97 protein-coding genes, 1 tRNA gene, 2 pseudogenes and 1 riboswitch (2 of these 101 running past the window's edge) are annotated in these 115,343 nt (G+C 63.3%); of the genes and pseudogenes, 41 read left to right on the top strand and 59 right to left on the bottom strand.

Annotated elements, in window-relative coordinates:
• Together KTQ42_RS17955 and KTQ42_RS17950 are read right to left on the bottom strand one after the other, a co-directional pair.
• Window positions 1–956, bottom strand: partial view of a glycosyltransferase family 9 protein gene (locus KTQ42_RS17955; RefSeq protein WP_249222812.1) — the 5' portion only. 118 nt of this gene lie to the left of the window's left edge; 956 of the gene's 1,074 nt are visible here — the first part of the coding sequence; it begins with the start codon at window positions 954–956; its stop codon lies off the left edge, out of view.
• Window positions 953–2,686, bottom strand: coding sequence for a carbamoyltransferase C-terminal domain-containing protein (locus tag KTQ42_RS17950; protein ID WP_217346705.1), 1,734 nt, complete (start codon window positions 2,684–2,686; stop codon window positions 953–955). The genes KTQ42_RS17955 and KTQ42_RS17950 overlap by 4 nt, the downstream gene beginning before the upstream one ends.
• A gap of 569 nt (window positions 2,687–3,255) precedes the next feature.
• On the opposite strand from KTQ42_RS17950, the gene KTQ42_RS17945 reads away from it, so the two are divergent.
• The 11 genes from KTQ42_RS17945 (at window position 3,256) to KTQ42_RS17895 (ending at window position 15,613) form a co-directional block, all read left to right on the top strand.
• The gene (locus KTQ42_RS17945) at window positions 3,256–5,046 is read left to right on the top strand and encodes an ABC transporter ATP-binding protein/permease (RefSeq protein ID WP_217346704.1); all 1,791 of its coding nucleotides are present in this window, start codon (window positions 3,256–3,258) and stop codon (window positions 5,044–5,046) included.
• A 163-nt stretch (window positions 5,047–5,209) separates the two neighbouring features.
• On the top strand, window positions 5,210–6,292 hold the full coding sequence (locus KTQ42_RS17940) for a glycosyltransferase (protein ID WP_217346703.1): 1,083 nt from the start codon (window positions 5,210–5,212) through the stop codon (window positions 6,290–6,292).
• 15 nt (window positions 6,293–6,307) lie between these two features.
• The gene (locus KTQ42_RS17935) at window positions 6,308–7,303 is read left to right on the top strand and encodes a glycosyltransferase family 4 protein (RefSeq protein ID WP_217346702.1); all 996 of its coding nucleotides are present in this window, start codon (window positions 6,308–6,310) and stop codon (window positions 7,301–7,303) included.
• A complete protein-coding gene (locus KTQ42_RS17930; RefSeq protein ID WP_217346701.1) occupies window positions 7,300–7,797 on the top strand; it encodes a hypothetical protein in 498 nt (165 codons plus the stop codon). Before KTQ42_RS17935 ends, KTQ42_RS17930 begins: the two co-directional genes overlap by 4 nt.
• Window positions 7,798–7,878: 81 nt before the next feature.
• Window positions 7,879–9,186 (top strand): glycosyltransferase family 1 protein, encoded by a 1,308-nt coding sequence (locus KTQ42_RS17925; RefSeq protein WP_217346700.1) that lies wholly within the window; start codon window positions 7,879–7,881, stop codon window positions 9,184–9,186.
• Window positions 9,174–9,959, top strand: coding sequence for an SDR family oxidoreductase (locus KTQ42_RS17920; RefSeq protein WP_217346699.1), 786 nt, complete (start codon window positions 9,174–9,176; stop codon window positions 9,957–9,959). Before KTQ42_RS17925 ends, KTQ42_RS17920 begins: the two co-directional genes overlap by 13 nt.
• A 13-nt stretch (window positions 9,960–9,972) precedes the next feature.
• Window positions 9,973–10,557, top strand: coding sequence for an HAD family hydrolase (locus KTQ42_RS17915; protein ID WP_217346698.1), 585 nt, complete (start codon window positions 9,973–9,975; stop codon window positions 10,555–10,557).
• On the top strand, window positions 10,554–11,660 hold the full coding sequence (locus KTQ42_RS17910) for a glycosyltransferase family 9 protein (protein WP_249222811.1): 1,107 nt from the start codon (window positions 10,554–10,556) through the stop codon (window positions 11,658–11,660). The genes KTQ42_RS17915 and KTQ42_RS17910 overlap by 4 nt, the downstream gene beginning before the upstream one ends.
• 116 nt (window positions 11,661–11,776) lie before the next feature.
• Window positions 11,777–14,311, top strand: a complete 2,535-nt coding sequence (locus tag KTQ42_RS17905) for an excinuclease ABC subunit UvrA (RefSeq protein WP_217346697.1) — start codon at window positions 11,777–11,779, stop codon at window positions 14,309–14,311.
• Window positions 14,312–14,440: 129 nt separating this feature from the next.
• Window positions 14,441–15,103, top strand: coding sequence for a methyl-accepting chemotaxis protein (locus KTQ42_RS17900; protein ID WP_217346696.1), 663 nt, complete (start codon window positions 14,441–14,443; stop codon window positions 15,101–15,103).
• Between the two features lie 123 nt (window positions 15,104–15,226).
• Window positions 15,227–15,613: a cupin domain-containing protein gene (locus tag KTQ42_RS17895; RefSeq protein WP_217346695.1), complete on the top strand. Its 387-nt coding sequence runs from the start codon at window positions 15,227–15,229 to the stop codon at window positions 15,611–15,613.
• Window positions 15,614–15,655: 42 nt separating this feature from the next.
• On the opposite strand, the gene KTQ42_RS17890 is transcribed toward KTQ42_RS17895, so the two are convergent.
• Entirely contained in the window at window positions 15,656–17,974 is a 2,319-nt protein-coding gene (locus tag KTQ42_RS17890; RefSeq protein WP_217346694.1) for an EAL domain-containing protein, read from the bottom strand.
• 160 nt (window positions 17,975–18,134) lie between these two features.
• Between KTQ42_RS17890 and KTQ42_RS17885 the strand changes: the two genes are divergently transcribed.
• The gene (locus tag KTQ42_RS17885; protein WP_217346693.1) at window positions 18,135–18,770 is read left to right on the top strand and encodes a glutathione S-transferase N-terminal domain-containing protein; all 636 of its coding nucleotides are present in this window, start codon (window positions 18,135–18,137) and stop codon (window positions 18,768–18,770) included.
• A 466-nt stretch (window positions 18,771–19,236) separates the two neighbouring features.
• The gene (locus KTQ42_RS17880; protein ID WP_217346692.1) at window positions 19,237–19,989 is read left to right on the top strand and encodes a PEP-CTERM sorting domain-containing protein; all 753 of its coding nucleotides are present in this window, start codon (window positions 19,237–19,239) and stop codon (window positions 19,987–19,989) included.
• A 154-nt stretch (window positions 19,990–20,143) separates the two neighbouring features.
• Here KTQ42_RS17880 and KTQ42_RS17875 read toward each other — a convergent pair whose 3' ends face one another.
• A complete protein-coding gene (locus KTQ42_RS17875) occupies window positions 20,144–21,985 on the bottom strand; it encodes a S8 family serine peptidase (protein WP_249222810.1) in 1,842 nt (613 codons plus the stop codon).
• A gap of 143 nt (window positions 21,986–22,128) precedes the next feature.
• A riboswitch (cyclic di-GMP riboswitch) is annotated at window positions 22,129–22,216 on the bottom strand.
• 172 nt (window positions 22,217–22,388) lie between these two features.
• The gene (locus KTQ42_RS17870; RefSeq protein ID WP_217346691.1) at window positions 22,389–22,817 is read right to left on the bottom strand and encodes an OsmC family protein; all 429 of its coding nucleotides are present in this window, start codon (window positions 22,815–22,817) and stop codon (window positions 22,389–22,391) included.
• A gap of 61 nt (window positions 22,818–22,878) precedes the next feature.
• Here KTQ42_RS17870 and KTQ42_RS17865 point away from each other — a divergent pair, with 61 nt between their 5' ends.
• From KTQ42_RS17865 to KTQ42_RS17845, 5 genes are all read left to right on the top strand, one after another.
• Entirely contained in the window at window positions 22,879–23,046 is a 168-nt protein-coding gene (locus KTQ42_RS17865; RefSeq protein ID WP_217346690.1) for a hypothetical protein, read from the top strand.
• An 848-nt stretch (window positions 23,047–23,894) separates the two neighbouring features.
• Window positions 23,895–24,662 (top strand): type I methionyl aminopeptidase, encoded by a 768-nt coding sequence (gene map, locus KTQ42_RS17860; RefSeq protein WP_217346689.1) that lies wholly within the window; start codon window positions 23,895–23,897, stop codon window positions 24,660–24,662.
• 39 nt (window positions 24,663–24,701) lie between these two features.
• Entirely contained in the window at window positions 24,702–25,388 is a 687-nt protein-coding gene (locus KTQ42_RS17855) for a glutathione S-transferase (RefSeq protein ID WP_217346688.1), read from the top strand.
• 141 nt (window positions 25,389–25,529) lie between these two features.
• Complete coding sequence (locus KTQ42_RS17850) at window positions 25,530–27,086, top strand: hypothetical protein (RefSeq protein WP_349292162.1); 1,557 nt, start codon at window positions 25,530–25,532, stop codon at window positions 27,084–27,086.
• A 174-nt stretch (window positions 27,087–27,260) separates the two neighbouring features.
• The gene (locus KTQ42_RS17845) at window positions 27,261–28,361 is read left to right on the top strand and encodes a DNA topoisomerase IB (RefSeq protein WP_217346687.1); all 1,101 of its coding nucleotides are present in this window, start codon (window positions 27,261–27,263) and stop codon (window positions 28,359–28,361) included.
• 144 nt (window positions 28,362–28,505) lie between these two features.
• Here the strand turns inward: KTQ42_RS17845 and KTQ42_RS17840 are convergent, their stop codons facing one another.
• Window positions 28,506–29,528, bottom strand: a complete 1,023-nt coding sequence (locus tag KTQ42_RS17840) for a radical SAM protein (protein WP_217346686.1) — start codon at window positions 29,526–29,528, stop codon at window positions 28,506–28,508.
• A gap of 323 nt (window positions 29,529–29,851) precedes the next feature.
• On the opposite strand from KTQ42_RS17840, the gene KTQ42_RS17835 reads away from it, so the two are divergent.
• Window positions 29,852–30,403 (top strand): HupE/UreJ family protein, encoded by a 552-nt coding sequence (locus KTQ42_RS17835; RefSeq protein WP_349292161.1) that lies wholly within the window; start codon window positions 29,852–29,854, stop codon window positions 30,401–30,403.
• Window positions 30,404–30,422: 19 nt separating this feature from the next.
• Here KTQ42_RS17835 and KTQ42_RS17830 read toward each other — a convergent pair whose 3' ends face one another.
• A complete protein-coding gene (locus KTQ42_RS17830) occupies window positions 30,423–31,286 on the bottom strand; it encodes a glycosyltransferase (protein WP_217346684.1) in 864 nt (287 codons plus the stop codon).
• A 299-nt stretch (window positions 31,287–31,585) separates the two neighbouring features.
• On the opposite strand from KTQ42_RS17830, the gene glgA reads away from it, so the two are divergent.
• From glgA to KTQ42_RS17790, 8 genes are all read left to right on the top strand, one after another.
• Window positions 31,586–33,130 (top strand): glycogen synthase GlgA, encoded by a 1,545-nt coding sequence (gene glgA, locus KTQ42_RS17825; RefSeq protein ID WP_217346683.1) that lies wholly within the window; start codon window positions 31,586–31,588, stop codon window positions 33,128–33,130.
• Window positions 33,131–33,213: 83 nt separating this feature from the next.
• A complete protein-coding gene (gene glgB / locus KTQ42_RS17820; protein WP_217346682.1) occupies window positions 33,214–35,490 on the top strand; it encodes a 1,4-alpha-glucan branching protein GlgB in 2,277 nt (758 codons plus the stop codon).
• Window positions 35,491–35,492: 2 nt separating this feature from the next.
• On the top strand, window positions 35,493–37,757 hold the full coding sequence (glgX, locus tag KTQ42_RS17815; RefSeq protein WP_217346681.1) for a glycogen debranching protein GlgX: 2,265 nt from the start codon (window positions 35,493–35,495) through the stop codon (window positions 37,755–37,757).
• 26 nt (window positions 37,758–37,783) lie between these two features.
• Window positions 37,784–39,907: a 4-alpha-glucanotransferase gene (gene malQ, locus KTQ42_RS17810; RefSeq protein ID WP_217346680.1), complete on the top strand. Its 2,124-nt coding sequence runs from the start codon at window positions 37,784–37,786 to the stop codon at window positions 39,905–39,907.
• Window positions 39,904–42,687, top strand: a complete 2,784-nt coding sequence (treY, locus tag KTQ42_RS17805) for a malto-oligosyltrehalose synthase (protein WP_217346679.1) — start codon at window positions 39,904–39,906, stop codon at window positions 42,685–42,687. The genes malQ and treY overlap by 4 nt, the downstream gene beginning before the upstream one ends.
• A gap of 402 nt (window positions 42,688–43,089) precedes the next feature.
• The gene (locus KTQ42_RS17800) at window positions 43,090–43,629 is read left to right on the top strand and encodes a transposase (RefSeq protein ID WP_217346678.1); all 540 of its coding nucleotides are present in this window, start codon (window positions 43,090–43,092) and stop codon (window positions 43,627–43,629) included.
• A 27-nt stretch (window positions 43,630–43,656) separates the two neighbouring features.
• Window positions 43,657–44,466 carry a transposase gene (locus KTQ42_RS17795; protein ID WP_217346677.1) on the top strand — a complete coding sequence of 270 codons (810 nt, stop codon included), beginning with the start codon at window positions 43,657–43,659 and terminating at the stop codon, window positions 44,464–44,466.
• 91 nt (window positions 44,467–44,557) lie between these two features.
• A protein-coding gene (locus tag KTQ42_RS17790; protein ID WP_217346676.1) for an IS630 family transposase occupies window positions 44,558–45,510 on the top strand; the annotation gives its coding sequence in 2 pieces (ribosomal slippage) (window positions 44,558–44,897 and window positions 44,897–45,510; 954 coding nt in all).
• Window positions 45,511–45,517: 7 nt separating this feature from the next.
• Here KTQ42_RS17790 and KTQ42_RS17785 read toward each other — a convergent pair.
• Window positions 45,518–46,894: an IS701 family transposase gene (locus tag KTQ42_RS17785; RefSeq protein WP_217345193.1), complete on the bottom strand. Its 1,377-nt coding sequence runs from the start codon at window positions 46,892–46,894 to the stop codon at window positions 45,518–45,520.
• Between the two features lie 424 nt (window positions 46,895–47,318).
• On the opposite strand from KTQ42_RS17785, the gene KTQ42_RS17780 reads away from it, so the two are divergent.
• Together KTQ42_RS17780 and KTQ42_RS17775 are read left to right on the top strand one after the other, a co-directional pair.
• Window positions 47,319–49,565, top strand: a complete 2,247-nt coding sequence (locus KTQ42_RS17780) for an ATP-binding protein (protein ID WP_217346675.1) — start codon at window positions 47,319–47,321, stop codon at window positions 49,563–49,565.
• Between the two features lie 11 nt (window positions 49,566–49,576).
• On the top strand, window positions 49,577–50,032 hold the full coding sequence (locus KTQ42_RS17775) for a response regulator (RefSeq protein ID WP_194714325.1): 456 nt from the start codon (window positions 49,577–49,579) through the stop codon (window positions 50,030–50,032).
• A gap of 7 nt (window positions 50,033–50,039) precedes the next feature.
• Here the strand turns inward: KTQ42_RS17775 and KTQ42_RS17770 are convergent, their stop codons facing one another.
• On the bottom strand, window positions 50,040–52,106 hold the full coding sequence (locus KTQ42_RS17770; RefSeq protein WP_249222808.1) for a response regulator: 2,067 nt from the start codon (window positions 52,104–52,106) through the stop codon (window positions 50,040–50,042).
• 128 nt (window positions 52,107–52,234) lie between these two features.
• On the opposite strand from KTQ42_RS17770, the gene KTQ42_RS17765 reads away from it, so the two are divergent.
• Complete coding sequence (locus KTQ42_RS17765) at window positions 52,235–52,651, top strand: hypothetical protein (protein WP_217346673.1); 417 nt, start codon at window positions 52,235–52,237, stop codon at window positions 52,649–52,651.
• Window positions 52,652–52,685: 34 nt separating this feature from the next.
• Here the strand turns inward: KTQ42_RS17765 and KTQ42_RS17760 are convergent, their stop codons facing one another.
• Both KTQ42_RS17760 and KTQ42_RS17755 read right to left on the bottom strand, forming a co-directional pair.
• On the bottom strand, window positions 52,686–54,431 hold the full coding sequence (locus KTQ42_RS17760; protein ID WP_349292160.1) for a cation:proton antiporter: 1,746 nt from the start codon (window positions 54,429–54,431) through the stop codon (window positions 52,686–52,688).
• 129 nt (window positions 54,432–54,560) lie between these two features.
• On the bottom strand, window positions 54,561–54,971 hold the full coding sequence (locus KTQ42_RS17755) for a hypothetical protein (RefSeq protein ID WP_217346672.1): 411 nt from the start codon (window positions 54,969–54,971) through the stop codon (window positions 54,561–54,563).
• 539 nt (window positions 54,972–55,510) lie between these two features.
• Here KTQ42_RS17755 and KTQ42_RS17750 point away from each other — a divergent pair.
• The 8 genes from KTQ42_RS17750 to KTQ42_RS17715 all read left to right on the top strand — a co-directional run bounded on the left by KTQ42_RS17750 (window position 55,511) and on the right by KTQ42_RS17715 (window position 64,535).
• Window positions 55,511–56,230, top strand: coding sequence for a response regulator transcription factor (locus tag KTQ42_RS17750; RefSeq protein ID WP_217346671.1), 720 nt, complete (start codon window positions 55,511–55,513; stop codon window positions 56,228–56,230).
• 111 nt (window positions 56,231–56,341) lie between these two features.
• Window positions 56,342–57,625, top strand: a complete 1,284-nt coding sequence (hemA, locus tag KTQ42_RS17745; RefSeq protein ID WP_217346670.1) for a glutamyl-tRNA reductase — start codon at window positions 56,342–56,344, stop codon at window positions 57,623–57,625.
• Between the two features lie 75 nt (window positions 57,626–57,700).
• Window positions 57,701–58,783, top strand: coding sequence for a peptide chain release factor 1 (prfA, locus tag KTQ42_RS17740; protein ID WP_217346669.1), 1,083 nt, complete (start codon window positions 57,701–57,703; stop codon window positions 58,781–58,783).
• A gap of 22 nt (window positions 58,784–58,805) precedes the next feature.
• A complete protein-coding gene (locus KTQ42_RS17735; protein WP_217346668.1) occupies window positions 58,806–59,291 on the top strand; it encodes a disulfide bond formation protein B in 486 nt (161 codons plus the stop codon).
• Window positions 59,288–60,118 carry a peptide chain release factor N(5)-glutamine methyltransferase gene (gene prmC / locus KTQ42_RS17730; RefSeq protein ID WP_217346667.1) on the top strand — a complete coding sequence of 277 codons (831 nt, stop codon included), beginning with the start codon at window positions 59,288–59,290 and terminating at the stop codon, window positions 60,116–60,118. Before KTQ42_RS17735 ends, prmC begins: the two co-directional genes overlap by 4 nt.
• Before the next feature lie 76 nt (window positions 60,119–60,194).
• Window positions 60,195–62,537 carry a Tex family protein gene (locus KTQ42_RS17725; RefSeq protein WP_217346666.1) on the top strand — a complete coding sequence of 781 codons (2,343 nt, stop codon included), beginning with the start codon at window positions 60,195–60,197 and terminating at the stop codon, window positions 62,535–62,537.
• A gap of 119 nt (window positions 62,538–62,656) precedes the next feature.
• Window positions 62,657–62,968: a Grx4 family monothiol glutaredoxin gene (gene grxD, locus KTQ42_RS17720; protein ID WP_217346665.1), complete on the top strand. Its 312-nt coding sequence runs from the start codon at window positions 62,657–62,659 to the stop codon at window positions 62,966–62,968.
• A gap of 190 nt (window positions 62,969–63,158) precedes the next feature.
• Window positions 63,159–64,535 (top strand): right-handed parallel beta-helix repeat-containing protein, encoded by a 1,377-nt coding sequence (locus KTQ42_RS17715; RefSeq protein WP_217346664.1) that lies wholly within the window; start codon window positions 63,159–63,161, stop codon window positions 64,533–64,535.
• Between the two features lie 266 nt (window positions 64,536–64,801).
• Here the strand turns inward: KTQ42_RS17715 and KTQ42_RS17710 are convergent, their stop codons facing one another.
• The 8 genes from KTQ42_RS17710 to petA all read right to left on the bottom strand — a co-directional run bounded on the left by KTQ42_RS17710 (window position 64,802) and on the right by petA (window position 73,395).
• Complete coding sequence (locus tag KTQ42_RS17710) at window positions 64,802–65,875, bottom strand: acyltransferase (RefSeq protein WP_217346663.1); 1,074 nt, start codon at window positions 65,873–65,875, stop codon at window positions 64,802–64,804.
• 224 nt (window positions 65,876–66,099) lie between these two features.
• The gene (locus KTQ42_RS17705; protein WP_249222807.1) at window positions 66,100–68,613 is read right to left on the bottom strand and encodes a D-(-)-3-hydroxybutyrate oligomer hydrolase; all 2,514 of its coding nucleotides are present in this window, start codon (window positions 68,611–68,613) and stop codon (window positions 66,100–66,102) included.
• 589 nt (window positions 68,614–69,202) lie between these two features.
• Window positions 69,203–69,278: transfer RNA gene (locus KTQ42_RS17700), tRNA-Thr, on the bottom strand.
• An 18-nt stretch (window positions 69,279–69,296) separates the two neighbouring features.
• A complete protein-coding gene (locus tag KTQ42_RS17695) occupies window positions 69,297–69,779 on the bottom strand; it encodes a ClpXP protease specificity-enhancing factor (RefSeq protein ID WP_217346662.1) in 483 nt (160 codons plus the stop codon).
• Window positions 69,780–69,891: 112 nt separating this feature from the next.
• Window positions 69,892–70,503 carry a glutathione S-transferase N-terminal domain-containing protein gene (locus KTQ42_RS17690; protein ID WP_217346661.1) on the bottom strand — a complete coding sequence of 204 codons (612 nt, stop codon included), beginning with the start codon at window positions 70,501–70,503 and terminating at the stop codon, window positions 69,892–69,894.
• Window positions 70,504–70,601: 98 nt separating this feature from the next.
• The gene (locus tag KTQ42_RS17685) at window positions 70,602–71,360 is read right to left on the bottom strand and encodes a cytochrome c1 (protein ID WP_217346660.1); all 759 of its coding nucleotides are present in this window, start codon (window positions 71,358–71,360) and stop codon (window positions 70,602–70,604) included.
• Window positions 71,361–71,379: 19 nt separating this feature from the next.
• Window positions 71,380–72,783 (bottom strand): cytochrome bc complex cytochrome b subunit, encoded by a 1,404-nt coding sequence (locus KTQ42_RS17680; protein ID WP_217346659.1) that lies wholly within the window; start codon window positions 72,781–72,783, stop codon window positions 71,380–71,382.
• Window positions 72,784–72,786: 3 nt separating this feature from the next.
• Window positions 72,787–73,395 carry a ubiquinol-cytochrome c reductase iron-sulfur subunit gene (gene petA, locus KTQ42_RS17675; RefSeq protein ID WP_217346658.1) on the bottom strand — a complete coding sequence of 203 codons (609 nt, stop codon included), beginning with the start codon at window positions 73,393–73,395 and terminating at the stop codon, window positions 72,787–72,789.
• A gap of 257 nt (window positions 73,396–73,652) precedes the next feature.
• Between petA and mscL the strand changes: the two genes are divergently transcribed.
• Entirely contained in the window at window positions 73,653–74,105 is a 453-nt protein-coding gene (mscL, locus tag KTQ42_RS17670; RefSeq protein ID WP_217346657.1) for a large conductance mechanosensitive channel protein MscL, read from the top strand.
• 122 nt (window positions 74,106–74,227) lie between these two features.
• Here mscL and KTQ42_RS17665 read toward each other — a convergent pair whose 3' ends face one another.
• Entirely contained in the window at window positions 74,228–74,941 is a 714-nt protein-coding gene (locus tag KTQ42_RS17665) for a response regulator transcription factor (protein ID WP_217346656.1), read from the bottom strand.
• Between the two features lie 226 nt (window positions 74,942–75,167).
• Window positions 75,168–75,935 (bottom strand): Nif3-like dinuclear metal center hexameric protein, encoded by a 768-nt coding sequence (locus KTQ42_RS17660; RefSeq protein ID WP_217347029.1) that lies wholly within the window; start codon window positions 75,933–75,935, stop codon window positions 75,168–75,170.
• Between the two features lie 21 nt (window positions 75,936–75,956).
• On the opposite strand from KTQ42_RS17660, the gene KTQ42_RS17655 reads away from it, so the two are divergent.
• Together KTQ42_RS17655 and KTQ42_RS17650 are read left to right on the top strand one after the other, a co-directional pair.
• Window positions 75,957–77,135, top strand: coding sequence for a Do family serine endopeptidase (locus tag KTQ42_RS17655; protein WP_217346655.1), 1,179 nt, complete (start codon window positions 75,957–75,959; stop codon window positions 77,133–77,135).
• A gap of 2 nt (window positions 77,136–77,137) precedes the next feature.
• Window positions 77,138–77,815: a DUF2461 domain-containing protein gene (locus tag KTQ42_RS17650; protein ID WP_217346654.1), complete on the top strand. Its 678-nt coding sequence runs from the start codon at window positions 77,138–77,140 to the stop codon at window positions 77,813–77,815.
• 20 nt (window positions 77,816–77,835) lie between these two features.
• Here KTQ42_RS17650 and tatC read toward each other — a convergent pair whose 3' ends face one another.
• From tatC to KTQ42_RS17465, 38 genes and pseudogenes are all read right to left on the bottom strand, one after another.
• Window positions 77,836–78,624, bottom strand: coding sequence for a twin-arginine translocase subunit TatC (gene tatC / locus KTQ42_RS17645; protein ID WP_217346653.1), 789 nt, complete (start codon window positions 78,622–78,624; stop codon window positions 77,836–77,838).
• On the bottom strand, window positions 78,625–79,128 hold the full coding sequence (gene tatB, locus KTQ42_RS17640; protein ID WP_217346652.1) for a Sec-independent protein translocase protein TatB: 504 nt from the start codon (window positions 79,126–79,128) through the stop codon (window positions 78,625–78,627).
• 30 nt (window positions 79,129–79,158) lie between these two features.
• A complete protein-coding gene (gene tatA / locus KTQ42_RS17635; RefSeq protein ID WP_194714353.1) occupies window positions 79,159–79,380 on the bottom strand; it encodes a Sec-independent protein translocase subunit TatA in 222 nt (73 codons plus the stop codon).
• 57 nt (window positions 79,381–79,437) lie between these two features.
• The gene (locus KTQ42_RS17630; protein ID WP_217346651.1) at window positions 79,438–79,809 is read right to left on the bottom strand and encodes a histidine triad nucleotide-binding protein; all 372 of its coding nucleotides are present in this window, start codon (window positions 79,807–79,809) and stop codon (window positions 79,438–79,440) included.
• 51 nt (window positions 79,810–79,860) lie between these two features.
• Window positions 79,861–80,208 carry a phosphoribosyl-ATP diphosphatase gene (locus KTQ42_RS17625; protein WP_217346650.1) on the bottom strand — a complete coding sequence of 116 codons (348 nt, stop codon included), beginning with the start codon at window positions 80,206–80,208 and terminating at the stop codon, window positions 79,861–79,863.
• A gap of 15 nt (window positions 80,209–80,223) precedes the next feature.
• Window positions 80,224–80,628, bottom strand: a complete 405-nt coding sequence (hisI, locus tag KTQ42_RS17620; protein ID WP_217346649.1) for a phosphoribosyl-AMP cyclohydrolase — start codon at window positions 80,626–80,628, stop codon at window positions 80,224–80,226.
• Window positions 80,625–81,389 (bottom strand): imidazole glycerol phosphate synthase subunit HisF, encoded by a 765-nt coding sequence (gene hisF / locus KTQ42_RS17615; protein WP_217346648.1) that lies wholly within the window; start codon window positions 81,387–81,389, stop codon window positions 80,625–80,627. The genes hisI and hisF overlap by 4 nt, the downstream gene beginning before the upstream one ends.
• 2 nt (window positions 81,390–81,391) lie before the next feature.
• Window positions 81,392–82,177 carry a 1-(5-phosphoribosyl)-5-[(5-phosphoribosylamino)methylideneamino]imidazole-4-carboxamide isomerase gene (gene hisA, locus KTQ42_RS17610; RefSeq protein WP_217346647.1) on the bottom strand — a complete coding sequence of 262 codons (786 nt, stop codon included), beginning with the start codon at window positions 82,175–82,177 and terminating at the stop codon, window positions 81,392–81,394.
• A gap of 57 nt (window positions 82,178–82,234) precedes the next feature.
• Complete coding sequence (gene hisH, locus KTQ42_RS17605; protein ID WP_217346646.1) at window positions 82,235–82,873, bottom strand: imidazole glycerol phosphate synthase subunit HisH; 639 nt, start codon at window positions 82,871–82,873, stop codon at window positions 82,235–82,237.
• A 28-nt stretch (window positions 82,874–82,901) separates the two neighbouring features.
• Entirely contained in the window at window positions 82,902–83,498 is a 597-nt protein-coding gene (hisB, locus tag KTQ42_RS17600) for an imidazoleglycerol-phosphate dehydratase HisB (RefSeq protein WP_217346645.1), read from the bottom strand.
• A gap of 12 nt (window positions 83,499–83,510) precedes the next feature.
• Window positions 83,511–84,599, bottom strand: a complete 1,089-nt coding sequence (gene hisC, locus KTQ42_RS17595) for a histidinol-phosphate transaminase (protein WP_217346644.1) — start codon at window positions 84,597–84,599, stop codon at window positions 83,511–83,513.
• Complete coding sequence (locus KTQ42_RS17590) at window positions 84,590–85,396, bottom strand: site-specific DNA-methyltransferase (protein WP_217346643.1); 807 nt, start codon at window positions 85,394–85,396, stop codon at window positions 84,590–84,592. The genes hisC and KTQ42_RS17590 overlap by 10 nt, the downstream gene beginning before the upstream one ends.
• Window positions 85,397–85,411: 15 nt before the next feature.
• Window positions 85,412–86,728 carry a histidinol dehydrogenase gene (gene hisD / locus KTQ42_RS17585; RefSeq protein ID WP_217346642.1) on the bottom strand — a complete coding sequence of 439 codons (1,317 nt, stop codon included), beginning with the start codon at window positions 86,726–86,728 and terminating at the stop codon, window positions 85,412–85,414.
• Window positions 86,729–86,744: 16 nt separating this feature from the next.
• Entirely contained in the window at window positions 86,745–87,392 is a 648-nt protein-coding gene (gene hisG / locus KTQ42_RS17580) for an ATP phosphoribosyltransferase (RefSeq protein WP_217346641.1), read from the bottom strand.
• A complete protein-coding gene (murA, locus tag KTQ42_RS17575) occupies window positions 87,389–88,642 on the bottom strand; it encodes a UDP-N-acetylglucosamine 1-carboxyvinyltransferase (RefSeq protein ID WP_217346640.1) in 1,254 nt (417 codons plus the stop codon). The genes hisG and murA overlap by 4 nt, the downstream gene beginning before the upstream one ends.
• Window positions 88,642–88,878 carry a BolA family protein gene (locus tag KTQ42_RS17570; RefSeq protein ID WP_194714388.1) on the bottom strand — a complete coding sequence of 79 codons (237 nt, stop codon included), beginning with the start codon at window positions 88,876–88,878 and terminating at the stop codon, window positions 88,642–88,644. The genes murA and KTQ42_RS17570 overlap by 1 nt, the downstream gene beginning before the upstream one ends.
• 56 nt (window positions 88,879–88,934) lie before the next feature.
• Window positions 88,935–89,690, bottom strand: a complete 756-nt coding sequence (locus tag KTQ42_RS17565; RefSeq protein ID WP_217346639.1) for an ABC transporter permease — start codon at window positions 89,688–89,690, stop codon at window positions 88,935–88,937.
• Window positions 89,687–90,592, bottom strand: coding sequence for an ABC transporter ATP-binding protein (locus tag KTQ42_RS17560; RefSeq protein WP_217346638.1), 906 nt, complete (start codon window positions 90,590–90,592; stop codon window positions 89,687–89,689). Before KTQ42_RS17560 ends, KTQ42_RS17565 begins: the two co-directional genes overlap by 4 nt.
• Before the next feature lie 178 nt (window positions 90,593–90,770).
• Complete coding sequence (locus KTQ42_RS17555; protein ID WP_217346637.1) at window positions 90,771–91,031, bottom strand: STAS domain-containing protein; 261 nt, start codon at window positions 91,029–91,031, stop codon at window positions 90,771–90,773.
• A 2-nt stretch (window positions 91,032–91,033) separates the two neighbouring features.
• Entirely contained in the window at window positions 91,034–91,669 is a 636-nt protein-coding gene (locus KTQ42_RS17550) for an ABC transporter substrate-binding protein (RefSeq protein ID WP_217346636.1), read from the bottom strand.
• A gap of 57 nt (window positions 91,670–91,726) precedes the next feature.
• Window positions 91,727–92,647, bottom strand: a complete 921-nt coding sequence (locus KTQ42_RS17545) for a VacJ family lipoprotein (RefSeq protein WP_217346635.1) — start codon at window positions 92,645–92,647, stop codon at window positions 91,727–91,729.
• A complete protein-coding gene (gene mlaD, locus KTQ42_RS17540; RefSeq protein ID WP_217346634.1) occupies window positions 92,644–93,120 on the bottom strand; it encodes an outer membrane lipid asymmetry maintenance protein MlaD in 477 nt (158 codons plus the stop codon). The genes KTQ42_RS17545 and mlaD overlap by 4 nt, the downstream gene beginning before the upstream one ends.
• A gap of 20 nt (window positions 93,121–93,140) precedes the next feature.
• Complete coding sequence (mlaE, locus tag KTQ42_RS17535; RefSeq protein ID WP_217346633.1) at window positions 93,141–93,923, bottom strand: lipid asymmetry maintenance ABC transporter permease subunit MlaE; 783 nt, start codon at window positions 93,921–93,923, stop codon at window positions 93,141–93,143.
• A complete protein-coding gene (locus KTQ42_RS17530; protein ID WP_217346632.1) occupies window positions 93,920–94,723 on the bottom strand; it encodes an ABC transporter ATP-binding protein in 804 nt (267 codons plus the stop codon). The genes mlaE and KTQ42_RS17530 overlap by 4 nt, the downstream gene beginning before the upstream one ends.
• Before the next feature lie 399 nt (window positions 94,724–95,122).
• Window positions 95,123–96,586: a glutamate synthase subunit beta gene (locus KTQ42_RS17525; protein ID WP_217346631.1), complete on the bottom strand. Its 1,464-nt coding sequence runs from the start codon at window positions 96,584–96,586 to the stop codon at window positions 95,123–95,125.
• A 56-nt stretch (window positions 96,587–96,642) separates the two neighbouring features.
• Window positions 96,643–101,331 carry a glutamate synthase-related protein gene (locus KTQ42_RS17520; protein ID WP_217346630.1) on the bottom strand — a complete coding sequence of 1,563 codons (4,689 nt, stop codon included), beginning with the start codon at window positions 101,329–101,331 and terminating at the stop codon, window positions 96,643–96,645.
• A 152-nt stretch (window positions 101,332–101,483) separates the two neighbouring features.
• Window positions 101,484–102,209, bottom strand: coding sequence for a transposase (locus KTQ42_RS17515; RefSeq protein WP_217346629.1), 726 nt, complete (start codon window positions 102,207–102,209; stop codon window positions 101,484–101,486).
• Between the two features lie 235 nt (window positions 102,210–102,444).
• Entirely contained in the window at window positions 102,445–103,119 is a 675-nt protein-coding gene (locus KTQ42_RS17510; protein WP_217346628.1) for a PEP-CTERM sorting domain-containing protein, read from the bottom strand.
• Between the two features lie 88 nt (window positions 103,120–103,207).
• Window positions 103,208–103,546 carry a hypothetical protein gene (locus KTQ42_RS17505; RefSeq protein WP_217346627.1) on the bottom strand — a complete coding sequence of 113 codons (339 nt, stop codon included), beginning with the start codon at window positions 103,544–103,546 and terminating at the stop codon, window positions 103,208–103,210.
• A 342-nt stretch (window positions 103,547–103,888) separates the two neighbouring features.
• A complete protein-coding gene (locus tag KTQ42_RS17500; protein WP_217346626.1) occupies window positions 103,889–104,572 on the bottom strand; it encodes a PEP-CTERM sorting domain-containing protein in 684 nt (227 codons plus the stop codon).
• Between the two features lie 200 nt (window positions 104,573–104,772).
• Window positions 104,773–104,990 (bottom strand): annotated as a pseudogene (locus KTQ42_RS17495) (IS5/IS1182 family transposase); the annotation flags it as partial.
• Between the two features lie 293 nt (window positions 104,991–105,283).
• Window positions 105,284–105,484: pseudogene (locus KTQ42_RS24020) on the bottom strand (IS5/IS1182 family transposase); the annotation flags it as partial.
• Window positions 105,485–105,765: 281 nt separating this feature from the next.
• On the bottom strand, window positions 105,766–106,668 hold the full coding sequence (locus KTQ42_RS17490; RefSeq protein ID WP_217346625.1) for a hypothetical protein: 903 nt from the start codon (window positions 106,666–106,668) through the stop codon (window positions 105,766–105,768).
• Window positions 106,669–106,721: 53 nt separating this feature from the next.
• A complete protein-coding gene (locus KTQ42_RS17485; protein ID WP_249222806.1) occupies window positions 106,722–108,020 on the bottom strand; it encodes a glycosyltransferase in 1,299 nt (432 codons plus the stop codon).
• Between the two features lie 543 nt (window positions 108,021–108,563).
• Complete coding sequence (locus tag KTQ42_RS17480) at window positions 108,564–109,685, bottom strand: diguanylate cyclase (protein ID WP_217346623.1); 1,122 nt, start codon at window positions 109,683–109,685, stop codon at window positions 108,564–108,566.
• Between the two features lie 525 nt (window positions 109,686–110,210).
• Window positions 110,211–111,548, bottom strand: coding sequence for an HlyD family type I secretion periplasmic adaptor subunit (locus KTQ42_RS17475; RefSeq protein WP_217346622.1), 1,338 nt, complete (start codon window positions 111,546–111,548; stop codon window positions 110,211–110,213).
• Between the two features lie 49 nt (window positions 111,549–111,597).
• The gene (locus KTQ42_RS17470) at window positions 111,598–113,295 is read right to left on the bottom strand and encodes a type I secretion system permease/ATPase (RefSeq protein ID WP_217346621.1); all 1,698 of its coding nucleotides are present in this window, start codon (window positions 113,293–113,295) and stop codon (window positions 111,598–111,600) included.
• A gap of 61 nt (window positions 113,296–113,356) precedes the next feature.
• On the bottom strand, window positions 113,357–115,343 hold the final stretch of the coding sequence (locus KTQ42_RS17465; protein WP_217346620.1) for an Ig-like domain-containing protein. Its footprint extends 2,480 nt past the window's final position; only the last 1,987 of its 4,467 coding nucleotides appear in the window; its start codon lies off the right edge, out of view; its stop codon occupies window positions 113,357–113,359.

The raw sequence follows: 115,343 nt of genomic DNA, 5'->3' as shown, positions 1-115,343 counted from the left end.
CGGCATGGCACATCGGCATGCAGCACCCGATGGCGATCATGGTCCAGCGGCGCCCAGCGGCCGGGATCGGCGCCGGAACAGATCACCACGCTGGGCGTGGCCATGGCCGCGGCCACATGCGACACGCCGGTGTCATTGCAGACCAGCAGCCGGGCGCCGGCCAGCAGCGCCGCCAGCGAACCCAGCGTGGTGGCGCCGGTCAGGTCGATTGCCTGCGCATGCATTGCACAGCGCACGCCCCGCGTAAGCTCGCGCTCGTCCGGCGAGCCGGTGATGACCACGGTCCAGCCCTGCCCGGCCAGGCCGTCGGCCACCTGCGCAAAGCGCTGCGGCGGCCAGCGCCGCGACGGCAGGCGCGCGCCGGGATGGATGCAGACATAGCTGCCGGGCGCCAGGCCCGGCGCGGCGCGGGCCAGCGCGGCATGGTCTTCCGGGCGCAAGGGAAATTCCAGCTGCTCGCCGCATGCAGGCACGCCCAGCAAGCGCAGCAGGCGCAGGTAGCGCAGTACTTCATGCTCCCCTTGCGACCATGGCGCATAGGTCGCCGCATCCGGGCAGGGATCGCCGGCCGCGTGGAAGCCCGCGGTGCGGGCCGCGCCCAGCGCCAGCGTCACCGGATTGCTGAGGCCGCCGCTGCCGTGCAGCTGCAGCGCCAGGTCGAATCGCCGCTCGCGGGCAGCGGCAAAGAAACCTGGCAGCGCCTGCACATCGGGCTCGCTTTCCGGCATGCCCGGATAACCCGGAAAGCAGATATGCCGGTCCAGGTACGTGCTGAAGCGCTCGACGAAGCCGGCAGCCCAGGGCAGGCCGATCAGGGTGATCTCCGCATGCGGCGCAGCCCTGCGCAGTGCGCGCAGCGCCGGCACCGTGCACAGCATGTCGCCCAGTTGCAGCGCGCGGAACACCGCGATGCGCCGCATGCCGGCAAGGTCCAGCGCCGGCGCGGCTGCGCTCATGGATTGCCTCCGGTGAGCAGCGTCGGCTTCTCCAGCAGGAAGGAACCGATGGCCAGCGCATCCAGCGGCGTGGTGCAGAACGACTCGACCGCATCGCGCGGGGTGCAGACGATGGGCTCGCCGCGGGTATTGAAGGAGGTGTTGACCAGCACCGGCACGCCGGTGTGCTTGCGAAATTCCTGCAGCAGGTCGTAGTACACCGGGTTCTGGCTGCGGTTGATGGTCTGTATGCGCGCCGTGCCGTCGACATGCCGCACCGCCGGAATCTGGTCGACCCGGTCCGGCCTGACATCGTTGATGAACACCATGAAGGGCGACACGCCGGCATTGACGAACCAGTCGGCCGCCTCCTCTTCCAGCACCACCGGGGCCACGGGCCGGAAGTCTTCCCTGTCCTTGATCTGGTTGAGCCTGGCCTGCATTTCGGCCTTGACCGGCGACGCCAGAATCGATCGCGCGCCCAGCGAGCGCGGACCGTATTCCATGCGGCCCTGGAACCAGCCCAGCACCTTGCCCTGCGCCAGCAGCACGGCGGCGTCGGCGGCGATATTGTCGCTGCGCCGGTATGGCAGCATGGCCTGCCGCAGGAAAGCCTCGATCTCCTCGTCGCCATACGACGGGCCGAGGAAGACATGGTCCATGGACCAGCGGCGCGGCTGCCCGGCGCGCTGCTGCGCATCGACCCACAATGCCGCGCCGAGCGAGGTGCCGGAGTCGCCCGCGGCGGGTTGCACCCACACCTGTTCATAAGGGCCATGGTCGCGCAGCCGGGCATTCATCACGCAGTTGAGCGCCACGCCGCCGGCCAGCACCAGGTTCTTCGATCCGGTGGCTTCATGCAGCCACTGCGCCATGCGGCCCACGGTCTCTTCCAGCACCACCTGCAGCGAATGCGCAATGTCCATATGCTTCTGCTCGGTCGGGCCGCCGCGTTCCCTGGCCGGCCCCAGCAGGGCTGTCCAGTCCGGTTGCCCGACCGTGTAGTCGCCATTGCCGTGATACCTCAGCACGTCGCGGAAGAGGTCGACATGGGCCGGCTTGCCGAAGGACGCCAGGGCCATCACCTTGTATTCATCGGATGAGCGCAGAAAGCCGAGATGGTCGGTCACGACTTCGTACAGCAGGCCCAGCGAATGCGGCAGGTTGACCTGTTTGATGCGCTCATGGCGTCCATTGCGGTAGATGCCATAGCTGGTGGTGGCGCGTTCGCCCCGCCCGTCCATGGTCAGCACCGCGCAGTCATCGAAGGGCGCGGCCATGAAGGCGCTGGCTTCATGCGACAGATGATGTTCGACGAAGTGCCATCTGAACGGGCCGTCATGGCTCACGCCCTGGAAGCGCTTCTTCAGGTGATGCGGCGCGCCGCCGGCAAGCTGGCGCGGCGCGTTGACGATATAGGACAGCGACAACGCATCCCATGGCGCCGGTCCGCCTTCCTTCGAAGGCTCCAGGGGCAGCGCCAGCGTGGCGCCAACCGAATTGCGGTCCAGCTGCAGCCAAGGATCATAGGAATAAGCGACATGGTCGACATCGCGCAGGCTAATGCCGGCCTCCTTCAGGCAATAGTCGATCGCATGGTAAGGCAGTTGCCATACGGTGAACGGCACTGGCCGCTTGCCATGCTTGACGCGGGTGAAGCGTTCCTCTTCCGCAGCGGCAAGCACCACGCCATCGGAAACGAGGCAGGCGGAACAATCATGGAATGCGGCATTGATACCCAGTGTGAACATAGAAGCCCTCCGGTTTTCAGGCGCAGGCTTGCCTCGCCAGACCGGCTATGCGCTAGCAAGCGATATACCTGTTATCGCAAAATTTTCGCTGCGCAATGCAGTCAACACTATGCTTCCCTGATAATGCTGAAACAGCAGAGTTCCTTTATTTACAAGCCGAAATAACATTTCACTGTTATCCGGCTATTTTTATGGAAGCGTTTTTCCACGATGCTATAGCGTCCTATAAAGCGGCTTTATTTCGAGAAACGGCGTTTCATGAATCGGTGAAAAACCGACTGCATGATGCCCGGAAAAGTTGCATCGCGCATGCAAGCAATGCCGGGTAAGAAGTACACGAACTTGTAAATCGTTCAATTGTCATGACAAGATTTTTTGGACGGAAAGACCGCTGCAGCGAGGAACAAAAACGCCACCCGTCTGTTCTGAGCTTTAACGCTTGCCAACCATGCGTCATTGCAATCCATGCCGTTTTTCAAGGCGGCAGGCGTGGGGCCGGGCCAGCGTGATGAAGAAGCCTGATGACCTTATGGCATGGGCTGATATCACGATAAGAGGCGACCTTCGCGATGCCGGACACCAAGCCAGCGCTATCCAAAGTGAGTGTGATGCAGGACCTGCTCAAGGTCGTTGCACCATACCGCTGGCGCATCGCCGCCGCCGTGGTGCTGCTCATATCGGCAAAGATCAGCACGGTGCTCGTGCCCCTGCTGCTCAAGCGCATCATCGATGCGCTGTCCCAGCCGCAGACGCTCAAGGCACTGCCCATCTATCTGCTGGCGGGCTATGCGCTGCTGCGCTTTTCCAGCACGCTGTTCAACGAGTTGCGCGACCTGGTGTTTTCACGGGTGACGCAGCGCACCGTGGCCAACTATGCGCAGATGACCTTCGAGCACCTGCATCTGCTGGGTGCCCGCTTCCATGCGAAGCGGCGCATGGGCGGGCTGCTGCCCGACATCGACCGCGGCACCGCCGGCATCGCCTTCCTGCTGGGCGTGGGCCTGTTCACCCTGGTGCCAACCCTGATCGAGATCGCGCTGGTGCTGGGCATCATCACCTCGCGCTACCAGGCCTGGTATGCGGGCTTCATCATGCTGACATTCCTGGTCTATACCGGCTTTACCGTCGTCTTCACAGCGCGCCGCACGATTCATCAGCGGCGGGTGAACCGGCTGGACTCCAGCGCCAAGAGCCGGCTTGCCGACAGCCTGATCAACTATGACACGGTGAAGTACTTCACCAATGAAACGGTGGAAGCGCAGCGCTTCGAAGAAATCATGCGCCACTGGACCGAAGCCGCCGTGGCCAACCAGAAAGCGCTGTTCACACTGCATGTCGGGCAGAGCGCCATCATTGCCTGCGGCGTGGCGGCGGTGATGCTGCAGGCAGGCAGCGACGTGATGGCCGGCCGCATGACGGTGGGCGACCTGGTGCTGATCAATGCCTATGTCCTGCAGGTCTGCCTGCCGCTCAATGCACTGGGCTTCGTGTACCGCGAGGCGCGCGATGCCTGGGTCAATGCGGAACGGCTCTTCGACATCCTGCATGAACGGCCCGAGATGGAAGAGTCGCGCGGCATGCCGGCCCTCTCGCCCGGCCGTGGCGAAGTGGTATTCGAGCATGTCAGCTTCAGCTATGAACCGTCGCGGCCGATCCTGCGCGATGTGAGCTTTCGCATAGCGCCTGGCGCCACGCTGGCCGTGGTGGGCGGCAGCGGCTCGGGCAAGTCGACGCTGGCGCGCCTGCTGCTGAAGCTCTATGCGCCGGCCGAAGGGCGCATCCTGGTGGATGGCCAGGACATCGCCAGGGTGAGCGCTACCAGCGTGCGCAGCATGATAGGCGTGGTGCCGCAGGACACGGTGCTGTTCAACGACACCATCGGCTACAACATCGCCTATGGCCGGGTGGGCGCCAGCCAGGAAGAGACCGTCGGCGCGGCCAAGGCGGCCCATATCCACGAGTTGATCACCACCCTGCCCGGGCAATACGACACCGAAGTCGGCGAGCGCGGCGTGACGCTGTCCGGCGGCGAGCGGCAGCGCATCGCCGTGGCGCGCGCGGTGCTGAAGAACCCGCCCATACTGATCTTCGACGAGGCGACATCGGCGCTGGACTCCGCTTCCGAGCATGCAATCCAGCAGGAACTCAACCGGCTGTCGCACAACCGCACCGTGCTGATGATTGCGCATCGTTTGTCCACCGTAGTGGATGCGGATGAAATCATCGTGCTCGAACAGGGCCGTGTAATTGAGCGCGGCAGTCATGAGGAATTGCTGGGCAAGCATGGCGCCTATGCGCGGCTCTGGCAACTGCAGCAACGCGAAGACATGGACCAGCGCGCCGCTGCCAGTCGTGCATGAGCGCATGAGCGCATGAGCGCATGAGCTTGCCGGATTGCCGTAGGGATCGTTCCGTCTCTGGAACGGGATTTGCATCAGCGATGCCCGGGATTGTTCTTGCTGTTCCTACTGTTGTGCTTCGTGTCCTTGCCCTGGGCTTTGCAGACTTTATGGATATCAAGTGATGGACAGACATGCTTACTCATCAGCCTTGCCGCAGGCCAGCATGGCGGGCGGCAAGGCGCAACGGGATGGCGTGGAACGCCGCGCGGCGCCGGCCGGCCTGGCGCTTCGCCTGCCGGTGTCGGTGGTGGTGCCCACCTGCGGCCGCGCCGACCTGCTCAACCGCTGCATGGCCGCGCTGACTGGCCAGACCCTGCGCGGCGCCGACATGGAGATCATCGTGGTCGATGACGCGCCCAGCGACGCCACCCGCGATGTGGTGGGCCAGTGGGCAGCGCAGGCGGCGCGGCGCGGGCTGGCAGTGCGTTATGTCGCCAACCATGGGCCGCATGGGCCCGCGGCAGCCCGCAACCGTGGCTGGCGCCATGGCCGTTCGGAAGTGATCGCCTTCACCGACGACGATACCGTGCCCGACGCCAACTGGCTGCGCCATGGCCTGATGGCGCTGGATGTAGATGTCGATGCATTGTGGGGCCGCATCACCATGCCGCTTCCCGACAATCCGACCGACTATGAACGCGATGCCAGCCACCTGGCCACTGCCGAGTTCGTTACCGCCAACTGCTTCTGCCGCAAGGCGATGCTGCAGGCGCTCGATGGCTTTGACGAGCGGTTCCGCCTGGCCTGGCGCGAGGACAGCGACTTTCATTTCCGCCTGCTGGCGCAGGGCGCCCGCATCAGGCATGCGCCCGATGCGCTGGTGGTGCATCCGGTGCGCCCTGCAAAGTGGGGCGTGTCGATCAGCCAGCAGAAGAAGATCCAGTTCGATGCGCTGCTGTACAAGAAGCATCCACGGCTCTACCGCGAGAAGATCCGCGCCACGCCGCGCTGGGACTATTACCTGATCGTCGCTTCCCTGCTGGCCACCGTGCTGGGCACGGCCCTGGGTTACCGGACACTGGCCATGCTGGCGGCAGCGGTATGGCTGGGCATGACCGCCTGGCTGTGCGCAATCAGGCTGAAAAACACCACGCGCACCGCAGGCCATGTGGTCGAGATGGCATTGACGTCGGCCGCGATACCGGTGCTCGCGGTGTGGTGGCGCATGGTGGGCGCGGCGCGCTTTCGCGTGCTCTTTCTGTGATGGAGGCAGGACACCATGCGTCCATTGAAGATTCTTACCTGGCATACCCACGGCAGCTATCTGTACTACCTGACGCAGGCGCCGCACCAGTTCTACGTGCTTTCGAAACCGGGCCGCCCGCCCGGCTACGGCGGCCGCTGCGGCCATATACCGTGGGGCGACAATGTGACCGACCTGCCGGTCGACCAGGCCGCCGGCATGCAGTTCGACTGCATCCTGTTCCAGGACGATGACCAGTACCTGAAGGACCAGCATGAATTTCTCACGGAGGCGCAGCGGCGGCTGCCGCGCATCTATATCGAGCACGACACCCCGCGCGAGCATCCGACCGACATGCCGCATCCGGTCGACGACCCCGAGGTGCTGCTGGTGCATGTCACCCATTTCAATGCGCTGATGTGGGACAGCGGCCGCACCCCGACCCGCGTGGTCGAGCATGGCGTGATGGTGCCGCCGCAGGCGCGCTACGACGGCTCGCTGGCGCGCGGCCTGGTGATCGTCAATCATCTTGCGCGGCGCGGACGCCGGCTGGGCGGCGATGTCTTCCTGCATGCGCGCCGCTCGGTGCCGCTGGACCTGGTCGGCATGGGCGCGGAAGAGATGGATGGCCTGGGCGAGGTCCAGCATGCGCAGCTGCCGGCCTTCGCCGCGCAATACCGCTTCCTGTTCAATCCGATCCGCTACACCAGCCTGGGCCTGGCGGTGCTGGAAGCGATGATGGTGGGCCTGCCGGTGGTGGCGCTGGCCACCACTGAAGTGTCAACCGTGATCGAAAACGGGCGCTCGGGCTATATCGACACCAATGTCGATGCGCTGGCCGAGCGCATGCAGGAACTGCTGCGCGAGCCGGCGCTGGCGCGTGAACTGGGTGCCGGCGCGCGCCGGCGTGCCCTCGAACGCTTCCACATTGCGCGCTTCGTGCGCGACTGGAACGACACCTTCGCCCAGGTCACCGGCACCAGGCCGCTGGCCGCCACCCCGATGGACAACCGCCTGGAGGAAATGCAATGACGGGATTTTCCAGCTTCCTGCTAGACCGCGACGCCGCGGCGCGGGCAGTCGCGATGGCACTGCCCATGATAGCCACTGCAATCGACAACAAGAGCGCCGGCGAGAGCGGCTTCTTCTACCTGATCGTGATGAAGCCTGGCAGCAGCCCGGTTACTTCCTCGTTCGAGGAAGCCATTTTGTACGAGCACGCGTTGGGCGATCGCAGCAAGTGGGATGCCGACTATCGCAGCTTTGCCGTTGCCAAGGCCAGGGTCGCATGGCGCACCGGCATGGACAGCCACATCGTGCAGGAACAGCGGCCCTACCTGCTGGAAGCGGGCGACACGGTGCTGTGGGGCAGTGTGGCGCTGGACGGCATCGTGGTGGCGGCCAGCGGCGCCGACCCCTGGTATGACGAAGCCTTCGCCGGCGCGGTGGCGCTGTGCATGCGCGCCCAGGCCAAGGCGGCGGCCGCGCGGGCGCGCAGCCAGGGACCGTTCCTGCCGCAAGGCTGATGCCGTCAACAGGCGCTTGCGCGGCACAGTGCGCCCTCGGTCAGACAGATTGTTTAACCGTTCGTTGGAAAGGTGTTGATCATGAGAAGAATAGCGCTGGTCAGCGAGCATGCGTCGCCGCTGGCTGTTCCCGGCAGCGTGGACAGCGGCGGACAGAATGTGTACGTGGCACAGGTGGCGCGCCATCTGGCGCAACGCGGCTACCTGGTGGATGTCTATACCCGCTGCGACAGCCCGGCGCTGCCGCAGGTGGTGAACTGGGAACTGGATGTGCGCGTGATCCATGTGCCGGCCGGGCCGCCGCATGCGATACCGAAGGAAGCGATGCTGCCCTACATGGACGAGTTCGCGCGCTTCATGATCGGCTTTGCGCGCGCCCATGACCTGCGCTACGACCTGCTGCATGCGAACTTCTTCATGTCGGGCATGGTGGCCCGGCAGGTGCGGCAGGGGCTGGGCACGCCCTTCGTCATCACCTTCCATGCGCTGGGGCGGGTGCGCCGCCTGCATCAGGGCAAGGCGGATGGCTTCCCGGCCGAGCGCGAGGCCATCGAGGAAAGCCTGATGCGCGATGCCGACCGCATCATCGCCGAATGCCCGCAGGATATGGAAGACATGGCGCGGCACTATGGCGCGCCAACCTCGCGCATGGACATCGTGCCATGCGGCTTCGATCCGGAAGAGTTCTGGCCGGTGCATGGACTGGCGCGCAACAAGCTGGGCCTGCAGCCGCAGGAATTCGTGGTGCTGCAACTGGGCCGCATGGTGCCGCGCAAGGGCGTGGACACCGCGATCGAGGCGGTTGCCGCGTTGCGCGACCGGCATGGCGTGGCGGCGCGGCTCTTGGTGGTCGGCAGCGACTGTCAGGACCGTGGCCAAGGCGGCCACGGCGGGCCGGAGATGGCGCGCCTGAAGGCGCTGGCCGAGCGGCTCGACCTGTCGGGACAGGTGTTTTTCGCCGGCCAGCGGCCGCGCAGCGAATTGCGCGACTACTACAGCGCAGCCGATGTGTTCATCACCACGCCCTGGTATGAACCGTTCGGCATCACGCCGCTGGAGGCGATGGCCTGCAGCGTACCCGTGATCGGTTCGGCTGTCGGCGGCATCAAGCATACGGTGGTCGACGGCAGCACCGGCTTCCTGGTGCCGCCGAATGACCCGGAAGCGGTGGCCGACCGGCTGGCCGTGCTGCATGCGCAGCCGCAGGAAGCCCGGCGCATGGGGCGGGAAGGCCTGCGCCGGGTGCATGGCCGTTATACCTGGCGCCATGTCGCCGGCCGCATTGCCGATGTTTATGAAGCGGTCCTCGGGGCCGCGCCAACCAGCCTGCCGCAGTCGCTCGTGGCCAGCGGCGGGTCCAACCATACGGAGCTCGAATGGACCAATTGAACCGACCGTCAGACACAAGCAACGGCGCATCGACCGACAACAGCCTGGCCGGCCGCACGGTACTGGTGACCGGCGGCGCCAGCGGCCTGGGCGCGGCGCTGTGCCACATGCTGGCCTCGTCCGGCGCCAACGTGGTGGTGGGCGACCTGCATAGGGAGAAGGCCGAGGCGCTGGCGCGCACGCTGGCCGAAACCGGCGGCGCCGTCGCCGAACGCATCCATGCGATCGGCTTCGATGTGGGCGACCCGGCCGGGGCGCAGCAGGCCATCGAACAGACCGTCAGCCGCTTCGGCACCATCGACGTGCTGATCAACAATGCCGGCACCGATGTCACGCTGTCGATGGCCGAGCTGGCGCCTGAGCAGTGGCTGCGGGTCATCAACACAAATCTCAACGGCCCCTTCCTGCTGGCCAAGCATGCGTCGGAAGAGATGAAGCGCAATGGCCGCGGCCATATCGTCAACATCGCGTCCACCGCCGCCAAGCGCGCCTGGCCGAATGCCTCGGCCTACCATGCCAGCAAATGGGGCCTGCTGGGCCTGTCGCATGCCATGCATGCGGAGCTGCGGCCGCATGGCATCAAGGTCACTGCGGTAGTGGCCGGCGGCATGCGCACGCCCTTCCTGCTGGACCGTTTCCCCGACATCGACGTGGCCACGCTGCAGGAGCCTGCCAATGTGGCGCAGGCGGTCAAGTCGGTGCTGCTGCTGCCGGATGAAACCGTGGTGGCGGAAATCATGGTGCTGCCGATGCGGGAGACCTCATGGCCCTAGGAGCCTGCGCGGCATGAAGCGCGCCGTGTTTCTCGACAAGGATGGCACCCTGATCGACGACGTGCCCTACAACGTCGACCCGGACCGGCTGCGGCTCGCGCCCCATGCCGGCCCGGCGCTGCGCCTGATGCAGGAGCTGGGCTACCGGCTCATCGTGGTGAGCAACCAGTCGGGCGTGGCGCGCGGCCTGTTCAGCGAGGCCGCGCTGCCGCCGCTGTTTGCCGCGCTGCAGGACATGCTGGCGCGGGAAGGCGTGACGCTCGACGGCTGGTACTGGTGTCCGCATCATCCGGAAGGCGCAGCAGCAGGCTATGCACTTGAATGCAACTGCCGCAAGCCTCTGCCCGGCATGCTGCAGCAGGCCGCCCGCGAGCACGGCATCGACCTTGCGCGCTCATGGATGGTGGGCGACATCCTGAACGATGTGGAAGCCGGCCGCCGCGCCGGCTGCCGCACTGTACTGATTAACAACGGCAATGAAACCGAATGGCTGCGTTCGCCGCTGCGCACCCCCGACATCAGCGCGCCGGACCTGCTGAGCGCGGCACGGGCGATGCAGCGGTTCGATGCGGCCATGCCGGTGCGGGAGGCGTCATGAGCGGCATCGGCGATGCCAGCGATGTCAGCCACATCAGCCACATCAGTGGCATGCGCTGGAGCGACGCCCGCCATATCCTCTGCATCCGGCTGGATTACCTGGGCGACGTGCTGATGTGCACGCCGGCCATGCGGGCGTTGCGCGACAGCGCACCGGGCCGCCGGCTGACCCTGCTCAGCTCGCCCGGCGGCGTGGCGGTGGCTTCCTTCATCCCCGAACTCGATGCCGCCCTCGCCTTCCAGGCGCCGTGGATGAAGCATGGCGCTATCCAGGATGCCAATGCGGTGCCGGCCATGGCCGAGACGCTGCGCGCCGGCCGCTTCGATGCCGCCGTCATCTTCACCACTTACAGCCAGAGCGCATTGCCGGCGGCGATGCTGTGCCAGATGTCCGGCATACCGCTGCGGCTGGCGCACTGCCGCGAGAATCCCTACCAGCTGCTGTCGGACTGGGCGCCGGAGACGGAGCCGCAGCAGCAGGTGCGCCATGAAGTGCAGCGGCAGCTGGACCTGGTGGCCGGCATCGGCTGTCGCACGCGGGACGAACGCCTGTCGTTCTCGGTGCCGCAGGCCGACCTGGCATGGGCGCGCGCCGCACTGGCGCAGCGCGGCATCGGCCCCGGCACGCCCTGGGTGCTGATGCATCCCGGCGCCACGGCCGCGTCGCGCCGCTATCCGCCTGCGCAGTGGGCACAGGCGCTGCGGCTGCTGGCAGAGGACGGCATGCAGGCGGTCTTCACCGGCAGCGCCGAGGAAGGCGCGCTGATCGACGGCATACGCGAGGCCGCCGGCCTGCCCGGCCACAGCATGGCAGGCCACGCCACGCTGGGCCAGCTGGGCGCGCTGATTGCGCTGGCGCCGGTCATGGTGTCGAACAACACCGGCCCGGCCCATATCGCCGCCGCGCTGGGCACGCCGCTGGTGGACCTGTATGCGCTGACCAATCCGCAGCACACGCCGTGGCAATCGCCAAGCCGGGTGCTGTATCACGATGTGGCCTGCAGGAATTGCTACAAGAGCGTGTGTCCGCAGGGGCATCACGACTGCCTGAGCAAGGTGGCGCCTGCCCGGGTGGTGGAGGCGGTGCGCAGCTTGCTGATGTGACGGAGGCTGTGCGCCGCAAGGTGACCCAGGACACCGACTGCCCGTGTCACAGGCGCTAAGCTGGCGGCAACCTACCCAACCGGGCCGCCCGCAGCGGCCCCGAAAGCGCCTTGCCCATGTCCGACAAACCGACGCCACCTCCATCGAACGTCCGCGTGCGCGGCGCCCGCGAGCACAACCTGAAAAATGTCGACGTCGACATCCCGCGCGATGCGCTGGTGGTCTTCACCGGCGTGTCCGGCTCGGGCAAGTCGTCGCTGGCCTTCGGCACGCTGTATGCCGAGGCGCAGCGGCGCTACCTGGAATCGGTGTCGCCCTATGCGCGACGGCTGTTCCACCAGATGGCGGTGCCGGAAGTCGACGAGATCGACGGCCTGCCGCCGGCGGTGGCGCTACAGCAGCAGCGCGGCACGCCGACCACCCGCTCCTCGGTCGGCAGCGTCACCACCCTCTCCAACCTGATGCGCATGCTGTATTCCCGCGCCGGCGACTATCCGCCGGGCCAGGAACTGCTGTATGCCGAATCGTTCTCTCCCAACACGCCGGAGGGCGCCTGCCCGGAGTGCCACGGCCTGGGCCGGGTGGTGGAAGCCACCGAGCAGTCGATGGTGCCCGACGACAGCCTGACCATACGCGAGCGGGCGGTCGCGGCCTGGCCCACCGCCTGGCATGGCCAGAACCTGCGCGAGATCCTGATGACGCTGGGCTACGACGTCGATACGCCCTGGCGCGACCTGCCCAGGAAGCAGCGCGACTGGATCCTCTTCACCGACGAGCAGCCGACCGTGCCGGTCTATTCCGGCCTCAGCGCGAGGGAGGTGCAGGCGGCCCTGAAGCAGAAGGCCACGCCCAGCTACCAGGGCACCTTCACCAGCGCCCGCAAGTACGTGCTGCAGACCTATGCCACGACCCAGAGCCCGCTGATGAAGAAACGGGTGGCGCGCTACCTGGTCAGCAATGACTGCCCGGTCTGCCAGGGCAAGCGGCTGCGGCGCGAGTCGCTGTCGGTGACCTTCGCCGGCCACGACATCAGCGCGATCTCGCGCCTGCCCCTGAAGCAGCTGGCGGCCCTGCTGGCGCCGCATGCCGGGCGCACGGCCAAGGGCAACGCGCGGCATGACCGCGCGCATCCGGAGCAGGTCATCGTGCGCCAGCGCATCGCGGCCGACCTGGCAGCGCGGCTGGCGGTGCTGCTGGACCTGGGCCTGGGCTACCTGACGCTGGAACGCAGCACGCCGACGCTCTCGCCCGGCGAGCTGCAGCGGCTGCGGCTGGCGACCCAGGTGCGCTCCAACCTGTTCGGCGTGGTCTATGTGCTGGACGAGCCGTCGGCCGGCCTGCATCCGGCCGATACCGAGGCGCTGCTCGATGCGCTGGACAAGCTGAAGGCCTCTGGCAATTCGCTGTTCGTGGTGGAGCATGAGCTGGACGTGATCCGCCGCGCCGACTGGATCGTCGATGTCGGGCCGGCGGCGGGGGAAGGCGGCGGCATGGTGCTCTACAGCGGCCCGCCCGCCGGCCTGGCCGAGGTGGAACCGTCGCAGACCCGGCGCTATCTGTTCGACGCCGCGCCGCCCGCGGCGCGTGCCGTGCGCGCGCCTTCGGGATGGCTGCGGCTCGAAGGCATCAGCCGCAACAACCTGCAGGCGCTGGACGCGGCCTTTCCGCTGGGCGTGCTGACCAGCGTGACCGGCGTCTCCGGCTCGGGCAAGTCCAGCCTGGTCAGCCAGGCGCTGGTGGAACTGGCGGCCGCCTGGCTGGGGCATGACGCGGATGAAGCCGAGGCCGGGAGCGACGCCGATGCGCTGGCCGATGCGATCCCCATGCCGGTGGGCGGGCGCATCGCCTCCGGCATGGAAGCGATACGGCGCATGGTGCGGGTGGACCAGAAGCCGATCGGCCGCACGCCGCGTTCCAACCTGGCGACCTACACCGGCCTGTTCGACCATGTGCGCAAGCTCTTCGCCGCCAGCCCGGATGCGCGCCGGCGCCGCTTCGATGCCGGCCATTTCTCGTTCAACGTGGCCAAGGGCCGCTGCCCCACCTGCCAGGGCGAGGGGCAGGTGATGGTGGAGCTGCTGTTCCTGCCCAGCGTCTATACGCCCTGCCCGGCCTGCGAAGGCGCGCGCTACAACGAACGGGTGCTGGCGGTGCGCTACCAGGAGCGCAACATCGCCGATGTGCTGGGCATGACGGTCGATGCCGCCCTTGCTTTCTTTACCGATCAGGAGGCGCTGGCGCGGCCGCTGGGCGTGCTGCGCGACGTCGGCCTGGGCTATCTGCGCCTGGGCCAGTCCGCCACCGAGCTGTCCGGCGGCGAGGCGCAGCGCATCAAGCTGGCCACCGAGCTGCAGCGGCCGCAGCGCGGCGACACGCTCTACATCCTGGACGAACCCAGCACCGGCCTGCATCCGTCCGACATCGACCGCCTGCTGGCCCAGCTGCAGACCCTGGTCGACGCCGGCAACACCGTCATCGTGGTGGAGCATGACATGCGCATCGTCGCCGCCAGCGACTGGGTGATGGATATCGGCCCCGGCGCCGGCGACGAAGGCGGCCGCGTGGTGGCCAGCGCGCCGCCGGCCGAAGTGGCGAAAAGCCGGGACAGCCGCACCGCGCCCTACCTGGCGCGGGCGCTGCAGGGAAAATGAAAGGCGGTTGAAGGGCCGCCGGACGCCGGCCGGGCATCCCCGGCATGAAAACTGCTTTTGGGAAACAACGAGCCGGACCCGCACAGCCGCGGTGCAGCCGTCCGGCCAAAACCGACTCCAAAGGCCATCATGCATGCCCATTCCGCTTCCCTGACCCTAGTCTCCCCTGCCGTCGACATCCTGCCCGGCGAAGTCTTCGGCAAGCTCATCAACCTGTCCGGCCGCCGGCGCTTCACGTCGCAGCGCCTGGTGCTGTATGCGGTGCTGGCCGCGCAGGGCAAGAGCGACGGCGTTGCCGTGGCGCGCAGCGCGCTGACGCTGTTCGACAATGCCCATGCCAGCCTGCTGCAGAAAAAGGACGACCTGCCCGGCGTGTTCTGCGAAGCGCTGCGCCAGGCCTATTTCGGCGCGCTGCAGGGCGACGCCCGGATACGGGCGTTTTCCCTGCTGGCGCAGCGCACGCTGGATGCCATCGAAGGCAGGCGACGCCAGGCTGCCGACCTGCTGGATGAACTGGTCGAACTCACCACGCCGCTGCTCGACGCGCTCAATGCGATCACGGCCATTTACGAGGAGGAAGCGCGGCGCCATGCGCTGCTGCAGGAAAAGCGCCGGCGCTCGGTGATGAACGACATCGAACGGATTGCCCGCGAGGCGCGCATGGTGGCCTTCAATGCCCAGGTGATCGCCGCCCGCGCCGGCGAGGCCGGACGCGAGTTCGCGGTGGTGGGCGGGCGGCTGTCCGACATCACCGGCGAGATCGACGCCCTGGTGCGGCAGGCCATGCAGTGACGGCGGCCGGGGCGGCGCCGGCATGACGCGCCGCATGCCGCCGCCGCTTGCCTCTTATACAATGCCCTCCCTGGGCGGCCACCGCAGGCCGCGTTCCATCAAGGTTCGATCAAGGAGGAAAGCATGTCAGGCTACAGCATCAACATCGAAGAAAAGACCCTTGCGGGGAACAACTTCCGCGAGGTGCTCTACACCACCCAGCGCAGCCAGCTGGTGATCATGACCCTGCAGCCGGGCGAGGAAATCGGCATGGAGCATCATGAAGGCCATGACCAGTTCATCCGCGTCGAGGAAGGCGAAGGCGTGGCCATCCTGGACGGCGAACGGCATGCGCTGGAAGACGGCGTGGCGGTGGTGATCCCGGCCGGCACCGAGCACAACGTGATCAACACCTCCACCAGCGCGCCGCTGCGGCTCTACACGCTCTACACGCCGCCCGAGCATCCGGACGGCATCGTGCACCGGAACAAGGCTGAGGCCGACGAGTACGAAAAGCAGCACGGCCACTGAGCACGCCGGGCCATTGAAGGAAGGGCCACGGCGGGCCGCGCGTCAGGCGCGCTGCCTGCCCCGCATGCCGGCCTGTGCCGGCGCCTCGCCGAGGAAGGGCTCCAGCGCCTCGGCCCGCATCGGCGGGCTGATCATGTAGCCCTGCACGGTGTCGCAGCCGCAGCGCGACAGGTAGATCAGCTGGTCGGCATGCTCCACCCCTTCCGCCACCACCGACATCTCCAGGCTGTGCGCCAGCGAGATGATGGCTGCCACGATGGCGGCATCGTCGGCATCGCTGACGATGTCGCGCACGAAGGAACGGTCGATCTTGAGCACGTCGATCGGGAAGCGTTTCAGGTAATAGAGACTGGAGTGTCCGGTGCCGAAGTCGTCCACCGACACCCTGACGCCCAGGCGCTTCAGGTCGGCCAGCGTGGCCACGGCCTGCTCCACGTCGGTCATCATCAGGCTCTCGGTGATCTCGATTTCCAGCAAGGAGGGCTGCAGGCCGGAGCGTTCCAGCGCCGCCGACACCGAAGCCACCAGCCCCGGCTGCGCGAACTGGCGCGCCGACAGGTTCACCGCCATGTGCATGGCCGGCAGGCCGGCGTTCTGCCAGGCCACCGCCTGCAGGCAGGCCTGGTTCAGCACCCAGTCGCCGATCGGCACGATCAGGCCGATCTCCTCGGCCACCCCGATGAATTCGGCCGGCTGGCGCAGGCCCGGCCGCATGTGCTGCCAGCGCAGCAGCGCCTCGACGCCGATGATGCGGCCGCTCTTCAGGTCCATCTGCGGCTGGTAGTGCAGCACGAATTCATTGGCCTGCAGCGCGCCGCGCAGGTCGCTCTCCATGCGCAGCCGGTTCATCGCCACCGCATTCATCTCGGCCTTGTAGAAGTGGGCGCTGTTGCGGCCCGCTTCCTTGGCGCGGTACATCGCCACGTCGGCCCGCTCCACCAGCAGCTCGGCGGTGGCGGCGTCGCCCGGATAGACCGCGATGCCGACGCTGCAGCTGATCAGGATGGCGTTGCCATTGGCGGCATAGGGCGCGCGCACCGCGTCCATCATGCGCTGCACCAGCCCGAGCGACAGGCTGCCGGCCGGCCAGTCCGACAGCACCAGCACGAATTCGTCGCCGCCGAGCCGGGCAATGGTGTCGGCCGGCCGCATCTGCGCCTGCATGCGCTGGGCCACGCTTTTGAGCACGGCGTCGCCGGCCTTGTGGCCCAGGCTGTCGTTGATGCGCTTGAAGCGGTCGAGATCGACGAACAGCACCCACAGCGCATGGCCGTCGCTGTCGGCCTGCGCCATTGCATGTTCCAGCCTGTCGATGAGCAGCATGCGGTTGGCAAGGCCGGTCAGCGTGTCATGATGGGCCTGGAAATGGATGCGCGCCTCCACCGCCTTCTTGGCGGTGATGTCGCGTCCGGTGCCGTAATAGCCGAGAAAGTGCTGGTCGGCGTCGAACAGCGGCTCGCCCGACAGGCTGAGCCAGCGCAGCGCGCCGTTGTCGTCGCTGGCCTGGAACTCGACATGGGCGAACGGCAGGCGCGCCGCGCTCGCCTCGCGATGGACATCCCAGTCGGCATGAAACGGCGCGGTGGCGATCTCCGGCAGCGTCTTGCCGATCAGCCGCGAAGGCGCAATGCCGGCCTTGGCTTCCAGGCCGGGCGACAGCGTGGTGAAGCGCAGCTCATGGTCCTGTTCCCAGTACCAGTCGGACGACAGGGCTGTGAGGCGCCGGAAGCGCTCCTCGCTGGCGCGCAGGCGCTGCATGGCGGCGCGGCGCCCGGCCATGATCTCGCCGCCGATCAGCGCAAACAGCGGCAGCGCAACGGCCAGCGTGAGCCAGCGGGCAATGTCGGGCGCATGGTCGGCACCGGGCGCCCCGGTGCGCCAGGCAACGAAGATGACGCCGGCATAGCCCAAGAGCATCAGGCCGCTCTGCAGCAGCAGCATGCGCGTTGAAAAGCGGAAGACGGCGAACAGCAGGATCAGCCCGAAGAAGCTGACGAAGGTATCGCGCGCAGCACCGGAACCCAGCATCACATAAAGCACGCACAGCACCGCCACCGTGGTCATGGGCACGGTCATGCTGGGATCGGGCGCCTTCTCGTTGAGCCTGAACCGGAACACCAGGTAGAACAGCAGCACGCTGCCCATGATCAGCCCGGCGCCGCTGGCCACCACCACGCCCGGCATCAGGCCGAACAGGTAGAGCAGGCTCATCAGGAAGCACAGCGCCACCGAGCTGACGGCGGCCATCATGAAGCGCCCCTTGATCAGCGCCTTGCGACTGCGGTGCGCGGCCGGCGCCCGGTCCGGACCGGGGCCGGAGGGGTCGGGCGCGGGTGGCTCTGCATTGATGCGATCGGACATGGCGTTCGGGTGGGCAAGGGAATCTGCGCATGATATACCCCGCGCATGCATTGTTGCGGCGAAGCGGACCTGCCGTGGAACAAAGCGCGGCCAGACAAATCGGACCCATGTCGCGGCGGCGCCGCCCAATCCATGCTTTCATGCCAAGGAGAAACCGACCATGATCACCCTCCATACCTGGACCACGCCCAACGGCCGCAAGGTGCCCATCATGCTGGAAGAGCTGGGCTGGCCCTACGAAGTGCGCCCGGTCGACCTGAGCAGGAACGAGCAGCATGCGCCGGACTTCCTGAAGATTTCGCCGAACAACAAGATCCCGGCCATCGTCGACCATGATGCCGAGGGCGGCCCGCTGGCCATCTTCGAGAGCGGCGCCATCCTCACCTACCTGGCGGAAAAGAGCGGCCGCTTCCTGGCGTCCTCCGGGCCGGAACGGTACAAGGCGCTGGAATGGCTGCACTGGCAGATCGGCAGCCTGGGGCCGATGCTGGGCCAGCTCGGCTATTTCGCCAAGCGCGCCGAGGAGACAACGCCGGCCGCGATCGCCCGTTTCACCGAGGAAGGCGAGCGGCTGCTGGGCGTGATGGAGAGGCGGCTGAAGGAAACGGCCTATCTGGGCGGGGAGGCTTACTCGATCGCGGATATCGCCGCCTATCCCTGGACGCTGGCGGCCACTACCTTTCTGCAGGAACCGCTGGCGCAGGCGTTGCAGGGCAAGGATGCGATACGGCGCTGGCTGCAGATGGTGGGGGACAGGCCGGCGGTGCAGCGGGGGATGGCGGTGCCGCAGGTGTAAGGCTGGAAATCCGGTCTTTCATTGCTTGCCATATGGAGCCATGGCGTTGGAGTCGTGGCGGCGTTTCAGCGAGTTACGGAAAGTCACTTTCTTGAAGGAGGCGCGTAGAACGCTATGACTCCAGGATGTGTCGGGAAAACTTACACTTAAAAAAAGTTGCAAAAACGATATAAATTCCCGGAGGAAAATTGCTTTTAACAATCTATTGGTAATAAAAAACTTTTTGCCTATGAGTAGTTGTTCTTATTGTCGATTACGGCAAAACTAGTGGTTAAAAAAAATTTACATTTAATGAAACCAAAAGTCGACAAGCTTTACAGCCTGGCAATAATAGGCTGAGAAATTCTCTTAAGTCTTTGTTTATCCACATTTTTCCCTGTAGGCACGTTCTATGCTCATGCAAGAAAGGCAATGTTCCCGTCGAGCGTTGTCTTTCTAATTTCATTCCAGGACACCTTTCTCCTGAATGGAACACGACCGTAATCGTTGCAGAACCTTAAACTTTCAGGGGAATTTCATGCATCTTAAAAAACTACTTGCCGGCATGCTAATGGCGTCTAGCCTGCTCTCTGCTGCATTACCAGCACACGCGGCCCTGATTTATCTGGATGGTGAAACGATCAGTGGAACCGGATTGGGCGCTGTCAATACGGTCCTTACCATCAGCAGTCCAAGCAATTCAAGCACCGAGCTTGGAAGTGTTGTATGGAATGGCACTGCAGATGTGAAGAGTGGCGATGTAAACGCATCCCAGACGCAAACACTCAGCCTGGGACAACTGGGCCTGAGCGATCCGGCCAATCTGCGGGTCGTATTCAATGCCACAGAACCGGCAAGCGACTCCATCACCCTGACCGACCTGATCCTGTACATATTCTCAGCCAGCGGAGGAACAGCGCTGTTTCAATCAGGCGCTTTCACGCAAGTCGTATTTGACAGCACGGAGCCCGGCACCGGCAGTGCGGGCTTTGTCTTTGGCCTCGACGCTGCAGACATAATCAGCGCCAAATCAGCGTTTGAAACGCCAACTAATCGTATCGGACTGCTGGCACATGCAATTAATGCCACCGGTGGCCAGGAAACATTTTATGTAGCCCTGGCGGGCAACCCCGGCGGCCCGTCCACCAGCGTTCCCGAGCCAGGCACGATCGCCATGCTTGGCCTGGGCTTGCTGGGAATGGGTTTTGCGGCCAGGCGCAAGGCGGCTCAGCAAGGCTGAACGGCACTCTGCAACCGGCGTCGATAAAGCAAAAAGTCATCCGCTCCCGCGGATGACATAAAAACAGACAAAACAAGACTTCCAGGAAGTTCATTCGCCTGATGCCGGCTTGCTTGCGGCACCAGGCTTTTTATTGCCTTCCTGCCTCAGATACTCAGTTCATCACGCTCACCGAGGTCGTGCTCGTATTGCCCGCCGCATCGCGCGCCGTCACCGCAATGGCGTGGGTGCCCTTGCTGGCCTTGCGGGTGTTCCAGTTGTAAGCCAGGCTGGAGCCCTTGCCGGTGGCAACCAGGGTGCCGTCGATATAGATCCACTGGGTGATGCCGGCAGCGCCGCTGTCGTCCTCGGCGCTGCTGCTGACCGACACATTGCCCGAGACCTTGCCCGACACCGGGTTGGCGATCTTCACCTTCGGTGCGGTGGTGTCGTTTGCCACCACGGTCGTGCCGTTGGCCACGTTGACCGCGACCGTGGTCGATGCGGCCACGTTGCCGGCGGCGTCATAGGCGTATGCCACCAGGTTGGCCATGCCGTTGGGCACGCTGGCCGAGTCCCAGCTGAAGGCGAACGGCGCGGCGCTGTCGACTGACACCGTGCTGCCATTGACCTTCAGTTCCACCCGCGCCACGCCGACGTTGTCCGTGGCGCTGACATTGACCGGCACCACGCCGGTGACGCTGGCATAGGCGATCGGATTGGAAATCGACACCGCCGGCGCCTGGGTGTCCACGGCTACCGTGGTGTTGACCGCTGCCTGCACCGCGGCGGCGGCATTGACCCGGCCGTAGCCGTAGTAGATGTCACGGCCGGCGGCGCCGATGTCGACGGCGGTGGAGAACATCAGCTTCTCGATGTCGGCGCTGCCCAGCGAGGGCTTGGCCGCCATCATCAGCGCCGCCACGCCAGCCGTCAGCGGGCTGGAGAAGGACGTGCCCTGCCAGTTGTCGTAGTAACCGCCGCGGCTGGTGGTGTAGGTGATGCCGGGCGCCGCCATCGAGACGAAGTTGCCGTAGCTGGACCAGCTGGTGCGATAGTCATTCTCATCAGTAGCCGACACCGCGATCATGGTGGTGGTCGGCGTGATGTTTTCATCGACGCCGTTATTGCCGGCCGAGACGAACATCAGGCCGCCCTTGTTCTTCAGGTACTGCGCCGCGCTCTGGATGGTGGAACTGCCGGCCACGCCGCCGTAGCTGCAGTTGACCACGCGCGCGCCATTGTCGGCGGCATAGGTGACGCCCTTGGCGATGGTGCTGTAGTAGGCATAGGCATTGGCGTCGGCGATACGCACAGGCATGATCTTGGCCTGGCCTGCCACGCCGGCCACGCCCAGCGCATTGTTGGTGGCGGCAGCCGCCACGCCGGCCACTGCGGTGCCATGGCCGTTGACGTCGGACGTGTTGGTGTTGTTGTCGTAGAAGTTATAGCCGGGCACCATCTGCGGCGCCAGGTCCGGGTGCGTGCCATCGACGCCCGAATCCAGGATCGCGATGATCACGCCCGCGCCCTGGGTGGTGTCCCAGGCAGTGGTGGCGCCAACCTTGTTCAGGTGCCATTCGCTGCCCATGTAGGGATCGTTGCTGACGAAGTTGGGTTTGACCAGACGGTCGAGTTCGGCGAACTTGATATGCGGATGGCGGCTCAGGCGCTCCACCACGGCTTTTTCGGAAGCATTGGCCGGCAGTTCGACAACGTGCAGGTCGCTCTGGCCGATTTTCTTGCCACGGCCGCCGTGCGGCGCCAGTGCCTTGACGAATTCGGCTTCGCTCAGGCCGGCGCGCGGCATCACCAGTATGCGGCCGCGGGCATACTGCTCGGCGCTGTTGGCCACCGGCTGCGCCGCAATGGCTGCCGGCGCCTGCAGGACGGCTGCGCCGACCAGCATGGAAGGCAGCAGGAAGGCTGCCTGGCAGGCCAGGTCGATGGCGCGCTGGCGCAGGAAGGAATGGCTGTTTCTGTGTCTTACGAACTTCGATGCATTTTGCTGGTTCATGATGAGTTCCTGTCCAAGGTTTAGAAGCGGTACCTGGACAGAACTGCTTGGATACGCCGTCAGCGCATGTCTGCCGGAGTTGTGGCGACCCCGGTATGGAAGACTGGTACTTTGAACGTGCAAAGGAACCCACTGGCGGCGTGTCTGGCAGTCCTGCCGTCATAGGGCGTTTTGCCCGGTAGACCGATGACTTTGCGTCCCTGGCTTTCGCCAGGTTTGCCTTTTCAGACCACGCGCCAATACTAGCGAACATATTTCTTGCTGGCAATAGAAATTTTATCCAGCAGGAAATAGATTGCTCTATATCAATTAAATGGAGGGTGCAGGCGCATGCAGCGCCGCGGCCAGGTGGATGGTGGCCGGGCGAGCGAGTGCATGCCCGGCGCTGGTGGATGAGGGGCGGTCAGCCTTCCAGCCTGGCGTCCATCGTGATATTGGCGTTGAGCACCTTGGAAACCGGGCAGCCGGCCTTTGCCTTGTTGGCGATCTCTTCGAACTTCGCCTGATCGGCGCCGGGAATGCGTGCCACCACGGTGAGGTGGCTGGCGGTGATGTCGAATCCGTCGGCTGACTTTTCCAGGGTGATGGCTGCGTGGGTATCGATCTGTTCCGGCTTCAGGCCGGCTTCGCCCAGCATCAGCGACAGCGCCATGGAAAAGCAGCCAGCGTGCGCGGCGCCGATCAGTTCTTCCGGATTGGTGCCGGGGCCGTCCTCGAAGCGCGACTTGAAGCCATAGGGTGCTTCCTTAAGTACGCCGGTTTCGGTGGAAATCGTGCCGCCGCCATCCTTGATGCCGCCACGCCATACCGCCCATGCCTTTTTGACTGTCATGTATCCTCCATCGTCACTGATTAACGCGCCGCCGGCTGGCGGCGTCTGACTCAGACAACGGATGGCTGAAATAATTGCAATTTGCGAAAGTGGCGGTGCAGTTGCAGTTGCAGTTGCAGTTGCAGTTGCAGTTGCAGTTGCAGTTGCAGTTGCAGTTGCAGTTGCAGTTGCAGTTGCAGTTGCAGTTGCAGTTGCCGTTGCCGTTGCCGTTGCAGTGAAATCCCGTTGAGCGCGCCGTGTCAGCGGTACCCGGAGCGGGAAAAGGTGCGGCGTCTGTTTGAGTGGAGCGAAGCGGAGCGAGTTTAGCCGCGCCCCGCTCCGGGTACCGCTGACACGGGATCCCCGCGCAGCGGGGCGCGATCACCGGGTCGCCTTTTTTTGGTTACTTTTTTTGGCGAAGCAAAAAAAGTGACCCGGCCGCCGGGACGGACTCCCGGCTTGTCCCCACGGCAGTGCATCCGTCTTGCGTCACCCGGCAAGGCACGGGCAGCACTGTCGTCGTTGACGTTGACGTTCGTCGTTACGATGCGAACTGCGAACGTCAAAAGCAACTGCTGCTTCGCAGTGACGCCTTTACGCCGGGTGAAACAACGCCACTGCACTGCCGTCATGACCAGGCCGGGTGTTCGCCCCGGCAGGCGACCTACTTCTTTTGCTTCGCCAAAAGAAGTAGGCAAGAAAAGGCGACCCGGTGATCGCGCCCCGCTGCGCGGGGTCCCCGTGACGGCGATGCCTGAAGCGGGGCGCGGCTAAACTCGCTACGCTGCGCTTCGCTCAAACAGACGCCGCACCTTATCCGCTTCAGGCATCGCCGTCACGGCGCGCTCAACGGGACTTTACCTGCCACTTCAAAAGCAACAGCAACGGCAAAACCAACGGCAACGACAACGACAACTGCAACTGTCGCTACGCGTAACTGCAACCGCAACCGCAACACCGCCCCTTCCTTCAAACCACGCTCATCCCCCAATCCCCATCTCTATCAGGCTTGGTAGCCCTCCCCAACCCCTCCCCTGCGCCACCCGCGCCAGACTGCTATAGTTTCGCCCTCCCCCTACCGCACGCTGCGCAATACCCATGACCATCAAGCTCAAGAACGACAAGCAGATCGCCCAATTGCGCGTCGCCGGACAACTCGCCGCCGAAGTGCTGGCCATGATCAAGCCCTATGTGGTGCCTGGCGTGACCACCGAGGAGCTGGACCGGCGCTGCCATGACTACATCCGCCAGGTGCAGAAAGCCACGCCGGCCAATGTCGGCTACCACGGCTTTCCCAAGACGCTGTGCACATCGGTCAATGGCGTGGTCTGCCATGGCATACCGAACAGCCGCGAGGAGCTCAAGGACGGCGACATCATCAATATCGATGTCACCGTGATCAAGGATGGCTGGCATGGCGACACCAGCCGCATGTTCCATGTCGGCCAGCCCGGCGAGGCGCAGACGCGGCTGGTGCAGACTACCTTTGACGCCATGATGGCCGGCATCGCGGCGGTGCGTCCCGGCGCGCGGCTGGGCGATGTCGGTCATGCGATCCAGACGCTGGCGGAGGCGGCTGGCTATACGGTGGTCAAGGAATACTGCGGCCATGGCATCGGCCGGGTGTACCACGAGGAGCCGCAGGTATTGCATTACGGCCGGCCCAACACCGGCCTGCTGCTGAAGAAAGGCATGACCTTCACCATCGAGCCGATGATCAATGCCGGCGCCGCCGGCGTGCGCCAGCTGGGCGACGGCTGGACCGTCGTCACCGTCGACGGCTCACTGTCGGCGCAATGGGAACACATGATCGCCGTGACCGATGACGGCGCAGAAATCCTCACTCCCTGGCCCGACGCCGCATAAGCCCGCCCGCAGCGGCCTTTCACTCCCACACCTGCCACCATGATCACACTGCACCACCTCGAAACCTCGCGCTCCCAGCGCGTGCTCTGGCTGCTCGAAGAAATGGGCCTTCCGTATGAAATGGTGCGCTACCAGCGCGACCCGAAGACGCGCCTGGCGCCGCCGGCGTTGAAGGCCATCCACCCGCTGGGCAAGTCGCCGGTGATTACCGACGGCGGCATCACGGTGGCGGAATCCGGCGCCATCCTGGAATACCTGGCTGAAACCTACGGCGCCGAGGCGGCCGCCGCGCTGCCTGGCCTGCTGCCACGGCCCGGTACGCCGGAACACCGCCAGTGCCGCTTCTGGATGCACTACGCCGAAGGTTCGCTGATGAACTGGCTGGTGATGAAGCTGGTCTTCACCACCATACCCACGCAGCCCATGCCTTTCTTCGTGCGTCCCATCGCCCGCGCACTGTGCGGCAAGGTGCAGGCCGCGCTGATCGACCCCAATCTGAGCACCGCGCTGGAGTTCATGGAACAGCATCTGTCGCACCATGCCTGGTTCGCCGGCGACCAGCTCACCCTGGCGGACTTCCAGATGAGCTTTGCGGTGGAGGCAGCGCTGTCGCGCGCATCGGGCGGGGGCAAGCAGCCGCATCTGCAGGCCTGGCGCGACAAGGTGGCGGCGCGGCCGGCGTGGCAGCGCGCGCTGGACAAGGGCGGCCCGGTGATCATGCAATAAGGCCAATGCCAGAATGAAAATGTTAAAAAGGCACGCTGAAAAAGTTATTTTCCTCTAGGAAATTTAGCGCTACAATTTCTTCATGGAAATTTAGCGCTGCCGGGTCCCTGGCTGCGCCTCAACCGCAACAGAGATCCGAACGTGAATCCCCTTCATTCCCATCCGGGCACGCTGCCCGCCCTGCGTCTTGCCGCCGTCACTGCCGCTGTTCTGCTTCTTGCTTCCTGCGGCGGTGGCGGAGGCGGCGATTCCCAAACCAGCGTTGCCAGCGGTTCCATGGCCAGCATTGCCAACAGCGGCAACGTCAGCGGCAGTGGCGGCACCAGCGGCCTGCTCGTCACCGCACCGGCCGGCGCCGACGGCTGGACCCAGTGCGCCGCCGAAGGCGAAGTCTGCACCGTGCCCGGCGCGCGACAGGTGCGCTATGGCGCCAACGGCAGTTACACCTATCAGAGCGTTAGCGCCGGCATCCCGTGCAATAACGCCAACTTCGACGACCCCGCACCCGGCGCCGACAAGTCCTGCCAATACGCACCGGCGGGCGTGACCGTGGCCGGCCGGGTCTATAGCCGCGCCGTGTCCGGCCGCACGCTGTCGGTCGGCCCCGGCCGCGACTATGCAAGGCCATGCGACGCGCTGCGGGTAGCAGGCAACGGCGACGTGGTGGAAATCGACGCCGCCGGCAGCCGCACCTATGACGGCGACACCTGCGCCTTCCATGCCAACGACCTGACGATCCGCGGCATCAACGGCCGCCCGAAGATCGGCGCGTTCGGCAATTACGCCTGGGGCAAGGGTACCTGGGTGATCACCGGCAGCCGGGTGCTGGTCGACAATGTCGAGCTGTGGGGCGCCCAGGTGCCGGACGGCAACGGCTCGGCGATCCGCCTGGACGGCAAGCATCTGACGGTGAGGAACAGCTTCATCCATGACAATGAAAGCGGCATCCTGACCAGCAATGATGGCGAAAGCGACATCCTGATCGAGAACACCGAGTTCGGCCACAACGGCAACGACGGCGGCGGCACCCACAACCTGTATGTCGGCCGCGTCGCCAGCCTGACCTTCCGCGCCAGCTATTCCCATGACGCCCGGGTCGGCCACAACCTGAAGTCGCGGGCGCGGGTCAACAACATCAGCTACAGCCGCTTTTCCAGCACGCCGCCGGGCCAGTTCGAGACCACTGCGCCGGCCCAGCCCAGCTACGAGATCGACCTGCCCAACGCCGGCACCGCCTACCTGATCGGCAACGTGATCGAGCAGCCCTCGGCCAACCAGAACTCCAACATGGTGTCCTATGGCGTGGAAGGCGCGACCAACCCCGGCAAGCACCTGTATGTGGTCAACAATACCTTCATCAACGATGACAGCAGCAATGGCATGTTCATCCTGGTGGGCCCGGACGTGACCACGCCGCTCCTGGCGCAGAACAATATCTTCGCCGGCACCGGCAGCCTCACCGGCCAGGGCAACGCGCTGCTGCAAACCAATTACCGCTCGCTCGCGCCGGCCTTCGTCAACCGCGCCGCCTATGACCTGCGGCCTGCCGCCGGCGCGCCCTTCATCGGCGCCGGCAGCGCGGCCGGCTTCAGCCCGAGCGGCGTGGCGCTGACCTCGCTGCGGGAATACGTGCATATCGCGGGCAGCCGGCTGCGCAATGGCGGCGTGCTGGATATCGGCGCCTATTCGGCGCAATAAGGTTGCAGCAAGCCGGCGGCGTGGCATTGGCGCCGGCTTATGCCGGAATCCGGCGCCAATGGACTTGCTGCATTGCGGGATTGCTCGCAATCCATGATCCTGCCTGGCGCTGGCCATGAGTGGATGCGGGATGTGCTACACACAAAGCCTGTCCCTTCGCATTGCACAGCCATCATGAAATCCCTGCCCAAGACCGCTGCCAGCATCGCTCCCGCGCCCTCGGAGGATGCGCCGGCAGTCGCCCGCAAAGTCGGGCTGCGCTATGTGGACGACAGCAAGCCCGGCATTACCCGTCACAAGACCCGTGCCGGCTTCCGCTATGCCGGGCCGGATGGCAAGCCGGTGCGCGACGAGGAGACGCTCAGGCGCATCCGGGCGCTGGCCATTCCGCCGGCCTGGACCGAAGTCTGGATCTGCCCGCTTGCCAACGGCCACATCCAGGCCACCGGCCGGGATGCGAAAAGGCGCAAGCAATACCGCTATCACGCACAGTGGCGCAGCGTGCGCGACGAATCCAAGTACGAACGCATGCTGAGCTTCGGCCGCGCGCTGCCGCGCATCCGCGCAAAGGTCAATGAAGACCTGTCCCTGCCTGGCCTGCCGCGCGAGAAGGTGCTGGCAACCGTGGTGCAGCTGCTGCAGGACACCATGATCCGCATCGGCAACGAGGAATATGCGCGCACCAACAAGTCGTTCGGGCTGACCACGCTGCGCAACCGGCATGTCGACATCAGCGGGCGCGAGGTCGAGTTTCATTTCCGCGGCAAGAGCGGCGTCGAGCACACGATAAGGCTGCGCGACCCCAGGCTGGCGCGCATCATCAAGCGCATCCGCGACCTGCCCGGCCAGGAGCTGTTCCAGTACATCGGCGAGGATGGCGAGCGCCACACCATCGATTCGGCCGACGTCAACGACTACCTGCGCAGCCTGACCGGCGCGGACTATACCGCCAAGGATTTCCGTACCTGGTCGGGCACCATGCTGGCGGCGCTGGAGTTGCAGGCACTGCGCGCGGTGGAATCCGAGACCGACGCGAAGAGGAACATCGTGCAGGCCATTTCCAGCGTCTCGAAGCGGCTCGGCAATACGCCGGCGGTATGTCGCAAATGCTATGTGCACCCGGCGGTGCTGGACTGCTATCTGCAGGGCATCATGCATGAGACGTGGGATGAACTGATCAAGTCCATGAAGGCGCCGGCCGACGATCCGCATGCGCTGAAGATGGAGGAGCTGGCGGTGCTGGCTTTGCTGGAAAGCCGGCGCGAGGCGGCGTAGGGCGGATCGGTCCCGCCGGGGATCCCACTTTGCCTGCCCGCCACGCCCCCATCACGCAGGGTGCAATACCCGAAGGGCATTGCACGGTAGTTGCACGCCACGGACGGTATTGCGGCTCCAGGCGCAAGACGCCACGCGTACCACCTAGAACGTCCCGCTATAGACCGCGCAACTGCTGCATACCTGCGGCGGCGCATCCGATGAAAGCGCCTCGCGAAAGCGGTTGTAGGCCGCATTGTTCCAGACCGCCTGCACGCCTTCCTCGGCCATGTTCCCGAAGTGGATGCGGTCCGGCGTGGCCACCATGCAGCAGGGCATGGCGCGGCCGTCGTAGCTGATGTAGGCGCCGCGCCAGGGCCAGTCGCAGCGCTTGCGGCCGGGCACGTCGGGCGCGTGGCGGCGCGGCGTCAGGTTGGGCAGGCGCAGCGCGACACCCAGCCGTTGGGCCTCGGCGCGGGCCGCGTCGAATACCGCGTCCACCCTCGCGCGCTCGTCCCGCAACAGGGTCTGGCCGTTGATGAAGGCGCGCATTGGCTGATACTGCGCCGGCAGGCTGTCCTCGCCGAAGTCGTGGCACAGATGCTGCACCGACAGGCTCTCCACGCCTTCGTCGCCGGCCAGCCGCACCAGGGCCGGCAGCTCTTCCAGGTTCATGCGCATGACCACCGCCACCAGCTTCACCTGTGGCAGCGCGCTGCCGGCCGCCCGCCTGGCCGCCATCAGCCGGCGCAGGTTGCGCATGACCTTGTCGAACGAGGCGCGCAGGCGGATCGCTTCATAGCTTGCCGCATGGGCCCCATCCAGCGAGGCATGCAGCGTATGCAGGCCGCTGGCCACGCATTCGGCGGCGCGCGCTTCGGTCATCAGGGTCATGTTGGTATTGGTCGACACCCGTATGCCGCGCCGCGCCGCATGCGACACCATGTCGAAGAAACGCGGATGCATCAGCGGCTCGCCCAATCCCTGCAGATGCAGTTCCTCGATATCGCCGAACTGCTCGATCAGCCGGGTAAAGACATCCATTTCCATCAGGGCCGGCGGCCGGCCGGGCTGGCTCTCGGGACGCAGGGAAATGGGGCACATGCGGCAACGCAGATTGCATTGGCCTACGGGTTCGATCTGGACGAAACGCGGCGGTTCGATCTGAGGTTCGGCGTGCTGTGGCATCCAGGCTCCGGGGTAGGTGAACAGAAATTCGGGAAAGCGCCGCCGGGGTTGCAGGCATGGCGCTCCCTGCTCAATGATTGAACGGCGTACTCAATGCCAGGTTCCACGGACGCGCACCGGATTTGCGATGTGCCAAACAGACAATAGATGAGTTCAGACACGCGCGGCGCCCGCGTCCTGCCGCACAGCGGCCGGCGCAGCTTTTGCTATGAAGCAGTACAGGTCGACCGCCATTGCCTGACCGACGCAACACCACATCATTTCTCACGGAGCGATTGAACAAGATGATCAAAACAAGTGCATTCCGCACCAAAAAATTTTATGTGGCTCTGCCATGCACCGCCCTGGCGCTGCTTTCCGGACCGGCCATGGCGCATGACGGCACGCATGCCGCCGGACTGCTGGCCGGCCTGCTGCATCCGGTTTCCGGAGGAGACCACCTGCTGGCCATGATTGCCGTCGGCTTATGGGCCGCGGCGCAGAACCACACCGCCAGGCGCTGGCTGCCGGCGCTATTCCCGCTGGTCATGCTGCTGGGCGCGCTGGCAGCGGTCGGCGGCGTGGCACTGGCCGGCATGGAAAGCCTGATCGGCCTGTCCGTGGTTGCCCTCGGCATGCTGACCGTGCTTTCAGTGCGCATGCCGGCATGGGCAGGCGGCCTTCTGCTTGCCGCGTTCGCGCTGGCCCATGGCCAGGCGCATGGCCTGGAAACGCCGGCCGACGGCGCTTCCCTCGCCTATTTCCTGGGTTTTTCCGCTGCCACCGCCCTGCTTCACCTGGCCGGCATGCTGGCCGCCAACCGTGCCGGCCGGCTCGCCAGCCGTGTCGCCGGACTGGGCATTGCGCTGGCGGGAACCTGGATGATGCTGGCCTGATACCAGGTTCCTGCGGACACTAACCCCGCAACAGCCGCAGCAGCCCGGCCACCTGCGGCGGCAGCACCCTGCGGCTGCGCCATACCCACGGCAGTTCATGCAAGGCCTGGCGCAAGCCGCCGCGCCACGCTTCCCGGCTGGGCGCCCGGCGCCGGATGCGCAGGGTTTCCCTGGCCGCCCATGCCGGCGGCAGGCGCAGCCATGCCACCCAGAGCGCATTGCGAATGACGATGACCTGGCGCGCGATATTGTCGCGATAGGGCGAGGGATGATGATGCACGGCCAGCTGCGGCACATAGGCGATGCGCCAGCCGGCGGCGGCAAGGTCCAGGGCCAGCAGCGCTTCCTCGCCACCGACGAAGAAGCGCGCCTCATAGCCGCCGGCCTGCAGATAGGCGTCGCGCCGGAACACCGCCGCGCAGGCAATGAAGCCCAGCAGCGCCGGGCCGGGCAATCCCTCCGACGGCAGCGGGCTGGCAGCCATCTCGGCGCAGGCCGGGTCCTCGCGGCAATCCTCGCCCAGCAGCACCCGGCCGCACAGCGCAGCCACGTCGGGATAGTGGTCCAGGATTTCCACGGCCAGGCCGAGCGCGCCATCCTCCCACCAGGAATCGTCGTCGCAAAAGGCGACATAGGGCGTCGCGGCCAGTCGCACTCCCGCATTGCGGCCCGCGCCGCCGATATTGCGCGGCAGGCTGATGCATTGCACCCGGGGATAGCGCTGCGCCACGACGAAGGCCGTGGCATCGGTGGAGGCATTGTCGACCACGATCACTGCTGGTTGTTCCGGCATGGCCAGCAGCTTGTCCAGCGAACGTGCGAGTTCGCCGACGCGGTTGTAGGTCAGAAGCACTACGGAAACACGCTGCCCGGCCTTGTCCATGCTCCCTCCGGCGGCAAGCTTCTTGCCATGGCCTTTTAGACTGACACCCTACGGCTTGTTCCCCCGGCATGCATGCCGCTTCCTCCACTTCTGCGGCAGCCGGCCACTATGCCCGCCCTCTGCCCTTGGTAGAAAATCTTCCCCTGTAGGAAAACTCCCACAGCCGTATGCGGCCCCCGCCGATAGCGAAGTAGCAATATTCTTACTAGAGTTGCGAATCTGCCGGGCATACGACCGATATCAATAAGCGGGGCAACCGCCACCTGCCGGCATCCATTCAATCAACCAAGGGGAGTTACATGGGGAGAGCGCGCGTATTGCTCGTTGCATCGGAAGCAGTGCCGCTGGTCAAGACCGGCGGACTGGCGGACGTGATCACGGCGCTGGCCGCCGTGCTGATCGACCATGGCGTGGACGCCACCATTCTGATGCCCGGCTATCCGGCGGCGCTTGCCAATGCGACTGGCCTGCGCCAAATCGGCCCCGTGCTCGACGACCTGCCCGGCGGCGCCGGCCGGCTGATGCTGGGCCGCATGCCGGGCGCCGATATGCCGGTGCTGCTGCTCGACACCGAGCGCCTGCGCAGCCGCAGCGGCGATCCGTATGTGAACGACGACGGTGTCGAATACGGCGACAATGCGCTCGCCTTCGGCGACCTCGCCCATGCCGCGGCCCGCATCTGCGCCGGAAAGACCATGTTCCCGACGCCGCATGTGGTGCATGCCAATGACTGGCATGCCGGCCTGATTCCGCTGCTGCTCAGGGCGCAGGGCATTGATAACGTCGGTTCCGCGCTGACCATCCACAACCTCGCCTTCCAGGGCAATGTCGACATGGCGCTTGCCGGCGCGCTGGGCGTGCCGGGCGACATGCTGCATGCCGACGGCGTGGAGTTCTGGGGCAAGCTGAGTTTCATGAAGGCCGGCATCCTGTGCGCCGACCGCATCACGGCTGTCAGCGACACCTATGCGCAGGAAATCCTGACGCCGCGCTTCGGCCACGGCCTGGACGGCCTGCTCAATGCGCGGCGCGACGCGCTGCTGGCCATCCCCAACGGCGTCGACCCCATCGCCTGGAATCCGTCCCACGACCCGCTCACGGCACGCGCCTTCAGCGCCGACGACCTGGCCGGCAAGGCCGCCTGCAAGCGCGAGCTGCAGCGTTTGTGCGGCCTGCCGGTGGAGCCATTCGCGCCGCTGGTGGCGCTGGGCAGCCGCATCACCCATCAGAAGATGGCCGACGTGGCGCTCGATGCCCTGCCGCGCCTGCTGGCCGACCACGGCCGGCTGCAGGTGGTGGTGCAGGGGCGCGGCGACCATGGCTATGAAGCGCGCTTCCGCCAGCTGGCGGCCGAATGGCCGGGCCGGGTGGCGGTACAGATCGGCTATGACGAGAAAATGGCCCATGCGCTGCATGCCGGCGCCGACATGCTGCTGCATGGCACCCGCTTCGAGCCGTTTGGCCTCACACCCATCTACGCCATGCTGTACGGCACCATCCCGGTGGCGTCCAGGGTCGGCGGCCTGTGCGACACCGTGTCCGACGCCGGCGAGCCGGATGCGCCGCATGAACTGGCCAACGGCGTGCTGTTCGACGGCGACGGCGCCGACGACATGGTGCGGGCAATGGAGCGCGCGCTGGCCCTGTATGGCCAAGGCAGCTGCTGGCAACGCCTGCAGCGCAATGCGATGCAGGCCGATTTTTCCTGGTACGGTCCGGTGCGCAAGTACATCCGCATGTATGCCGACATCGCGCCCGGCCATGCCCGCGCCCTGTTTGAAAACACCTTGCTGCCGCGCAGTGCGGCCGCCGACGAAGCGGCGACGCTCTACAAGCGGGCCTGAAGGGAAAGCGCATGGCGCCATCGCACCCTCTTTCCGGTGGCCCGGTTTTTGCGACGCAGCAACCAGATCATGTCGAGGAATCCATGCAACAAGAAATTGAACAGGAAAGGCGGGCCGCAGTCCCGCCCGCCGAAAGCCGCATCCCCACCCATCTGATCGATGCACTCGCCGAAGGCCGGCTGCAGGACCCGTTCGCGCTGCTCGGGCCGCACCAGGTCGGGCGCAGGCTGCAGATCCGCGCCTGGCAGCCGGGCGCGCTGCGGGTGCAGGCAATCGGCCTGCGCGGCGGCCTGCTGGCCGAGTTCACCCAGGTCGATGGCCGCGGCATGTTCGTCGGCACGCCGGCCCGCATGCGGCTGGGGCAGGCCTACCGGCTGCGCATCTGGTGGCCGGATGCCAGCGGCAATGAAACCGTGTTCGAGACCGAAGACCCGTATTCTTTCGGCCTGCTGCTGTCCGATCACGAACTCGGCCTGCTTTCCAGCGGCGTGCATTACCGCCTCGGCCGCTGCCTGGGCGCGCAGCCGATGACCGTCAATGGCGTGGCCGGCACCCGCTTCGCGGTCTGGGCGCCGAGCGCGCAGCGGGTATCGGTGGTGGGCGACTTCAACCTGTGGGACGGCCGCCGCCATCCGATGCGGCTGCGCCATGAAGCCGGCGTCTGGGAGCTGTTCATCCCGCGCATCGGCGTTGGCGAACGCTACAAGTACGAACTGCTGTCGGCCTCCGGCCAGCTGCTGCCGCAGAAGGCCGACCCGGTCGCCCGCGCCACCGAGGTGCCGCCGTCCACCGCGTCCATCGTCGCGCCGCTGCAGGTGCATGCGTGGAATGACGAGGCCTGGATGGCATCCCGTCCCAGCCGCGACACGCCCAACACGCCGATCTCCATCTATGAAATGCATGCCGGCTCCTGGCAGCGCGATGCGAATGAGTCCAACCGCAGCCTGACCTGGGACGAGCTGGGCGACCGCCTGATCCCCTATCTCACCGACCTCGGCTTCACCCATGTGCAGATGCTGCCCGTAATGGAGCATCCGTTCGGCGGCTCCTGGGGCTACCAGCCGCTGGCGCAATATGCGCCGACCGCGCGCTACGGCCCGCCGGAAGCCTTCGCCCGCTTCGTCGACCGCTGCCACGCGGCCGGCCTGGGCGTGCTGCTGGACTGGGTGCCGGCCCACTTCCCGTCCGACGCGCACGGCATCGCCCGCTTCGATGGCACCGCGCAGTACGAGCATGAAGACCCGCGCGAAGGCTTCCACCACGACTGGAACACTCTGATCTACAACTTCGGCCGCAATGAAGTGCGCGACTTCCTGATCTCGGGCGCGCTGGAATGGCTGGAGGAATACCACATCGACGGCCTGCGGGTCGACGCGGTGGCTTCCATGCTGTACCGCGACTACAGCAGGAAGGCCGGCGAATGGATACCGAACGTCCACGGCGGCCGCGAGAACCTGGAGGCGGTCGCCTTCCTCAAGGAACTCAACACCGTGGTGCAGCAGCGCTGCCCCGGCGCCCTGATGATCGCCGAGGAATCCACTTCCTGGCCCGGCGTGACCGCGCCGGTGGACCAGGGCGGCCTGGGCTTCACCTACAAGTGGAACATGGGCTGGATGCACGACACCCTGCAGTACATCGAGCGCGATCCGCTGTACCGCCAGTACCACCATGGCGAACTGCTGCACAGCATCAGCTACGCCTGGAGCGAGCGCTATGTGCTGCCGGTGTCGCATGACGAGGTAGTCTATGGCAAGCACTCGCTGCTGGGCAAGATGCCGGGCGACGAATGGCAGAAGCGCGCCACGCTGCGCGCCTATCTCGGCTTCATGTGGACCCATCCCGGCAAGAAGCTGCTGTTCATGGGCAGCGAGCTGGGCCAGTGGGAGGAATGGAACCATGACGGCTCCCTGCCGTGGCACCTGCTGGACGACGAGCGCCACCTCGGCATCCATACCCTGGTGCGCGACCTGAACCGGGTATATGCCACCGAGCCATCCATGCACACCGCCGACGCCGACCCGCGCGGCTTTGCCTGGGTGGTGCGCGACGATGCGGTCAACAGCGTGCATGCCTACCTGCGCCAGGGCGATGCCGATGTCGGCGACGAGCCGCTGCTGGTGGTCATCAATCTCACGCCCGTGGTGCGCCACCATTACCGGGTCGGCGTGCCGGGCATCGAGGGCCAGGGCCCCTCGGTCTGGCAAACCATCCTGAATACCGACGCCGCCGTCTATGGCGGCAGCAATGCCGGCAACCCGGAATTCATGACGGCGCAAGCGCATGGCAGCCATGGCCATGACCAGTCGCTGGAACTGACGCTGCCGCCCCTATCCGCAATGATATTGAAGAGGAGTACCTGACCATGGCGCTTGCCAGAACCCCTGCCCGCATGAGCGCGGGATCGCCCTATCCGCTGGGCGCGACGCCTGACGGCTCTGGCACCAACTTCGCCGTGTTTTCCGCGCATGCGGAAAAGATCGAGCTGTGCCTGTTCGACCCCACCGGCCGGCGCGAGATCGCGCGCCATGTGCTGCCCGAATGCACCGATGAAGTCTGGCACGGCTACCTGCCGCGGGTGCAGCCCGGCCAGCTCTACGGCTACCGCGCCTACGGCCCCTACCAGCCCGAACAGGGCCATCGCTTCAACCATAACAAGCTGCTGCTGGACCCGTATGCCAGGCAGGTCGCCGGCGCGCTGCGCTGGAGCGATGCGCTGTATGGCTACCGGCTCGAATCCTCGCGCGCCGACCTGTCCTTCGACCGCCGCGACAGCGCCGCCTTCATGCCCAAGTCGGTGGTGGTGGACGACTACTACAACTGGGGCAACGACCGTTCGCCCGAGGTGCCATGGGACCGCACGGTGTTCTACGAAGCCCATCTGCGCGGCATGACCATGCGCTGCGAGCATATCGAGCAGGAAGCGCGCGGCACCTTCGCCGCGCTGGCCGACCCGTACGTGATCGACCATCTGCTCAAGCTCGGCATCACCTCCATCGAGCTGCTGCCGGTGCATGCCTTCCTGCAGGACCGGCGCCTCCTGGAAAAGAAGCTGCGCAACTACTGGGGCTACAACACCATGAGCTTCTTCGCTCCCGAGCCGCGCTACCTGTCGGACGGCTCCCTGAACGAGATGCGCCTGGCGATCCGCCAGCTGCACAAGGCCGGCATCGAAGTCATCATGGACGTGGTCTACAACCACACCTGCGAGGAAAGCGAACTGGGGCCGACGCTGTCCTTCCGCGGCCTCGACAATGCCAGCTACTACCGGCTGCTGCCGGACAACCCGCGCCACTGCATCAACGACACCGGCTGCGGCAACACCGTCAACCTGTCGCATCCGCGGGTGCTGCAGATGGTGATGGACTCGCTGCGCTACTGGGTCGAGAAGGTGCATGTGGACGGCTTCCGCTTCGACCTCTCGGTCACGCTGGGCCGCGAGGCGCATGGCTTCGATCCGGGCAGCGGCTTCTTCGACGCGGTGCGCCAGGACCCGGTGCTGTCGCGGGTGAAGATGATCGCCGAGCCCTGGGACATCGGACCCGGCGGCTACCAGGTCGGCCAGCATCCGCCCGGCTGGGCCGAATGGAACGGCGCCTACCGCGACGATGTGCGCCGCTTCTGGAAAGGCGACACCGGCGTGCGTCCGGCACTGGCGGCGCGCCTGCTGGGTTCGGCCGACCTGTTCGGCCAGCGCCGGCGCCGCCCCTGGGCTTCGGTCAACTTCATCACCGCCCATGACGGCTTCACGATGAACGACCTGGTCAGCTACAACGAGAAGCACAACGAGGCCAATGCCGAGGACAACCGCGACGGCGCCAACGACAACCAGAGCTTCAACTGGGGCGCCGAAGGCCCGACCGACGACCCCGGCATCATCATCACCCGCGAGAAGGTCAAGCGCGCCATGCTGATGACGCTGTTCTTCGCCAACGGCACGCCCATGCTGCTGGGCGGCGATGAATTCGGCCGCACCCAGCATGGCAACAACAATGCCTACTGCCACGACGATGAACTGAGCTGGTTCGACTGGAGCGCGCTGGAAAGCGATGCCGGCCAGGCCATGGTGAGCTTTACCCGGCGCTGCCTGGCCGCCCGCGCCGCCCATCCGACGCTGCGCCAGACCCAGTTCTATACCGGCGGCACCGAGGTGCTGCCGGGCCTGATGGACGCCAGCTGGTTCGACGAGTCCGGCAACCCGATGACGCCGGACATGTGGCAGTTCGCCGAGGGCCGCATGCTGACATTGCGCCGCGTCGGCCGGGCCGAGCCCGGCGGGCCGGTGTCGGCCACGCTGCTCCTGATGAACGCCTATTCGGAGGACCGGGAATTCATCCTGCCCGAGCCGGTGCTGGAGTGGGAACTGCTGGCCGACGCCGCCGAGCCGATCGAGGTGGGCGACTATGCGGCCGAGGTGGTGGCCAGCGCAGAAGCCCAGGCCGAGGTGGCAATCGCGCTGGCGATGGCGGCCGCGACCGAGACCCAGAGCGAGGGCGGCGGCGCCGCCACCGAGGCGCTGGCGCGGCTGGCAAGCCGCGACGAACCAGTCGCGCGGGCCGTGGTCAACAATCGTATCGTGGTCGCCGCGCACAGCGCGGTACTGCTGGGCGCGACCCGCATCGCCATCTGAGCCGTACCAGACACCGGAGGACTATCGTGAGTAATGAAGCACTGCTGGCACTGGCCGACATGGCCGGCATCTCGCCAACCTGGATCGACGCCTTCGGCGCGCCGCAAACCGTGGCGCCGGAAGCGATCCGCGCCATGTTGAATGCGCTGGGCATGCCCAGCGATACCGATGCCGACTGCGAGGCCAGCATCGCCGCGCTGGCCACCGAAAGGGCCACGCGGCCCCTGCCGCCGCTGCTCACTGCCCAGGTCGGCATGCCCATACCGCTGGGCCGCCATCCCATCCTGCGCAGCAAGCCCTACCGGGTCGAGATGGAAGACGGCAATGTGATCGAGGGCCGCTTTTCCGACGACCCGGAACAGGCGCTGGAAATCACGCCGCTGCATACGCCCGGCTACCACCAGCTGCAGGTAGGCGACTACCAGGTCACGCTGGCGGTGGCGCCGTCGCGCTGCTACAGCGTGGCCGACGCCGCCGCCACCCTGCCCGGCACCCCGGTCACCGAGCCGTGGCTGTGGGGCATCGCCACCCAGCTGTATTCGCTGCGCCGCCCCGGCGACGGCGGCATCGGCGACTTCGGCGGCCTGGCCCGCTTCGTGCGCAAGGCAGCGCGCCGCGGCGCGGCGGCGGTGGCCATCAGCCCGGTGCATGCGATGTTCGCCGACGACCTCAACCGCTTCAGCCCCTATGGCCCGTCGAGCCGGGTGCTGTTCAATGCGCTGCATATCGACCCGTCGGCGGTGATGGGCGAGGAAGTGCTGGCCGAGGTGCTGCGCGAGCACAACCTGGCGGAAGAAGGCGAGCGGCTGGAAGCGCTGGAACTGATCGACTGGCCGGCATCCTCGGCCTGGAAGTTCAAGGTGCTGCGCGCGCTCTACCAGCGCTTCAACCAGGCCGGCGGCGCCGCCCATGCGGCATTCACCGCCTTCCGCCAGGAACAGGGCGACACGGTGGAAGACCATGCCCGCTTCGAGACGATGCATGCCTGGCTGCGCAGCCAGGGGATGAACGGCGACTGGCGCAGCTGGCCCGAGCAATACCGCGACCCGCGCGGCGCAGCCATCGAACAGTTCGCGCGCGAGCATGCCGACGAGGTGGGCTTCCATGCCTTCCTGCAGTGGCAGGCCGCGCTCGGCCTGCAGCAGGCGCAGATCGCCGCCCGCGAGGCCGGCATGGCCATTGGCCTGATCAGCGACCTGGCGGTCGGCGCCGATCCGGCCGGCAGCCAGGCCTGGAGCCGTGGCGACCAGATGCTGGGCGGCCTGTCGGTCGGCGCGCCGCCGGACGTGCTGGCGCCGCTGGGCCAGAACTGGGGGCTGGGCGCATTCTCGCCGGTGGCATTGCGCCGCCATGGCTTCCAGGCCTATCTCGAAATGCTGCGCTCGGCCTTCCGCCATGCCGGCGGCGTGCGCATCGACCATGTGCTGGGCCTGACCCGGATGTGGCTGGTGCCGGACGGCTTTTCCTCCACCCAGGGCGCCTACCTGCGCTTTCCGTTCGACGACCTGCTGCGCCTGATCGCGCTGGAGAGCTGGCGCCATCGCGGCATCGTCATCGGCGAAGACCTGGGCACGATACCGCCGGGCTTTGGCGAGCGGCTGGCCGGCGCCGGCATCCTCGGCATCCGGGTGCTGTGGTTCCAGCGCCGCGACAGCCGCTTCCTGCCGCCCGCCGCCTGGTCGCAGGAAGCCATGGCCACCACCACCACCCATGACCTGCCGACGATTGCCGGCTGGTGGCAGGCGCGCGATATCGACTGGCGCGCCCAGCTCGACATGCTGGGGCCGAATGCCAGCGAGGCCGGCGAACGCGAGATCCGCAACGGCGAGCGGACCTCGCTGTGGCAGTCGATGTCCGAAGCCGGCGTGCTCGATGCGCGCGAGGGCCTGCAGCCGCCGCCGCTGGAGCATCCGCCGATCGAGCATGCGATTGCCTATGTCGGCATGACGCCGGCCCCGCTGGCAATGATCCCGATCGAAGACCTGCTCGGCCTGGTGGAAGCGCCCAACCTGCCCGGCACCACCGACCAGCACCCGAACTGGCGGCGCCGCATGCCCGGCACCGTCGACAGCATGCTCGACGATGCCGCCGCCGTTGCCCGCACCGACCTGCTGAACCAGACCCGACAGGCGCCGGAGCAGCAGCAATGAGCATTCCACGCGCCACCGCACGCCTGCAGTTCAACAGCGGCTTCACGCTGATCGACGCACTGGACGTGGTCGACTACTACGCCGACCTCGGCATCAGCCACCTGTACGCATCGCCCTTGCTGTCGGCCCGCAAGGGCTCGACTCATGGCTATGACATCGTCGACCCGACCCGCATCAGCCCCGCGCTGGGCGGCGAGGAAGCGCTGAAGAAGCTGGTGGCCAAACTGCGCCAGCGCGGCATGGGCCTGCTGCTGGACATCGTGCCCAACCACATGGGCGTGGGCGGCCCGGAAAACCCGTGGTGGCTGGACGTGCTCGAATGGGGCGCCGGCAGCCGCTATGCCCACTGGTTCGACATCGACTGGAACTCGCCCGACCCGGCGCTGAAGGGCAAGATCCTGCTGCCCTTCCTCGGCGCGCAGTATGGCGATGCGCTGAAGGACGGCCAGATCGCGCTGCGCTTCGACGACGCCACCGGCGGCTTCTGGTTCGCCCATTACGACCACCGCTTCCCGATGGCGCCATCGACCTATGCCGAGGTGCTGGCATCGGACCCGGCGCTGCTTGAAACCGCCGCGTCGATGCGCGAGGCGCAGGACAACCAGGGCGACCAGGCCGGCGCCGACGCTGCACTGCGCCAGCATGAGGCCAACCGCGCCCTGCTGCGCAACCTGTGGGCCAGGCCCGACGGCCGCGCCGCGCTGGAGCGGGTGCTGGCCCACTATTCGGCCGATACGCCGGACGGCCTGCAGCGGCTGCATGAATTGCTGGAACGGCAGCATTACCGCCTGACCTGGTGGCGCAACGCGGCCGAGGAAATCAACTGGCGGCGCTTCTTCGAGGTCAGCGACCTGGCCGGCGTGCGGGTCGAGGACGACGACGTGTTCGACGCCACCCATGCCTGCATCCTGCGGCTCTATGCCGAAGGCGTGATCGACGGCGTGCGGGTCGACCATGTGGACGGCATGGCGCGCCCCGCGCATTACTGCCGCCGGCTGCGCGAGAAGCTCGAAGCCCTGACCAGCCAGCGTCCGCCGGATGCGCCGGGCGGGGCGCCCTACATCGTGATCGAGAAGATCCTGACCGGCGACGAGACGGTGCGCACCGGCTGGAAGGTGCATGGCACCACCGGCTATGAATTCATGGACCAGGTCAGCGGCGTGCTGCACGACCCGCGCGGCGCCGATGCGCTGCAGCACCTGTGGGTGGAAGTCAGCGGCGATGCGCGCGACTTCGACGCCCATGTGCAGGCCGCGCGCCGCCAGCTGCTTGCCGAGAACTTCGTCGGCGAGACCGACGCGCTGGTGCGCGCGCTGCATGCGGTCGCGCGCAGCGACCTTGCCACCCGCGACGTGTCGGCCTCGTCGATACGGCGGGTGCTGACCGAGCTGCTGGTGACCTTCCCGGCCTACCGCACCTATGTGCATGACGACGGCCGCGACCAGGAAGACCATGCGCTGCTGCAGACCGCGCTGGACGAGGCCCGGCCCCGGGTGCGCGCGGCCGACCAGCCGCTCTTGGACCTGCTGGCGCGCTGGCTGGGCGGCGAGACGCCATCCTCGATCGCCGATACCGAGGCCAGGGCCCTGCGCCTGCGCGCCATCACCCGCTTCCAGCAGCTGACGCCGCCCCTGGCCGCGAAGTCGGTGGAGGACACCGCCTTCTACCGTTATGGCCGCCTCCTGTCGCGCAACGAGGTCGGCGGCGACCCTGGCCGCTTCGCATTCAGCGTGGAGGCCTTCCACAATGCCAACCTGCAGCGCCTGCGCGACTTCCCGCATACCCTGCTCGCCACCGCCACCCATGACCACAAGCGCGGCGAGGATGTGCGCGCCCGGCTGGCCGTGCTGTCGGAGCTGCCGCAGGCATGGAGCGAATCGGTGCGCAAGTGGATGACGCAGCACCAGCCGCTGCGGGTCGACCTCGGCGCCGGCCAGTTCGCCCCGTCCGCGCCCGACCAGGCCATGCTGTACCAGATGATCGTCGGCGCCTGGCCGCTGCAGCTGGCGCCGGAAGACCATGAGGGCCTGAAAGCCTATGCCGGGCGGGTCGCCGACTGGCAGGAAAAGGCCTGGCGCGAAGCCAAGCGCCAGACCAGCTGGGTCATGCCCAATGCCGCCTACGAGCAGGGCTGCCGCGACTTCCTGATGCGCCTGATGGATGCCGGCAGCTGCGCCCCCTTCATACGCGATTTGCGCACCTGGGTCGACCGCCTGGCCCTGCCGGGCGTGTGCAACAGCCTGACACAGGCCGTGCTGCGCCTGGCCTCGCCCGGCGTGCCCGACCTGTACCAGGGCGCCGAGTTCTGGGACCTGAGCCTGGTCGACCCCGACAACCGCCGGCTGGTCGACTACGACGCCCGCCGCAGCGCCCTGGCCGCGGCCGACACGCAGCAGGACTTCGACCGCATGCTGTGGCAGAAGGCCCAGATCAAGCAGCCGCTGATACAGCGGGTGCTGCAGCTGCGGGCCACGGAACCCGCGTTGTTCGATGAAGGCGACTACCTGCCGCTGCAGGCGCGCGGCGCCAAGGCCGAACATGTGGTGGCCTTCCTGCGCCGCCATGGCGGCCGCACGCTGCTGGTTGCCGCCCTGCGGCTGCCGGCGCAGGGACCGCAACCCGGCTCAGGCGAGTGGGGCGATACGTGTCTGATGCTGCCTGAAGCCGTGGCGCAGTGGGCCGATGCCCTGTCGGATGGCGCGGTGCCAGATGGCGGGCGGGCCCTGCCGCTGGACGCGCTGCTGGGCGAAAGGCCGGTTGCGGTGCTGATAAGCCAATAAGAGCCATCCACTGTAATACCCGTCAGCATGCGTAGGGCGGAATACCCCGAAGAAGCATTCCGCGGAACCGCCGACCAGCCGGCACCGGTGTATGTCGCCCGACCCACCGGCCACGGCGCAGCCACCTGCGCCCGGTGAAATATCGACTTCAGGCAGCAAGCGTAGCCTGGATGAGGGAAGCGAAATCCGGGTCACGTTCAATGACTGTCGCCCTGAGGACCTACCGTAACGGCAACATCATCGCCCGCTCGATCCTGTGACAACGCAGATTGAAAAGGCTTGCAAGGTGCGCCCCGGGTTTCGCTTGCGCTCAACCCAGGCTACGCCTGCTACACCTGCTAGCGGTAGTTTGTTGAAAGGAGTGGACTGATGGTCTAGGCTGGTGGCAGGAGGTATGCTGCCATGACTGCCCGCCGTCCTTGCCCGCCAGCACCCGGTCCACTCGAAGATTACGCAACGCACTTCGATCCCTTGTTTCATTCGCTGGCGCAACGTCATCACTTTCGCACTTATCTTGCTGGTCTGCTGGCACCGCGCGACCGGCCCAAGACGCTCACGGCATTAGCCGGTGCCGAGCCGCTCGTCGAGGCGCAGACAGCGCCCGTACAGCAACTGCAGTTCTTCCTCTCCGAGTCCTGTTGGGATGCCGACCTCATCACGATGCGGACATTACAGTTGCGGGGAGACGATTCGCTCACAGCAAGTGATGCTGATGGGGTTCTTGTCATTGATCACACTGGCGACCGTAAGGATGGCTATGCCACCGACCATGAAGCACGTCAGTACCTGGGGTCAGTCGGCAAGGTCGATAACGGCATCGTCGCGGTCACGACCTTATGGGCCAATGAGCAGCGGTATTATCCCTTGCATGTCGCCCCGTACACCCCGGAAAGCCGACTGGCAGACGGCAAGAAAGATCCTGCCTTCCGTAGCAAGCCATAAATTGCCCTGGCTCTGGTGGAACGGGCATTGGCTGCTGGCATTGCTTTCAAGGCCATTGTGGCCGACTGCTTTTACGGCGACCATCGCGAACTCGTGGCGGCACTGCGGCAACGCCGGCTGCCCTTTGTGCTGTCTCACCGCGGCACAGTAGGACGTGGTTGGGCCCCTGCCGATGTTGCCTACTCCTTCAACGAAGCGATTGAGGAACTGCATTCACGCGACTGGCACAAGGTGACGCGCCACTTCCGGGACGGCTATGTCGAACAATGGTGGGCTGCGGAACTGACCTTCCTGAGGTATGGCCCTGGCAAGCCGGTGCGCGCCATTTGCGCCACCACCGACCGCAGCACGTTACCGGAGCCGTCGACCTGGTACCTGACGACGAACCTGCCGCTCGAGGCGGCTCCTTTGGCAAAAGTGGTGCCGTTGTACGGCTTGCGGCATTGGGTTGAGCAAGGCTACAAGCAAATGAAGGATCAGCTTGGCTGGGCCGACTTCATGGTGCGCAATGACCGGGCGATTCGCCGCCATTGGGTGCTGGTGTGCTGTGCCCTTGCCTTCTGCTGGTGGCAGGAAGCACAGCAAGCGCGCCTGCATAATCCGGACACTTCCCCGGTGCGAAAAAAAAAGCCAAGCCGTTCGTCTGCCAATGCGATGTCGCTGGCCGCGCCTGCTGCGTTCGGTACGGGCATGGTTGACACCGCTGCACTGGCTCACGCGCTGCTGGCATGCCTGCTTCGCCAAGCCCCCGCCTGCCGAACTGGCTGCTTTGGTGAAATTCCTTATTGGGAACGACGGAATCAACCTTCATCTCCGTCTTTAACAAACTACCGCTAGAGCGCATTTGTTCTGACTTGCGTCATTAAAGAATTAAAACTCTGGAGTTTGGCGAACGATCAAAGCCGTATTCAGCGACAGGAGTACGGCGATGGTTTGGCATATAGGACAAGCCTACGGGCAAGATTTGCGCGACCGGGTACTGAATGCCAAAGGCAGCATTCGGGAAGTGGCAGCGCGCTTTGGCGTGAGTAAGTCGTATGTCGCCAGGGCCCGTTCGCGGCGACGCCGCCATGGCGAGGATGCGCCCGGGATGCAATGCAATCATGTGCCGCTCAAACTCAGCGGCCTGGAACAAGCCTTGGCCAATCAGGTGGCCGCCGTGAACGACTGGACTCTGCAGCAGTTATGCGATTGGATGCGGACTGAGCATGGTATCCGGGTCGGAGTGAGCACCATGTGGAAGAGCTTGGCGCGGCTGGGCCTAAGCCTGAAAAAAAGTCACTCCATGCCAGCGAACAGACGCGCCCGGACGTAGCGCAGGCAAGAGCGGCATGGCAGGCCAGCCAGCCTGACACGCCGGCGAGCCGCCTGGTCTTTCTTGACGAAACCTGGGCCAGCACGACTATGACGCCGACCCGTGGTCGTGCGCCGATTGGCAAGCGCTGTTTGGGACGGGCACCGTACGGGCACTGGAAAACCACGACGTTTGTGTGCGCCTTGCGCACCACAGGATTGGTCGCTCCGCTGGTACTGGATGGCCCGATCAATGGCCTGGCTTTCCGGGCATGGGTAGAACAGATGCTGGCTCCCGAACTGCGTCCCGGCGATATTGTGGTGATGGACAATCTTGGCTCGCACAAGGTCACGGGTATCGCCGAAGCAATTCAGGCCACCGGCGCCCAGTTGCGTTACCTGCCGCCTTACAGCCCTGATTACAATCCAATCGAACAGGTCTTTGCCAAGCTTAAAACACTGCTCAGGAAAGCAGCCAGGCGCACTGTCGACACACTGTGGACCACGATCGGCGACCTGCTTGATCGATTCCCTCGCGACGAATGCGAGCGCTATATCCGCCATGCGGGTTATGGACAGTCAGAATGAAAACGCTCTAGCGGTAGTTTGTTAAAGACGGAGATGAAGGTTGATTCCGTCGTTCCCAATAAGGAATTTCACCAAAGCAGCCAGTTCGGCAGGCGGGGGCTTGGCGAAGCAGGCATGCCAGCAGCGCGTGAGCCAGTGCAGCGGTGTCAACCATGCCCGTACCGAACGCAGCAGGCGGGGCCAGCGACATCGCATTGGCAGACGGACGGCTTGGCTTTTTTTTCCGCACCGGGGAAGTGTCCGGATTGTGCAGTCGCGCTTGCTGCGCTTCCTGCCACCAGCAAAAAGCAAAGGCACAGCACACTAGCACCCAGTGGCGGCGAATCGCCCGGTCACTGCGCACCATGAAGTCTGCCCAGCCAAGCTGATCCTTCATTTGCTTGTAGCCTTGCTCAACCCAGTGCCGCAGGCCGTACAACCGCACCACTTCTGCCAAAGGAGCCGCCTTGAGCGGCAGGTTGGTCGTCAGGTACCAGGTCGACGGCTCCGGTAACGTGCTGCGGTCGGTAGTGGCGCAAATGGCGCGCACCGGCTTGCCAGGGCCATACCCCAGGAAGGTCAGTTCCGCAGCCCACCATTGTTCGACATGGCCGTCCCGGAAGTGGCGCGTCACCTTGTGCCAGTCGCGTGAATGCAGTTCCTCGATCGCTTCGTCGAAGGAGTGGGCAACATCGGCAGGTGCCCAACCACGTCCTACTGTGCCGCGGTGTGACAGCACAAAGGGCAGGCGGCGTTGCCGCAACGTTGCCACGAGTTCGCGATGGTCGCCGTAAAAGCAGTCGGCCACAATGGCCTTGAAGGCAATGCCAGCAGCCAATGCCCGCTCCACCAAAGCCAGGGCAATTTGTGGCTTGCTACGGAAGGCAGGATCTTTCTTGCCGTCTTCCAGTCGGCTTTCCGGGGTGTACGGGGCGACATGCAGAGGATAATACCGCTGCTCATTGGCCCATAAGGTCGTGACCGCGACGATGCCGTTATCGACCTTGCCAACCGAACCCAGGTACTGACGTGCTACATGGTCGGTGGCATAGCCATCCTTACGGTCGCCAGTGTCATCAATGACAAGAACCCCATCAGCATCACTTGCTGTAAGCGGATCGTCCCCCAGCAACTGCAATGTCCGCATCGTGATGAGGTCGGCATCCCAACAGGACTCGGAGAGGAAGAACTGCAGTTGCTGTACGGGCGCTGTCTGCGCCTCGACGAGCGGCTCGGCACCGGCTAATGCCGTGAGCGTCTTGGGCCGGTCGCGCGGTGCCAGCAGACCAGCAAGATAAGTGCGAAAGTGATGACGTTGCGCCAGCGAATGAAACAAGGGATCGAAGTGCGTTGCGTAATCTTCGAGTGGACCGGGTGCTGGCGGGCAAGGACGGCGGGCAGTCATGGCAGCATACCTCCTGCCACTAGCCTAGACCATCAGTCCACTCCTTTCAACAAACTACCGCTAGGCCTGCTTTGGCAGGGTGGCATACCCCGAAGGGGCATTCCACGGAACGGCTTTCCCATGGCGGTCGCGTTGCTCGTCGCATGAAGGCGGCTATGGTCTCCATCCGGTAAATCGATTCGTTGGCAGGCGCCATCTACCAAGACGCATGCTTTGCACCATGCGTGATCGCCGACCTCGCAACGGCACCTGAAGCCACTCGACCAAGTCAATTCCTTTCTTCAACCCGATTGCAACAAACCAGGCACTTACCCCGGCGGCAGGAACCGCCGAAATTTGCGAGAATGGCGGCGATTGCAAGATTGCCTTTATTCACCTCAGCCGGCCCGCACGCCGCTTTCCTTGATGCAGATGCGTTTTCCTTATGACTTCCCCATCCTCATCAAACGGCATTGACGTTACTTCCTGCGACCGCGAACCGATCCATATTCCGGGCGGCATACAGCCGCACGGCTTCCTGATCAATGTCAATCCGGAAGACTTCAGCGTGCGCCAGGTCAGCGAGAATGCGACCGCGCTGTTCGGACGCGACATTTCCGCCATTCTCGGTCGCCGCCTCGACGACCTGATCGGCACCGAGCATGCCGACCTCGTGGCGCGCGCCCTGCTCAATGCCAGCGCGCTGGCGCAGCCGATCTACGTCGGCGCGATCGAAGTAGGCAGGGTCGGCTACTTCGACGTGATCGCCCATCGCTGCAACCATGCCACCCTGATCGAGTTCGAGCCGGTGAAGCGCAGCGGCGCCGCCGATTTCCGCCTGCTCTATACCCTGATGGGCCGTTTCCTGAAAACGCTGTCGCATGTCGATTCGGTCGATGCGATCTGCGAATATGCAGTGCGCACCATCAAGGAAATTACTGGCATGGGCCGGGTGTTCCTGTACAACTTCGACCAGAACGACGATGCCCGCGTGCTGGCCGAAACCCTGGATGAAGGCTATCCGTCCTACAGCGGCCAGCGCTTTCCGGCTTCGGACATTCCGCAGCAGGCGCGCCGCCTTTACCTGGCCAATCATGTCCGGCTGATCGCCGATGCCAACTACGAGCCGGCACGGCTGCTGCCGGAAACGGACCCCGGCACCGGCCAGCCAACCGACCTCAGCTTTTCCGGCCTGCGCGCAGTGTCGCCGGTGCATATCCAGTACATGAAGAACATGGGGACGATCGCCTCGATGTCGGTTTCGCTGGTGATCAAGGGCAGGCTGTGGGGCATGATCTCCTGCCACGACAAGGCGCCGCAGTTCGTGCCGTTTGAAGTGCGCACCGCCTGCGAGCAGCTTGGGCAGATCCTGGCGCTGCGCATCGAGTCCATCATCGAAGGCAATGAATACGCTTACCGGCTGCAGTTGCGCAGCAAGCTGGTCTCCATTCTTGCCGCCCTGAGCCAGGGCGAGGAATTCGTGCACAACATGAGCACGGTCTCGCATGACCTGCTGATGCTGATGCGCGCTTCCGGCGCGGCGCTGGTATTCGAAGGCAAAACCATTCTGTTCGGCGATACGCCCAGCCTTGACCAGGTTGGCCAGCTGGTGGAATGGCTGGCCGCCAGCGGCGGCGGCGAGCTCTACCACAGCAGCACGCTGCCGAAGGAATTCCCGCCGGCTGCCAGCTACTCCCCCCGCGCCAGCGGCATCCTGGCGATGTCGATCTCGCGCAACTACCGCCACTACGTGATCTGGTTCCGGCCCGAGGTGGTGCAGACCGTGGAATGGGCGGGCAATCCGGCGCACAAGGAAGCACAGCCGGAAGAGGCGCGTCCGCTGACGCCTCGCAAGAGCTTCGACACCTGGCGCGAGACGGTGCGCTGCACTTCCGAGCCGTGGCACAAGAACGAGCTTGAGGTGGCGCTGGAATTTCGCAGCGCCATCCTGGGCATCGTGCTGGCCCGGGCCGAGGAGATGGCGGGACTGGCCGACGAACTGGGCCGCGCCAACAAGGAGCTGGAATCGTTCTCCTATTCGGTGTCGCATGACCTGCGGGCGCCGCTGCGCCACATCGTGGGCTTCACCGACCTGCTGATCGAATTCGAAGGCGCCAACCTCAACGAGCGCGCCAACCGTTACCTGAGGAATATCGCCGATTCGGCCCGCTTCGCCGGCAAGCTGGTCGACGATCTGCTGAGCTTCTCGCAGATGGGCCGCTCGGCGCTGCATGCGGCCGCCACCGACATGAACCAGGTCGTGCAGGCGGCCATCAGGCGGGTGCAGCAGGATACGCAGGGCCGCAGCATCGAATGGAATGTCGGCACGCTGCCGGTGATCCGGTGCGATGCCACCTTCATCGAGCTGGCTGTCTATAACCTGGTGGCCAATGCCGTAAAATACAGCCGCAACCGGCCCGTCGCCGTCATTTCCATCCAGGCAGAGCAAACCCCGGACGAGTTCATCTTCCATGTCGCCGATAATGGGGTCGGTTTCAGCATGGACTATGCCCACAAGCTGTTCGCGGTGTTCCAGCGGCTGCACCGGATGGAGGAATTCGAAGGCACCGGCATCGGCCTGGCCAATGTGCGCCGCATCGTCGAGCGCCATGGCGGGCGGGCCTGGGCACAAGGCGTACCCAATGAAGGCGCCGTATTTTCATTTTCAATACCGAAGCGATTACCTGTTTAAGAATGACCGCCATGCTCAAACCCATCCTGCTGGTTGAAGACAATCCCAAGGACCTTGAACTGACGTTGATTGCGCTGGAACGCAGCCAGCTTGCCAATGACGTCATCGTCGTCGAAGACGGCGCCGAGGCACTGGATTACCTGCACCGGCGCGGCAAGTATGCCGACCTGCCGCCGGGCAAGCCGGCGGTGGTGCTGCTGGACCTGAAACTGCCGAAGGTGGACGGGCTGGAAGTGTTGAAGGAAATCCGCGACTCGGCCGAGTTGCGCAGCCTGCCGGTGGTGATGCTGACCTCTTCCAAGGAAGAGCAGGACCTGGTGCGCAGCTACGAGCTGGGCGTCAATGCCTATGTCGTCAAGCCAGTGGAATTCCGCGAATTCGTCAAGGCCATCGCCGACCTCGGCATTTTCTGGGCGGTGCTCAATGAGCCGCCGCCGGGGCATACCAAGGTGCTGCGCCGGGTCTGAATTCCGTTCAGGCGGCGGCGCCGGCCGCCATCCTTTGCGACAGGCCTTCCTCGACAACGGCCTTCAGGTCCATCAGCTGATACGGTTTTTTCAGGTAATGCACGTCGATGCCATCGAGCTCTGACGAGCGGCCATAGCCGGACGCCACCGCTACCGGCATTTGCGGATAGCGCTGGCGCACCCGGTGAACGAGCTCGATGCCGGACATCTTTGGCAGCGTGACGTCGGTCACCAGCATCGCATACGGCCCGGCTTCCAGCAGGGCCAGCGCTTCCTCCGCGGTCGGCACGCCAGTGGCTTCATGGCCCAGCTCTTCCAGCATCATCAGCGTGAGATCGAGCAGGTCGGCGTTGTCTTCCACCAGCAATACCCGCGGCGCGCTGCCGGCGGGCTGCGCTTCTTCCATATCGGCGTGAGCGAATGTGTCAGCGGCTGCGTCTGATGGCGATACCGCGCGCCGGTCCAGTATCTGCCTGACCTTGGCGGCAAGCTGTTCGCGGCGATAGGGCTTGGACAGCAGGTTCACGCCAGGGTCGAGGCGGCCGCCATGCACGATCGCATTTTCCGCATAGCCCGAGGTGTACAGCACCTCGATGCCTGGCGACAGGGCGCGCGCGCGGCTGGCCAGTTCGGTGCTGCGCAGCGGGCCGGGCATCATCACATCCGAGAACAGCAGGTCAAAGCGCTTCCCGGATTCGAGAATGGCCAGTGCGGAAGCGGCATCCTGCGCCTGCACCACCTGGTAGCCCAGTCCTTCCAGCATTTCGACCACGGTCGCGCGCAGCGCCGGATCGTCTTCCACGGCAAGAATGCGTTCGCTGCCGCCGGCCGCATTCACCGGCGCGGCAGCCGGAGCCTGCTCGGCATCGGCCATGCTGCGCGGCAGGTAGACGCTGACGGTGGTGCCTTCGCCCGGCACGCTGTCGAGCACGATATGGCCGCCGCTCTGCTGCACGAAGCCATAGGCCATGGACAGGCCCAGGCCGGTGCCCTCGCCTGGCAGCTTGGTGGTGAAGAACGGTTCGAAGACCCGGCTGATGAGTTCCGGCGACATGCCGCAGCCGGTGTCGGAGACGGTGATCCGGATGTATTGTCCGGGCCGCGCTTCGGGATGCGCTGCCGTATAGCGATCGTCGAGCTCGACATTGGCCGCCGACAGCGTCAGGCGGCCGCGGCCTCGCATGGCGTCACGGGCATTGAGCACCAGGTTCAGCACCACGTTTTCGAGCTGGCTGGTATCGACCAGGCTGTTCCACAGGCCATCGGCGATCTCGGTGCGCACCTCGATATCGTCGCCCAGCGTGTGGTGCACCATCTGGTGCATGTTGCGCAGGATGCCATCCAGGCGCACCACCACCGGCTGCAGGGGCTGCTGACGGGCAAATGCCAGCAGCTGGGAAGCCAGGTTGGCGCCCCGTTCCACCGCGGCCATCGCCACCCTGATGCGCTTGCTGTCGGCTTCATGCGACTGGCATGACTGGCTGAGCAGCTGCAGGTTGCCGCCGATGATCTGCAGCACATTGTTGAAGTCGTGCGCCACGCCGCCGGTGAGCTGGCCGATGGCTTCCAGCTTCTGGGCCTGGTGCAGCGCAGCCTGGCTCAGTTCGAGTTCGCGGGTACGCTGCAGCAACTGTTCCTGGCTGGTCTGCAGCGAGGCATAGGCTTCGTCGCGTTCGGTGCGGGCGCGGTGCGCCTCGGCGTGATAACGCACCCGGGCCACCAGTTCGGCCCGTGCCGGCCACTTGACCAGATAATCATTGGCGCCGGCGGCAAAGCCGCGCACCTTCTGCTGCGGCGCGTCCTCGGACGACACCAGAATGATGGGGATCTTCGCCGTCAGCGGTTCGGCGCGCAGCTGGGTGATGACCGAGAAGCCGTCCATGGTCGGCATGCACAGGTCGACCAGGATCACGCCGGGCTGGAACCGGGTGGCGCGTGCCAGTGCCTCCCGTGCGTCGTACAGGCAATCCACCTCGATATCCGGCTCGGCGCTCAGCATCTCGCATGCCAGGCTGGCGGCAAGTTCCTGGTCGTCAATGACCAGCACGCGCAACTGGCGCTGTGATGCAGCCATGAAGTCAGCCATGAGCGGCTGAGCGAATTGACATCATTTCCTTACGACCCCGGTCATGGGCAGCCCTTTTCATCGCATTGCCTCTTTATTGCACTTTCCCCAGCCGGATATGGTCATATCTGCATAACGTGAACGTCAATGCAACTCTTGGTTTGATTGCATTTAACAAGGAATCTTTTGACGAAATCGATGTCCTGAGAACCATGTTCTTTCAAGAGGCATTGCAGATGATCAGAAAACTCCTTCTCTCTGTCCTGTGCGCGCTATCCGTCTCGGCAACGGCTTTCTCGGGAGAAGCCCGTGCGCAGGGCCAGGCTGACCAGCAGTATTGCGGAAAGCTGGCGCAGATTGGCGCAAGCGCATACCGTACGCGTGCCGACGGTTATCCGATGGACAGGGTGTTGAACGAGGTCAAGACCATTCTTCGAAGCAAACCAGAAACGCTGGAAGACGCGCAGGAAGCCATCGTGTCGATCTATGACGACCGTTCCCTCAGGTCTTCCCAGCAAGCCTATGCCAAGGTCTACGACCATTGCCGCCAGTAATGACTGGTAACACGGCTGGCAAGCGCGCCGCAGCTCAGTCGATCTCGCTGCGCGTGGCGCCGATGCGATTTTCCCTTTCCAGCTGAATCACCTGGGCCGCGGCGGAAGCCGGAAATCCCAGGCTGTGCAGCACGAACTCCGACAGCTGCAGGCCTGACTCCAGGGTTTCAGGCACTACCAGCGTTGCGCCGGCGCGCAGCAGGGCCTGCGCATGCTGCTCGTCGCGAGCCCGGGCAAACAGCCGTACCTGCGGATAATCGCGCCGGATCGCCCGCGCCGCATGCAGCACCGATGCCGGATGGTCCATGGTCAGCACGATGGCCGCCGCATGCTGGGCATGAACGCGGCGCAGCAGCTCGCCGCGCGCGGCGTCGCCATAGTGCAGGCGGCCCGCATGCTCCTGCAGTTGCGCCACTAGTTGCGGATTGTTGTCGATGGCGGCATAGGCGATGCCCTGCCTGTCAAGGATCTGGGCCAGCATGCGGCCGATGCGGCCGAAGCCGACGATCACCACATGCCCCTTCTGCGGCGCGGCGGCATGGCCTGCGGCGGCAGGCAGCGGATGCTGCTCCTGCCACCAGTCGCCGAAGGCGCGGCCCAGGCGCGCCATGGCCGGCGTGGCGAACATGCTGCAGGCCACCACCAGCGTCATGAACTGCCCCACGTCCGGCGCCAGCAGCCGGCTGGCAACCGCCTGGCCCACCACGATGAAGGCGAATTCGCCGCCCTGCCCCAGCAGCAAGCCGCCTTCGACCGCCCGTCCGGTGGAAAAGCCGCCCAGGCGCAGCACCGCGCCCGTCACCAGCGCCTTGATGGCGAACAGGCCCGGCACCGATAGCGCCAGCCAGAGCGGCGTGCTGGCCGCTTCCCGCATATCGACCTGCATGCCGACCGACATGAAGAACAGCCCCATCAGCAGGCTGCGAAAGGGCGCGATCACCACCTCTACCTCATGCCGGAATTCGGTTTCCGCCAGCAGCAGGCCGGCCAGGAATGCGCCCAGCGCAAGCGACAGCCCGGCGGCGGCGGTCAGCGCGGCAATGCCAAGGGTGATCAGCAGCGTCAGCGCCATGAAGATTTCCGGCTGGCGCTGGCGCAGGAACATGTGCAGCAGAGGCCCGATCGCGCGCCGGCCTAGCAGGTAAATCAGCACCACGGCGCCGAGCGACTTGGCCACCGCCAGCAGCACCATGGGCAGCCAGCCGGCAGCGTCGCCGCCCGTGGTCAGCACGCCCAGCAGGATGAAGATGGGCACGACCGCCAGATCCTGCAGCATCAGGATCGCAAATGCGGCCTGGCCCAGCGGATAGCCCAGCGCCTGGCGTTCGGTGAGCAGCTGCATTACCACTGCGGTGGACGACAGCGACAGCACCAGTCCCAGCACCAGCGCCGCTTCCATCCGGTTACCAAAGAGCCAGGCCAGAAGGCCGATCACCAGCGCCGACAGCAGCACCTGGGCGCCGCCGGCGCCGAACACCCAGCGCCGCATGGCCCACAGGCGCGAGGCCGACAGTTCCAGTCCGATCATGAACATCAGGAACAGCACACCGAGTTCGGCCAGCGGCGCAATGCCTTCCGGACGCTGGAACACGAAATAGGACAGCCAGGCATGCTGCTGCGCCCACAGTCCCAGGCCATAGGGGCCGACCAGCGCGCCTACGGCAAGAAATCCAAGCACCTGGTTGATTTTCAGACGCTGCAGCAGCGGCATCAATATGCCTGCCAGCGCGAGAAACAGCAGCGCTTCGCGCAGGAAGGGCAATGGGTCGTTATGGGGCACGTTGTTGCATCCTGATCTGATCGGTAAAGCGACGGGCTGGTCTGCGCGTCAGATCAGGAATTATTGCATCCCGGCGTGGATGGCGATCCACTGCATAAGCGCCGGGGCCGGCCGCAGGACGGCCCGCATTCAGGCGCTGGGCTTGCCGCGTGTCATGCGGATCAGGATGCGCACTACTTCACGCACGATCTGCCGGTGCGGCTCGTCGAGCAGCTGCATGTCTGCAATCAGCTTGAGGTCGATCGAACTGGCATGCGCCGCCGGATTGGGCACCTCCTTGCGGCTGGCGTCGGCGCCGAAGCGCAGCCAGTCGATGGGCACCATCAGCCAGTCGGCCAGCGTGCGCATCTTGTCTTGCGTGGGTATGGCCTCGCCGATCAGCCATTTGCGGGCCGCGTGGACAGTGATGGGCGTGCCGGGATAGCGGATGTTGAATTCCCTGGCAAGCTCGGTAGGACTGTCCGGGGAATGATGCGCCTCCCGCAGGAGTTGCTGAAGCCGCAGACTGAATTGCTCCCGCTCGCTAGAAATCTTGACCATTAAGCAACTCCATTAACTACCAGTTACACGCAGCACTTCGATTTGTTAATTTGAGTGGCTGGGCTTGAATCGAAAAAACCTGAAATTTCACACCAGTTTCCCTCGCAACCTGCCTGAGGAAACATTTACATTTTGAAACAATATAGCATAACTATATTGTTAAAAAAAACATAACTATAGATTGCAGAAGAAAATTTACTATAAGTAATATTTGTATTTGCGCTGCGTCTACTTCGGCACCGATGTCGGTATTCATGTTCGATTTGCGCAAACCTTTTGCGATTAATTTGATCTTTACTTTCTGCTCCCCTTGTCAACCACAAGGATTTTCCTGTGAAACGCACGACCGTTGATCTGGTCAATGTTCTATGAGCGAACATTCGTAACAGAACTTTTCCTACCGATACTACAATGACAAGTGTTGTAAATATGTTGAATCTGTGAAAGATTGATAGGTAGAAATTTACTTTGGAGTAAGGAAAGTTGATACTTGGTATATGTAATTAACATTTGCCAAACTTATTAACACTTCCAATGCCATGAGAATTGCCGTACTTGATAACGATCGCAGCCAGAGCGAACTGGTATGTCAGGTTCTCTCCGCAGCGGGACATGCCTGCCATACTTACGCGTCAGGCAAGGAGCTGATGGCGCAAGCCAAGCGCGACAGCTTTGACTTGCTGGTGCTGCACTGGCAACTAGCCGACAGCAACGCCGCCGAGGTCATCAAATGGGTCAGGGAAAAGATGTCGCCCACCCTGCCGGTGCTGTTCATCACCGGGCGCTCGAACGAGGATGACATCGTGGCTGGCCTGGCTGCGGGCGGCGACGACTACATGATCAAGCCGATCCGGCGCGGCGAACTGGTGGCGCGGGTGCAGGCCCTGCTGCGACGGGCATATCCCACCCAGAATGCGGTGGAGCAGATCCAGTTCGGCTCCTACGTGTTCCAGGCCCGCACCGGCCGGGTGACGATGAAGGGCAAGCCGATCGACGTGACGCAGAAGGAATTCGACCTGGCCCTGCTGTTCTTCCGCAATCTCGGCCGGCCGCTGTCGCGTGCCTTCATCCTCGAAGCGGTATGGGCGCGCGATGTGCAGATTCCATCGCGCACCATGGATACCCATGTATCGCGGGTGCGCAGCAAGCTGCAATTGCGCCCGGAACACGGCTTCCGCCTCGCGCCCGTCTACAGCTATGGCTACCGGCTGGAACAAATGTCGCAAAACAATGGAAATGGCGGCGACAACGGCGATTGAAATACTGCCTGAAGTACGCTGAACTAGTTGATAAGTCCGTTAATCGAACCACGGAAAGATGGATGAAGAGCGACACGGTATAATAACGGCTCAATTTTCCGCCATTTTTCAATGCAACTCCTTGCCGTCGGGCTTAATCATCACACTGCGCCGCTCGCGCTGCGCGAGAAGGTGGCTTTCCCCGCTGACCGGATAGGTCACGCGGTTGCCGCTGCGCGCAACTGGTTCGGCGGCAGCGTGCCCGGCGGCGGCGAAGCGGCGATACTTTCCACCTGCAACCGCACTGAACTGTATTCGGCCAACCGGCTCAATGCCGGCGTCGATCACTCGATCGACAGCACCGCCCGCTTCCTGGCCGATTATCACCAGTTGCCCTACGCCGAACTGCGTCCCTATCTATACACATTGCCGCAGGATAATGCGGTGCGCCACGCCTTCCGCGTCGCATCAGGGCTGGATTCCATGGTCCTGGGCGAGCCGCAGATCCTGGGCCAGATGAAGGATGCGGTGCGCCAGGCCGAAGCGGCCGGCGGCCTCGGCACCTATCTGCACCAGATGTTCCAGCGCACCTTCGCGGTGGCCAAGGAAGTGCGCAGCACCACCGAGATCGGCGCCCACAGCGTCTCGATGGCGGCGGCGGCGGTCAGGCTGTCGCAGCGAATCTTCGACCGCATAGCCGACCAGAATGTGCTGTTCATCGGCGCCGGCGAAATGATCGAACTGTGCGCCACCCATTTCAGCGCGCAGAATCCGAAAACCCTGACGATTGCCAACCGCACGCTGGAGCGCGGCGAACTGCTGGCGCACCGCTTCAACGGCCAGGCCATCATGCTGGCCGACCTGCCCGAGCAGCTGGCCAATTTCGATATCGTGGTGTCCTGCACCGCGTCCTCGCTGCCCATCATCGGGCTCGGCCTGGTCGAGCGGGCGGTCAAGGCGCGACGCCGCAAGCCCATCTTCATGGTCGACCTGGCGGTGCCGCGCGACATCGAGGCCGAAGTCGGCCGCCTGGACGACGTGTTTCTCTACACCGTGGACGATCTCGGCGCGGCGGTGCAGACCGGCATGGAAAACCGCCAGGCCGCTGTCAGCCAGGCCGAAGCCATCATCGAGACCCGGGTCCAGGCCTTCATGCACTGGATGGACAGCCGCGCCGTGGTGCCGGTGATCCAGGAGCTGCATGAGAACAGCGAGCAGATCCGCCTGGCCGAACTGGAACGGGCGCGCCGCATGCTGGCCCGCGGCGACAGCGCCGAGGCGGTGCTGGACGCGCTGTCCAGGGGCCTGACCGCCAAGTTCCTGCATGGCTCGCAGCAGGCGCTGCACCATGCCCAGGGCGACGAGCGCGCCCGCCTGGCAACCCTGCTGCCGCAACTGTTCCGTACCCGTCGCTAGCGACGCGGTCCTGCCGCCATTCCCGATTGTCCGCGGCCCCGCCGCTTCCCTGTATTGCCCTAGCCGGAAAGTCCCATGAAGCCATCCATGCTCGCCAAACTCGACCAGCTCGCCAACCGGCTGGAAGAAGTCAGTTCGCTCCTGATGCAGGAAGGCGTCACCGACAACATGGACCAGTACCGCAAGCTCAACCGCGAGCATGCCGAACTCGGTCCGCTGGTCGAGCTGTACCAGCAGTACACCCAGGCCGACCGCGACGTCGTCGCCGCGCAGGACATGCTGGCCGACCCCGAGATGAAGGAATTCGCGCAGGAGGAAATCGCCGGCAGCAAGGCGCGCATGGAGCAGCTGGAACTGGACCTGCAGAAGCTGCTGCTGCCCAAGGACCCGAACGACGAACGCAACATCTTCCTCGAGATCCGCGCCGGCACCGGCGGCGACGAGTCGGCATTGTTCGCCGGCGACCTGCTGCGGATGTACACCCGCTACGCCGAACGCCAGCGCTGGCAGGTGGAAATGGTGTCGGAATCGCCGTCCGAGCTGGGCGGCTACAAGGAAGTGATCGTGCGCATCGTCGGCCTGGGCGCCTATTCGAAGCTGAAGTTCGAATCCGGCGGCCACCGGGTGCAGCGGGTGCCGGCCACCGAGACCCAGGGCCGCATCCACACCTCGGCCTGCACCGTGGCGGTGATGCCCGAAGCCGACGAGATCGAGGATGTGTACATCAATCCGGCCGACCTGCGCATCGATACCTATCGCGCCTCCGGCGCCGGCGGCCAGCACATCAACAAGACCGACTCGGCGGTGCGCATCACCCACCTGCCGACCGGCCTGGTGGTGGAATGCCAGGATGACCGCAGCCAGCACAAGAACAAGGCCTCGGCGCTGAAAGTGCTGGCGGCGCGCCTGAAGGATGCCCAGTTGCGCGAGCAGCAGTCCAGGGAGGCCGCAACCCGCAAGTCGCTGATCGGCTCCGGCGACCGCAGCGAGCGCATCCGCACCTATAATTTCCCGCAAGGCCGGATGACCGACCATCGCATCAACCTGACGCTCTACAAGCTCGATTTCATCATGGACGGCGACCTCGACGAACTGACCGGTGCGCTGGTCGCCGAGCACCAGGCCGAACTTCTGGCCGCGTTGGGTGACGACGAATAATTCCCCTTTCATGGAACAAGCAATGAATCCTTACCGTCCCGTATTGCTCGCCGTTGCCCTGGTCTCGATGATCCTGCTGGCCGTGGCGCTGTACCTGCAGCATGTGATGAACATGCTGCCCTGCCCGCTGTGCGTGCTGCAGCGCTATGCCTTCGCCGCCGTGGCCATCATCTGCCTGATTGCCGCCGGCCGCCGCAGCGCCGGCGCCCAGCGCACCGGCACCGGCCTGGCCGCCTTCGCCGCGCTGGCCGGCCTGGGCGTAGCCGGCTATCACCTGTACATCAAGGCCAATCCCACGATTTCCTGCGGCATCGACCCGCTGGAAACCTCGCTCAACACGATTCCCACCGCGCGACTGCTGCCCTTCCTGTTCCAGGCCGACGGTTTGTGCACCACCGAGTACGAGCCCATCCTGGGCCTGTCGATACCGCAGTGGTCCTTCATCTGGTTCGCAATCTTCGCCATCGCGCTGGGCTGGACTGCCTGGCGACGCGTCGCACGCGGATGAATAGTCCCCTGGCCGGACGCCCGATTGCCCAGGTGCTGGCGCAATCGCCGCTCGACGCACTCGATACCCGGGTGCTGCTGTGCCATGCGCTCGGCCTGACCCGGGTGCAGCTGATCACCCGCGCCGACCATCTGCTGACCGACACCGAAGCGGCGCGCCTGGAAGCCCTGCTGGCGCGCCGCGCGGCCGGCGAGCCGGTGGCCTACCTGACCGGCGAGCGCGAGTTCTACGGTCTGCCGTTCCACGTTACGCCGGCAGTGCTGATTCCGCGTCCCGATACCGAACTGCTGGTGGAACTGGCCTGCGAGCGCCTGCCCCGTGGCGGCAGCGTGCTCGACATGGGCACCGGCTCCGGCGCCATCGCCGTGGCGATTGCCCATGCCAGGCCGGACGCGCAGGTCAGCGCGCTCGACGCCAGCGCCGCCGCGCTGGAGGTGGCCCGCGGCAATGCCGCCCGCAATGGCGTCCACGTTGATTTCCTGCAAAGCGACTGGTACGCGGCACTGTCACGCTCGCCACGGCGCTTCGACATGATCGTCTCCAACCCGCCCTATATCGTCGCCGGCGACCGCCACCTGTCCCAGGGCGACCTGCGCTTCGAGCCGGTGGACGCATTGACCGACCATGCCGATGGCCTGTCGGCCCTGCGCGCCATCGTAGCCGGCGCGCCGGCCTTTCTGGGGCCGGGCGGCTGGCTGCTGATGGAGCACGGCTACGACCAGGCGCAATCGGTGCGCGCGCTGCTGCATGGCTGGGACCAGGTGCAGAGCTGGCGCGACCTGGCCGGCATCGAGCGCGCCAGCGGCGGCGTTCTCCCGGATCGCTGACAGCATTCACTCACATGGTTCGCTAACAGCCGTACTTTGCGTATCATCCAACGCTTGATTTTCCCTCTCCGACACAATGCTGCCTTCCATTGAACAACGCCTGGCCAACGAACTGGCCGCCCGCCCGGCGCAGGTTGCCGCCGCCATCGCCCTGCTCGACGAGGGCGCCACCGTGCCCTTCATCGCCCGCTACCGCAAGGAAGCCACCGGCGGCCTGGACGACATCCAGCTGCGCCTGCTGGAAGAAAGACTGCGCTACCTGCGCGAACTGGAAGACCGGCGCGCCGCGGTGATCGCCTCGATCCAGGAACAGGGCAAGATGACGCCGGCGCTGCTGCAGGCGATCAGCCTGGCCGAGGACAAGACCCGGCTGGAAGACCTGTACCTGCCCTACCGCCAGAAGCGCCGCACCAAGGCCCAGATCGCCGCCGAAGCCGGCCTGACGCCGCTGGCCGACGCCTTGCTGGCCGACCCGGCGCTGTCGCCGGAACAGGAAGCCGAAAAATACCTGAAGCCGGCCTTCAAGACCGACGGCGCCGACAACCCCGGCGTGCCCGACGTGAAGGCCGCGCTGGACGGCGCCCGCCAGATCCTGATGGAGCGCTTCGCCGAGGACGCCACCCTGCTCAGTTCGCTGCGCGCCTACCTGCAGGAACATGCGGTGGTCGAATCCAAGGTGGTGGAAGGCAAGCAGGATGCCGGCGAAAAGTTCGCCGACTATTTCGACTATGCCGAGTCCATCGCCACCATCCCGTCGCACCGCGCGCTGGCGCTGTTCCGCGGCCGCCGCGAGGAAATGCTGACGGTGACGATGCGCCTGGACAGCGAAGAGGAAAAGCCGAAATGGGATGCGCCGCACAACCCCTGCGAAGGCCGCATCGCCAGCCGCTTCGGCATCAGCAACAAGGGCCGGCCGGCCGATAAATGGCTGGCCGACACGGTGCGCTGGGCCTGGCGGGTCAAGCTCATGATGCACCTGGAAACCGAGCTGATGGGCGCACTGCGCGAGAAGGCGGAACTGGAGGCGATCAACGTCTTTGCGCTCAACCTGAAATCCCTGCTGCTGGCCGCGCCCGCCGGCCCGCGCGCCACCATGGGCCTGGACCCGGGCCTGCGCACCGGCGTGAAGGTGGCGGTGGTCGACGCCACCGGCAAGGTGGTCGACACCGCCACCATCTATCCGCACCAGCCGCGCAACGACTGGGACGGCGCGCTGCATACGCTGGCCCAGCTGGCCGCAAGGCATCAGGTCTCGCTGGTCTCCATCGGCAACGGCACCGCCTCGCGGGAAACCGACCGCCTGGCCCAGGACCTGATCAAGCGCCATCCGGAAATGAAGCTGACCAAGATCGTCGTGTCCGAAGCCGGCGCCTCGGTCTATTCGGCGTCCGAATTCGCTTCGCGCGAGTTGCCGGACCTGGATGTGTCGCTGCGGGGCGCGGTGTCGATCGCGCGCCGGCTGCAGGACCCGCTGGCCGAACTGGTGAAGATCGATCCGAAGTCGATCGGCGTCGGCCAGTACCAGCATGACGTCGGCCAGTCGCAACTGGCGCGCACGCTGGACGCGGTGGTCGAGGATTGCGTTAATGCGGTCGGCGTGGATGTCAACACCGCCTCGGCGCCGCTGCTGGCCCGGGTGTCTGGCCTGAATGCCAGCGTGGCCCAGGGCATCGTCAGCTACCGCGACATGAAGGGCATGTTCACCTCGCGCGCGGCGCTGAAGTCGGTGCCGCGCCTGGGCGACAAGACCTTCGAGCAGGCGGCCGGCTTCCTGCGGGTGATGAATGGCGACAATCCGCTGGATGCGTCCGCGGTGCATCCGGAATCGTATCCGCTGGTCGAAAAGATCCTCGCGGACCTGAAAAAGGATGTGAAATCGGTGATTGGCGACAGCGGCCTGTTGAAATCGCTGAATCCGGCAAGATATTCGGATGAGCGGTTCGGCGTGCCGACCGTCACCGACATCCTGAAGGAACTGGACAAGCCCGGCCGCGACCCGCGTCCGGAATTCACCACCGCCACCTTCAAGGAAGGCGTCGAGGAAATCAGCGACCTGCGGCCGGACATGGTGCTGGAAGGCGTTGTGACGAATGTGGCGGCATTCGGCGCCTTTGTCGACATTGGCGTGCATCAGGACGGGCTGGTTCATATCTCGGCGCTGTCCAACAGCTTCGTGAAGGATCCGCACACGGTGGTCAAGGCCGGCCAGGTGGTGAAGGTGAAGGTGCTGGAAGTCGATGCCAGGCGCAAGCGCATTGCGCTGACCATGCGCCTGTCCGACAGCGCGCCGACAGCCGGCAGCAAGCCCGAGCAGCGTGGCGACCGCACCGATGGCAAGCGCCTGGCGCAGCATCAGCGCCAGGAAAAGGCGGCGCCCGCCGGCGCGATGGCGGCGGCATTTGCCAAACTGAAGGGATAGCGCGCTGACGCCCCGGAGGTCCAGCTAAAGGTCGGACTTAAAAGTTGGACTGATAGGTCGGTCAGCGCACGCAGGCGGTTTTTCCTATAATGAGCAATCTCTTAAAAAGCGAGGCAGCAATGAGCGATGTACAAAACTGGATTAAAGAAACGGTGACCGGCAATCCGGTCGTATTGTTCATGAAAGGCACGGCGCAGTTCCCGCAATGCGGTTTTTCGGGCAAGGCGATCCAGCTGCTCAAGGCCAGCGGCGCCGAGAACATCGTCACCGTCAATGTGCTGGAAGACCCGGAAGTGCGCCAGGGCATCAAGGACTATTCCAACTGGCCGACCGTGCCGCAGCTGTATGTGAAAGGCGAATTCGTCGGCGGCTCGGACATCATGACCGAGATGTATGAGTCGGGCGAACTGCAGAGCCTGATCAAGGGCTGATTTTCTTTTTTGCCCCATGGCGGCCGACCGGCCTGTCCGGTCAGCCGCCAGTTTCTTTTCCGCGCGCCAACGCATTTCCCGCGCCTCCTGCTCCCCTTCATGCAATGCAATCAGGTAACGGCTGTCTCTGCCTATCCGATTACCGTACAATCATTCCTCCCCGGAAATGATCCGCAGCGCAAGGACGACCATGAACCCGCCTTTCCACAAGCAATTTTCCACGGCTGGCATTCGGCTGCTTGGCAGCGCGCTTGTCGTTCCTGCACTGCTCGCCTTGCCTTGCCTGGCGCAGGCTGCGAAGGCTGCACCGGCTCTCAAAGCCGCGCCGGCCTTGACGCCGACAACACCTGCAACATCTACAACATCTACACCGCAAGGCAGAATCATCCAGGTCGGCGGCAACAGCCAGATCCGCACTATTGCCGAGGCTGCAGCGATGGCGCAGGACGGCGACACGGTCGTCATCGCCCCCGGCGAATACTTTGGCGACGTCGCCACCTGGCGCCAGGACCGGCTGACCATCCGCGCCGGCGCCGGCGGCAGGGTCAAGCTGATCGCCGCCGGCTCGCATGCCGGCGGCAAGGGCATCTGGGTTATTGGCGGCGGACGTGTCACGGTGGAGGACATCGATTTCGTAGGCGCGCGGGTGCCCGACCGTAACGGCGCCGGCATCCGCTTTGAAAAAGGGCACCTGGTGGTCAAGCGCTGCTCGTTCAAGGACAGTGAAAACGGCATCCTGACCGCCGGCGATCCGGGCGCTACCCTGGAAATCGAGAACAGCGAGTTTGGCAACAATGGCGATGGCAGCGGCAGCACCCACAATCTGTACGTGGGCGACATCGGCATGCTGAAGGTCACCGGAAGCTATTTCCACCATGCGCGCCAGGGCCATCTGCTGAAGAGCCGGGCCAGGGAAAACCGGATCTTCCACAACCGCCTGACCGACGAGGTGGGCGGCCAGGCCAGTTACGAGCTTGAATTCCCGAACGGCGGCATGGCCTACGTGGTCGGCAATATCATCGAGCAGTCCGCCACGACCGACAATTCCACCATCATTTCCTTCGGCGCCGAAGGCTATCGCTCGCCACTCAACGCCATCTACCTGGCCAGCAACACCATCGTCGACGACCGTCCACAGGGCGGCATCATGCTGCGGGTAGCTGACGGCGAGCGGCAGGTCTACGCGGTGAACAACCTTCTGGTTGGCCAGGGCAAGCTCGACGGCGGGCAGGTCAAGGGCTGGCGCGACCGCCTGCGCGATATCGCCAAGGCAGCCTACTACCAGGACAGCAAGTTGCTGTGGACGAAAACCGGCATCGAAGGCCGTTTCATCAACAACTTCAATGTCGACTGGAGCGCCTTTGCATTGCCGGTGCGTTATGACTACCGCCTGCTGCCCAAGTCCGGACTCGATGGCAAGTTCGTGTTGCCCGAGGAGGTGAATGGCATCAGCCTGGTGCCGAACGGGGAATATGTGCATCCGGCGAAGTGGCGGATGCTGGACATGAAAGCGACTGTGCCGGGCGCACTGCAGGCGCTGGCGGCGAGCGGAACGGGCAGCAAATAGCTCTCTGCCGCGGATGATTTTGTTTATTTCTATTCATTTTCCTGAAAATAATGTGCCGGGACGTTTTATCGGGGAGCAAAGGTGGGACTGACACATTCCCCCCGAGCCGGCAACCGCCACCCTGCTCGTCCCGGTTTGCCGGGCTTCTGGTTTTTGGTCATCGCGTGCAGAAAAAAGCCTGAGGCGTACCTGCATGTAAAAATGCCGTCTTTTCGGCGGCGCTTCCTTCGACGCCATTGCCAAACAGGATGTCCTTTTTCTTGCTCCTAGCGCCGTGCTGCCGACACCATGGGTTGCGCACGCCGGATGAAAGACAGTGCATGTGCCGTCATCGGCTTCTCCACCGCAAGATGCACCAGCACACCGATGACGCCCGACACCGTGAGGTAGACCGCAAAGTGAGCCAGCACCTGCCACGGCGTCACCGCAGCCAGACCTGCGGATGCGAGCACTTCCGTGACCATCAGCAAGGCCAACACATGGAACAGATAGATCGCATAGGAAGCATCGCCCAATAGCCTCAGAAGCGGCAGTCTGATGCCGTCGAACAGGAAGACGGCGGAAAACACGATGACTGACGACGATAGCAAGAGTGCGGCATCGCCCATGTGCTGGGGCAACAAGGCCAGCGCGGCGAATCCCATTAGCAGCAACAGCAGCATCGACCAGCGTGACGGCTGCCACGCAGCCTTTTGCCTCAGGTATTCCACCAGGTAATAAAGCATGACGCCTGCCAGGAAATGCAGCATCACCGGCGCGGTGTAGAACTGAAAGGCCGCCGACTGCCCTTCTGCCACGACATTCAGCAGGCACAGGCCAAGCAGGGCTGCCGACATGAAAGCAATGCTGAACCGCCCAAGCAGCAGCGAAAGGCCGAACAGGAAATAGAAGAACATCTCATAGTTCAGCGACCATCCCGGCACCAGCGTAGGCCATATCTGGTCGGGATGAACCCGGTTCCAGTGCGGCATGAAAAGCGCATCCTGTAGCAGGACCGGATCGGTCAATGCGGTACGGTAAGCCAGCGTAGCCGACAGGAACAGCGCAATCCAGTACAAAGGAACCACGCGCGCAATGCGGCGTTTCCAGAACAGCATTGCTTCCGCCATCTTCTCGGTAAATGAACGTCCGGCAGCGAGCTGCCCGCCTTGAGTCGAGTACATCATTACCAGGCCGCTGATGACAAAAAAGATTTCCACACCACGACCGCCGAAGGTCACCGACATCGCGCCGCCGAATTCATGACGCGCGTGATGAAACACCACCATCATGGCCGCAATGCCACGCAGGTACTGAACGCCTTCGAGCAACCGAGGCTGGCGCGGTACAACATTTTTCATGCAAACACTCTCCACTGCACCGGTACGGTATAAAACGTTATCACTCCGGCCAGATGCGCATCGTGCGCGAATCGGTACTGTGCGCCATTACTCGTTTCAACATAGAAATTATTTTGCGCAAAAATAAAGGAAGCGGTGGATTGCGCCACCGCTTCCTTCCTGATCGACCATGCCGGCCACTCACTCCTTGCCGGCGCTCAAACGCTGGACCGCAAGCCCTTCCCTTACTCTGGAACGTTCACCGTCGTGCCATTGATCGCAATACGATCCCCGGCAGCTGGGCTAAGGGCAATCGGGGGCAGGTTCAGGCTGGTAACCGGCGTCGACGCATCAGTGCGCGGCACCGTCCTGACCACTTGGCTGGCAGGCAGCGCAGCCGAGCCATTCAGGTTGGCATATACCGCATCGAGCGCCCGGAACAGGTAGACGTGCATGGGTACGATGGTCGCCGGCACATAGGTGCTGAACAGATCGAAGTGGTTGGCATTGGTCACTTCCACGTAGCGCAGCTTGCTGGCAGCCCCTTCCACCGTGCTGTTGAGCCCCAGGTAAGCGCGGGAAGCATGATTGACCGGCACCAGGTGGTCGCTGCGTCCGGCAACGATGACTGCCGGCTTGCCACGCAGATTGCCGTTTGCCAGCACCTCGGCGATGCCAGCGCGCACCCGATTGCTCCGCTCGGCGAGGGTTCCTGTCAGCGCGCTGTTGTTAACCGGATCGCGGCCCGTCATCAGGGAACGCAGGCACAGCACGCCGTCAAGCGACTGGTCGGCGCGACCGGTGGAAGGCGATATGCCCGCGGTGTAACCCTTGGCGCCGCCCACCGAGTCTTCATAGACCGGGTTGCCGATGATGCCATTCTGGGAAGCAAAGCTCTGGGCCCGTTCCTCGACTGTCAAGGCTACCGGCAAACCAGCAGCGTCGGTCTTGGCGAAGGTGAAGCCGCATACCTTGTCGGCTGGCGTGAATCTGCCGTAGGCATTGGCATAGGTGGCCGTCACCAGGAAATTGGTGTTGGCATTGAAGCCGGCGAAAAATCTGTTTAACACCGGTGCCAGTGCCTCCTGGAAAGCATCGCTGTCGGCAGTCCAGCCGTAGTCACGCAGCCGCTTGCGGGCATCGGCCTGCTGGCTGGCGAGGCCGCTGCCAGTGAGCAAGCCTTTCTCGACCAGGCTGGTGCAGCGCCCGGCGTTGCCCGCGATGCAAGGCTGGTAGATGGCGGCGAAGCTGGAATAGTCGTACAAGGGCTTGCCCTGTGCGGCCACCGCCACGCCAGCCTGCTGGATGGTGTAGCCATCCGCCTTGCGCGGCTGGATCTGCGGCTCATTGGCGGCCACGCCATCGATCAGGCCCAGCCTGTCCTGCTCCGCGGCCAGCAGCGCGGCGCCGCCGCCATTGGAAATCGAGGAAGCGATCACGGTGGTATTTGCCGGCGTGATCACGCGGGCTTTCTGCCCGGCTGCGCCGCTTCCGTATTCCTCATTGAGCGCGTAGAAAGCGAAGGCGACCGCGTCCAGGGTGTTCTTGCCCCAGTCCTTTTCCGGGTTCTGCTGGGAATAGGCATGCTTGAAGGCGATCCGGTTGGGCAGCAATGCATTCAGCGCAGCGGCCGTCGTGCCTGGCAGCGCCGCGGTGAACAGCGAATCCTTGCCGGCTGCGGTGGCGGTGGCGCGCAGGCCGTTGCGCAGATTGACGGTATCGTCATCCAGGGTATGCAGGCCTGTGCCGGTGCCCTTGTCGGTATAGGCAACGGCGCAGCCGTTCTTCAAACCCCATTCGCCGGCCGTACCGATGGCGCCATACACCCCACGCGAACCGGATGAGGCGCCCGTAACGATACAGGGCTTGGCCTTGTCGAACGTGGACGGGATTTGCACCATCAGGGTCACGTTGCGGCGGCCGCTGCTATCGCCAACGTAGGTGATGTATTCCTTGCCGGCGATCTTGCCTTCGCCGCTGCCTGCCACGCCGGCCTTGTCAACATTCGGCCCGTACATGGTACCGAAGCCGCTTGCGGCGGAAGAGTCGATCACTGCACGGTAGTTGTTATAGATCGCGTTCTTGCGCAGCTCGGACGCGGTGGGATTGGCCTTGTCGACGTAGCCGGGTGCGGTAGTTGACAGCAGGCCAGTCTTGCCCAGGCCGCCCGTCAGCAGGTCGTCGGTCGTTCCGTCGTAGCTGGTAACGCTGACATCCCGTATGAATTCCGGCTTGCCGTTCAGCGACAGCAGGCTGTTGCTGCTGCCTCGCTGGGGTTTGAACAGGGTCAGCATGCGATCAACCTCATCGCCATCCTGGCTCTTGCTGGCCGGCACAAAGGTGATCGTGCGCGGGCTGGCATCGGTCACACCGGCAATCATTCCCAGCTCCTGCTTCATCAGCTTCTTGAATGCATCTTCGGCTTCCGCCACCTTGCCGGCGGAGACGCCACGAAATTCACCGCTGTTGAAGCTGGCTTCCAACGCGGCATCGTCGGCGGCATTTAACGCCAATTGCACGATGGAGCGGGTGAAATTGGTCAGATTGACGCGCTTGTCGACATCATCGGCGGTCAGCAGCGTGTAATAGGTGCCGCTGCTGCCGGCGACCTTCAGCATCAGGGGAAAACGCAGGCCGCTGGTGGAAAAGCTGAAATTGCCGTTGTCGTCCGTGGTAGCGGTGCGGCTGTTGCCATCAACGTCGCGGATCGCAATCGCAGCATTCGCAATCGCAGCCCCCTCCGCTGCGACACCCTTCATTGTCACGCCTTGTGCGGTGCTGCTGTCACTGCCGCTGCTGCCGCATCCAAACAGCGAAGCGCTGACTAATGAAACGGCAAAAAGCTGGGTCAACAGTACTTTTCTTCTTGGCATACCTGTCTCCTGAGATGAATAGTTTTGAGCCTTGATTGCTTGATGCTGACATTTGGACGAGTGGCCGGCTGCTTTAGGAGCTTCCTCAAATTTTCAGAATAAAGCGTGGCAAGAGAACACGAACATCGCATTCCTCGATGTGGCGAAGCAGCTGCTGGCTTCAAGCTGAAACGCCGAGAACGACTACGCTCCACCGGCATATTTATCGAATGACAACATTATTAGGAATAAATCAATTGTTATCATTTGTCAACGCTTATTGGCCAGGCGAAAGGCGTAAATCAAGGTTGGCACAGACGCGGCTTTGTTTCTAATATGAAACTTTAACGCGTAATCCATGAACTTCCCAAGCCGAGGGGAAAATGACAGGCTTCGAAATTAAAGGTGGCAATGGTTGCCGAGGACGATGAATGCCCAGGCGTTGCGCCAGAAAACAAAAAGCCCAGCGGATTAAGCTGGGCTTCGATTTAATTTATGGTGCCGGCTGCAGGACTCGAACCCGCCACCCCATGATTACAAATCATGTGCTCTACCTGATGAGCTAAGCCGGCAAAGAGCGAAATTATACGTTATTTGATACGTGTCAGGGTCGGGCGGCCACCCTTTTTCGGCGGCTCCGGCGTGTCGTCTGGCGCCGGGTCGGTTTCCGTCTCGGCACTTTCCGACTGGGATGATGGCACCGCAGTGAGCGTGGGCGGTTCGGCTTGTGGTGCCACGGGCTGGTCGGCGGATTCCGGTTTGCGGGTGACTTCGAATGCCATGCCTTGCCCGTTTTCGCGTGCGTAGATCGCTACGACGTTATCGACGGGCACAAAGATTTCCCGCGACACGCCGGCGAAACGCGCGTGAAAGTGAATGAAGTCATTGTCCATCTTCAAACCACTGGTCGCGCTGAAGCTGATGTTGAGTACGATTTCGCCATTCTTGACGAATTCCATCGGCACCTGGGTCTGGCTATCCACCATCGCTGCCAGGTAAGGCGTGTAACCGTTATCGGTACACCATTCGTAGATAGCGCGTAACAGATAGGGCTTGGTTGAGGTTTCTGACATAGTTCACGGTTTACCGGCTGACACGACAAGAGGCGTCTGTGGGCACATGGCGCAGCTTACGCAGGCGCCACATGCACCATAGGACAGGAACAGTGCGAGGGCAACAGCGCAATTACCGGCGCATGACTTTCTCGGACGGCGTCAGCGCTTCGATATACGCTGGACGCGAGAAGATGCGTTCAGCATATTTCATCAGTGGCGCAGCCGTTTTGGAGAGCTCGATGCCGTAATGGTCGAGACGCCAGAGCAAGGGCGCTACTGCCACGTCCAGCATGGAGAACTCGTCACCCAGCATGTACTTGTTCTTCAGGAACAATGGCGCAAGCTGCGTCAGGCGATCGCGAATTTCATTGCGCGCCTTGTCCAGGCTCTTGTCGCCCGCCTTGGTCTTTTCGTTTTCCAGCGTGTGCACGTGGACGAACAACTCTTTTTCAAAGTTGAACAGCATCAGGCGCGCGCGCGCCCGCATCAGCGGGTCGGCCGGCATCAGTTGCGGATGCGGGAAACGCTCGTCGATGTACTCATTGATGATGTTGGACTCGTAGAGCACGAGTTCGCGCTCGACCAGAATCGGCACCTGGCCGTATGGATTCATCGTGGAGATATCTTCCGGCTTGTTGAAGAGGTCGACATCGCGCACTTCGAAGTCCATGCCTTTTTCAAACAGGACCAGGCGGCAACGTTGGGAAAATGGGCAGGTTGTGCCCGAGTAGAGAACCATCATTTTTGCAGTTCCTTAAAAACAAATAGGGTGAGGCCGGAACGCCTCACCCCTGGATCACCTGTCGCCTGCAGAGAAAGGCAGGTAACAGGCCAGACTCTTTATTTGACGCTCTTCCAGTAGGTTGCGCTCAAACGCCATACCAGCACCAGCAGAACACCCATGAACAGCAGCACCCAGACGCCCAGCTGGCGACGCTTGTTCTGGGCCGGCTCGGCCATCCAGCTCATGTACGACACCAGATCTGCGACCGCGGTATCGTAGTCGAGCGCGGACATGGTGCCCGGCTTGACCTGCTCAAAACCGGCGAACTTGTGCACGACCTCGCCAGTGTGCTCATCCTTCTCTTCGACAAACTTGGCATTGCGGATGCCCTGCAGCTGCCACAGCACATGCGGCATGGCGACATTGGGATAGACCAGGTTGTTCCAGCCGGTAGGGCGAGTGTTGTCGGCGTAGTAGGTACGCAGATAGGTATAGATGTAGTCGGGGCCACTGCCGGCTTCGGACGACTTGGCGCGCGAGATCACCGACAGATCCGGCGGCGCGGCGCCAAACCAGGCCTTGCCGTCGACCGGCGTCATTGCCGACTTCATCAGGTCGCCCACCTTGTCCGTCGTAAACAGCAGGTTGGCCTTGATCTGGTCTTCCGACAGGCCGATGTCGCGCAGGCGGTTATAACGCATGGCCGACGCCGAGTGACAGTTCAGGCAGTAGTTGACGAACAGTTTCGCGCCGTTCTGCAGGGATGCCAGGTCGGTGCGTTCAGGTGCGCGGTCCAGCGGAAAACCGCCTTCGCTTGCCAGCGCGAACGCTGGCAGCAGGACCAATGCCGCAATCAGTTTGTTGAAAAATTTCATTCTTGTGATCCTTTGCGGCTTAGTGCGGATGGAACGTGACGCGGCTCGGGACCGGCTTGAACTGGCCGGCGCGGCTCCACCATGGCATCAGCAGGAAAAAGCCGAAGTAGATGAAGGTGCATACCTGCGACAGCAGGGTGCGGCCGGCGGTCGGCGCCTGCACGCCCAGATAGCCCAGCACGACGAAGGTGATGCCGAACAGGATCAGCACATATTTGTGCCAGGTGGGGCGATAACGGATGGAACGCACCGGGGAATGATCCAGCCAGGGCATGCCGGCCAGGATCACGACCGACGCGCCCATCAGCACCACGCCCCAGAACTTGGCGTCGAACACCAGCATGCCGACGATCACGGCCAGGCCAATCACCGCCGCCACCATCTTCATCAGGCCGGACAGGCGGGATTTCAGGATCAGCAGCGCGACATAGGCAGCCACGCCGGCCATCAGCGCATACATGAATTGCGAGGTGGTGGCACGCAGCACCGAGTAGTAAGGCGTGAAGTACCAGACCGGGGCAATATGCGGCGGCGTCTTCAGCGAGTCGGCCGGCAGGAAGTTGTTGTACTCCAGGAAGTAACCGCCCATTTCCGGCGCAAAGAAGATCACTGCGCTGAATATCGTCAGGAAGATGGTCACGCCGAATGCATCATGCACGGTGTAGTAGGGATGCGAGGGAATCGCGTCGACCGGATGGCCGTCCGGACCGAGGTTGTCCTTGACTTCGATGCCGTCGGGATTGTTCGAGCCCACTTCATGCAGCGCGATCAGGTGGGCGGCAACGAGGCCCAGCAGCACCAGCGGAATCGCAATCACGTGGAAGGCGAAGAAGCGGTTCAGGGTGGCATCGGACACCACGTAGTCTCCACGGATCCACAGCGACAGGTCAGGACCGATGAAGGGAATCGCCGAGAACAGGTTCACGATCACCTGCGCGCCCCAGTAGGACATCTGGCCCCATGGCAGCAGGTAGCCGAAGAAGGCCTCGCCCATCAACGCCAGGAAGATGCCGACGCCGAACAGCCAGATCAGCTCGCGCGGCTTGCGGTAGGAGCCGTACAGCAGGGCGCGGGTCATGTGCAGGTAAACCACGATGAAGAAGGCGGAAGCGCCGGTGGAGTGCATGTAGCGCACCAGCCAGCCCCACGGCACGTCGCGCATGATGTACTCAACGGACGCGAAGGCCAGGTTGGCATCGGGCTTGTAATGCATCACCAGGAAAATGCCGGTGACGATCTGGATGACCAGCACCAGCATGGCCAGCGAACCGAAGATGTACCACCAGTTGAAATTCTTGGGCGCATAGTACTGGCCCCACTGGTCATTCCACAGCTTGCTCAGCGGAAACCTGGAATCGACCCAGTTCAGTGCCTTGGCGCTGACTGGCGCGTCGGGCGGCAACTTCTTCTCCACGAATCCCATGATTTATGCCTCACCTTTCTCGTCCTTGCCGATGACAAGCTTGGTGTCGCCGGCATACATGTGACGTGGCACCTGAAGATTGTCAGGCGCCGGCTTGTTCTTGTAGACGCGGCCGGCCATATCGAAGGTCGAGCCGTGGCAGGGGCACAGGAAACCGCCCTGCCAGTCGTCGGGCAGCGAAGGCTGCGGTCCCGGCTGGAGCTTGGTGGTCGGGGAGCAGCCCAGATGGGTGCAGATGCCGACCGCGACCAGAATGTCGGGCTTGATGGAACGATATTCGTTACGCGCATATTCAGGCGTAAGTTCGTCCGGATTGCGCTGCGATTTGGGATCGGCCAGCTGATCGTCCAGCTTGGGCAGCGCCGACACCATTTCCGGCGAGCGCTTCAATATCCATACCGGCTTGCCGCGCCATTCGACGGTCTTGAGCTCGCCCGGCGCCATGCCGGCGATATCGACTTCAACCGGCGCGCCGGCTGCCTTCGCGCGCTCTGACGGCTGGAAGGTGGACACAAAGGCCCCTGCCGTAGCCAGCCCTGCAACTCCGCCAGCCGCACATGTGGCAGCAAGCAGGACACGTCGACCGGAATCGACCTGTTTATCGTTACTCATACCAACCCCAATCAGTCAAAATGCGAAATCTGAACGAAACTTCTAGCAACCTTAAATTATATCGGAGCGTCGACCTGTTTTAAAGAAAATACATCTTCCTGTGCGCAATAAACATGCAAAGACACCGATAAACGCACCGATGAGGTGAACTGTGGGGTCCTGTGGGATACTGCCGCGTAACAATCCGGTCAAGGAAACTTCCGCGCCAACGGCGGTTTCCATTACCACCTTCGATCACTAACCATAGGAGAGTCGCAATGAGCATGCTGCAGGAATTCAAGGCATTTGCAGTCAAGGGCAATGTAGTGGACCTTGCAGTCGCCGTCATCATTGGCGCCGCCTTCGGCAAGATCGTCGATTCCCTGGTCCAGGATGTGATCATGCCGGTGGTGGGAAAGATTTTCGGTGGCCTGGATTTCTCGAATTATTATTTGCCGCTGAATAACCAGGGCATGAATCTCACGCTCGCCGAAGCCAAGAAGGCCGGCGCCGTTCTGGCATACGGCAATTTCCTCACCATCCTGCTGAACTTCATCATTCTGGCCTTCATCATTTTTCAGATGGTCAGGCTGATCAACAAGGCGCGCACCCTGTCCTTCCGCAGGCAGCAGGAAGTGGAAGACGCCGCCCCGGCCGCGCCGCCGTCCGAGGACATCCTGCTGCTGCGCGAAATCCGCGACGCCCTGCGTCGGCCGGAAAATCTGCGTTGAGCAGCCCGAAACGGCAGCAGCGCAATCACTTGGCGCCAGAAATCGCTGGATCCGCTGCGGCCCGCTGAATCAACTGCCCGGCGTTCTTGTCCGGCCACCCCGCAGCCGGAAAAGTCTTGGCCTCAGCCGGGTTCGCGCGCTTTCAATGTCGCCATCCGGAGCAAGCCGCGGCGCTGCGCCTCGAATACCGCTTCTCCGCGGGAATGCACGGACAGCTTGCCGTAAATGTTCTTCACATGGGTCTGCACCGTGCCGACCGATACGGACAGTGTCCGCGCCACTTCGCCATAGCTGTCGCCACGGGCAATCAGGTTGAGAATCGCCGCCTCGCGCCGCGTGAGCAGAGAGCGTGCATCCGCATTGCTGGCTGGCGCAGACGACGCTGGCATGGCGTCGCGCATCCGGCCCAGGACTTTCCTGGCGATCAGCGGGCTGATGGGCGAGCCACCCGAGTGCAGGTCCATCAATGCACGCACGATGTCCAGATGTCCGGCGTCCTTCAGCACATAGCCGGCCGCGCCGGCTTCGATGCATGCCAGTACGCTATCCTCATCGCTGGACATGGTAATGACCAGAATGCCGCAATCCGGCCAGCGGCCGACACAGGCGCGAATCACATCCACGCCGGATCCGTCGGGCAGGCCAAGGTCGGTCAGCAGCAGATCCACCGGCGTGGACACCAGCCAGGCCAGCGCCGGCTGGACGCTATCGAAGGAGGCAACCAGCTGTAGCGCTGGCTCGGACTGGATGGCCGCTGCGAGATACTTGCGGGTAACGTTATCGTCCTCAACAATCATGACGTTGATCGGTTGCCGGACTGCTGCTTGCGACATCATGGTTTTCCTGTCTGTGCCGTGAATGAGCGCCTTGGTGAGCGCCTAACTGCGAACTGTCGAACGATTACCGGTAGGCGCATGCCGAAGTTACGCAATCTGTGTGAAGCCGGGCCTTCGTAACATCAGGCTGGCAAAAATGCGAAGACATCAGATATTTCTCGCCTGGCCTTCAGGTTCGCGGATCTGTCGCCATGGCAGAAGTCACATGACAGGAATCGGCCTGGATCTAGACCGGATTGTCGATATCGATGAAACGATGCGCGATGCCGAACTGGCCGGCGAGATGCTGGCCGAGCGCCTGTATGCCATACCGTTCGGTTGCATGATGGCCGCAGGCCAGATAGGCCACGCCGGTTTCGCGCGCCAGATGCACGGTTTGCTCCGAGATTTCTCCGCTGAGATAGGTGCCGGCGCCGGCGGCGATCGCATCGTCGAGATAACCCTGCGCCGCTCCGGTGCACCATCCCACCTGTCCAAGAAGCTGCCCGGCATCGCCGATGACCATGGGCGAGCGTCCCAGCCGCTGCTCGATCCGCCGCGCCAGGTCCCCGACCGTGCGCACCGCCGCGTCTTCCGGCGCGCCAAGCCAGCCGAGGTCGTTTTCGCCGAAGCGGGACTGGGCGTTCAGACCGAGTTGCCGTCCAAGCTGGGCATTGTTGCCCAGCTCCGGATGCACATCCAGCGGCAGATGATAGGCGAAGAGATTGACGTCATTGGCCAGCAGCCGCTTCAGGCGCTGGCGCCGGATGCCGGTAATCCGGCCATCCTCGCCGCGCCAGAAATAGCCGTGATGCACGAGAATCGCATCGGCGCCTTCTTCCAAGGCGGCGTCGATCAGCGCGGCGCTGGCGGTAACGCCGGTGACGATACTGGCAATGCGGTCGCGTCCCTCGACCTGCAAACCGTTTGGGCTAAAATCACGGATGCGGCTGATATCAAGCAGACAAGCCAGATAATCCGACAGCGCCCGGCGATCCACGGATGGCTCACTCAATTCATTCACCCTTCTCTCTTTATGCAACGTCTCTGGTTATTGTTTGCCCAAACCGTCACTGTCGGTCTGGCGCTGTGGTTCATTGTAGCGACACTCAAGCCGGACTGGGCGCCGCGCATCCATGGCGGCACTCAGCCGGTCACCCTGAATACCGGCAATGTCCCGATGCAGGAATCCACCGCGTCACCCAGGGTGCAGCAGGGCAGCAGCTACCGCGACGCGTCGCAGCGGGCCATGCCAGCGGTGGTCAACATCTTCACCAGCAAGGGCGTGCGCCCGGCGCGCAATCCGCTGCTGGACGACCCCTTCCTGCGCCGCTTCTTCGGCGAGCGCCAGGGCGAGCAGGAGGAAAAGCAGTCCAGCCTGGGCTCGGGCGTGATCGTCAGTTCCGAAGGCTACATCCTGACCAATAACCATGTGGTGGAAGCGGCCGACGAGATCGAGATCGCGCTGGCCGACGGCCGCAAGGCCGCGGCCCGCCTGGTCGGCACCGATCCGGAAACCGATCTGGCGGTGATCAAGGTGGACCTGAAGGATCTGCCCACCATCACCCTGGCCCAGATCGAGCAGACCCGCGTCGGCGACGTGGTGCTGGCCATCGGCAATCCGTTCGGCGTCGGCCAGACGGTCACCATGGGCATCGTCTCGGCGCTGGGCCGCAACCACCTGGGCATCAACACCTTCGAAAACTTCATCCAGACCGACGCCGCCATCAATCCCGGCAATTCGGGCGGCGCGCTGGTCGACACCAACGGCAATCTGCTGGGCATCAATACCGCGATCTATTCCCGCACCGGCGGCTCGCTGGGCATCGGCTTCGCCATTCCCGTCACCACGGTCAAGACCGTGATGGAATCCATCATCAAGACCGGCCAGGTGGTGCGCGGCTGGATCGGCGTGGAGCCGCAGGACATCACGCCCGAACTGGCGGAAAGCTTTGGCCTGCAGCGCAAGTCGGGCACCATCATCGCCGGCGTGCTGCGCAACGGTCCCGCCGACCGCGCCGGCATGCGGCCGGGCGACATCCTGGTGGAAGTCGATGGCCGCCCGGTGGACGACACCACGTCGATGCTGAACCTGATCGCCCAGCTGCAACCTGGCAAGAAGGCCAGCATGAAGGTGCTGCGCAAGAATGCCGAAACCAGCCTCGATGTGACGGTGGGCATCCGTCCCAAGATGCAGACACGTCCCGCGGAGTAGACATGCATGTACGCGACCTGAGGCAATACCTGGCGGAGCTGGATGAGAACAACCAGCGCGCCTGGTTCGTGATGAACAAGCCGCGCTACGACATACTGCGCGCCGAGTTTCTGGAACTGACAACGCGCCTGATCAGGGGCATTGCCCGGTTCGATCCGGCGGTGGCGGCCTGCAACCCGAAGAAGGCGCTGTTTCGCATCAACCGCGACCTGCGCTTCTCGCGCGACCCCAAGCCTTACAAGACGCACTTTTCCGCCGCCATTACCGCCAGCGGGCTGAAGAAGCCCAGCCAGGGCGGCGGGCCGGCTTATTACTTCCACGTCGATGAAAAAGGCCAGTTGCTGATCGCCGGCGGCGAATACCTTCCGCCGCCCGACCGGCTGCGCCAGATCCGGCAGCAGGTGATTGCCGATGCGGATGGCTTCTCGGCGGTATTGAATAACCGGAAACTGCGCGCCGCCTTTGGCGACCTGCAGCAGGAAGGCAAGCTGACGCGGCCGCCCAAGGGCTTCGGCGCGGACACGCCGCATGCCGAGTATGTGCGCCACAAGAGCTTCATCGTGTGGAACGAGCGCAGCGTGGACGGCATGACCGGCGACGAACTGGAACAGATGGTGCTGAAGAATTTCAGGGATGCGCAGCCACTGGTGCAGTGGCTGCGGCAGGTGCCGAACGCGTAGGCGGTCGGCCGCTTGAAGCTTTAGCTGCCGGTGCTGCCGGTGCTGCTGGGATGCTCTTCCGGCGCCTGGGTGGCCCGCACGAACATCGGCGCCAGCAGCAGGCCCAATTCAAACAGCAGGCACATCGGCACCGCCAGGAACAACTGGCTCATGATATCGGGCGGCGTGACCACCGCAGCGACGACGAAGGCGCCGACGATGACATACGGCCGGATTGCCTTCAGCTTTTCCACTGTCATCAGATTCATCCGCACCAGCACCACCACCACTACCGGCACCTCGAAGGTGATGCCGAAGGCCAGGCACATGGTCATCACGAAATCGAGGTAGTTCTCGATGTCGGGCGCCACGGTGATCGAGCTGGGCGCAAAGTCGTAGATGAAGCGGAACACCTTGCCGAACACCAGGAAGTAGCAGAAGGCCACGCCCACCATGAACAGGAAGGAGGATGAAATCACCAGCGGCGCAATCAGCCGCTTTTCATGGGCGTACAGGCCAGGCGCAACGAAGGCCCACGCCTGGTACAGCACCCACGGCAGCGAGATGATGAAGGCGGCCAGCAGCGTGACCTTCATCGGCACCATGAAGGGCGTGATCACGCCGGTGGCAATCATCTTCGCGTCGCCAGGCAGCGCGATCATCATCGGCCGGGCAATGAAGTCATAGACCGCGCCCGGGCCGGGCCAGACGGCGACCAGCACAAGGAATACCGCCAGCACCACGGCGACTGCCCTGACCAGGCGGTTGCGCAGTTCGACCAGATGGGAAATGAAGGTATCCTGCGCGTCGGCTTGTGTGTCTTCAGCCATTTAATGGAACGATTGGGTGGGTTTGCGGCTGCCCGAGGGGCGATGCCGGGCGACGCGGGCCGCGCCTGACAGCACACGCGACCGGCGGCCGTTCTGCCGCTTGTACCAGGAAGGCACGGCCGAGGTGCGGGCCAGCTTCTTCCTGCGAAAGTCCTTGGCCTTGACCGCATGCTGGTCAGGCGTGGGCGGCTCCATCAGCGGATTGGACGCGCTGGTGAAATCATCATTCCAGCCGGAACTGACGGCGTCGCGCACTTCGGCGGCATTCTCCGAGATGGATTGCTCCACCGTGCTGGCGGCCTCCCGCACGTCCTGCTGCATCTTGCGGAATTCGTCGAGGTCGATTTCCCGGCTGACTTCCTGCTTCACGTCATTGATGTAGCGCTGTGCGCGGCCAAACAGGGAACCCGCCATGCGCGCCACGCGCGGCAGTTTTTCCGGCCCGATGACGACCAGCGCCACGACGCCGATCAGGGCAATCTTGGTCAGGCCGAGATCGATCATGTGGCGCTACCGTGCACGATGCGCATCGGCTCAGGTCCGGTTCTTTTCTTTGGTTTCGACGTCGATGGTGCCCTTGTCGGCCACGGTCGGCGGCGCGCCGGCGACGCGGTCTTCCTCGCCCTTGACGCCATCCTTGAAGCCCTTCACTGCCTTGCCGAGGTCGGAACCCATGTTGCCGATCTTCTTGGTGCCGAATACCAGCATCACGATGACCAGAACGATCAGCCAGTGCCAGACGCTAAATGAACCCATTTGTTTCTCCTTGCGGAACGCTGCGTTCCAGGTTGAATTTGTCCGGATCCGACCGGACTACCGTTGGCCGCGCCAGGGACGCGGTCCGCCGATCACATGCAGATGAAGATGGTATACCTCTTGTCCACCATCCGGACCAGTATTGAACAGGGTCTTGAAGCCGCCAGAGCCATTGGCGCCGCCATCGGCCTCGTATCCGCAGCCTAATTGTTGCGCCAGCCTGGGCGCCAGAAGCAGCATTTTACCTAACAAAGCAGAGTGCTGTTCCGTGCAGTCGGCCAGTGTCGGAATGTGTTGCTTCGGCACAATAAGAACATGCACGGGCGCCGCCGGATTGATGTCGTGGAAGGCGATCAGATCCTCGTCTTCATGCACCTTCTTCGAGGGAATCTGCCCCGCGGTGATCTTGCAGAAAATACAGTTGTCCAAACCAGTCTCCGTTGCTATTGATGAGCTTGTTCCCGTTCCGTGCTGCCGCCTTCAGTCGTGCTTCAGGCTGCGGCTGGCCTTTTCCTCGATACCCGAGATGCCTTCCCGCCGCGCCAGTTCCTTCAGTACATCGTCCGGCGTGAGATTAAACTGCGCCAGCATGACAAGCGTATGAAACCAGAGGTCGGCGCACTCATACAGCACCCTGGACGCATCGCCATCGACCCGCGCATCCTTGGCGGCCATCACGGTCTCGGTGGCTTCCTCGCCGATCTTCTTCAGGATCGCGTCGTCGCCCTTGGCGAACAGCCGGCTGACATAGGATTTCTCCGGATCGCCGCCGTTGGCGGGCTTGCGTGACTCGATGACTTGCGCCAGGCGGTTCAGGGTGTCGCTCATTGTGCCGCTTTGCCTTTACTTGTAGATGCTGTCGGGATTCTTCAAGACCGGGTCGACCGCGACCCATTCGCCGTCGGCGGCGCTGCCCTCGAATTTTTGGAAGAAGCAGGAATGCCGGCCGGTGTGGCAGGCAATGCCGTCCACCTGTTCGACCTTGAGCAGCACCACGTCCTCGTCGCAGTCCAGGCGCAGTTCATGCACCTTCTGCACATGGCCCGATTCCTCGCCCTTGTGCCACAGTTTCTTGCGCGAGCGGCTCCAGTAGACCGCCTGGCCCGATTCGGCCGTGCGCGCCAGCGCTTCCCGGTTCATCCAGGCAAACATCAGCACGTCGTTGCTGCCGACCTCCTGGGCAATCACCGGCACCAGGCCGTGCTCGTCCCAGCGCACCTTGTTCAACCATTTCGCCTTGACGCTCATGCCAGCCTCATCGGTATGCCCTGGCCCGCCATGAATTGCTTGGCTTCCTGCACGGTGTGCTGGCCATAATGGAAAATGCTGGCTGCCAGCACCGCGTCGGCATGGCCCTTCCTGACGCCGTCGGCCAGGTCCTGCAGGCCGCCCACGCCGCCGGAGGCAATGACCGGGATGGTGATCGCATCCGACACGGCCTGGGTCAGCGCCAGGTCGAAGCCGGAACGGGTGCCGTCGCGGTCCATGCTGGTGAGCAGGATCTCGCCGGCGCCCAGCATCTGCATCCTGCGCGCCCATTCCACCGCGTCCAGGCCGGTGGCCTTGCGCCCGCCGTGGGTATAGACCTGCCACTGGTTCTCGCCGGAGCGCTTGGCGTCGATCGCCACCACGATGCATTGCGAGCCGTACTTGTCGGCCGCGTCCTGCACCAGCTGCGGATTGGTCACGGCCGAGGTGTTGATGCTGACCTTGTCGGCGCCGGCATTGAGCAGCCGCCGCACGTCTTCCACCACGCGCACGCCGCCTCCCACCGTCAGCGGAATGAAGACCTGGGAGGCCACCGCTTCGATGATGTGCAGGATCAGGTCGCGCTCGTCGCTCGATGCGGTGATGTCGAGGAAGGTCAGTTCGTCCGCGCCCTGCTCGTCATAGCGGCGCGCGATTTCCACCGGGTCGCCGGCGTCGCGCAGCTCGACGAAGTTGATGCCCTTGACCACCCGCCCGGCGGTGACATCGAGGCAGGGAATGATGCGTTTTGCAAGAGTCATGATCAGTCGGTTTCGCCCTCTTCCACGCCCGAAAGCGCGTCGGCCCTTTCCTGCGCCAGGCGCAGGTCCAGCGTGCCTTCGTAGATGGAGCGGCCGCAGATCACGCCTTCGATGCCTTCGTCCTGCACCGCGCACAGGGCTTCGACGTCCTTGATGTTGTGCACGCCGCCGGAGGCGATCACGGGAATCGTCATGCTGCGCGCCAGGCGCACGGTGGCGTCGATGTTGACGCCGCCCATCATGCCGTCGCGGCCGATGTCGGTGTAGACGATGGCTTCGCAGCCGTAGTCCTCGAATTTCTTGGCCAGGTCCAGCACCTCATGGCCGGACAGCTTGCTCCAGCCGTCGGTGGCGACCTTGCCGTCCTTGGCGTCGAGGCCGACGATGATCTGGCCGGGGAAGGCGCTGCAGGCATCGTGCAGGAAGCCGGGATTCTTCACCGCGGCGGTGCCAATGATGATGTAGGACAGGCCGCCGTCCAGGTAGCGCTCGATGGTGTCGAGATCGCGGATGCCGCCGCCCAGCTGGATCGGGATTTCATCGACATCGTTGTCGATTGCAAACTCGCGCACCGCCTTGATGATGGACTTGACCGCCAGTTCGTTCTTGGGCTTGCCGGCGAAGGCGCCATTCAGGTCGACCAGGTGCAGCCGGCGCGCGCCCTGGGCCAGCCAGTGCCGCGCCATCTCGGCCGGGTCGTCGGAGAATACGGTGGCTTGCTCCATGTCGCCCTGTTTCAGGCGTACGCAATGACCGTCTTTGAGATCGATAGCAGGTATAAGCAGCATGGCTACAGTGAGTGGGACGTTAAGGTTGGTGGTTGGATAAACGAGGGCTGCACTGGCTCAGGGCTTCCAGTTGGCAAAGTTTCTGTAGAGCTGCAGGCCGGCGGCAGCGCTTTTCTCCGGGTGGAACTGGGTAGCGAAAATATAGTCGCGTCCGACCGCGCATGCAAACGCGGCGCCGTAATCGGTCTCGCCCAGCACATGCGCCGGATTGGCGGGCGCGGCATGGTAGCTGTGGACGAAATAGAAATAATCATTGTCGGCCACGCCCTCCCACATGGGATGCGGGGCGGTCTGGCGCACCCGGTTCCAGCCCATCTGCGGCACCTTGAAGCGCGAGCCGTCGTCCTGCAGCCGGCCTTCGAGATTGAAGCGCACCACTTTGCCCGGCAACAGGCCGAGGCAGGGCGTGTCGCCCTCCTCGCTCCAGTCGAACAGCATCTGTTCGCCGACGCAGACGCCAAACAGCGGCTTGGTCTGCGAGGCGGCCTTCACCGCCTCTTCCAGGCCGGAGGCGCGCAGGCTGCGCATGCAGTCCGGCATCGCGCCCTGGCCCGGCAGCACCACCCGGTCGGCGGCGCTGATGTCGGCGACTTCGCCGGAGATGCGCACATCGGCTTCCGGCGCGACATGGCGCAGCGCCTGCGCCACCGAGCGCAGGTTGCCCATGCCGTAATCCACTACCACGATCTTGTTCATGTCAGAAATTAAGCTGGTCAGCCGAAAATTACAGGCTGCCCTTGGTCGACGGAATGGTGCCGGCGGCGCGGGCATCGAGTTCGCTGGCCATGCGCAGCGCGCGGCCGAATGCCTTGAAAACGGTTTCGCACTGATGGTGGGCGTTGGCGCCACGCAGATTGTCGATGTGCAGGGTGACCAGCGCATGGTTGACGAAGCCCTGGAAGAACTCACGGGTCAGGTCGACATCGAAGCCGCCGATCATGGAGCGGGTGAACGGCACATGGAATTCCAGGCCGGGACGGCCGGAGAAGTCGACCACCACCCGCGACAGCGCTTCATCCAGCGGCACATAGGCGTGGCCGTAGCGGCGCAGGCCCTTCTTGTCGCCAACCGCCTTGGCCACCGCCTGGCCCAGCGTGATGCCCACGTCTTCCACCGTATGGTGCGCATCGATATGCAGGTCTCCCCTGGCCTCGACGTCGAGGTCGATCAGGCCATGGCGGGCGATCTGGTCCAGCATGTGGTCCAGGAAAGGCACGCCGGTGTTGAGATTCTGCTTGCCGCTGCCGTCAAGGTTGATGGCGATGCGGATCTGGGTTTCGTTGGTGTTGCGGACGACTTCCGCAATGCGTGGCGTAGACATGTTTGAACCAGGTTAGAGAGCGAGCGCGGTCTTCAGGGCATTCAGGAACAGGGTGTTTTCTTCCGGGGTGCTGACCGTCACGCGCAGGCAATTATGCAGCAAAGCGTGCATTTTACCGACATTTTTGACCAGCACCTTCTGTTCCAGCAGGCGCGCATGCACCGGCGCGGAATCCAGGCCGGGCCGGGTGACGCGCATCAGCAGGAAATTGGCGGCCGACGGAAACACCTCGACGCCCGGCAGCGCGGCCAGTTCGGCGGCCACCCGGCTGCGTTCGTCGCGCAGGGAAGCCGCCTGGGCATCCAGCACATCGCTGTGCTCGAGCACGAATTCGGCGGTGGCCTGGGTCAGCACATTGATGTTGTACGGCGGGCGCACCTTCTCGAACTGCTCCAGCAGCGCGCTGCTTGCCGACATGTAGCCGAGCCGGATGCCGGCCAGGCCCAGCTTGGAGACGGTGCGCATTACCACCAGGTTATCGAATTCGGCCAGGCGCGGCATGAAGCTGGCCTGGGCGAAGGGCTGGTAGGCCTCGTCGACGATCACGATGCCGCTGTCGCCGACCGCGCGCAGGATGTCGACCATGGCGGCCTCGTCGAACAGGTTGCCGGTCGGGTTGTTCGGGTAGGCCAGGTAGGTCACCGCCGGCCGGTGCGCGGCGATGGCGGCCAGCATGGCGTCGCGGTCGAGGCTGAAATCGGGCCTGAGATCGACGCCGATGAACTGCAGGCCGGCGAACTGGGCCGACATCGCATACATCACGAAGGCGGGCAGCGGCGCCAGCACCTTGGCGCCGGGCTTGGCGCACGCCACCGACACCATCGAGATCAGCTCGTCGGAGCCATTGCCCAGCACCACGTCATAGCCGGCCGGCACGCCGAGCTTGCCGCGGATGCCGGCCTTCAGTTCGGTATAGCTTGGCGTCGGATAGCGGTTCAGCGCCACTTCGGACAGCCGGCGGCCGAGCTCGGCGCGCAGCGGCCCGGGCAGCTGGTAGGGGTTTTCCATCGCGTCGAGCTTGACGCAGCCGGCCGCGTCCTGCACATGGTAGGCCGACAGGGCAAGGACGTCGGGACGGATAAGGTTTTCGATCAGGGACATGGCGTGCTCACGTTGTCGGCGGCGGATTGTTCGGCGGGTTCCAGCGCCGCCAGCCTTTGGTCTATCAGTTTGCAGTAATCGGCGTTGAGTTCAAAGCCGACGAAGTCGCGGCCGCAGCGGCGCGCCGCCACGGCGGTGGTGCCGCTGCCCATGAACGGGTCCAGCACCAGGCCGCCGGGCGGGCAGGACGCCTTGACCATGCGCTCGATGATTTCCAGCGGCTTCTGGGTCGGGTGGTCGGCCCTTTCCCGGTGCTCGCGGTGCAGGCGCGACACGCTCCACACGTCCTTGGGGTTGTAGCCCAGCTCCAGCCACTTCGCGCCGACGAAGATGGAGCGCGAGCGCGCCTTCTTGGTCTGGGCGTCATAGGGAATGCGCACCGCGTCGAGGTCGAAGTAATAGTCGCGGGCATTGGCGAAGAAGCCGATGTTGTCATGCACCGAGGAATAGCGGCGGGTGCTGCCGCCCATGGACGGCACCCGGCGGTCCCAGACGATCTCGTTGATCATGGTCATGCGCTGCTTGAGCATCACGAATACTTCCGGCGAGTAGCGCCAGGTCAGGAACACATACAGGCTGCCGCCGGCCTTCAGCTTGGGCAAGGCGGCGTCGACCCAGGCTTCGGTCCATTCCAGGTAGGCCGCGCTTTCCATGCGGTCGGAGTCGTTGCCGTAGTCCTTGCCGAGGTTGTACGGCGGATCGGCGATGATCAGGTCCACCGCGCCGTCGGGCAGGCGCGCGATGCCGGCCAACGCGTCTTCGCAGAAAACGCGGTTGCGCCAGTTATCGTTGTCCAACGGCCTGCCTGCGCATCATTTCTTGTAGCGGTATTCGGCGGAGCGGGCATGCGCCTGCAGGCCTTCGCCGTAGGCCAGCTCGGCCGCGACCTGGCCCAGGGTGCGGGCGCCGGCTTCGCTGACCTGGATCACCGACGAACGCTTCTGGAAGTCGTAGACGCCCAGCGGCGACGAAAAGCGCGCGGTGCGGGAGGTCGGCAGCACATGGTTGGGTCCGGCGCAGTAGTCGCCGATGGACTCGGACGAGAAGCGGCCGAGGAACATCGCGCCTGCATGGCGGATGCGGTGCGACCAGGCCAGCGGATTCTCGGCCGAGATTTCCAGGTGCTCGGGCGCGATGAAGTTGGCGATCTCGCAGGCTTCGTTCATGTCGCGCACCTTGACCATCGCGCCGCGGTTGGTCAGCGAGGTGCGGATCACGTCCTTGCGCGGCATTTCCTCCAGCAGCCGGTCCACGCTATTCTGCACCCGCGCCATGTAGTCGGCGTCCGGGCAGACCAGGATGGACTGCGCCAGCTCGTCATGCTCGGCCTGGGAGAACAGGTCCATGGCGACCCAGTCCGGGTCGGTGCTGCCGTCGCACAGCACCAGGATCTCGGACGGACCGGCGATCATGTCGATGCCCACGGTGCCGAACACCCGGCGCTTGGCCGCGGCGACATAGGCATTGCCGGGACCGACGATCTTGTCGACCTGCGGGATGGTGGCCGTGCCGTAGGCCAGCGCGGCCACCGCCTGCGCGCCGCCGATGGTGAAGACGCGGTTGACGCCGGCAATCGCCGCGGCGGCCAGCACCAGCTCGTTCTTCACGCCGGCGGGCGTGGGCACCACCATGATGATGTCCTGCACGCCGGCGACATGGGCCGGAATCGCATTCATCAGGACGGACGAGGGATAGGCCGCCTTGCCGCCCGGCACGTAGATGCCGACCCGGTCCAGCGGCGTTACCTTCTGGCCCAATACGGTGCCGTCGTCCTCGGTATAGAGGAAGCCGTCGGAGCCGCACTCCTCCTTCTGCCGCTCGTGATAGGCGCGCACCCGGTCGGCCGCGATCTGCAGCGCCTCGCGGCGCGCCTCGGGCAGGCCGGCCAGCGCCGCATGCAGCTCGTCCTGGCGGATTTCCAGCGCCGACATCGACGCCGCTTCCAGCTGGTCGAAGCGGTTGGTGTATTCCAGCACGGCGGCGTCGCCGCGGGCCTTCACGTCGGCCAGGATGCCGGCGGCGGCGCGGTCGATCGCGTCATCCTCGCTGGCCTCGAAGGCCAGCACGGCGCGCAGCTGCGCATTGAAATCGGCGTCGGTCGAATCGAGTGTGCGTATCGGTGCGGACATGGCGATAGGGGATGGGTTAACGTTTCGACGCCTGCTCGAAGGCGTCGATGATGGGCTGGAGGCGCTCGCGCTTCAGTTTCAGCGCGGCCTGGTTCACCACCAGGCGCGAGGAAATATCCATGATGTGCTCTACTTCGACCAGGTGGTTGGCCTTCAGGGTGCTGCCGGTGCTGACCAGGTCGACGATGGCGTCCGACAGGCCGACCAGCGGCGCCAGCTCCATCGAGCCGTACAGCTTGATCAGGTCCACATGCACGCCCTTGGCGGCGAAATGCTGGCGCGCGGTCTCGGTGTACTTGGTGGCCACGCGCAGCCGCGCGCCCTGCTTCACCGCGCTGGCATAGTCGAAGCCGGCCGACACCGCCACCGACATCCGGCAGCGCGCGATGTTGAGGTCGATCGGCTGGTACAGGCCCTCGCCGCCATGCTCCAGCAGCACGTCCTTGCCGGCCACGCCGAAGTCGGCGGCGCCATGCTGCACATAGGTCGGCACGTCGGAAGCGCGCACGATGATCACCCGCAGCGCCTCGTCGTTGGTCGGCAGGATCAGCTTGCGCGAGGTTTCCGGGTTTTCGGTGACCGTGATGCCGGCCGCCTGCAGCAATGGCAGGGTTTCCTCGAAGATGCGGCCCTTGGACAGGGCCAGCGTTAATTGGCGCTTCATCCGTTCACCCTCTGTATATCGGCGCCGACGGCGCACAGCTTGACTTCCATGCGGTCGTAGCCGCGGTCGAGGTGATAGATGCGGTCGACCAGGGTTTCGCCGCGGGCGGCCAGGCCGGCGATCACCAGCGAGGCCGAGGCGCGCAGGTCGGTGGCCATCACCGGCGCGCCGACCAGTTGCGGCACGCCCTCGATGATCGCGGTATGGCCCTCGATGCCGATGCAGGCGCCCAAGCGGTTCATTTCCTGCACATGCATGAAACGGTTCTCGAAGATGGTTTCGGTGACGCGGCTGTTGCCTTCGGCGATGCAGTTCAGCGCCATGAACTGGGCCTGCATGTCGGTCGGGAAACCGGGGTATTCGGTGGTGCGGAAGCTCACTGCCCTGGGCCGTGCCGCCATCTGGGCGCGGATCCAGTCCGGGCCGGTGGTCAGCACCACGCCGGCTTCGCGCAGCTTGTCGAGCGCGACATCGAGGATGTCGGTGCGCACGTTGGTCAGCGTCACATCGCCGCCGGCGGCAGCCACCGCGCACAGGAAGGTGGCGGTCTCGACCCGGTCGGGGATCACCGCATGCGAGGCGCCATGCAGGCTGGGCACGCCCTGGATCACCAGCCGGTCGGTGCCGATGCCGGAAATCTGCGCGCCCATGGCCACCAGCAGGTTGGCGAGATCCGTCACTTCCGGCTCGCGCGCGGCGTTTTCCAGTACGGTCTCGCCATCGGCCAGGGTGGCGGCCATCAGCAGGTTCTCGGTGCCGGTGACGGTGATCATGTCAGTGACGATGCGCGCGCCTCTGAGCTTCTTGGCGCGGGCATGGATATAGCCGGCCTCGATCTGGATCTCGGCGCCCATGGCGCGCAGGCCCTTGATGTGCTGGTCGACCGGACGCGAGCCGATGGCGCAGCCGCCCGGCAGCGAGACGCGGGCTTCGCCGAAGCGCGCCACCAGCGGTCCCAGCACCAGGATGGCGGCGCGCATGGTTTTCACCATTTCATAGGGCGCTTCCAGCTTGTCGATGCGGCCGCCGTTCAGAGCAATGCGATCGCCCTCTTCCTCGGCGCGCAGGCCCATCTGGCGCAGCAGTTTCAGCATGGTGGCCACGTCCTGCAGGCGCGGCACGTTGGACAGCTGCACGGTGTCGGCCGTCAGCAGGCCGGCGCACAGGATGGGCAGCGCCGCATTCTTGGCGCCGGAAATGGCGATATCGCCAGCCAGGCGCTTGCCGCCCGTGATTAACAGTTTTTGCATTACGTTTGAAATTCGTCAGGGGTCAGCGTCTTCATCGATAAGGCGTGGATTTCCTCGCGCATGCGGTCGCCCAGGGCCGCATAGACCAGCTGGTGGCGCTGGATCAGGCGCTTGCCGGCAAAGGCCGGCGAGACGATGACGGCGGTGAAATGCTGGCCGTCGCCTTCGACCTCCAGGTGGGTGCAGTCCAGGCCGGCGGCGATATAGCTCTTCACGAGCTCAGGGGTGGGCAACATGATTTCTGCCTTGTTGAGGTTGATGATGGTCGAGCGCATCGTGGTGTGTTCAATGATCAATGGCGCAGCTTGTAGCCGCTCTTGAGCATGGTGATGGCAACGCCGGCGAGCACCACGAAAAAGGTGGTCACGATCGCAAAGCTGATGCCGGGCGCCACGTCGGAATGGCCGAAGAAACCGTAGCGAAAGCCGTCAATCATATAAAAAAACGGATTGGCATGCGACACCGCCAGCCAGAAAGACGGCAGCGAGTGTATCGAATAGAACACGCCGGCCAGGAAGGTTGCCGGCATGATCAGGAAATTCTGGAAGGCGGCCAGCTGGTCGAATTTCTCGGCCCAGATGCCCGCGATCAGGCCCATGGTGCCCAGGATCGCCGAGCCCAGCAGCGCAAAGGCGAAGATCCACAGCGGCGCCACGAAGGACAGGTGGGCGAACCAGGCGGTGATGACGAACACGCCTAGGCCAACGGCCAGGCCGCGCACCATGGCCGCCAGCACATAGGCGCCGAACATTTCCCAGTGCGACAGCGGCGGCAGCAGAATGAACACCAGGTTGCCGGTGATCTTGGACTGGATCAGCGACGACGAGGAATTGGCGAAGGCATTCTGCAGCACGCTCATCATCACCAGGCCCGGCACCAGGAAGGCGGTATAGGTCACGCCCGGATAGACCTCGACCCGGCCTTCCAGCACCTGGCCGAAGATCAGCAGGTAGAGCATGGCGGTGACGATGGGCGCGGTCAGGGTTTGCGTGGCGACCTTCCAGAAGCGCAAGACTTCCTTGTAGAACAGCGTGCGAAAGCCCGTCATTTGCTGCCTTCCATGATTTCAATGAACACATCTTCCAGATCGGCCTGATGCAGCTGCATGTCCTCGATCTGCGCGCCGTTCTGGCGCAGCGTGGCGAGTATCGGCTCGACATCGGCATAGTCGGCGATGCGGAATACATACTTGTTGCTGCCCGGCTCGGCCGGATGGGACAGCAGCGGCGCCAGCGAGCCGGGAAATTCGCCGGTCAGCTGCACTTCCAGCTGCGAGCCGGAAATGCGGCGGATCAGCGCGGCGGTGGAGTCGAGCGCCACCACCTTGCCGCCGCGCAGCATCGCGATGCGGTTGCACAGCGCCTGCGCCTCTTCCAGGTAGTGCGTCGTCAGCACCACCGTATGGCCTTCCCGGTTCAGGCGCGAGACGAACTTCCATAGCGTCTGGCGCAGTTCGACGTCGACGCCGGCGGTCGGCTCGTCGAGCACGATGACCGGCGGCTTGTGCACCAGCGCCTGCGCGACCAGCACCCGGCGCTTCATGCCGCCGGACAGCGCGCGCATGTTGGCATCGGCCTTGTTGGTCAGGTCGAGGTTGTGCATGATCTCGTCGATCCAGTCATCGTTCTTCTTCAGCCCGAAATAGCCGGACTGCATGCGCAGGGTTTCGCGCACGGTGAAAAAGGGATCGAACACCAGTTCCTGCGGCACCACGCCGAGCAGCCGGCGCGCCTGGCGGTAATCGCGGACCACGTCGTGGCCCATGATCTTCACGCTGCCGGAATCGGCGCGGTTCAGGCCGGCCAGGATGGAAATGAGCGTGGTCTTGCCGGCGCCGTTGGGCCCCAGCAATCCGAAAAACTCGCCTTCCTCGATGGAGAATGTGACGCCGCCCAGGGCTTGCAGCGTGCCGTAGCGTTTCTTTACCTGGTCTATCTGAATGGCGGCCATGCGGGCTTCATTGTTGTTGCGGATGAACCGGCGCAGGAAAAGCCGGCCGGTGAAAGGGCTTGATTATAGGGGATTTCCGCACAGGCACTCTGGACGAGGTGCGGGAGGCAGCCGGCAGCCCGTTTGCCCGGAGAATGCGGACGGCATGACGCCTGCCCGCATCGGGCCGCGCAAACGCTCAGGACAATTGCAGGAGTTCAGCCACGCCGTACAGCTGCGCCAGGCTGCGCAGGCTGGCCGGCGCATTGCGCAGCGCCAGCGGCGCATTGCGCGCCGCCGCCGCCCGCTTCCAGGCCAGGAGAGTGGCAACGGCCGAGGAATCGACCGTGGACATGCGCGCCAGGTCGATCTCGGTCTGGCCGCCGGCAATGGCCTGCAGCCCCGCGCCCAGTGCGGCCCTGGCCTCGGCCAGGGTCAGGGATTCGGCCGGCTGGTACATGCTCAGGACTTCGCGTTCTTGGCGATGCCATTGGCCGACAGCTTCTTGTTGCGCTCTGCCAAAGTCTTGATCAGGCCGTCGATGCCGCCCTTGCTGATTTCGCTGGCGAAGTTGCCCTTGTAGGTTTCCACCAGCCAGGCGCCGAGCACGTTCAGGTCATAGATCTTCCAGGTATTGCCGGACTTGGCCAGGCGGTAATTGAGCTGGATCGGCTCGCCGCGCTGCTGCACCACCTGCGAACGCACTTCCACGTCGGTGTCGGACGGGTCGTTGCGCATCGGCTTGAATTCCAGCTGCTGGTCGCGGATCTGGGCGATCGCGCCGGCATAGGTGTAGACCAGCAGGTCGCGGAATTCCTCGGTCAGACGCTTCTGCTGGTCCGGCGTGGCTTCGCGCCAGTAACGGCCGGCGGCCAGCGCAGTCATGCGCTGGAAGTCGACGTTGGGCAGGATCTTGCTCTGCACCACGTCCAGGATCTTCTGCTGGTTGCCGCTCTGGATGTCCTTGTCGCTCTTGGCCGTTTCCAGCACTTCCTGGCTGATGCGCTTGATGAAGACGTCGGGCGCTTCCTGCGCGACGGCGGCGCCGGTGAAGCTGAGCATGCCAAGGGTGAGAATTGCGATGAATTTTTTAAACATGATCTTTTTCCTGAAATTGACAGTGGCGGCGGCATGCCTGCCCGCGCGCCGTCACGATTACTTAGGGAGGTTCCCGTCGGGGGCGGGAATGAAAGCCGGCTGGCTGCCGTTGGCGGCAGGTGCGGCCGGCGCCTTTTCCTGTTGGGCATCGCCCTTGGTCGCGGGTTCCGCAGATGGGGCTGCCGAACCGCCATTCAATGACGAACCATTGTCCGTTTTCGAATCCAGCTCATCGTCGTCGGGCAGCGCGCGGTACACCGAGTCGGCGCCGCGCTCGCGGTTGCTGCTGATCTTGCCGGCGCGGCGCTGCAGATAGGCGTCGCGGATGAACTCGTAGCGGTCCAGCGCGGCATCCTCGATCAGGTTGGAGGCGTCCAGCACGCCGGCACGCAGGTCGATCACGCGCAGCGCGGTGCCGAAGTAGCGGGTGGCGTCGGGCGTGACGTAGGTCCATGGATTGCCGGCGAAATCGGCTGGCAGCGCCGCCGAGTCGCGCACGGTGGAGGAACCCAGCAGCGGCAACACCACATAAGGCCCGGACTGCACTCCCCAGACGCCCAGCGTGGCGCCGAAGTCCTGGCTATGCTTGGGCAGGCCGGCGTCGCTGCCGATGTCGATCAGGCCGGCGATGCCGAAGGTGGAATTGATGGTGAAGCGCATCACGTCCGAGACGCCGTCGGCCACCCTGCCCTGCAGCAGGTTGTTGACCGCGGTCCAGACATCGGCGAGGTTGCCAAAGAAGTTGTAGACGCCGGTCTGCATGAAGGAAGGCACCACGCGCTTGTAGGCGGTGGCCGCCGGCTTCAGTGCATACTGGTCCACCTTGTCGTTGAAGGTGAACATGGTCCGGTTGAACTTCTCGAACGGGTCCACCGGATTTCTTGCGGCGGAGCCGGAATCGGTAGTACTCGTGGTGGCACAGCCGGACAGGATGGTGACCATGCTCAGCGCGAGCAGGGAACGGCCCAGGGTATTCATTGTTTTTGTTCCTCTTTCCCTTCAGCAGCCTTGCTGAAGAGGAATTGACTGATCAGATTTTCCAGCACGATCGCGGATTGCGTCATGGTGATGCGGTCGCCCTGGGCGAGATTGTTGGTGTCGCCGCCCGGCTCCAGGCCGATGTATTGCTCGCCCAGCAGGCCGGAGGTCAGGATCTTGGCCGAACTGTCCTTCGGAAACGCGTAGCCGCTCTGCATCTTCAGCCTGACTTCCGCCTGGAAGGTTTTGCCGTTCAGGCCGATATTGTCGACCCGGCCGACCACCACGCCGGCGCTCTTGACCGGCGCGCCAGGCTTCAGGCCACCGATGTTGTCGAAGCGCGCCGTCACGTCATAGGTCTTGGCGAACGAGATTGAACTCATGTTGCCGGCCTTCAGGGCCAGGAACAGCAAGGCAGCCGCGCCCAGTACCACGAACAGGCCAACCCAGACATCCAGAGATTTACGTTGCATGCTTACACCCTTCGAAACCGTTATGTATTGAACATCAGCGCCGTGAGCAGGAAGTCCAGCGCCAGCACGGTGAGCGAACCGATCACCACGGTCCGCGTGGTGGCGCGGGCCACGCCTTCCGGCGTCGGGCGGGCTTCATACCCCTGATAAAGCGCGATGAACGTCACCGCTATGCCGAACACAATGCTCTTGATGACGCCATTGGCAATGTCCTTGAAGATATCGACGCCGCCCTGCATCTGCGACCAGAAAGCGCCCTCGTCGACGCCGATCAACAGCACGCCAACCACGTAACCGCCCAGGATGCCGACGGCGCTGAAGATCGCGGCCAGGATGGGCATGGCGATCACGCCGGCCCAGAAGCGTGGCGCCAGCACCCGCTGCAGCGGATTGACCGCCATCATTTCCATCGCCGCCAGTTGCTCGCCGGCCTTCATCAGGCCGATTTCGGCCGTCAGCGAGGTGCCGGCGCGGCCGGCGAACAGCAGCGCGGTCACCACCGGCCCCAGTTCCCGGGTCAGCGACAGCGCCACCAGCAGGCCCAGCGCCTGTTCGGATCCGTATTTGTTGAGGGTGTAGTAGCCCTGCAGGCCGAGCACGAAGCCGACGAACAGGCCGGACACGCTGATGATGACCAGCGAATAATTGCCGATGAAATGAATCTGGTCGGTAATCAGGCGGAAACGGCGCAGCAGGCCGCCCGACGCGCCCAGCACCGCGAAGAAGGTGCGGGTGCCGTAGCCAAGGTTGACCACGAATTCACGCACGCTGCGTCCTATGGCGGACAGGAAGGCCAGGATCATGGGCGCGCTCCCAGGCCGAGATCGTCGGCCAGGCTGCGGCCGGGGTAATGGAAAGGCACCGGGCCGTCGGCCTCGGCATGGACGAACTGCTTCACATACGGGTCGCTCGATTGCAGCATCTGCTGCGGCGTGCCATGGGCGACGATTTTCCCCTGCGACAGGAAATAGACATAGTCGGCAATCGAAAACGATTCGTGCACATCGTGCGAGACCAGGATGGAGGTCGAGCCCAGTGCATCGTTCAGGCGGCGGATCAGGTTGGCGGTCACGCCCATCGAGATCGGGTCGAGCCCGGCGAAAGGCTCGTCGTACATGATGAGCTGCGGGTCCAGCGCCACCGCCCGCGCCAGGGCTACCCGGCGCGCCATGCCGCCGGAAATCTCGGCGGGTTTCAGCATGGCCGCATTGCGCAGGCCGACCGCATGCAGCTTCATCAGCACCAGGTCGCGCAGCAGTTCGTCGGGCAGGTCGGCATTCTCGCGCAGCGGGAAAGCCACGTTGTCGAACACGGTGAGGTCGGTGAACAGGGCGCCATGCTGGAACAGCATGCCGATGCGCCGGCGCATCTGGTAGAGCGCTGCCTGGTTGCGGGTATCGACCGCCCTGCCGTCCAGCATGACGCCGCCACGGGTGGGAGCAATTTGCCCGCCGATCAGGCGCAGGATGGTGGTTTTACCCGATCCGGAGCCGCCCATCACCGCAATCACCCTGCCGCGCGGGAAATCCATTTCCAGCCCGGACAGGATGGGTCGGTCTCCATAGGCAAAATGCAGGTCGCGGATTTCTACGAGGTTGGGCACGGGTCGTGGCGGAATTTAAAAATACGTGATTGTAGAGCAGAAAGCCGCTCCGGCTTGGAGCGCCAGGTAACGCTGGCGAGCAGAATGTTGCTTACCAAAGGGAACACATGTTGTTGCAAAAAGTAAACTTAACCGTATTTCATGCATGCCAGTAAGGCATCACATGCCTGGTGTGTCCCTGCGCCAGGCAACTTCAGACAAGCGAAGGTAGTGACGCTTTCTGGAACAAAGTCCTTGAAAATGACAAATTTTCTGATTGCAACAATCCACTGACTCGACAGCAAATCCGGCGGATTATAACCTTTCCTGCGGCCAAGCTGCTTTTACCGTCCAGCAAACTGTTTCGGAAAGGAAAAAAAGCCTGCTTGCGCAGGCTTTTCTGACATCCCGGCGGCCGTATCAGCGCGGCAGTACGGATGCGCCCATCAGGAACTCGTCCACGGCGCGGGCACACTGCCGGCCTTCGCGGATCGCCCAGACCACCAGCGACTGGCCGCGACGCACGTCGCCGGCGGCGAAGACCTTGTCGACCGAAGTCTTGTAGCAGGTATCGCCCTCGGTGCTGGCGCGGGCATTGCCGCGGGCATCCCGGTCGACGCCAAAGGCATCCAGCACCTGCTGCACCGGCGAGACGAAGCCCATGGCCAGCAGCACCAGGTCGGCCTTCAGTTCGAATTCCGAATCCGGCACTTCCTGCATGCGGCCGTCCTTCCATTCGACGCGGGCGGCGATCAGCTTCTCGACCTTGCCGTTCTTGCCTTCCAGGCGCTTGGTGGCCACGGCCCAGTCGCGCTCGCAGCCTTCCTCATGCGAGGAAGAGGTGCGCAGCTTGGTCGGCCAGTACGGCCATACCAGCGGCTTGTTTTCCTGCTCGGGCGGTTGCGGCAGCAGTTCGAACTGCACGACCGACGCCGCGCCATGGCGGTTGGAGGTGCCGACGCAGTCGGAACCGGTGTCGCCGCCGCCGATCACGACCACATGCTTGCCGGTGGCCTTGATCTGGTCTTTCAGCTTGTCGCCGGCATTGACCTTGTTCTGCAGCGGCAGGAAGTCCATCGCGAAATGCACGCCGGCCAGTTCGCGGCCGGGCACCGGCAGGTCGCGCGGCTGCTCTGCGCCGCCGGCGATGACCACCGCGTCGAACTCTTCCTTCAACTGTTCCGGCGAGATGGTTTCCTTGGCCCAGTTGGTGACATTGGCCGGGAAGTCCTTGCCCACCAGCACGCCGGTGCGGAAGGTCACGCCTTCGGCCTTCATCTGCTCGACGCGGCGGTCGATATGGGACTTCTCCATCTTGAAATCCGGAATGCCGTAGCGCAGCAGGCCGCCGACCCGGTCATTCTTCTCGAACACCGTCACATCGTGGCCGACGCGGGCCAGCTGCTGGGCCGCGGCCATGCCGGCCGGGCCGGAACCGACGACGGCGACCTTCTTGCCGGTCTTGTTCTCGGCCGGCAGCGGCACCACCCAGCCGTTTTCCCAGCCCTTGTCGATGATGAAATGCTCGATCGACTTGATGCCCACCGGGTCGTTGTTGATGTTCAGCGTGCAGCCGGCCTCGCAGGGCGCCGGGCAGATGCGGCCAGTGAACTCCGGGAAGTTGTTGGTCGAATGCAGGTTGTCCAGCGCCTCGCGGTAGGTGCCGCGGTAGACCATGTCATTCCAGTCGGGAATGATGTTGTTGACCGGGCAGCTGCTGTTGCAGAAGGGGATGCCGCAGTCCATGCAGCGCGCGCCCTGCACCTTGGCCTGGTCGTCCGATAGGCGGACAGTGAATTCCTTGTAGTGCTTGATGCGCGCGGTCGATGGTTCGGCCGCTTCTTGCATACGCTGGAATTCCAGAAAGCCGGTTACTTTACCCATTTGTTTTACTCACCTCGTCAACCGCGCGGCGTCGTGCCGCGCGGGATTGTTGATCGTTAAGCCGGAACCTTGTCCTTGGCTTGCCTGGCGGTGCGCGCCGCATCCATTTCGCCCAGCGCCCGCTTGTACTCGGTCGGGAACACCTTGACGAACTTGCCGCGGGCATTGGACCAGTCGTCCAGCAGGGCCCGCGCGCGGGTGCTCCCGGTGTACTTGAAGTGGCGCTCGATCAGGCCCTTCAGGATCGCCTCGTCGGTCTGGCCTTCGCCGCCGCGCAGCTGGCTGTGCCAGGTCGCCTTCGGCATCTTGGCTTCCTGGTCCGCGGCCGACAGCACGCCGTCCAGCGCCACCATCGACATGTTGCACTTCTTCGCGAAGTCGCCGTCCTCGTCATAGACGTAGGCAATGCCGCCCGACATGCCGGCTGCGAAGTTGCGGCCGGTGGTGCCGAGCACGACCACGGTGCCGCCGGTCATGTATTCGCAGCCATGGTCGCCGGTGCCTTCCACCACGGCCACCGCGCCGGAGTTGCGCACCGCGAAGCGTTCGCCGGCCACGCCGTTGAAGAAGGCTTCGCCGGCGATCGCGCCGTACAGCACGGTGTTGCCGATGATGATGTTGTCCACGGCGCGGCCGCGGAACTCGGTGTTGGGACGGACCACGATGCGGCCGCCCGACAGGCCCTTGCCGACATAGTCGTTGCCCTCGCCCACCAGGTCCAGCGTGATGCCGCGCGCCAGGAAGGCGCCGGCCGACTGGCCCGCGGTGCCGTGCAGCTGGATGTGGATGGTGTCATCCGGCAGGCCTTCATGGCCGTAACGCTTGGCCACTTCGCCCGACAGCATTGCGCCAACGGTGCGGTTCAGGTTCTTGATCGGCGTGATGAAGGACACGCGCTCGCCCTTTTCCAGCGCCGGCCTGGCCTGCGCGATCAGCTTGTGGTCCAGCGCCGACTCCAGGCCGTGGTCCTGGAACTCGGCCTGGTACAGCGGAATGTCGTCCGACAGTTCCGGCTGATGGAAGATGCGGCTGAAATCCAGTCCCTTGGCCTTCCAGTGCGACACGGCGCGCGACTTGTCCAGCAGGTCGGTGCGGCCGATCAGCTCGTCATAGGTGCGGATGCCCAGCTGCGCCATGATCTGGCGCGCTTCCTCGGCAACGAAGAAGAAGAAGTTCACCACGTGTTCCGGCTTGCCGGTGAATTTCTTGCGCAGCACCGGGTCTTGCGTGGCCACGCCCACCGGGCAGGTGTTGAGGTGGCACTTGCGCATCATGATGCAGCCCTCGGCCACCAGCGGCGCGGTGGCGAAGCCCACTTCATCGGCGCCCAGCATCGCGGCGATCACGACGTCGCGGCCGGTCTTGATCTGGCCGTCGGTCTGCACGCGGATGCGGCTGCGCAGGCGGTTCAGCACCAGCGTCTGCTGGGTTTCGGCCAGGCCGAGTTCCCACGGCGTGCCGGCATGCTTGACCGAGGACAGCGGCGACGCGCCGGTGCCGCCGTCATGGCCTGCCACCACCACGTGGTCGGCCTTGGCCTTGGCCACGCCCGCGGCCACGGTGCCCACGCCCACTTCCGACACCAGCTTGACCGAGATCGATGCCTGCGGATTGACGTTCTTCAGGTCGTGGATCAGCTGCGCCAGGTCTTCGATGGAGTAGATGTCATGGTGCGGCGGCGGCGAGATCAGGCCCACGCCAGGCACCGAGAAGCGCAGCTTGGCGATGTACTCGGACACCTTGTGGCCGGGCAGCTGGCCGCCTTCGCCGGGCTTGGCGCCCTGCGCCATCTTGATCTGGATCTGGTCGGCCGAGATCAGGTACTCGGCGGTGACGCCGAAGCGGCCCGATGCCACCTGCTTGATCTTCGAGCGCAGCGAGTCGCCCGGCAGCAGCGGCATGTCGACTTCGATTTGTTCCTTGCCAACGATGGAGGCCAGGGTATCGCCCTGCTTGATCGGGATGCCCTTCAGTTCCTGGCGATAGCGGTTCTCGTCCTCGCCGCCTTCGCCGGTGTTGGACTTGCCGCCGATGCGGTTCATCGCAATCGCCAGGGTGGCGTGGGCTTCGGTCGAGATCGAGCCGAGCGACATGGCGCCGGTGGCGAAGCGCTTGACGATTTCCTTGGCCGGCTCGACTTCCTCCAGCGGGATCGCACGGGTCGGGTCGAGCTTGAACTCGAACAGGCCGCGCAGGGTCATGTGGCGACGCGACTGGTCGTTGATGATCTGGGCGTATTCCTTGTACGTGCTGAAGTTGTTGGCGCGGGCCGAGTGCTGCAGCTTGGCGATCGCGTCCGGCGTCCACATGTGGTCTTCGCCGCGCACGCGGTAGGCGTATTCGCCGCCGGTGTCGAGCGCGTTGGCGAGGATCGGGTCATTGCCGAAGGCCAGGCGGTGCAGGCGCAGCGCTTCCTCGGCCACTTCGAACACGCCGATGCCCTCGACGTTGGACGCGGTGCCCTTGAAGTACTTGTCCACCAGCGCCTTGTTCAGGCCGATGGCTTCGAAGATCTGCGCGCCGCAGTAGGACATGTAGGTCGAGATGCCCATCTTGGACATGACCTTCATCAAGCCCTTGCCGACGGCCTTCTGGAAGTTGTAGATCGCCTTTTCTTCCGACAGGTCGCCCGGCAGGCCGCGCGCCATCTCGGCCAGGGTATCCATCGCCAGGTACGGATGGATGGCTTCGGCGCCATAGCCGGCCAGCAGCGCGAAGTGATGCGTCTCGCGGGCCGAACCGGTTTCCACCACCAGGCCGGTGGAGGTGCGCAGGCCCTTGCTGACCAGGTGCAGGTGGATGGCGGAGGTGGCCAGCAGCGCCGGGATCGCGACGTTCTCGGCGCTCACGCGGCGGTCGGAAATGATCAGGATGTTGTGGCCGGAACGCACCGCGTCCACGGCCTGCGCGCACAGCGACGCCAGGCGCGCCTCGATGCCTTCCTTGCCCCATGCCAGCGGATAGCAGATGTCCAGCTCATGCGAGCGGAACTTGCCGCCGGTGTGCCTGCTGATATCGCGCAGGCGGGCGATGTCGGCATAGTCCAGGATGGGCTGCGAGACTTCCAGCCGCATCGGCGGATTGATGTTGTTGGTGTCGAGCAGGTTGGGCTTGGGGCCGATGAAGGACACCAGCGACATCACCATCGCTTCGCGGATCGGGTCGATCGGCGGATTGGTCACCTGCGCGAACAGCTGCTTGAAGTAGTGGTACAGCGTCTTGTTCTTGTTGGACATGACGGCCAGCGGCGAGTCGTTGCCCATGGAGCCGGTGGCTTCCTCGGCCTGCACCGCCATCGGCGACATCAGGAACTTGAGGTCTTCCTGGGTGTAGCCGAAGGCTTGCTGGCGGTCCAGCAGCGGCACGTCGGCCTGCGGCGCGGCGGCGTCGGCTTCCAGGTCGTCGAGCTTGATGCGGACCGACTCGATCCACTGCTTGTACGGCTTGGCGTTGGCGTAGGTGTCCTTCAGTTCCTTGTCGTCGATGATGCGGCCGGCGTCGAGGTCGATGAGGAACATCTTGCCCGGCTGCAGGCGCCATTTCTTGATGATCTTGGATTCCGGGATCGGCAGCACGCCGGACTCGGACGCCATCACCACGAAGTCGTCGTCGGTGACGATGTAGCGGGCCGGACGCAGGCCGTTGCGGTCGAGCGTGCCGCCGATGTGGCGGCCGTCGGTGAAGGCCATCGCGGCCGGGCCGTCCCACGGCTCCATCATCGCCGCATGGTATTCATAGAAGGCGCGACGGTTGTCGTCCATCAGGGTGTGGTTTTCCCAGGCTTCGGGAATCATCATCATCATGGCCTGGGGAATCGGATAGCCCGACATCACCAGCAGTTCCAGCGCATTGTCGAAACAGGCGGTATCGGACTGGCCTTCATAGATCAGCGGGAACAGCTTCTTCAGGTCGTCACCCAGCACGGCCGACTTCATCACGCCTTCGCGGGCGCGCATCCAGTTGAAGTTGCCCTTGACGGTATTGATCTCGCCGTTGTGCGCCAGGAGGCGGTACGGGTGGGCCAGCGGCCATTCCGGGAAGGTGTTGGTGGAGAAGCGCTGGTGCACCAGGGCCAGCGCGGAGATGCAGCGCTCGTCCTGCAGGTCGCGGTAGTACACGCCAACCTGGTCGGCCAGCAGCAGGCCCTTGTAGACCACGGTGCGGGCCGACATTGAGGGCACGAAAAATTCCTTGCCGTGCAACAGGTTCAGCGCCTGGATCGCGTGGCCGGACGACTTGCGGATCACGTAGAGCTTACGTTCCAGCGCGTCGGTCACCATGATGTCCTGGCCGCGGCCGATGAATATCTGGCGGATCACCGGCTCTTTTTCGCGCACGGTGGGCGACATCGGCATGTCGATGTCGACCGGCACGTCGCGCCAGCCCAGCACAACCTGGCCTTCGGCCAAGACTGCGCGCTCGATTTCCTGTTCGCAGGCGATGCGCGAGGCGCTTTCCTTGGGCAGGAACACCATGCCGACGCCGTATTCGCCGGGCGGCGGCAGCGTTACGCCCTGCTTGGCCATTTCTTCACGATAGTACTGGTCAGGAATCTGGATCAGGATGCCGGCGCCGTCGCCCATCAGCTTGTCTGCGCCTACCGCACCGCGGTGATCGAGATTTTTCAGAATCAGCAGACCCTGCTCGACGATGGAATGGCTTTTTTTGCCCTTGATATGGGCGATGAAACCGACGCCGCAGGCGTCATGTTCATTGGCTGGATCGTATAGACCTTGCGCGTGCATGGGGTTTCTCCACTGCTGATAAGAATTGACCGTGCAGAATAGTGCAAAGAATCAGATAGTTCAATGAGAAAAATTAGGGTCAGAGTGCAATTAAAAATATGCCTTATGCCGGGTCATTTTAATTGGGGACAGAGTCAAGGCAGTGCAAACGGTCAGGTGTCGGGCTTGTTTGTCTTTCTAGATTGCAACGACATCTCTGCTGGAGGCCTGCCTCTGCGGCCGGGCGACATCCGACGCTGTGTGCGCTTTTCGAGTTCCTGCTTGAATTCCTTAGAGCCCAGCGGCCAGCCGCCGCGTACTGCGGCGCCGATATGGTCAATCTCCGTGCGGGACATGCCGCGCTCCATTTTCTGCCGGTAAGCGGCCTCGCGTTCGAAGGGGGTATTGCCCAGCTGCCAGTACTGAGGATGGTCGGTCAGCATTGGGTCTGTCTGTATGCCGGCATGATGGGCATAGCTGGACCAGCGGTAATCCACCGGCTCCGCCGCTGCGCTTTCCAGAACCGGGCGCATTTCCATATAGCGGCAGCATTCCAGGAACCAGCCCTGCGCCTCGACCACGGTGGCCTGGTAACGGCTGCCCCACAGGGTGCCGCTGCGCTTGTACTTGCGATTGAAGTACGGCACGTAGTAGCGGCCTATCCATTGCATCATCTTGCCCGGTCCCTCCTCGTCTGATGGCGTGATCAGCAGGTCGATGCTCTCGGGCAGCAGCACGTAGGCATGGAGGGCAACGCCAAACTTCCAGCTGGCCTCGCGCAGCCAGGCGAGATAGGCGATGTAGTCGTCGCTGTCACGGAACACCGGCTGGCGGTCGTGACCCTGCTGGCTGAGGTAGTGGGTTTGCTGGGGGATTACCAGTCGGGGGAGTCGGGCCATGGAAGCAGGCGTGCCGGTTGGGGAGCCGACATTGTACTGACTTGGGAATGCTGTTTACAGCGTGCTTGGGATTTGTTGGCGCTGCTCTTCCACGCGCAATTGATACGCATGTAACCAACGCGCAGATGATGACGCATTGTTACCAGCTTATAAACGTTCGTTTGTTAACAGTTTGCTTTTGCTGAGACGTAAAAAAGCCCGCACTTGGCGGGCTTTTCTCATTCCTCTTGCCAGATTACTTTACAGACTTGCGGCGTGCTACTGCAAAACCAAACAGGCCCAAGCCAAGCAGCGCGACTGTTCCTGGTTCAGGCACATTGCCCGCGCCATCTCCGCCGCCTTCCGTGCCTTTCGAACCGATCAAACCAGTCAGCCTCGTTGTGGTGTCATAGATGTCAGTCGCGAAAAGGTAACCGTTGGCATTTGCCAGGAAGCTGCTTTCGGTAATGCCGTTCCCGTGCACTGTAAAGGAAATCGTGGTGTATTGCGCATTGCTCGAGCCATTGCCGCACAGCACACAATCGGCAGCGTACGTAAAGTTACCGAATCCTGGCTGGGTAACATTTTGTTTGTTTACGGTAAACAGTGGAGCAGGGGTATTGTTGGTGCCGCCATTAGGCACAAGCGGTGAAATATCAGTGAATGTATAGCCGCTATCCAAGGAAGCCAAATTAAACGCAAACAAGGAATGCGAGCCCGTCTCTACAAAATAGTTAGGGTTCACCGAAACAGTGACATCGACTTCGTTCGTAGACCCCGTCAATGTTACGGTGCCCAGAGAAACGTTTTGCTGCTTAACGCTGTTGGAGTAATCCATCAGGGTGTAGACCAACGACGCATTCGCCGCTGTGGCGCTGCAGAGAAGGGCGGCAGCAAGTGCCATGGGACGGACAAATTTGAATGCATTCATGCTTGGCTCCGGTGAGTGATCTTGTCCACAGATTAGCATTTTGCATGCCAGAAACTTTTTTCGTTTCTTTTCAAACACTTACTGAGAATCAAGTATTGTTAGAACCTGATGGTGTAAAGTTTCTCGACAGAATTTTTTTGTAGTGCGGTTTCATCAATTGTGAAAGGTGATTATCGACTGCATCTTCATTCAGCGGCTTTACGATGCTGAAGACGTTGGCCCGAGAAACGGCAAACCGACGCGCCAGCTCACTTACACGCACGCTAGCCGCGTGATCTGCGGTAATCACCGTGCGTTGCTCAGTGCTAGTCTTCGATGGACGCCCGAGTGCCCTACTCGCTGTCTTCGCCATGGCCAGGCTAGACTGTGTTCGCGCCACCAGCAGATCCCACTCCATCTCGGTAACCGCCGCCAGCATCTCCAACATCAGTTTGCTCGCACTCGATATCAGGTCGAGTTTCCCCAGGCTGTAGCACGATCACCTCGATCTTTCGTGCAGCCAGCGCCTTGATAGTGGCGCCGCCATCTTGTGCATCACGGCAAATGCGATTCAGTTTCGATAGGCTTTGTTGCATAAATAAGGTAAAGACAGAGCTTGGCTTCCTACCGGCCTAGTTATGGCATCTTGATGCCGGTGCTGTCGACCAGCAAGTGAAGACCGGTCATGGTTGGTGCGACTTCAATAGCAACCTGCGCTAATAAACAAGTTTGGACTAACAAACGAAAAAAAGCCCGCTCGTGACGGGCTTCAAACATGCAGGTAGGGCTTTTATGCGTTCTTGGTTTTTGCTGACTTACGGCGTGCTGCAGCGAAGCCCAGCAGACCGAGACCCATCAGTGCCACCATGGTCGGCTCAGGCACGGCGGCGCTCGCGACGCCACCCGAATTGACCTGTCGGATATAGGTATTGTTCGTATTGCCTCCTTCGACTTGAATGGACGCATAAATATTCTTGCTGTTCGCAATGAGGAAGTCGTCCGAGCTAAGATTCGTGCCTGTGATCAAATAGGTTGACGACCCATTCTGGCTGAGATCCTTGTTAGAGCCGGAAGCGGCAAAATTGAAAACGAGATCGAATAAGCCGCTGTTGCTCGCGTTTCCAAAGCTGTCGTTATCGAGCGTCTTCGTAACTGTCGGCGCGCTGACGCCTCCTTTTGAAGTAACGGTGCTGATTGACGTATTACCTGTGGTGTTCAGGTTGAAGGCCCAGTCATTTACATACTGGCTAGGACTAAGACTGCTGAGCACCTTCATTACTAACTGCACGCCGTTTACAACATCAGTGAACTCTGCCGTTGCAAAAATTCCGGTCGCGTTTGCACTGGTAGTGCCATACAGACCTGCGTTAGAAAACTCGTAAATTACACTGGCGTTTGCTGCAGTGCTTCCTGCCAGCGACGCGAGAACGAAACCGCCGGTAGCCAAGACATTTTTGATTTTCGAGATGTTCATTTTCGTTTCCCTGTAAGGTGGTGATTGTTTATCTGATCAATGCATTCTGTAAGCAATGTTTGTTCCAGTAAATAATTCTCTTCATAAACAGTTACTTAAAACAAATATTTCTTATTAAAAATGTTTTCTGTAAGAATTTTCGACAGAATTGAGGGGCTTGTTGTGTCCCTCCCTATCGCTAACCATTGTTGCGAGCCTCGAAGCTGCTCCAGCGCTTCGTGCGGCGTGTAGCCATCGTAGGGATTGCCCGGCATGGAGCGCGCCCCGACCACCAGGCCCTCCTTCAACGTCGCCACGATCAACCCCTTGACGCCAAACTCGTAGCGCACGCGCGCCTTGCCTTGCTAATGCACCCGACTTCTGGTGCATGCAACGCAGACAGCTTGTTCTTGTCTTTGGGCCGTTGCTACAGGATGCGGCGGGTGCGCCCAGCAGTTCACCAAGCCATGCCAGGGCCTTCGACCACGCCGGACCGTCAGACAATGGCGATAGCACGCCCGTACGTATTGACTTCCGCATACTGAAGTACGTCGGCATCCTGGAAATAAACCATTTCGTGGCTCCATGGCTGGCCTATATGCACTCCTACCGACGCTTAGTAGCCGCGCTCACGGGCAACCACGCACGGCTCGGGGCCGATGTGGTTCGCTAAACCTTCATCGCAGTGGACTTTAACTACCTGCACCTTGCCGGTTTCCCGGCGCGCTCAGACGGATTCTCTACCCAGCCCCACACGACTTCTTCATCGGCTAGATCGAAGGTGTGTTGCAAGTAGAGCAGACCTGCGACCAGGCGCGGCCGCAAGGGCGGGCCACGATGCTTGGGGCACCATGGCACCATGGCCTCATAGACGACCTGGTCGATGGCATTTCAGTCGATTAGCTTCGCTAGCACGATGAGCGGATGGTTCAGATTGAGGTGGTCCCGGAAGTAGAAATCTTGTCGTTGTGCCGATGCGGCCTTTCCGGAATGATGACTCGGGTCCATTTCGGCCTCATCAAAATTTGCAGGGGAATGAATATGACACCAACCGTACCTTGCAAATGCCACGGCCTCACCCGCATGCAGACTCGGCCAAAACGGTTTTTCAGCGCAGCCTGAATAGGCTGCACCCACTACAAAAAGCCCGCTGAGCTTAGTGGGCTTTCTTGTCTTTAAAACGCATCGTTATCTAGATATGCATACCGCTTCGCTCAGAACCGGATCACCCAGTTCGCCTGAATGTACCGGTACTGGTAATCCGGCCCGCCAAACGAGGCCGTGCGCAGATACCCTGCCCTAAGGTCCAGCCGCTGCTGCCCGGCCAGCGGGCTGCTGAGGCCAAACTCCAGCAGGCGCGATGGCCCGCTCGGCGTCTCGGCAATGCTTTGCGTGCCGGCGCCGGCCAGAACGCTGCCGACCCAGCCGCTGGAACGGTAGCGCCATCCGGCCAGCAGCATGTTTTCCTGGTAGCGCTCGGGATTGAAATAGCCGCGCCGGCTTTCATTGGGCGTGCTGTCGTAATGGCGGAAGCGGTACTGGAAGGTCAGGCCGAGGTCGAGGTCGGGCTGGAACACCGCCCTGAAGCGCGCATGCCTGCGGTGGTTGTCGTCGCTGAAGTCCTGGTAACCCAGGGTGCCGATCAGGGTGACCTTGGGATGCGGCTGATGCTCCAGGCTGCCGCCGACGAAGGTGAAATGGATGCCCCGGTCGAGCGCGGTCCTGGTTTCGACAAAGTCGCGGTTGATGAAGAACTCTGCCGACGTGCCCTTCGCAATCGGCAGCAGGTAGCTGCCATCGGCCGTCAGCAGCGTATGGCCGCCCTGCGACATCGCGCCCGCTTCCAGCTGCCAGCTGCGCACGCCGGCTGTCAGCGGCCCCCTGGCCGCCAGCGCCAGCTGCTCCCCGCTCCTGGACCAGCCGTCCTGGCTGAAGTCATGATGGCGGTAACGCACGCCAGTGGCCGCATCCTGCGCCTGCAGCGACGGGAAGAAATCGACGCCCGTCCTGCGGGTGTTGAAATGTTCATTGTCATTGGACGCAAAAAACGTCGGTCCGGCCGCCATGGTGGGCGTGGACGGCTCGGCATCGGTTGCCAGGGCGCCAGCCGCATGCATGCCCAGGCTCATGAACAAAACGGAAAAACTGCGACGGCACATTGTCGTACCCATTATTTCGTGCCCCAACTCTTTTTCAATTCAAGCATTTCGGAAAGGTAGCCCAGAAGGCAGGCAGGTTGCAGGAATACGCTGTAGGCGAGCGTGTAAATCAAAAAGCCTGCAATGTTACGCCGGACGATCAGTCCATTGGCGTCGAACATCTTGCGGCCGATGGAGAACATCAGGATATTGATCAGCCCCGCCAGCGGCAGCAGCACCAGCGTCATCGGCCCGGCGATGAAATAATAGCCCAGCAGCGCGGCCACCAAGCCGGGCAGGAAAACGATGGTGAAGATCAGGTCGAGCAGCGGGAACAGCACATTCCAGTAGACGAAGAAGGTCGACAGCCGTGGCGTCACGAGGATTTGCGGATGCTGCTTGAAGGCTTCGATCATGCCGCGCGACCAGCGCTGTCTTTGCCGGATGAACTGCGACAGCGTGGTGGGCACATTGGTGAAGGCGCAGGCATCCTCGCAAAAGCCGACGCGGTAGCCTTTCTTCAGGATGGCCCAGGTCAGCACGATATCCTCGCCGACGCATTCGGGCCAGCCACCGGCCTCCTCCAGCACCGCCTTGCGGTAGAGCGAGAACGCACCCTGCGCCACCAGAGTGCCCTGGAACAGCGACTGGATGCGCTTGATGCAGGCAATGCCATGGAAGTAGTCCCATTCCTGCGCCTTGGCCAGCCAGTTCAAACGTGAGTTGCGCACCAGGATGCAGCCGGCCACCGCGGCCGTATTGGCCGGATCGTTGATGTAGCGCTCGACAATGTTCTTCAGCGCATCCTTGTACAGATAGGAATCGCCATCGACGGTGAGCACCAGCGAATGCCTGGCCTGCTTCAGGCCCTGGTTCAGCGCATTGGCCTTGCCGGCGTTCTTTTCCAGGTCGACCAGTTCCAGCCAGGGATAGTCAGCCTGCGCGCCGCGCACCAGCTCGGCGGTCCGATCCGGCGAGCCGTCATTGATCACGATGACCTGCAGCCTGCCGGGATAGCCCTGCTTGGCAACGCTTTCCAGTGTGCCCAGGATGCTTTCCTCTTCCTTGTAGGCCGCGATCAGGATCGACAGCGGCGGATAGAGCGCTTGCAGCGGTGCGCGCGGCGGCCGCCGGTCCAGCATCAGGGCGGCCACCATGAAGGCATTCATAAAGCCGGGAATGATGGCGATGCCGGCGATGATGGTGTAGGCCAGCGGGTAGCCGATATAGGCGGCCAGATCACGAGTCCATGGCTGCGAGAGATAGACCGACAGCGCCGCCCACAGCAAGGAGAAGACCACGGTGATGGCGAACTTGGTCCGAACTGACAAATAGAATTTCCGCTCGGATGCGGCTGGCGCCGCCGGCCTTTCGAGCGGTTGCGTGTCTAGCTGCAGAGGGTGCGCAGTCGGTTGTGTCTGGTCTTGCGGCGCGAGCAGGTCCAGCGCCTCTGCCTTGTAGGACAAAGGGGGCAGTTGCGTTTCTTTGAGATTTTTTTCGACCGCAGTTTTCATAACTGTTACGCTCCAATTCCAACCTGATAGGGCGCATAGAGACCAGCGCACCTCAGTTTTGTTTCCTTGTATCATATTTCCACAAGGAACTAAACCAGTATTTTCTCTAAAGCAACGCAAATCCAGCAAAGGACATGTCATCTCGCAACAGTCGTGGCAAGGTATTGATAGATTGAAAAGGAAGGGACGAGCATGGACTGCACCGCTGCTACCCGGTGGTAGAAGGGTTTTGAAGGAGGAAAAAGGAGCGACGTACTTCCAGACAGCGCATCGCAATCTGCCTGCCGGTACGGTGATGACATGACGACGTGATAACGTCTTTACTTCGATATGTGTCTTGCCACTTTTACCACTGCTCATCTACAGCTGATTGGCGCTTTCGAAGATGATGCGATTGCGCCCGGCCGCCTTGGCGGCATACAGCGCCTGGTCGGCGCGATTGATTGTCTCGCTACTGGATTCTCCCGGCCGGTATTGCGCAACACCGCCCGATATCGTGATGCGGGAGCAGTTTTCCATCTCCTCGATTTCCAGCGCTTCTATGCGCTCGCGTATCCGTTCCAGAAGCTGCTTGCTGCCTGCCAGGTGTGCATCCTTCAGTAACAACAGAAACTCTTCGCCACCGTAACGCCCGAAGCAGTCGCTCTGGCGGATTTCGTCCTGAACGGCCCCGGCTACCCTCTGCAGTACTAGGTCGCCCACCGCGTGGCCATGGTTGTCATTGATGCGCTTGAAGTGGTCCAGGTCCAGCAGGCAGACAGAAAAGCTGTCTGCGGCATCTTCGGCACGGTTGATTTCACTGACGATATGGCGGCGATTGTAGACGCCGGTTAGCGCATCACGAATCGCCAGGTTGCTGATGATCTCGTTTGCAATCTTCAGGCGGTGGAATGCGCGGCGACGCGCACTTTCGACAATGAGCAAAAAAATAGCAATGGAGAAGGAAGCGCCGATATGGCTGAAGATATACAGGAAGTGTGGGTTTTCCGTCGACGCAATAGGAAACACCACGCTGTTGCCGAGCAACAGGTGCGTCAAAATCATCGCCATGTTCGTAATCACGAGCCAGGCGACCGCAGAGCGGACGCTCCCCAGCATGATCGCAAGCAGCGGCATGGTAACGAACCATACCGCGCCAGGAGATACCACGTCGCCAAATACCACGCATTCCCACAATTTGAAGCTAAACAGCGAGGCGATAAACAGTTCACGCGCCAAAGACATTGACTGGCTGCAGCGGTAGATCAACGGTGTCACCACCATGATTACCCCAGCGACGGAAAGCGGCACTACGAGACGCCACATCTGTACCAGGGCATATTCAACAACGAAAGCCGGCACCAGTAATGCTGCCAGCAAGGACACATTAACTAGAGTCGTGACTACCATCGCCTGTTCCGGCGGAGCGTGTTCCGTGTCTGGCAGGACGTATCTGAGGTAGCGTTTGTAATGCTCTTTGAAAGCCTGTGTAGCGGCTGGCATGGAGTATCTTTGCAGGTTCTCTATTGTTATCGTCGCGGCCTGAACGCCGTGGCCCAATGCTTTTTTACGGCATTAGTGGGCAATACTTAAATCTACTACCCCTGCCTGGTGATGAAATAAGGGGAATTTCTGAAGCTTGTGTCGCCGGATCATCGACATCGATGCCCTGTTGACCTGAACGCGTCAACCATCACAGTGTCGATTTTCGCAAGCGTCCATCGCGTTGACTGCGCCGCTCCGAGGCGCGCCCAATATACTGCCCGCCCGCGGGACAATAAATCGAAACACAGCATGGAAATAGACAAACGCACAGATACCCTACTTAACCGGCTGGCTAAGCTTGAGGAACTGGTGCAGGTTCAGAGAGAGGAAATGCGCAGGTTAGCGCTTGAACGCGATCTATTCGCCGCGTGGTATAGCGCTACCAAGGGAAATTTCTGTCGTTTAGAACCCGTCCTAGCGGAAGAGGTCACGTCCTAACGGCGTTAGGAGACCGTTCTCCGCGACGCCTTGGCTTTCGACGGCTCAGCGTTCCCGCGCGGCGCGTCGCAGCACTTGCGTCACCGGCTCGGCCAGGTACTGGAGCGGCGTGCGCTCCTCTCCCTTGACATACACTTCGGCCGGCATGCCGGCTAGCAGCTTCAGATCCCCCGCGGATGCCAGCGATGCCGGGTCCGCTTCGACCAGCGCTGTGTAGTAAGGCACATTAGTGGCCCGATCAACGAGGCGGTCGGCTGAGACATAGACCAGCTTGCCATGCACCAATTGTGTGGTGCGCGCCTTGAAGGCGGTAAAGCGGATATCCGCTTCCTGGCCCTTGTGGACCCGGTTGATATCCTCTGTGCGGATCCGCGCTTCGGTCAGCAGACGGGTGTCGTCCGGCACGATGTCTGCAATCGTTTCGCGCGGCGGAATGACTACACCCGGTGTTGCATATTTCAGATCCATTACTTCACCATCCGCGGGTGCGACGATCACCTGACGCGCCGATGCGTCGATGGACTTGCGCTGCTCCTGCTCTATTTCGGAAACCCGTGCGGCAGTGACCTTAAGCTGGTCGCTGGCCTGCTGACGGTATTCGCTTTCCAGCGAGCGGATTTTCAAATCGGTATCGATCATGCGCTGTCCAGCGCGTGCCAGTTCCGAACGCCGCTCTTCAAGCTTCACGCCGTAATCGGCCACTATGCCTTCCAGCTGCGCGATGCGCGTGGGCGCGATATATCCATCCTTCAACAGCTTGCGATTGTTCTCCAAATCGTTTTTTTGGAATGCCATCGATTCCATCGCCTGCTTGATCTGGGCTTGCAGAAAGATTGTCTCTTCAGCAATTTTCTCACGCTGCGACCGCAGCAGCGCCGCTTGCCCAGTCAAGGCCTGACGCCGGGTCTGAAACAGTGACTGCTCTTTTGCCACCTGTGCCTGCAGCCGTGCATCAGTTTTTGCCCCTGCCAACACCTCAGCTGGAAAATCCACGGTTTTTGCCATGGACTGTTCCGCATCCAGCCGCGCCAGGCTGGCGCGCTCGGCCAGCACCCGGTAGTCCAAGCGGTTCCGGTCGGCGTCCACCGCGACGTCGCCCAGCACCAGCAGCGGCTCGCCCTTTTGCACCCGCTGGCCGTCGCGCACCAGCACCTCGCGCACGATGCCGCCCTCGGCATGCTGCACCGGGCGCCGGTTCAGATCGACCTTGACATACGCCGGCGCGACCACCGCCGACGAAAGCGGCGCCAGCGCCATCCAGGCCAGCACCGGCAACAGGCCTCCCAGTACGACCACACCGCCCCAGCGCGCCAAGCTGCGCGCCTCGTCGATATGGGGAATTAAATGGTCATTGGCCGCATCGGCCCGCATAGAAATTGTCATGCTGCTCTCTTCGTTATTTCACTTTGTCTGGTTGATCCGCTGGCGCCGCCTACGCAGCCCCTTGCGCAGCGCGCGGCATCGCCACGACCTGCGCACCGGCCGGCTGCCGCATTGCCTGCAGCACTTCGGCCACGGTGCCGTAGTGCTGGGCGCGGCCGGCTTCCAGTACCAGCATCTTGTCCATGTGCTGCACCAGAGTGCTGCGGTGAGTCACCACGACCACCGTGACCTCGCCCTTCAACGCCTTCAGCGCTTCGCCCAGCGCCAGCTCGCCGGCGCCGTCGAGGTTGGAATTGGGCTCGTCCAGCACCAGCAGCTTGGGGTCGCCATACAGCGCGCGCGCCAAGGCGATGCGCTGGCGTTGGCCTGGCGACAGCATCACGCCAGTGCTGCCAATCACGGTGTCGTATCCATTAGGCAAAGCCAGCACCATGTCGTGGATGCCGGCACGCTGCGCTGCGCGCACCACTGCTTCCGCGTCCACCGTTCCCAGCCGTGCAATATTTTCCGCGACCGTGCCGGCAAACAGCTCGACGTCCTGCGGCACGTATCCCAACCATGGGCCCAGCTCTTCCCGGTCCCACTGCGCCAGGTCGACGCCATCGAGACGCACCACACCGGCGTTCGGCTGCCAGAGTCCGGTCAGGAGGCGCACTAGAGTCGACTTGCCGGCGCCGCTGGAGCCTACGATGGCCATTGCCTCGCCCGGCTCCAGGCTCAACGACACGCCCGCCAGGATCATGCGCTCGCTCCTTGGCGGCCGGAAGACCAGGCCGCTGGCCTGCAGCCTGCCGGTCGGCGCCGGCAACTTCATCCGTTCCGGCTGGCTGCCGACCGTGGCGAGCAGAGCACTGGTGCGGGCATACGCCAGCCGACCTTCGGCCAGTACACGCCAGCTGCCAACGATTTGCTCGACTGGCGACAGGGCCTTGCCCAACAGAATAGTTGTCGCTACCAGGATGCCTGCAGTGCCTTCGCCTGTAATGACAAGATAAGCGCCCAGTGCCTGCATCAGCACCTGCACCATCTGCCGGGTGGCCCGGGTGGCGGCGGCCATGGCCACTGACTTCTGGGCGGTGGGTCGCTGCAATGCCGTGACTTTCGCATTAAGCTGGCGCCAATTCGAAATCAGCGCGCCGCCCATGCCGAGCGACTGCACCACTTCAGCATTTTGCATTGAAGCTTCAAGGTAGCGAGTAGACTTTGCTGCTTCCTGCTGCAGCGCCTCGATGTTCTTGCGAGTGATTCTGTCATTGAGTATGGCCAGGGCAAGCATCAGCACGCAGGCAGCTAGAGCAGCCATGCCTAGCACTGGATGGGCGAGCCAGATTACCGCGACATAGACCACTGCCCATGGTGTATCGAAGATAGCCAGTAGCCCTTGTGCAGACAGCAAGTTGCGCAGCGCAGCGACATCGCGCAAGCCTTCGGCACTTCCCTGCCCGGCATTGTTGGCCGAACGGGCAAGCATCACACGCGCCACTATTGGCGAGAGTTGCTCGGCCACCATGTTGCCAGCCACACCCTGCAAGCGGCTACGCAGGTAGTCGAGCAGCAGTGACAGGCTAAGCGCAATCGCCATGCCAAGCAACAGCACCAGCAAGGTTTCTTGGCTCTGGCTGGTTAGCACACGGTCAAAGACCTGCAGCATGAATAGCGCCGGGGCCAGCAACAGCAGGTTGGTGAAAAAAGAAAAGCAGGCGATGAACGCGAGCGGGCGCTTAACGAGCTTCAGGAGAGATTTCATGATAAGTGACGTTCTAGTAATTTTGCCACCCACCTTTCCAGGGTAGGTGGCAATGTAGTTACTAACCGACCTGAATATCGCCGTTGTTAAACGCGGTGCTCGCAGACCCGGCTACAGGATGATTATCCAGTACGGCGAAAAGGGTACGGCCGCTTGTCGTGTTGCCTCCATCGGCATCGTAAAACAAATTGCCTGTCTGGCTGTCGTATATTATATGGACGCCGGCCGCAAACGTGCTGGTAGCTCCTGTTCCATTAGTTACTGCCGCGTATTCGCTAGCATTAAGCGTTCCACTCGTAGTAGACAGATTAGTAAATACCGATCTCGACAAAAAGATGCTATCAATCGCGTTTGACTCAAAATCGCTAATATGATCGACATTGGAGGAAGCATTAAGCGTGGTATTGAAGACGAAGGTGTCGCTGCCGTCTCCACCGATTAACAAATCGTTGCCGGCACCTCCTTCTAGCCGGTCCTGCCCATCTTGACCATATAAAGTGTCATTACCCCCGCCGCCATAAAGGATGTCAATATTGCTGCCATTGCCACCGGCGAGCCCATAAAGAATGTCATCTCCTGCCGCTATGGGATCATTTGCCCCTGATGCAGAGGGCAAGACGTCACCACTCCCACTAGTAGAGCCAGTGATAATGTTCAATGTTTCTTGTATTGACAACCCATGAGCATCGGTTGAACGTATTTGGAGTGTGTAAGTCGTGCTAGCACGCAGACCATCACTTATGAGCGTTGACCCATTTAAATTGAACTGAGTACCATTGTTCGAAACGGTGGTAGCTAATGTTCCTGCTCCATTGATATCAAACGCATAGCTGAATGTGTCACCGGCATCAGGATCGACTGTGGATAACGACGCGATGGTCTGGCTGGCCCCCGGTAATGTATTGCCACTCGGCGGTGCTGCGGCGGTAAAGATTATGTCGGTAGGAGCACTGTTATTGACTGGCTCATCAGTGCCGGTGACCGTCACCAATACATTTTGATTGACTACGCTGGTATGTCCATCGTCAATATTTATGCCATACGTGATAGACAATGTTTGGCCAGCGCTTAAGAAGTCAAACGCTTTGTCTTGTGCACTATAGTGCCAGTCGACCGCTCCCGTGCCCGAATTAGTACTATCCGACATACTTAGTGAAAGCGTGCTTGCGCTTGTTAGCGCTGCAATCTGGCCAGCGCTGAGCGTTCCGCCGGACCAAACAAACACTGGAACTGCTTGGTTCACCGAGTGACTATCAATCAGATCCAAGTCCGCGAAGCCAATTCTTCCTCCTACGTTGTCCGAAACTGTTGAACCTGTCTGCGCCGCCAGTTCCACGATAGAGCCGGTCGCAGTTGTGGCGCTAGCAACAACAGTTGGCGCATCGTTGGTGCCACTAATCGTAATCTTCACTGTGCTGGACGACTCGGCGTTCTGGTCATCCTTCATGGTGTAGTTCAGCGTGACCACTTCAGTCGCACCAGCGGCCAGGTGGTCGAATGCCGTGCCCGGGTTGAACACCAGCTTGCCGTCGACGACGCTGGCGCTACCCTTGCCGGTCGGTGCTGTGCCCGACACCAGAGTGAACACGTGGCCGTCATCGGCATCCGTGTCGTTGGCCAGCACATCGATGGCCAGCGTCTGGTTTTCCGTACCGGCTGCCGTATCGGCCACAGCGACCGGACCATCGTTGGTACCCGTAATCGTGACCGTCACCGTGCTGGACGACTCGGCGTTCTGGTCGTCCTTCATGGTGTAGTTCAGCGTGACCACTTCAGTCGCACCAGCGGCCAGGTGGTCGAATGCCGTGCCCGGGTTGAACACCAGCTTGCCGTCGACGACGCTGGCGCTACCCTTGCCGGTCGGTGCTGTGCCCGACACCAGAGTGAAGGCATGGCCGTCATCGGCATCCGTGTCGTTGGCCAGCACATCGATGGCCAGCGTCTGGTTTTCCGTACCGGCTGCCGTATCGGCCACAGCGACCGGGCCGTCATTGGTGCCCGTAATCGTCACCGTCACCGTGCTGGACGACTCGGCGTTCTGGTCATCC

This window comes from Noviherbaspirillum sp. L7-7A, from assembly GCF_019052805.1.
Classification (GTDB): Bacteria; Pseudomonadota; Gammaproteobacteria; order Burkholderiales; family Burkholderiaceae_D; genus Noviherbaspirillum_A.
Note: the sequence above shows the minus strand (reverse complement) of the source record. Positions and strands in the feature narration are given on the sequence as shown.

What these genes read in the sequence shown, in the direction of transcription:
- KTQ42_RS17695 (WP_217346662.1), bottom strand. Translation starts at nt 69,779, where the DNA reads ATGTCAGAAACCTCAACCAAGCCCTATCTGTTACGCGCTATCTACGAA.
- KTQ42_RS17905 (WP_217346697.1), top strand. Translation starts at nt 11,777, where the DNA reads ATGTCCGACAAACCGACGCCACCTCCATCGAACGTCCGCGTGCGCGGC.
- KTQ42_RS17945 (WP_217346704.1), top strand. Translation starts at nt 3,256, where the DNA reads ATGCCGGACACCAAGCCAGCGCTATCCAAAGTGAGTGTGATGCAGGAC.
- KTQ42_RS17830 (WP_217346684.1), bottom strand. Translation starts at nt 31,286, where the DNA reads ATGGACAAGGCCGGGCAGCGTGTTTCCGTAGTGCTTCTGACCTACAAC.
- hisH (WP_217346646.1), bottom strand. Translation starts at nt 82,873, where the DNA reads ATGAACAAGATCGTGGTAGTGGATTACGGCATGGGCAACCTGCGCTCG.
- KTQ42_RS17725 (WP_217346666.1), top strand. Translation starts at nt 60,195, where the DNA reads ATGCTGCCTTCCATTGAACAACGCCTGGCCAACGAACTGGCCGCCCGC.
- KTQ42_RS17475 (WP_217346622.1), bottom strand. Translation starts at nt 111,548, where the DNA reads ATGACAATTTCTATGCGGGCCGATGCGGCCAATGACCATTTAATTCCC.
- hisD (WP_217346642.1), bottom strand. Translation starts at nt 86,728, where the DNA reads ATGTCCGCACCGATACGCACACTCGATTCGACCGACGCCGATTTCAAT.
- KTQ42_RS17940 (WP_217346703.1), top strand. Translation starts at nt 5,210, where the DNA reads ATGGACAGACATGCTTACTCATCAGCCTTGCCGCAGGCCAGCATGGCG.
- KTQ42_RS17785 (WP_217345193.1), bottom strand. Translation starts at nt 46,894, where the DNA reads ATGACTGCCCGCCGTCCTTGCCCGCCAGCACCCGGTCCACTCGAAGAT.
- KTQ42_RS17750 (WP_217346671.1), top strand. Translation starts at nt 55,511, where the DNA reads ATGAGAATTGCCGTACTTGATAACGATCGCAGCCAGAGCGAACTGGTA.
- KTQ42_RS17870 (WP_217346691.1), bottom strand. Translation starts at nt 22,817, where the DNA reads ATGACAGTCAAAAAGGCATGGGCGGTATGGCGTGGCGGCATCAAGGAT.
- tatB (WP_217346652.1), bottom strand. Translation starts at nt 79,128, where the DNA reads ATGATCGATCTCGGCCTGACCAAGATTGCCCTGATCGGCGTCGTGGCG.
- KTQ42_RS17855 (WP_217346688.1), top strand. Translation starts at nt 24,702, where the DNA reads ATGATCACACTGCACCACCTCGAAACCTCGCGCTCCCAGCGCGTGCTC.
- KTQ42_RS17550 (WP_217346636.1), bottom strand. Translation starts at nt 91,669, where the DNA reads ATGTTTAAAAAATTCATCGCAATTCTCACCCTTGGCATGCTCAGCTTC.
- prfA (WP_217346669.1), top strand. Translation starts at nt 57,701, where the DNA reads ATGAAGCCATCCATGCTCGCCAAACTCGACCAGCTCGCCAACCGGCTG.
- KTQ42_RS17935 (WP_217346702.1), top strand. Translation starts at nt 6,308, where the DNA reads ATGCGTCCATTGAAGATTCTTACCTGGCATACCCACGGCAGCTATCTG.
- hisI (WP_217346649.1), bottom strand. Translation starts at nt 80,628, where the DNA reads ATGAGCGTCAAGGCGAAATGGTTGAACAAGGTGCGCTGGGACGAGCAC.
- KTQ42_RS17875 (WP_249222810.1), bottom strand. Translation starts at nt 21,985, where the DNA reads ATGAACCAGCAAAATGCATCGAAGTTCGTAAGACACAGAAACAGCCAT.
- KTQ42_RS17690 (WP_217346661.1), bottom strand. Translation starts at nt 70,503, where the DNA reads ATGATGGTTCTCTACTCGGGCACAACCTGCCCATTTTCCCAACGTTGC.
- KTQ42_RS17480 (WP_217346623.1), bottom strand. Translation starts at nt 109,685, where the DNA reads ATGCCAGCCGCTACACAGGCTTTCAAAGAGCATTACAAACGCTACCTC.
- KTQ42_RS17625 (WP_217346650.1), bottom strand. Translation starts at nt 80,208, where the DNA reads ATGAGCGACACCCTGAACCGCCTGGCGCAAGTCATCGAGTCACGCAAG.
- KTQ42_RS17920 (WP_217346699.1), top strand. Translation starts at nt 9,174, where the DNA reads ATGGACCAATTGAACCGACCGTCAGACACAAGCAACGGCGCATCGACC.
- KTQ42_RS17710 (WP_217346663.1), bottom strand. Translation starts at nt 65,875, where the DNA reads ATGAAAAATGTTGTACCGCGCCAGCCTCGGTTGCTCGAAGGCGTTCAG.
- KTQ42_RS17680 (WP_217346659.1), bottom strand. Translation starts at nt 72,783, where the DNA reads ATGGGATTCGTGGAGAAGAAGTTGCCGCCCGACGCGCCAGTCAGCGCC.
- KTQ42_RS17520 (WP_217346630.1), bottom strand. Translation starts at nt 101,331, where the DNA reads ATGCACGCGCAAGGTCTATACGATCCAGCCAATGAACATGACGCCTGC.
- KTQ42_RS17470 (WP_217346621.1), bottom strand. Translation starts at nt 113,295, where the DNA reads ATGAAATCTCTCCTGAAGCTCGTTAAGCGCCCGCTCGCGTTCATCGCC.
- KTQ42_RS17735 (WP_217346668.1), top strand. Translation starts at nt 58,806, where the DNA reads ATGAATCCTTACCGTCCCGTATTGCTCGCCGTTGCCCTGGTCTCGATG.
- treY (WP_217346679.1), top strand. Translation starts at nt 39,904, where the DNA reads ATGAGCATTCCACGCGCCACCGCACGCCTGCAGTTCAACAGCGGCTTC.
- KTQ42_RS17840 (WP_217346686.1), bottom strand. Translation starts at nt 29,528, where the DNA reads ATGCCACAGCACGCCGAACCTCAGATCGAACCGCCGCGTTTCGTCCAG.
- KTQ42_RS17755 (WP_217346672.1), bottom strand. Translation starts at nt 54,971, where the DNA reads ATGGTCAAGATTTCTAGCGAGCGGGAGCAATTCAGTCTGCGGCTTCAG.
- KTQ42_RS17770 (WP_249222808.1), bottom strand. Translation starts at nt 52,106, where the DNA reads ATGGCTGCATCACAGCGCCAGTTGCGCGTGCTGGTCATTGACGACCAG.
- KTQ42_RS17865 (WP_217346690.1), top strand. Translation starts at nt 22,879, where the DNA reads ATGGCTGAAATAATTGCAATTTGCGAAAGTGGCGGTGCAGTTGCAGTT.
- hisA (WP_217346647.1), bottom strand. Translation starts at nt 82,177, where the DNA reads ATGCTGCTTATACCTGCTATCGATCTCAAAGACGGTCATTGCGTACGC.
- glgX (WP_217346681.1), top strand. Translation starts at nt 35,493, where the DNA reads ATGGCGCTTGCCAGAACCCCTGCCCGCATGAGCGCGGGATCGCCCTAT.
- murA (WP_217346640.1), bottom strand. Translation starts at nt 88,642, where the DNA reads ATGCAAAAACTGTTAATCACGGGCGGCAAGCGCCTGGCTGGCGATATC.
- grxD (WP_217346665.1), top strand. Translation starts at nt 62,657, where the DNA reads ATGAGCGATGTACAAAACTGGATTAAAGAAACGGTGACCGGCAATCCG.
- KTQ42_RS17505 (WP_217346627.1), bottom strand. Translation starts at nt 103,546, where the DNA reads ATGTTGGAGATGCTGGCGGCGGTTACCGAGATGGAGTGGGATCTGCTG.
- KTQ42_RS17515 (WP_217346629.1), bottom strand. Translation starts at nt 102,209, where the DNA reads ATGGCCCGACTCCCCCGACTGGTAATCCCCCAGCAAACCCACTACCTC.
- KTQ42_RS17775 (WP_194714325.1), top strand. Translation starts at nt 49,577, where the DNA reads ATGCTCAAACCCATCCTGCTGGTTGAAGACAATCCCAAGGACCTTGAA.
- mlaD (WP_217346634.1), bottom strand. Translation starts at nt 93,120, where the DNA reads ATGCAACGTAAATCTCTGGATGTCTGGGTTGGCCTGTTCGTGGTACTG.
- glgA (WP_217346683.1), top strand. Translation starts at nt 31,586, where the DNA reads ATGGGGAGAGCGCGCGTATTGCTCGTTGCATCGGAAGCAGTGCCGCTG.
- KTQ42_RS17510 (WP_217346628.1), bottom strand. Translation starts at nt 103,119, where the DNA reads ATGAATGCATTCAAATTTGTCCGTCCCATGGCACTTGCTGCCGCCCTT.
- KTQ42_RS17925 (WP_217346700.1), top strand. Translation starts at nt 7,879, where the DNA reads ATGAGAAGAATAGCGCTGGTCAGCGAGCATGCGTCGCCGCTGGCTGTT.
- petA (WP_217346658.1), bottom strand. Translation starts at nt 73,395, where the DNA reads ATGAGTAACGATAAACAGGTCGATTCCGGTCGACGTGTCCTGCTTGCT.
- KTQ42_RS17525 (WP_217346631.1), bottom strand. Translation starts at nt 96,586, where the DNA reads ATGGGTAAAGTAACCGGCTTTCTGGAATTCCAGCGTATGCAAGAAGCG.
- KTQ42_RS17490 (WP_217346625.1), bottom strand. Translation starts at nt 106,668, where the DNA reads ATGCATGCGGCTGGCGCCCTGGCAACCGATGCCGAGCCGTCCACGCCC.
- KTQ42_RS17565 (WP_217346639.1), bottom strand. Translation starts at nt 89,690, where the DNA reads ATGACGGGCTTTCGCACGCTGTTCTACAAGGAAGTCTTGCGCTTCTGG.
- KTQ42_RS17895 (WP_217346695.1), top strand. Translation starts at nt 15,227, where the DNA reads ATGTCAGGCTACAGCATCAACATCGAAGAAAAGACCCTTGCGGGGAAC.
- KTQ42_RS17650 (WP_217346654.1), top strand. Translation starts at nt 77,138, where the DNA reads ATGCATGTACGCGACCTGAGGCAATACCTGGCGGAGCTGGATGAGAAC.
- glgB (WP_217346682.1), top strand. Translation starts at nt 33,214, where the DNA reads ATGCAACAAGAAATTGAACAGGAAAGGCGGGCCGCAGTCCCGCCCGCC.
- KTQ42_RS17900 (WP_217346696.1), top strand. Translation starts at nt 14,441, where the DNA reads ATGCATGCCCATTCCGCTTCCCTGACCCTAGTCTCCCCTGCCGTCGAC.
- tatA (WP_194714353.1), bottom strand. Translation starts at nt 79,380, where the DNA reads ATGGGTTCATTTAGCGTCTGGCACTGGCTGATCGTTCTGGTCATCGTG.
- KTQ42_RS17890 (WP_217346694.1), bottom strand. Translation starts at nt 17,974, where the DNA reads ATGTCCGATCGCATCAATGCAGAGCCACCCGCGCCCGACCCCTCCGGC.
- KTQ42_RS17705 (WP_249222807.1), bottom strand. Translation starts at nt 68,613, where the DNA reads ATGAAGGGTGTCGCAGCGGAGGGGGCTGCGATTGCGAATGCTGCGATT.
- KTQ42_RS17950 (WP_217346705.1), bottom strand. Translation starts at nt 2,686, where the DNA reads ATGTTCACACTGGGTATCAATGCCGCATTCCATGATTGTTCCGCCTGC.
- KTQ42_RS17845 (WP_217346687.1), top strand. Translation starts at nt 27,261, where the DNA reads ATGAAATCCCTGCCCAAGACCGCTGCCAGCATCGCTCCCGCGCCCTCG.
- KTQ42_RS17910 (WP_249222811.1), top strand. Translation starts at nt 10,554, where the DNA reads ATGAGCGGCATCGGCGATGCCAGCGATGTCAGCCACATCAGCCACATC.
- KTQ42_RS17545 (WP_217346635.1), bottom strand. Translation starts at nt 92,647, where the DNA reads ATGAATACCCTGGGCCGTTCCCTGCTCGCGCTGAGCATGGTCACCATC.
- hisC (WP_217346644.1), bottom strand. Translation starts at nt 84,599, where the DNA reads ATGTCCCTGATCGAAAACCTTATCCGTCCCGACGTCCTTGCCCTGTCG.
- KTQ42_RS17915 (WP_217346698.1), top strand. Translation starts at nt 9,973, where the DNA reads ATGAAGCGCGCCGTGTTTCTCGACAAGGATGGCACCCTGATCGACGAC.
- hisF (WP_217346648.1), bottom strand. Translation starts at nt 81,389, where the DNA reads ATGACTCTTGCAAAACGCATCATTCCCTGCCTCGATGTCACCGCCGGG.
- KTQ42_RS17560 (WP_217346638.1), bottom strand. Translation starts at nt 90,592, where the DNA reads ATGGCCGCCATTCAGATAGACCAGGTAAAGAAACGCTACGGCACGCTG.
- KTQ42_RS17780 (WP_217346675.1), top strand. Translation starts at nt 47,319, where the DNA reads ATGACTTCCCCATCCTCATCAAACGGCATTGACGTTACTTCCTGCGAC.
- KTQ42_RS17800 (WP_217346678.1), top strand. Translation starts at nt 43,090, where the DNA reads ATGACTGCCCGCCGTCCTTGCCCGCCAGCACCCGGTCCACTCGAAGAT.
- map (WP_217346689.1), top strand. Translation starts at nt 23,895, where the DNA reads ATGACCATCAAGCTCAAGAACGACAAGCAGATCGCCCAATTGCGCGTC.
- KTQ42_RS17930 (WP_217346701.1), top strand. Translation starts at nt 7,300, where the DNA reads ATGACGGGATTTTCCAGCTTCCTGCTAGACCGCGACGCCGCGGCGCGG.
- hemA (WP_217346670.1), top strand. Translation starts at nt 56,342, where the DNA reads ATGCAACTCCTTGCCGTCGGGCTTAATCATCACACTGCGCCGCTCGCG.
- KTQ42_RS17665 (WP_217346656.1), bottom strand. Translation starts at nt 74,941, where the DNA reads ATGATGTCGCAAGCAGCAGTCCGGCAACCGATCAACGTCATGATTGTT.
- KTQ42_RS17685 (WP_217346660.1), bottom strand. Translation starts at nt 71,360, where the DNA reads ATGAAATTTTTCAACAAACTGATTGCGGCATTGGTCCTGCTGCCAGCG.
- KTQ42_RS17885 (WP_217346693.1), top strand. Translation starts at nt 18,135, where the DNA reads ATGATCACCCTCCATACCTGGACCACGCCCAACGGCCGCAAGGTGCCC.
- prmC (WP_217346667.1), top strand. Translation starts at nt 59,288, where the DNA reads ATGAATAGTCCCCTGGCCGGACGCCCGATTGCCCAGGTGCTGGCGCAA.
- KTQ42_RS17570 (WP_194714388.1), bottom strand. Translation starts at nt 88,878, where the DNA reads ATGTTGCCCACCCCTGAGCTCGTGAAGAGCTATATCGCCGCCGGCCTG.
- mlaE (WP_217346633.1), bottom strand. Translation starts at nt 93,923, where the DNA reads ATGATCCTGGCCTTCCTGTCCGCCATAGGACGCAGCGTGCGTGAATTC.
- mscL (WP_217346657.1), top strand. Translation starts at nt 73,653, where the DNA reads ATGAGCATGCTGCAGGAATTCAAGGCATTTGCAGTCAAGGGCAATGTA.
- hisG (WP_217346641.1), bottom strand. Translation starts at nt 87,392, where the DNA reads ATGAAGCGCCAATTAACGCTGGCCCTGTCCAAGGGCCGCATCTTCGAG.
- KTQ42_RS17555 (WP_217346637.1), bottom strand. Translation starts at nt 91,031, where the DNA reads ATGTACCAGCCGGCCGAATCCCTGACCCTGGCCGAGGCCAGGGCCGCA.
- hisB (WP_217346645.1), bottom strand. Translation starts at nt 83,498, where the DNA reads ATGTCTACGCCACGCATTGCGGAAGTCGTCCGCAACACCAACGAAACC.
- tatC (WP_217346653.1), bottom strand. Translation starts at nt 78,624, where the DNA reads ATGGCTGAAGACACACAAGCCGACGCGCAGGATACCTTCATTTCCCAT.
- KTQ42_RS17500 (WP_217346626.1), bottom strand. Translation starts at nt 104,572, where the DNA reads ATGAACATCTCGAAAATCAAAAATGTCTTGGCTACCGGCGGTTTCGTT.
- KTQ42_RS17655 (WP_217346655.1), top strand. Translation starts at nt 75,957, where the DNA reads ATGCAACGTCTCTGGTTATTGTTTGCCCAAACCGTCACTGTCGGTCTG.
- KTQ42_RS17715 (WP_217346664.1), top strand. Translation starts at nt 63,159, where the DNA reads ATGAACCCGCCTTTCCACAAGCAATTTTCCACGGCTGGCATTCGGCTG.
- KTQ42_RS17880 (WP_217346692.1), top strand. Translation starts at nt 19,237, where the DNA reads ATGGAACACGACCGTAATCGTTGCAGAACCTTAAACTTTCAGGGGAAT.